Consider the following 81,316-nt stretch of genomic DNA (forward strand, 5'->3'; position numbering starts at 1 on the left):
TCACCGTGACGCGAACGACCGTGGTAGCGGGATCGACTTTACCCCGGCCCACCCTGATCACATCGCAGACGCTGGGACGCAGTTCGGACACGTCGTCGCGCGCGGTCGCCAACTCCGCCTCCGCCTGCTCCCCCTTCATCGCGAGAAGGCTGCCGTCCTTGCGCAGCAGCGGCAGCGCCCACCCGGCCAGACGCGCCAGGGGAGCCACGGCGCGGGCGGTCACGAAATCGGTGTACAGCTCCCCGTGCGCCTCCTCGGCCCGCCCCCGCCGCACCTCGACGTTGGCCAGTCCGAGGATCTCCACGGCCTCGTTCAGGAAGACCGTCCGCCGCAGGAGGGGCTCCAGCAGGGTCACCCTGATGTCGGGGCGGACCAGGGCCAGCACCAGACCGGGCAGTCCCGCGCCCGAGCCGATGTCGACCACCTCCGCCCCCTCGGGGAGCAACTCCTCCACCACGGCGCAGTTGATGAGGTGCCGCTCCCAGAGGCGGGGCACCTCGCGCGGACCGATCAGTCCCCGCCGGACACCGTCGTCGGCGAGGAGTTCGGCATAGCGCCGCGCCTTCGGCAACGCGTCGCCGAAGACCGCCTCCGCCTCGCTCGGCGGGGCGGGCGGCGTAGCGCCGGGCTCCTCAGCGCCCGAGGTCATCGGTCACCACCTGTCGGAACTCGTCCATCATCACTTCCCACGGTCCACGATCCTATGGTCGCGGACCACCATGGTTTCACGTGAAACATCCGGCCGCCCCGAGATGTCCCCCGAACCACACGGCGGTACGTCGACACCTCGGCAGACGGCTTTGTCGACCAGTCGATCCGTCGACCCCGAACACGGCGCCGTCACCCCGGACACGACGAGGGGGCGATGTTTCACGTGAAACATCGCCCCCTCGGGGCCGTCGGCCACGGCGCGCGGACGCCGTCAGTCGGCGGGGTGGACCACCACGTAGCGGTGCGGTTCCTCGCCCTCGGACTCGCTGTTCAGCCCGGCGGCGGCGACCGCGTCGTGCACCACCTTGCGCTCGAACGGGGTCATCGGCTCCAGCGGGTGGGTCTCCCCGGTCTTCCTGACCTTCTCCGCCGCCTCGGCGCCGATGCGGGTGAGCACCTTGCGACGCTCCTCGCGGTACCCGCCGATGTCGAGCATCAGCTTGCTCCGCTCCCCCGTGGCCCGGTGGACCGCGAGGCGGGTCAGCTCCTGGAGCGCCTCCAGGACCTCGCCGTGGTCACCGATCAGCTCGTCGAGCGTCGCACCCACGACCGACACCATCGCGCGGTCGCCCTCGACGTCCATGTCGATGTCACCGTCGAAGTCCGCGATGTCGAGGAGCCCCTCGATGTAGTCCGCGGCGATGTCACCCTCGTTCTCCAGGGCCTCGACGTCGATCTCGGACTCCGGCGCATCGGCCACCGCTACTCCACCGCTCTCTTCCTCGCTACGTCCCACAGCGATCCCGTCTCCTCATCATTCACGCCCTGACCGTCGTACGCCTCAGGGGCTGTGTCGCCTGCGCACTCGTTGAGATCTCCGCGGCCGACGTGACGCCGTCCCCTAGCGGGACCCGCCGCCCCCACGCTTGGAGCGCGGCTGCTTCTTCGGCTGCTTGCGTTCGATCTTAGGCTGTTCCTTCGGCTCCGGCGCGGATTCGGCCGCCTTCTTCCGACCGAGCATGCCCTTGGCGGGACCGGTGGAGGGGGTGCCGCCGCCCTTGGCGTCCTGCTCGCCGGGGGCCGGGTGGTTCCGGTAGAGGAAGTGCTGCTGCACCATCGTCCAGATGTTGGACGTGACCCAGTAGACGAGCACACCGACCGGCATCATGAGGCCGAAGAGCCCGAACAGGGGCGCCATGTACATCATGATCTTCTGCGTCTGCATCATCGGGTTGTCCGGCATCTGCGCGGTGCTCCGCTTGATGCTCTGACGCATGGTGAGGAAGGTCGTCGTGCCCATGATCACGCACGCGATCGCGATGATGACCTTGGCCAGCACCGGGTTCGCGGAGCCCAGGGCGAGCAGCTCCTCGGGGGAGCTGTTGAACTGGGCCGCGATCGGGGCCTCGAAGATCAGCGCCTGACGGGCGCTCTCGGCCAGCTCCTCGGAGAAGCCGTACTGGGCGTTGCCCTCGGCGACGCTCCGCAGGACGCTGAAGAGGGCGAAGAAGACCGGCATCTGCAGGAGGAGCGGAAGGCAACCCATGATCGGGTTGGTCCCGCTCTCCTGGTAGAGCTTCATCGACTCGCGGCTCAGGCGCTCCCGGTCGTGCTTGTAGCGCTCCCGGAGCTTCATGATCTTCGGCTGGATCTCCTGCATCTTCCGCTGCGTGTTCATCTGCTTGACGAACAGCGGAACCATGAGCAGCCGCATGAGCACGGTCAGCAGGATGATGGACAGGCCCCACGCCCACCCGCTGTCAGGATTCAGCCCGATGAAGGCCAGACCCTCGTGGATCCGCGCCAACGTCCAGCCGACGATGTTGTAAAGCCAGTCGAGCACCGGCCAACTCCTATTTGCCTCGGTTCAGCTACTGGTCCCCGGGAGCGGGTCCGGTGGCTCCGGCTCCGCCCTCCGACTCCTCCGCCTCGGTGTGCCGCCGCCCCTTCGGCGGCGGCACGGGGTCGAGTCCCCCCGGGTGGAAGGGGTGGCAGCGGGCGATGCGCCGGGTTCCCAGCCACAACCCCCGCAGGGCCCCGTGCACGCGAAGCGCCTCCACGGCGTACGCGCTGCACGAGGGGTAGAAACGGCAGACCGGGGGGAAGAGCGGGCTGATGAAACGCTGGTAGCCCCGGATGGGCAGGATCAGCAACCGCGCGAAAGCCGTCGGTCTGTGCTCGGTCATCGCCCCGTCCGTTCTCCGCCCCCGTCCGGGACGCGCCCGGGCGCCGTCCCGTTTCCCGTCGGCTCGGCCGCCGACGCGGGCGATCCGCCTCGGCCCCGCCGACGGCGGGACGTCCCACGGGGTCGCATCGCCGCGGCGATCGCACTGTCGAGGTGCGCGTCCAGCTCCGCCTGCCGCGTCGTGGCGGCGGCGGGCTTGGCGCGCACTACCAGCAGGCTACCGTTTGGCAGAACGGCCAACCGGGACCGCATGACGTGACGGAGTCGACGTTGGACGCGCTTGCGGACCACCGCTCCGCCGACCGCCTTGCTCACGACGAAGCCGACGCGCGGCGGATCCGCGGGTTCGGGGGCGTCCACGGGAGGGGGCAGGTAGACGACCGCCACGGCCCCGCGTGAGGAGCGCCGTCCCGCGCGCAGCACGGAGCCGAACTCGGAGCTACGGCGCATCCGGTTCCGCGACGACAGCATCGGCACTCCCTCCGGGACTCGGGCCTCGTCCCACGACAAAGGGACCGGCCGGCGAGAAGGCCGGACCGGTCCCGAGGAACTTGGGGCTGAGCGTGGCCTAGTGGCTCACGGTCAGCGCCGCGCGCCCCTTGCGACGACGCGAGGCGATGATGGCGCGACCGGCGCGCGTACGCATGCGCAGCCGGAAGCCGTGGACCTTCGCGCGACGCCGGTTGTTCGGCTGGTACGTACGCTTGCTCACTGCTGGCTCCAGGGGCGTGTCAGGAAAGAACTACGACAGACCCCCAAGGATACGCGGGGCCTCACGGTGCATGAGCCGAGGCCGCGCCGACGTGTGGACACGGGCGCAGGCAGATCATCGGCATAAGCATAAAGAAGATACGACCAGGTCCGGTCGGGGTCAAATCAGACGGCCGACGCCCGCGGCCCCACCCAGTGTCGGCGCCCACGCCGGGGCCGGCTCCGGCCACCTGTGGACAACGGTTGTCCACAGGGTGTGGCACGTCCCCACCGCACCCGGTCTGTGGATAACCTCAACCTGTGGATAACTCGCCCCTCGCCCCGCGCCGCGCCCCGCCGTCGGCCGCCACATCCGATTTACACACCCTGTGAACTGCGATTTGTGGATAACTCTGCGCTGTGCACAGTGATCTGCCATCCTGTGGATAAACCTGTGCACAACCTGTGGACAACACGGCGGACCTGTGGACACCGCGCGACCGCCGCGCCACCCCGTTCCGGCCGCCGTGACGTTCTCCACAGGCCGGTGGACCGCGGTCACACGGGTTGTCCACAGCTCCTCCCGCCCCGGCACTCCCGCGGGGGGAGGACAATGGACGTTCGGTCCGCGTGCCCGCGAGGGGTCCGCGCGGACACCTGACCGACGACACACCGCGAGGGCCCCCAGGGTCTCCCCGTCCCCTCCTGCTCCCCACCGCATCCGAACAGATCCGCACCGAAGGGACAGCAACCATGGCAGGTCACCGTGGCTGACGCACAGGTCAACCTCGCAGTGGTCTGGTCCAGCGTGCTGGACGGGATCGACAACGACTCCCTGCCCGCGCACCAGCGCGCCTGGCTGCCCCAGACCCGACCGCTGGGTCTGATCGAGGACACCGCGCTCATCGCCGCGCCCAACGAGTTCACCAAGAAGGTGCTGGAGACGCGGCTCTACCCGGCGATCAGCAGGGCGCTCTCCGCCCACCTCGGCCGGGACATCCGGGTCGCGGTGACGGTCGACCCCACGGCCGTGCCGACCCCGCCGCCCACCCCCGCCCCGCCCGCGCCCTCCGCGCCGGTGGCCGCTCCGACTCCGCCGGAGCCGACCGGACGGCACTCGCGCCCCGCGCCGGGCCCCGCACACCCAGGACCTCCCGTCGGCGGCCCGACCGCCCGGCCCGCCGGGAGGGCCCCGTCGACCGCGCCGACCGGCGACGACGGCCGGGGGCGGGGCGACGTGCTCGGACCCCCGAACCCCGCGGCCGGGACGCCCCCCTCCGAGACCCCCGCCCACCCCGCGCCGCCGGCGGACCCCGCTCCGAGCCCCGCGCCCGCCGGCCCCGAGCCGGAGCCCCGGCGCGCGTGGGAGCCGTCGGGGTGGGAGCAGCTCGCCCAGCCCTCATGGCAGCAGCCGACCTGGGACGAGGCCGCGTGGGACCAGCCGAACCGCTGGGAGACCCCGCGTCCGGAGACGACCGAGCGCGCGGCCGCCACGCCCGACCCACCGGCCCCCGCGGCCCCGGCCGGGGCGGACCGCGCCGACGGGGCGCCGGAGCCCGCCGAGGAGGCGGAGGCGGCCGAGGAACCGCGTCCGGACGCCCCGGACGCGCCGCCGGGACGGTCCCAGGAGATCCCGACGGGCGAGCACGCGCGACTGAACCCGAAGTACACCTTCGACACGTTCGTCATCGGCTCCAGCAACCGGTTCGCCCACGCGGCGTCGGTCGCGGCCGCCGAGGCGCCCGCCAAGGCCTACAACCCCCTGTTCATCCACGGCGGGTCGGGCCTGGGCAAGACGCACCTCCTGCACGCCATCGGGCACTACACGCACCGGCTCTACGAGGGCTCGCGCGTGCGCTACGTCAGCTCGGAGGAGTTCACCAACGAGTTCATCAACTCGATCCGGGACGGCAAGGCGGACGGGTTCCGCCGCCGCTACCGGGACATCGACGTCCTGCTGGTGGACGACATCCAGTTCCTGGAGAACAAGGAGCAGACGCAGGAGGAGTTCTTCCACACCTTCAACACGCTGCACAACTCCGACAAGCAGATCGTCATCTCCAGCGACCGGCCGCCCAAGCAGCTGACCACGCTGGAGGACCGGATGCGCAGCCGGTTCGAGTGGGGGCTGCTCACCGACGTCCAGCCGCCCGAGCTGGAGACCCGCATCGCCATCCTGCGGAAGAAGGCCGCCCAGGAGGGGCTGGCCGCGCCGCCGGAGGTGCTGGAGTTCATCGCCAGCAAGATCTCCACGAACATCCGTGAGCTGGAGGGGGCGCTGATCCGCGTCACGGCCTTCGCCAGCCTCAACCGGCAGTCGGTCGACCTCGACCTGACCGGCCAGGTGCTGCGCGACCTCGTGCCCAGCACCGAGGTCCCCGAGATCACGGCGGGGGCGATCATGTCCCAGACGGCCGCCTACTTCGGTCTGAGCGTCGACGACCTGTGCGGGACCTCGCGCTCCCGCGTGCTGGTGACCGCGCGGCAGATCGCGATGTACCTGTGCCGTGAGCTCACCGACCTGTCCCTGCCCAAGATCGGGCAGCAGTTCGGCGGCAGGGACCACACGACGGTCATGCACGCCGACCGCAAGGTCCGGGCGCTGATGGCCGAGCGCCGGTCCATCTACAACCAGGTGCACGAGCTGACGAGCCGGATCAAGGACCAGCCCCCGCTCGCCTGAGCCGGGCACGGGTGTCGTCGGGGGCGGTCCGCGGTGCGGGCCGCCCCCGACGCGTTCCCGGCCGTCCACGGCGGTGTCCACCCGCACCGGGGTTCGCCCGCGCCCACGCCGGGCCCGGCCACACGGGGGTTCGTCCACACCCCCTACCTGCCGCTGTGCGCGCCTGGGCCCGACCTCGCCCACCGGCGGCGCGGGCCGTTCCACCGCGAGGGGTTATCCACAGGCTCTGGGGACGACGGGCGGGACGCGCCGGGTTCGCCGCCCGATCGGCGGGGACGCACCGCCTCGTCCGGTACCACCCCGTTTCCCCGGCCCCGTCGGGCTTGTCGCCGCTGTTGCGCTGCCCACACCGGACTCGGCGGCGGCGCCGCCCCGGCCGTTCGCGCCCCGTCCGCGCACAGCCGCCCACCGGGCTGTGGACAAACCTGTGCACAACCGGTTCGTCCTGGTTCGGGAGGTCTGCTCGGGGCCCCGGAAAAAAAGTTCTCCACTTTCTTGGCCGAGTTATCCACAGGAAGGGGGTTAAATCTGTGGACAACCATGTGGACAACCTGTGGACAAGTGCTCCGGAGTTGTGGGTAACCGGGGGTCCTCCTGTGGACGCGCTGCCCCACCATCGGACCACCAGACCACCAGCTGCTGTGGACAACCAGGGGAAAAACTGTGGACGCAGCTGTGGACGGAGTGTGGACAACCTGTGGGCGACATCGTTCGTCCACAGACCCCCCGAGTTACCCACAGGGATACCCACAGGCCCTGTGGACAAAAATCTCCGTGCTGACCTGCAATAACAAGGGTTATCCACACTATCCACAGGCCCTACTACTACGACGCACCTTCATTAACCCAAACGTGGCTCCACAACCGCTCCGCGGGAAATCTGTGGACAACGCTCCGATCGGCGACCCGTCGCGGTCCATCACCGAGGCGTCAGCGACAGCGGAGGAATCCGGGTAACGTGTGGTCTCGCCCCTGTCCACCGCCGCCCCGTCCGGGTGGCGGTCCCACGGGAACCGAGGCAGACCCGGTGGTGCCGACGCACCCGCCCTCGCCGGCGGCCGCCCATCCGTGCCGGAGCCCTCGGCCGACCCACCAGCTGCAACGTTGAGGCTTCGACCGGCCCACCGGTCGTGCGGAAAGTGAGTCGAAGTGAAGTTCCGGGTCGAACGCGACGTATTGGCCGACGCAGTCGCCTGGACCGCGCGCACCCTCCCCACGCGCCCCTCGGTCCCGGTCCTCGTCGGCGTCCTGCTCGACGCAGGCGAGTTCGACGGCCGCCAGCAGGTGCGGCTGTCCGGCTTCGACTACGAGGTCTCCACCCAGGCCGCGATCGACGTCGAGGTCGAGGAGGCCGGTACGGTCCTCGTCCCCGGCAAGCTCCTGGCCGAGATCACCCGCAACCTTCCTCCACAGCCTGTGGAGATCTCCACCGACGGCGCCAAGGCCGTCGTGAGCTGCGGCAGCGCCAAGTTCACGCTCACGACGATGCCGGTCGAGGACTACCCGACCCTGCCCGAGATGCCCGGTGTGAGCGGCACCGTCGGCAGTGACGCCTTCGCCGCCGCCGTCGGCCAGGTCGCCGTCGCCGCGGGCCGCGACGACACCCTGCCCATGCTCACCGGCGTGCGCGTCGAGATCGAGGGCGAGACCATCACGCTCGCCTCCACCGACCGCTACCGCCTGGCCGTGCGCGAGCTGACCTGGAAGCCGGAGAACCCGGAGCTGTCCGCGGTCGCGCTCGTCCCGGCCAAGACGCTGCACGACACCGCCAAGTCGCTCACCTCGGGCGCCGAGGTCTCCATCGCGCTCTCCAGCGGCGAGACCGGCGACGGCATGATCGGCTTCGAGGGCGGCGGCCGCCGCACCACGACCCGCCTCCTGGACGGCGAGTTCCCCAAGTACCGCGCGCTGCTGCCGGACAGCTTCAACACCGTCGCCGAGGTCAGCCGCTCCGAGTTCGTCGAGGCCGTCAAGCGCGTCTCGCTGGTCGCCGAGCGCAACACCCCGCTCCGGCTGGCGTTCAGCCCCGGCCGCCTGGTCCTGGAGGCCGGGACCGGCGAGGACGCCCAGGCCGTCGAGGTCCTGGAGGCCGACCTGGAGGGCGAAGACATCCAGATCGCGTTCAACTCGGGCTTCCTGCTCGACGGGCTCGGCGCCATCGGCACCGACACCGCGCGCCTGAACTTCACGACCTCGACCAAACCGGCGATCCTCACCGGCAAGCCGGCGGAGGAGGGCGCGGACCCCGAGTACCGCTACCTGATCATGCCGGTGCGCCTGTCCGGCTGACCGGTTCGGGTTCGGTTCGATTGACTCGCGTCTGCCGTCCCGCGTCCGCGGCCACCGCCCGGACCGGACGGCGCCCACCAGTTCACCGGCGGCGAAGGGGAGCACTGCCATGCAGCTCGGAATGATCGGTCTCGGCAAGATGGGCGGCAACATGGCCGCCCGGCTTCGGGAGAAGGGGCACGAGGTCGTCGGCTACGACGTCTCGTCCGACGAACGGGACGTCGCGAGCCTGGCCGAGCTGGTCGACCGCCTGGAGGCCCCCCGCGTCGTGTGGGTGATGGTCCCCTCCGGCGACCCGACCGCCGCGACCATCAACGAACTCGGCGGCCTCCTCCAGGAGGGCGACCTGGTCATCGAGGGCGGCAACTCCCACTACGTCGACGACCGCGCCCGCGCGGAGCAGCTCGGCGCCAAGGGCGTCGGCTACCTCGACGTCGGCGTCAGCGGCGGTGTCTGGGGCCGCCAGAACGGCTACGGCATCATGGTCGGCGGTCCGGCCGCGGACGTCGAGCGGGCCCGCCCGGTCTTCGAGTCCCTCACCCCCGACGAGGGCGGCGGCTTCGTGCACGCCGGGGCCGTCGGCGCCGGGCACTTCGTCAAGATGGTCCACAACGGCATCGAGTACGGCATGATGCAGTCCTTCGCCGAGGGCTACGAGATCATGGCCGCCTCCGGGATCGTCGAGGACGTCCCGGGGACCTTCGAGAGCTGGCGCGAGGGCACGGTCGTCCGTTCCTGGCTGCTCGACCTGCTCAGCCGTGCCCTGGAGGAGGACCCCGACCTCTCCGAGCTGCGCGGCTACGCCCAGGACTCCGGTGAGGGCCGCTGGACGGTGCAGGCCGCCGTCGACCACGCCGTCCCCGCCCCCGCGATCACCGCCGCGCTCTACGCCCGGTTCGCCTCCCGCCAGGACGACAGTCCGGCGATGAAGGTCGTCGCGGCCCTGCGCCAGCAGTTCGGCGGGCACGCCGTGACCAAGTCCGGCCCGGACCCGCGCACCCCCTCCCGGGACTGATCCACACCGCTCCGAGGACGCGCCCGCACGGGATCCCCGCGGGCGCTCCCCGGGCCCCGCGTCCGTCGTCCAGTGCCACCGTCCCAGGAGGAGGGCCGGATGTACGTTTCCGATCTGCGACTGGTCGACTTCCGGTCCTACGGCGACGCCCTGCTGGAACTCGGTCCCGGCGTGAGCGTGTTCGTCGGCGCCAACGGCCAGGGCAAGACCAACCTGGTCGAGGCGGTCGGCTACGTGGCCGCCCTCAGCAGCCACCGGGTCTCCTCGGACACGCCGCTCATCCGCCAGGGCGCGCCCCGGGCCGTCATCCGGGCCAAGATCGTGCGCGACGACCGCCACATGGTGGTGGACCTGGAGCTCAACCCCGGCCGCGCCAACCGCGCCCGGATCAACCAGTCCGCCGCGGGACGTCCGCGCGACGTGCTGGGGATCCTGCGCACCGTGCTGTTCGCCCCCGAGGACCTGGCGCTGGTCAAGGGTGACCCCGGGGAGCGACGGCGCTTCCTCGACGACCTCCTCGTGGCGCGCGCCCCCCGGATGGCGGGGGTGCGCTCCGACTACGACCGGGTGCTCAAGCAGCGCAACGCCCTGCTCAAGTCGGCCTCGGGTCGGGCGTTCCGGCAGCGCTCGGCGCCCGACCTCAGCACTCTGGAGGTCTGGGACGCCCACCTGGCCGAGGTGGGGGCGGAACTGCTGGCCGCGCGGCTGGCGCTCGTGGCGGAGCTGCGGCCGCGCATCGCGCGGGCCTACGCGGGCCTGACCGACTCCGGCGGACCGGCCGTGCCCGCCTACCGGTGTTCGGCCGACCCCGAGGGCGGGGAGCCGCCCGCCGACCGTCCACAGCTCGTGGAAACCCTGCGCGCGGCGATGGCCGAGGCCCGGGACCGCGAACTCCAGCGGGGGGTCGGCCTCGTCGGTCCGCACCGCGACGAACTCCACCTCCAGCTGGGCGACCTTCCCGCCAAGGGGTACGCGAGCCAGGGCGAGTCGTGGTCCTACGCCCTCGCGCTCAAGCTCGCCGCGTTCGACCTGTTGCGGGCGGACGGCGACGATCCCGTCCTCATCCTCGACGACGTGTTCGCCGAGCTCGACACCGAACGCCGCCGCCGCCTGGCCGAGCGCGTGCGCGACTCCGAACAGGTCCTGGTGACCGCCGCGGTGCCCGACGACATCCCCGAGGAGCTGGACGGTGTCCGTTTCACGGTGAGCGCGGGGGTGGTCGAGCGTGCGTGAGGGTCGTCCACAGCCTGTGGACCGCCGCGACGGGACCGCGGGCGCGGGAACGGGGTTCGGCCAGGTCCGTCCACACCCTGTGGACAATGCCCGCGGCGGCGCGGCGGCTCCCGCCGTGGACGCCTCGGACCCGGCGTCCACACCGGCCGCTCCGGCCACCCCGACGGCGCCGGCCGTGTCCGGCGCCGACCTCGCCCGGCAGGCGCTCGCCCGCGCCCGCGCCGAGGCGCGCGAGCGCGGGGCGGTGCCCCGGGGCGCCCCCCGCAGGCGCGCGCGTGGCCGGATCCGGTCACGCAACGAGCCCCAACTGTTCGGCGACGCCGTCCGGGCGTGGCTCGTCGAGCACGGCTGGCAGGAGCAGGTCGCCGTCGGCGGCGTCTTCGGCCGGTGGTCGGACATCGTCGGCGAGTTCAACGCCCAGCATCTCCGTCCGGTGAGGTATTCGGAGGGCGAACTCGTCGTGGCGGCCGATTCGCCGACCAGTGCGGCCCTCGGGCGGTCGATGGTGCGCGACCTGATGCGCCGCCTGAACGAGGAACTCGGTGAGGGAACGGTCGTCTCCATCGACGTCAAGGGCCCGGGCTCCCGCCGTCGCTGACCGCTCCGGCCGTCCACGGGGGTGCGTTCGCGCAGGTCGGGGCGCTGGGCCTCGGCGTTCCGACGACACGGGCGACGTGGAGGGGCGGTTCGGGCACCGCCGGGACGACGGTCGGGGCGGAGCCGCCCAACGGCCACTGAACCGCACCGGAACTTGCGGGAGGACCCACCCGCGTGGAGGGAGTCGTCTCCCTCCCTGAACGTTCGTTGTCGAGCGGCACAGCGCCGCGAATGCTCTTTTGTCGCACCGCGCGGGGTATCATGGAGGCGGTTCTTCAGATGCCTGTAGCCGGTCCCACGCCCCCAGGAGAGGGTGGGCGGACGGCCCGTACGGTGATGTGGTGATCCCCCTGGTGTCGCGGTACGCCGACCCCTTCGGTCACCGCCCCGTGGGCTGACCGCCGTCCGCTCGGCCACGGCCGGCAGGCGTCCCCAGCAGGAGGGTGTTCCCACTTGGCCTACGACGCTCGATCAATCACGGTCCTTGAGGGGCTTGAGGCAGTACGCAAGCGCCCAGGGATGTACATCGGTTCCACCGGGGAGCGGGGCCTGCACCACCTGGTCTACGAGGTGGTCGACAACTCGGTCGACGAGGCGCTGGCGGGGCACGCCAACGCCATCGAGGTGACCCTGCTGGCGGACGGCGGCGTGCGTGTGGCCGACAACGGCCGCGGGATCCCCACCGACCTGCACCCCGTGGAGAAGCGTCCGGCCGTCGAGGTCGTGCTGACCACGCTGCACGCGGGCGGCAAGTTCGACGGCAAGTCCTACGCGGTCTCCGGCGGCCTGCACGGCGTGGGCGTCTCCGTCGTGAACGCGCTGTCCACGGCGCTGGACGTGGAGATCCGCCGCGACGGCCACGTGTGGACCCAGCACTACGAGATGACCGCGCCCACCGGTGAGCTGGTCAAGGGCGAGGAGACCGACGAGACCGGGACGCAGATCACGTTCTGGCCCGACGGCGACATCTTCGAGACGACGGTCTTCTCCATCGAGACCCTCGCCCGCCGGATGCAGGAGATGGCCTTCCTCAACAAGGGGCTGTCCATCACCATCCGCGACGAGCGGCCCGAGCACACCGACGACGGCCCGACGGTCAGCACCTTCCACTACGACGAGGGTCTGTCGGACTTCGTCCGGCACATCAACGCCAAGAAGGAGGCGGCGCACGCGTCGATCATCTCCTTCGAGGAGGACGGCGAGGGCATCTCGGTCGAGATCGCGATGCAGTGGAACCAGTCCTACACCTCGTCCGTGCACACCTTCGCCAACACGATCAACACGGCCGAGGGCGGCACCCACGAGGAGGGCTTCCGGTCCGCGCTGACCACCCTGGTCAACCGGTACGCGCGGGACCAGAGGCTGCTGCGGGACAAGGACGACAACCTCACCGGCGACGACATCCGCGAGGGCCTGACCGCGATCATCTCGGTCAAGCTGGCTGACCCGCAGTTCGAGGGCCAGACCAAGACCAAGCTCGGCAACACCGAGGCGAAGTCCTTCGTCCAGAAGGTCACCAACGAGCACCTGCGCGACTGGTTCGAGCGCAACCCCGGCGAGGCCAAGGACATCGTCTCCAAGGCCAGCCAGGCGGCCCGCGCCCGGATCGCCGCCCGCCAGGCCCGCGACCTCACCCGCCGCAAGACCCTGTTGGAGTCCACCTCCCTCCCCGGCAAGCTGTCCGACTGCCAGTCGACCAACCCGGAGGAGTGCGAGCTCTACATCGTCGAGGGTGACTCCGCGGGAGGCTCGGCCAAGGGCGGCCGCGACCCGCAGCACCAGGCGATCCTGCCGATCCGGGGCAAGATCCTCAACGTGGAGAAGTCGCGGATCGACCGCATCCTCAAGAACAACGAGGTCCAGGCGATCATCACCGCGCTGGGCACCGGCATCCACGAGGACTTCGACGCCGACAAGCTGCGGTACCACAAGATCATCCTCATGGCCGACGCCGACGTCGACGGCCAGCACATCCGCACCCTGCTGCTGACCCTGCTGTTCCGCTTCATGAAGCCGCTGGTCGAGGCCGGTCACGTCTACCTGGCGTCGCCGCCGCTGTACAAGATCAAGTGGGACCAGCGTGGCAGCGACGCGGGCTACGCCTTCTCCGACGCCGAACGCGACCGGATCATCGAGGCCGGGATCGCCGCCGGGAAGAAGGACCCGCGCCCGCGCGACATGGTCCAGCGCTTCAAGGGTCTGGGCGAGATGAACGCCAACGAGCTGTGGGACACCACCATGGACCCCGACCACCGTCTGCTGCTCCAGGTCAGCCTGGACGACGCGGCCCAAGCGGACGAGATGTTCAGCGTGCTCATGGGCGAGGACGTCGAGTCCCGGCGCTCCTTCATCCAGCGCAACGCCAAGGACGTCCGCTTCCTGGACATCTAGTCCGTGCCGGCCCGGGTCGCGCCCCCTCGGGTGGCGGCCGGGCGGGAGAACCACGCTCAACGAAGCTTCGTAGAAGGGATCGACATCCGTGACGGATGCGAACAACCCGGACTCTCCTGAGGGTGCGGACTCCGCTGGCGCAGGCCCGGTCAGGGACCGGATCGAACCGGTCGACATCCAGGTCGAGATGCAGCGCAGCTACCTCGACTACGCCATGTCGGTCATCGTCGGGCGCGCCCTCCCCGACGTGCGCGACGGCCTCAAACCGGTCCACCAGCGCGTGCTGTACGCGATGTACGACGGCGGGTACCGCCCCGACCGCGGGTTCTTCAAGTGCGCCCGCGTCGTCGGCGACGTCATGGGCAACTACCACCCGCACGGCGACAGCGCGATCTACGACACCCTGGTACGCCTGGCCCAGTGGTGGTCGATGCGGATGCCGCTGGTCGACCCGAACGGCAACTTCGGCTCGCCCGGCAACGACCCGGCCGCGGCCATGCGGTACACCGAGTGCAAGCTCGCGCCGCTGGCCATGGAGATGCTCCGGGACATCGACAAGGAGACCGTCGACTTCCGGCCCAACTACGACGGCCGCTCCGCCGAGCCGGTCGTCCTGCCCGCCCGCTTCCCGAACCTGCTGGTCAACGGCTCGTCGGGCATCGCGGTCGGCATGGCGACCAACATCCCGCCGCACAACCTGCGCGAGGTCGCCGACGGCGTCAACTGGTTCCTGGAGAACCCCGAGGTCGGCGACGAGGCGCTGCTGGACGCGCTCATCGAGCGGATCAAGGGCCCGGACTTCCCCACGCGCGGGCTCATCGTCGGCAAGCGCGGGATCGAGGAGGCCTACCGGACCGGTCGCGGCTCCATCACCATGCGCGCGGTCGTGGAGGTCGAGGAGGACAGCCGCGGGCGCCAGACGCTGGTGGTCACGGAGCTGCCGTACCAGGTCAACCCGGACAACCTGGCGCTGAAGATCGCCGACCTGGTCAAGGACGGCAAGGTCACCGGCATCGCCGACGTGCGGGACGAGAGCAGCGGCCGCACCGGTCAGCGCCTGGTCATCGTGCTCAAGCGCGACGCCGTCGCCAAGGTCGTGCTCAACAACCTCTACAAGCACACCCAGCTCCAGGAGACCTTCGGCGCGAACATGCTCGCGCTGGTCGACGGGGTGCCGCGCACCCTGCGCCTGGACCAGATGATCCGGCACTGGGTCAAGCACCAGGTCGAGGTCATCGTCCGCCGGACGCGCTACCTGTTGCGCAAGGCCGAGGAGCGGGCGCACATCCTGCGCGCGCTGCTGCGGGCGATGGACCGCATCGACGAGGTCATCAGCCTCATCCGCGCCAGCGCCTCCGCCGACGAGGCGCGCACCGGCCTGATGGCCCTGCTGGAGATCGACGACATCCAGGCCCGCGCCATCCTCGACATGCAGCTGCGCAAGCTGGCCGCGCTGGAGCGCAACCAGCTCACCGCGGAGTACGACGAGCTGATGGCGCAGATCGCGGACTACAACGACATCCTCGGCTCGGACGCGCGCCAGCGGTCGATCATCCGCGAGGAGCTGGCCGAGATCGTCGACAAGTACGGCGACGAGCGGCGCACGCACATCATCCCGTTCGAGGGTGACATGCGCATGGAGGACTTCATCGCCGAGGAGGACGTGGTCGTCACGATCTCCCGGGGCGGGTACGCCAAGCGCACGCGGATCGACAACTACCGGGCGCAGAAGCGCGGCGGCAAGGGCGTGCGCGGCGCCCAGTTGAAGCAGGACGACATCGTCCAGCACTTCTTCGTCACCACCACCCACCACTGGATCCTGTGCTTCACGAACCAGGGCCGGGTGTACCGGACGAAGGCCTACGAGCTGCCGGAGGCGGCCCGGGACGCGCGCGGACAGCACGTGGCGAACCTGCTGCCGTTCCAGCCGGGCGAGGAGATCGCGCAGATCATGGCGCTGCGCGACTACGAAGCCGCTCCGTACCTGGTGCTCGCCACCCGTGACGGCCTGGTGAAGAAGTCGCGCCTGGAGGACTTCGACTCCGCGCGGTCGGCGGGGATCATCGCGATCAACCTGCGTGAGGGCGACGAACTGATCGCGGCGCGGCTGGTCTTCCCCGACGACGACCTGCTGCTGATCTCCAGCGACGCCCAGGCGATCCGCTTCCCGGCCTCCGACCAGTCGCTGCGCCCGATGGGACGCGCGACCAGCGGCGTGATCGGCATGCGGTTCATGGCGGGCGACTACCTGCTGAGCATGGACGTCATCCGGCCCGAGGACGGGCCCTCCGACGTCCTGGTGGCCACCGAGAACGGCTACGCCAAGCGCACCCCGGCCGACCAGTACCCGTTGCAGAACCGGGGCGGCAAGGGCGTTCTGACGGCCAAGGTCGTCGAGGCGCGCGGCAAGCTGGTCGGGGCGATGATGGTCGACCCGGATGTGGACGAGATCTTCGCGATCACCTCCGCCGGCGGGGTGATCCGCACCGGGGCCGCCGAGATCAAGCAGTCCGGCCGCACCACCATGGGCGTGCGCCTGATGAACCTCGACAAGGGCAACAAGATCGTGGCCGTGGCGCGCAACGCCGAGGCCGCGGAGGACGCCGCCGAGGGTGAGACCGGCGACACGGCCGAGGGCGCGGTGACCGGGGAAGGAAACCCCGAGGCCTAGACTGCGCGTTAGGTCCTATTGGTCCCGTGGGGTTCCGTTCGCGAGCCCCACGGGACAACTCTTCGCGGCATTCACCCGTCTCAACGAAAGTCCAGCGGTAACGTTTCTATGTCTGACAACCAGCGGAACACCCCCACGAACGAATCCGAAGCGGACACGGCGGTGACCGCCGGAGACGAGGCTGCGGAGAAGGACACGGTCGAGACGGAGGCCGTCGAGGAGACCCCTCCCGCCGAGGAGAAGGACTCCGCCGACGAGCCGAAGGAGGCCGAGACGGCCGCTGCCGAGGTCCCCGCGATGGAGTCCGTGGAGGACCACGCAGAGGCGGGAGAGACGGCAGTGACCGATTCCGAGGCCTCGGTCCCCGAGGGGCCGGGCGCCGTGAAGGCGACCATGTCGAGCCGTAAGGCGCACCTGACGGTCTCCCGCGTGGAGCCGTGGTCGGTGATGAAGTTCAGCTTCGTCGTGTCGCTGGTGTGCTTCATCATCCTGTTCGTCGCGGTCGCGGTGATCTACGCGACCCTGTCCATGCTGGGTGTCTTCGATGAGGTGACCAGCATGATGGAGGCGCTCCTGGAGGGCGAGAGCGGCGACGACGAGCTCGGCCTGGACCCGGCCGCGTGGTTCTCCCCGGGTCGCGTGCTCGGATACACGGGTGTGGTGGGCGCGCTGAACATCGTGCTGATCACCGCCCTGTCCACGGTGGGCGCGATGGTGTACAACCTGGTCGCCGACCTGGTGGGCGGCGTGGACGTCACGCTGACCGAGGCCGAGTAGGCGTCGCGTGCGGCTCCGGGCGGGGTGCCCGGGGCCGCTCCGCGCCCGCTCCCGGCGTGGCCCGAGTACTCGGGAAACCCGGTAAAATGGGAGGTGAAGAGGGACGCGGTCGCCCGTGCCCCTCCTGCTTCCGCGTCATCGAACCGGTTCGCCCCGCGCACCGGGATGCGGTAGAGTTCCACGAGGAACGCGGGCGTATAGCTCAGTCGGTTAGAGCGCATCCCTGATAAGGATGAGGCCCCAGGTTCAAGTCCTGGTACGCCCACCAGCGAAAAGACCCGCCGGAAACCCGGCGGGTCTTTCGCGTACTGCTGAAAAGTACTGCATCAAGCTCTCAGCGACCCGACGTCAGGGGCCGTCTCATCCCCCGGTGATGCTCCCTCCGAGCTTCTTCAGCGCGGCCACGGTCGTGTCGTCGTGCACCTGCGTGTACAGGTCCATGGTCAGCTTGATCTGACTGTGCCGGAGAATCCGCATAGCCACCCGAGGGTGGACGTCCAGGGCGGCCAGCAGGGTGCCGCACGTCTTGCGGGTGGTGTGCACCTCGATCCGGCGAACCCCGGCCTTGGCGCACCTCGCGTCGAACTGCTTGGTGAAGCTGCGAGGATCCACCGGCTTGCCCGTGCTGGTGGTGAACACGTACCCCGACTTCTCCCACTCGGTGGCGTCGGCCCGCTGCTTGGCCTGCTGTTCCGCCCGCAACCGGAGCGCGTCCACGCAGATGTCCGGCAGAGGCATGGTGGCCTCGGAGTCCTCGGTCTTCATCTGCCGTCGACGGCGGAGCTTGCCCTTGATCCGCTGGATCTGGTACTCCACGGACACTTCCTGAGCGCCCATGTCGACTTCCGGCCACCACAGACCCAGCAGCTCACCCTTGCGCAGTCCCAGCACCAACAGCAGGACGTAGGCGGCGTACAGCGGATCGTCGTCGGCCCGCGCGGACGCCAGGAACCGGTGGACGTCGTCCAGGGTCCAAGGCTTGTCCTTCTTCGGCTTGGGTTTGGACAGCTTCAACAGGGTGGCGACGTTGCGGGACACGATCTCCTCCCGGACCGCGTTGCTCAGCGCGCTACGCAGCACCTTTCGCGCCTCGTAGATGTTGCTCTCGGTGGTGAAGCTCTCGCAGCAGTTCCCCGCCGCGCAGCATCGACGGCGCTCCGGCCGACGCACGGCGTCTTTGCCCTGCGCGCAGCACTGGCAGGTCTGGCGGAGCTTGTTCACCCACGCGCGGAGATCCTTGCCGGTCAGCTTGTCCAGCTTCTTCTTCCCCAAGTGGGGGACCAGGTAGTAGCGGACGAACTGGCCGTAGGTGCCGACGGTGAGCGGGGAGAAGTCGGGCTCCTTCACCACGTTCTCCATCCAGTACTTCAGGTAGGTCTCCACCGTCGGCACCGACGTGGCCACCGGCCCCTTACGTGCGGCGGTCTGGGTGTCGACCAGCTTCTTGTAGACGGCCTCTCGGGTCTTGCCGTACACGGTCTTCCGCTTGGGCTTGCCCTCGGGTGTGGTCACCCAGGTCTGTGCGGCGTAGCCGTTCCGGTACTTGTAGATCGTGCCTTCGCCCTTGCCACGTCGCGCCATTAGGCGGCCACCTCGGCTTCCTTCTCCAGGAGGGCGACGAACTCCGTGATCGCACCGGCCGGGATCCGGCGGGCGCGGCCGACCTTGACGAAGCGCAGACGTCCGGCGCGCATCTGCTCGTAGAGCTCGGCGCGGCTCAGTCGGAGGACCTGGGTGGCGTCCTCCACGGTGTACAGCACCTGTGGGGGGCGCTGTGCGGGGATGGGGTGTTCGGTCATGATGGTGGTGCTCCTTCCTAGGGGCGCGGTCCCGGCGGCGTTGCTTGGCGGCTATGCGCCGGGACCGCTTCATTTCGGTGGCCGGACACTGGGTGTCCGGATTGTTTTCGCTGGTCAGCGACTCAACCGGACAGTCGGACACTGGGCTTCTGGGGGTGTCCGGGTCGTTTCTGCTGGTCAGAGACCCAACCGGACAGTCGGACACGAGCTAGGCGCTGTCCGGTGGTGAGACGGGGAAGTACCGTCCGCTGGCGTCCTTGGTGAGCTGTCCGGACTCCGCCATGCGCGAGCAGTACCGGCGGACCGTGTCAGCGTCGATCTCGGGCAATGCGGTCGCGATGTCCTTGGGCCGGACCCCGGGGTTGTCGCGCACATACCTCAGGACCGTGGCGCGGGTTTCGCTGACGGTGTGGTCGGCCACGGGGCCGTCAAGCAGCTCCCACGCGCCGCGTTCGGAGTGGAACTTCAGGGCGTGTTCGGACTCGTCGACGTCGCGGCCGGTGACGTGCAAGACCCCGTCGGCCTGCCCGCGTGCCCGTTTGAGAACGAGGGTGGCGTCCGCGGCTCCGGCCAGTCCGTTGGTGCCCGAGACCTCGGTGAGGAAGTCGTCCGATCCGGCCTTGCGGACGTGGTGCACCAGCACCACGGCCACCCCGTAGGAGTCGGCCAGCTTCTTGGCGTGCCCCACGGCGGCGTAGTCGGCGTCGTAGGCGGACGCCCCGGGCGGTGAGGTGCCCCGGACCTTGGCGAACACGTCGATCACGACCATGCGGGCGTCGGGGTTGCGGTCCAACCAGTCCGCGACGGCCTGGGTGCCGCCCTGGGGCAGGGGCGGGCACTGGGTGGCCAACGTCAAAGCGGCGGGGGCGGGGCGCCCGGCGAGGATCTTGCCCATACGGCTCTGCAACCGCCGGGGGGTGTCCTCCAGCGCGAGGTAGAGGACCGGCCCGGCCTGGACGGGGACGGACTCCAGCGCGGTGCCCCCGGCGGCGACCGACAACCCCAGTCCGAGGGAGAGCCAGGACTTACCGACCTTGGGCGGTCCGGCCAGCAGGTTGACCCCCTCGGAGAGGAGGCCGGGCACCGCCCACCGGGGTTCGGGGAACTCTGCCGCCATCAACTCGGCGGCGGTCCACGCGGTGCGCCTACGCACCTGAGCGGCCTCTTCCAACGGACTCGGCGGCGTCTTGGACACCGATTGGAGGTGCTGAGGGCTCAACGGGTTGTTCATGCGGCGACCTTCCGGGGACGCTTGGCCCCGGCTCGCAGACCGGACGCGATCGTCTTCGGGATCTCGCGGGGCTTCTGCCCGACTCGGGCGGCGGCCTCGGAGAGCCAGCCGGTCACCTCGTGTTCGGTGAGCTCTCCCCCGGCCACCAGTTGCCCCAGGGCGACGGAGGCTTGGTAGAGGGCGTTGTTGTGGCCGTGGGGCGGGGACTGGGTGACCCGCCGGATCTCATCTGTGACAGCGGAGCGCAGGTAGGCGGACCGGCGGTCGTGGGCGACCAGCGGCACCGCCACGGGCCTTTGCGGCGGCAGCGGAGCCGGTCGCAACAGGTCGACCAGCCAAGCAGGCAGCGGGGCGGCGAGGGCGCGGTTCAGGGGCGTGTAGGCCCCCGCGCCGTCAGATTCGTCCACGAACGATCCGGGTCCGACGACGTAGCCGCCGTGGGCGCGGGTGTCGATCTTCCAGCCCAGACCGCCACGCTCGCCAGCGGTGTTGGTGAGTCGATCCCCTGTTGGGTGGGTGAAGTACAGGTGGAGTCCGCCCCGGCGGGTGCGGACCGTGAAGGTGTCGTCTGGGCGGTACCGCCAGCGTGCGCGTTCGGCCAGTACGGCGAACACGTCGGCCCCGTCGAGCACCCCGGGAAGGTCCCATTCCGGGGGTGGGAGCTGTCCGGGTTTGGGGACGTCGAGGTCGACCACCACCAGGTGGGCCGGACCGCACGCGATGCCGTAGTTCGCGGCGGGCCACTGCTTCCACCAGGCGTGGATCTGATCGGGGTCGGTTGAGGCGGCCCGTTCCCAGTCCCGCACCCTCGGGGGTCCCTTCCGCCCTGGGGAGATCGGGAAGACGGGCCACCCCCGGCGGGCGGCGGCTTTGACACAAGCCAGGATGTTCGTGGGGGTCATGCCGCTGCCTCCAGCTCCCACGCCTGGGGGGTGCCGCCCTCGTGGCAGGCCGGGCACTGCCCCAGCGAGGTGGGGATCACGTAGACGAACACCAGTCGGCAGGTCGGGCAGGTGCGGCGGGCGCGCATCGCGGCGGCCAGTCCACGGGCGCGAGCCTCGGTGAACTCCTCCTTCGGGAGGGCCTGGTCGATCCGGTACAGGGCGGCGGTGCGAACACCGCCCCGGGCGCGGCGGGAGAACCACATCAGCTGAGCGACGGGCTCAGAGGTGCCGGGGCGCAGGCCCATAGCGGACAGCTGCTTGCGGGTGGCCAGACCGTCATCGGCCACCCACGCCATACCCCATGGGTAGGTGGGCAGGCCGTAGCGGGAGCCATCGGGGTCAAGGAAGCGGGGAGAGGTCATGGGGTGACCTCACAAGGCGTGTGCTGCATCATGAAGAAAGCTCCTTGTTGTGGAGTGGGCGGTCCCGGTGGTTGCTTGGCGGCTATGCACCGGGACCGCGTTCGTGTGTGGTTACTCGTGGCCGTGGGGGTCGAAGTGGTCGGGCTCCGGCCGGATGGTGTCGATACCCTCTTCGCACCAGGCGTCGTAGGCCCGACTGTGGTGGTCGCCGTCGTGGCCGGGAGCGAGGTCGCACGGCCAAGGGTCATCGCCGTCACCGCAGATATCGGGGGTCGGGTCACCGTTGAGGTCGGAGACGCGGAAGACCTGGGTGATCCTCGCGTGATCGCACCGACCCAAGCCGTCGCGCCCGGTCTTCGACAGAGGCAAGAAGCAGTCCGGGCAGATGCGGTCGCTGTTCATCATCAAAGCTCCTTGTGGTTGGTGGGAGGCTGGTCAGGCGGCGTCCCTCAGGCGGGCGATGGTCGCGTCGATGTCGAGGTGGGCGGACTCGGTCCCGGCCCGCACCGCCTCGTAGGTGGCCGACAAGAACTCGCACAGGTCGGTCCGGTTCAGGACCAAACGGCCGAACTCGCCGGGCTTCAGGAAGTCGACCGCGATCCCGCCGGACAGGCCGGGGCGGCGGCAGACATGGGCGTAGGGGGCGACGCGGATCGCGCCGTCACCGGCCGGTCCGGTCAAGCCGCGAGCGACGGTCTCCCGGTCGATGTCCCACACCACACCCTCGATCCGAATACGGACGGTGAACGGATCGGCGGGGTCGTAGGACAAATCCAAGGTGTGCGGGACGTGGCCGGAGGACCCGGCGAACAGAGCGATGACGGTGTGGGTGACGTGCTGACGCATCGGATGCTCCTTGCGGGGGCCGTCCCCTCTCAAGGGGGCTGCGGGCGGGCTTCGTGGGGGTGTCCAATGTCGGGTGCTAGTCGCTAGTTACCTGGTCAAACAGGGCCTGTGGCGCTAGCAGGGGTGCTATGCCTAGCAGGGCGGGGTGCTAGCGGTTGACCGCGTCGGCCACGGCATCGCGGTCGATTCCGCGCTTGTTCGAGCCCTCCCGGTACAGCTGGCGGGTGGCGACCTTGTAGGGCTTGAGGGCGGTGGCGAGTTGGGTTGCTCGGGTCTTCTCGTCCTCGATGTCCAACCACGCTCCGTACAGGTCGGGGCGATATTCGGCCAGCGCGTCGATGAGCCTCACGGACCACACCGCGTCCACGTCGCCGGGCCACACGGCCAGCAGGTGGTCGAGGATCGTGGTGGTGTCCTCGGTGACCGGCGTCTCCCCGGCGGCGTGGCCGGTCAGGGTGCCGGCGGCGATGCGGATGGCGCGGGCGCGCTCGCTGATCTGCTCGGCGGTGGGGCCGTCGATGTAGGCGCCGCGGACGATGACCGGGTCGTCGTGGACGCCGACTAGGTAGCCGATTCCCTTGTCCTTGGCGGTGAACGTGGTCGCGCGCACGCCGTTCTTGTACGAGCTGGTGCCCAGCACCATGTCGTTCTCCAGCTGGCCCATGACTCGCAGGCAGAACCGGATGCCGACGTTCGCGGACACCCCGGTCGGGAGCGACTTGGCGTCAGGGCGCTGGGTGGCCAGCAGCAAGATGATGCCCATGGCGGGGCCGCGCTTGATGATGGCTTCGGCCAGCTTGGCGGCTTCCTTGCCGTACTCGTCGTTGGTGAACAGCTCCTGGCACTCGTCGATGGCGAGCACGAGCGGATGCAACCCGAGCTTGCGGTCGGCGGACAGTTCCGGGGTGACCTTGTTCTCCGGGCAGCGCGCGGGGTCGGCCTTGGCGATGCGGGAGATGGTCTCCGAGCGCTTGACCAGTTCTTGGTTCGCGATCCGCCGGAGGGTGTTCATGCAGGCGGACATGGTGTCCTGGTCGGCCCCGGAGGCGTAGGTGTGGGCGACCTTCTCGGTGGACTGGCAGTCCCCGGTGCCCTTGAGTTCGAAGATGTTCAGTTCGGCGTTGGGGTCCAGGGCGGCTCCCAGCAGCAGGACACGCAGCGCGAAGGTCTTGCCCATGCGGGGCTTGGCACCAATCAGGACGGACTCGAACATCAGCGTCAGGTCGATGGGACGGGCCCGCTGGTCAGCCCCGAAGGGCAGAGGCTTGAACAGGTCCGCGGTGCCCTTGTCGGTCAGGGGCCACGGGGTCGGCTTGGCCTGGTTCATGGCCTGGTCACCGACCCAGAGCACGAGCTTGCCGGGGTGTTCCTCGTTAACAGGCTCGGGCCACACGCACCCGAGGGGTCGGCGCAGGCCAGAGGCAAGCTTGTCCCGCTTGTCCAGCACGTCGGTGACCACGACCCCGCGAGGAAGGTTGACCTCTGCCCGCCAGCCGGGGCCGTCGCGGGTGATGGGGGCGGTGAAGCCGATCTCCTCGCCCCCCTTGGGGGCCAGGGCCTTGGTGATCTCGCTGATGCCCAGCGCCCCCAGGGCCTTGAGGACTGCGTCGCTGGTCAGCTTCTCGACCTGGGACGGCAGGACCGCCCGGTCGATGAGCGGCCGGTCGGGACGCCTGCCCAACAGTCCGAGCACCAGGGACGCGCCGAACAGCGTCCACCACGCTCCGATGGTGGCCACACCCACCGCGCCGACAGTGACCAGCACGGGCAGCACGGCCACGACGGTGAGGATGACGCGGGCCTTGACGCGGTGGTCGTGGCGCATGGTCAGCATCAGGTAGCGCTGGGAGTCGCCGTTGACCTTGCTGACCAGCCCCTCACCGAGGTCCATCCTCAGCTCACGCCCGGCGGCCTCGCGGATCAGCGCCCGGGCCTCGGTGTCGGCGACCCACCGGGTGTAGCCGCCCACGACGCGGGCGAGTCCGCGGGGGGAGCGGCCCATCAACCGCAGGAGGTACAGGGGCGAGCGGGTGGCGTGGTAGGCGCCCACGTGGGCGTAGTAGGCGGCCACCCACCGGGCGACCTGACCGGCCTCGGTGGTCGAGCGCATCCACGGGGGCAGGACGGGGCGGGCGGTGCGGGACCGTTCGGCGAGGTCTGAGAGCCAGTGGGATTCCTGGGCCCACGTCTCGACCTGGGCGTCCACCCTCAGGACCGGGCTGGTGTCGTCGGTGTCGAGGACTTCCACGTCGGCGTCCTCGATCACCTCCACATCGGTGTCGGGGGCGGGGGCCTCACCGTTGGGTTCGGGGGTGGTGGTGCGGTCGGGGAAGGGCAGCACCCGCCCGTCGGTGTCCTGCCCGTGGGGCAGTTCCCAGGGCGCGTGGTGCGGGGTGGGGCGGTTCATGCGGCGTTCTCCTCACGGTCAGCGGGGACGGCGGTCAGGTGGGCGGGGTCGGTGACGGTCTCGGTGCGTTCCTGCTGGAGCGCCAGGACCCTCTTGGCGCGCTCGAAGCCGACGCTGAGCGACTCTTGAACGGCGGCGATGGTCGGGCTCTCGGGCAGCTCGTGGGAGTCGATCCGCTCCTGGAGAGTCACCGCGAGGTCGACGTCCGAGAGTCGGCGCGGCGAGAGGCGCGACTCGGCCTCGGGGGTCTTCTTGGCGGCGTCCGGGACCTTGGTGCCCTTGTCCGCACGGACCTTGCGAGAGCTGGTGGGGGCTGACTTCTGAGCGGGGCGTTCGCCCTGGTCAGCGGTCGAACGTCGCGGCTTCTCAACGGGTGTGCCGACAGCGGGTCGGCAGCACTGCACGACCGACAGGCGGGTCGCTCCGGCCGGGATCTCCAAGGACCTCTCGGGACTGTTGAAGCGGCCCACCGGGACGCTTGCGGACGTTTGCGAAACACCTTTGGTCTGCTCGTGCTCCGGCTCTGGGGAGTCGACCAGGGAAGGGGCTGGGGAGCCGTCGTCGAGAGTCCAGGGGTTGGCCTTGGTGACACCGTCCTGCACGAGACTGATCAGGTAGGCGGTCCCCGCGGCCCCGAGCGGGCCCAGGGCGTGACCGGCCATGGCCGCGAACGCCCCGCCCGTCCACTCCTGGGGCCAGTGCCCGGCCATGTTCAGCACGATCGAGGTCACCAACGCGCCGACCTCGATCCGCACGGCCCGCTCATCCAGGTCGCCCCCAGCGCTTTGCAGCTGAGCGCGGATCAGGATGATCCCGGCCACGATGCCCAACAGGGCGGGCTCGACCAGCCAGGCCGCCGTGGCGGCCGGGCTGTGGGGCTCCAGTGCGAGCATGGCGACCATCCCGGCCTGGACACCGGCCGCGGACCAGGCCCCGAACGCCACCAGGACGGGGACCAGCAGCGCGAGCGCCAGCGTGCGGGTGTTGGCCACGCGCTGAGCGCGGGCCTCTCCGGACTGGTAGACGTCGTAGCGGGTGCGGGCCTGCTGGCCGGTCAGGCGTGCTCGGCGCTGGATCCGGCGGGAGCGGGCGGCGGCGCGGCGTTCGGCTCGCTGGGCGGCGACTTCTTCGCGCACCTGGGCGATGTTCTCTCGGCGGGTGAGGCGTTCCCGTAGTTCCTCAGGGGTCAGGGGCTTGTTCGTCATCGGGTGTTCCCCCGGCCCGTCGTGGTGGGGATGGGCAGGGGGCGGGCGGCCAGGTTCGCGGCGGTGTCCAGGACCAGGACGGCGGCGGCGAACGGCAGGACCGCGAACCGCAGCAGTGCGACCAGGACGTTGAGGGTGAGGATGATCAGGACGGTGCCGAATCCGAGCTGGTGGATGAGCGCCATGGTGGTCACCGGTCGTCCTCCCAACGCTTGGTCTGGTCCCAGGAGCGGGGGGTGGCGTTCAGTTCCGCGAGCAGTGCGGCGACGACCAGGACCGACAGGACGGTGAAGAACAGGACCCAGGCGAGGATGAACAGCAGACTCGGCACGTCTCAGCCCTCCCTCAGCCAGTCGGGGAGCTGGCGGGGGGCGAGGGAGAGGGTGACGCGGTCGGTGTGCTGCGCGGCCGTGATCAGGGCCTGGGCGACAGCGGCGGTGTTGGTGGCGTCCAACCCGGACATGGCCTGTCCGAGGTCGACCAGGTCGCCGATGGTCAACGACAGGGCGATGCGCAGGATTGCCGTCTCCGAGGACGAGCCGGTGAGGCGGCCGCGGTTGAGCGCGTCGCGGACCTCGTCCCAGTAGATGACCGTGATGGGCTCGCCCGAGGTGTCGGTCAAGTCCTGCATGAACGGGCAGAAGTCGAGGCGGGTGAGCCACGCGTGGTGGGTGATGAGCAGCTCGACCGCGGCACGGTCGGCGGCGTACCCGCACGCCCACCTACGCAGGCCCGCGTGCAGGCGGTTGGTCTGGTTCGTCATACTGGTCGTGCCTCTCTTTGGGGTGGCGGGCCCGCGCAGATGTCCAGTCGTGGCGGGCCCGTCTTCGTACTGTTCAGGGGCGGACCGTGGGGTCCCCGCACCACCCAGCCGGGGGCTGGGCGGCACAGGCACCCGCGGTCAGCGGCGCCACCAAGACACGTGCTTCTCGGCCTCAACCACCCGCGCGTTGGCCTTCAGGTAGGCGTCCGTCTCGTAGTGGCGTCCGGCCTTCTTGTCGGCCTCGGCGACCTTGGCCAGCTGTTCCTTGGCGGCCTTCAGGTTCTGGGCTGCGGTGTTCTTGTTCATGGGAGTCCTCCGTCTGGGTGTTGCCGTGGTGGACCGTGGGGTCCCGACACCGCCCCGAGGGGCGGCACCGGCACCACACGGAGGTCAGCGGTTGGCGCGGGAGTAGCTGCGGGTCGGGGTGGCGACGACGGCCTGGGCGTCGACGGTGACGCCCGTGCCCTGCCAGTCCCGGTGGTAGAGGGACGCGATCCCGGATCCGGGTGAAGGGGCGGGGGCGGGCTCGCCCACCACGCGGGCGACGTCTGCCAGCCACGCGGCCCGCTCCACGGGGGTGGTGCCCTCAACGTCGATGTACAGCTTGATCAGCGGCGTGTGCGAGCTCCGGATACGACTGGCGTCGACGCCCACGTGGGGGCACTCGGCCCACTTGTCGTCCATCTGCCCGACGATCACCGACGCGATCACCAGCAGTTCGGGCGTGGACAGCCAACGGACGGCCTGAACGGTCTGGGGTGTTGCGATCATGGGAACTGCTTCCTTCCTTTGGGGGTGGCGGCCCCGGCGGATCTGCTAGGCGGCTCTGCGCCGGGGCCGACCCTGAGGGGTCAGCGCTTGTACTTGCCGGAGCAGGTTGCCCAGTCGAGCTGGTCGGTCAGCTGCGCGCGCTGGCGGTCGTAGGCGGCCTTGTCGCGCGGCCAGATGCCGCCTACGCTCTGCTCGTGCCTGCGCTGGGAGGCGTCGAGCTTGGCCAGCTCCTTGCGGACCCGTGCGGCTTCGGCGGGGTCGGTGTAGTCGGGCTCCTTGCGGCTGAACAGGCCCACGTGGGTCTCCTTCTTGGTGTGCGTGCTGGTGGTTGTCGGGGTGGGGTCAGGCGGCTTCGCGGTCACGGGGCCTCAGCCCCGCCAGTACTCATCCGGCGGGGTGCTGTAGAGGCGTTCCACCGCTGTGAGGGCGGCGGGGGTGGCGGTGATGTCGCCGGTCGCGGCGAAGTGGGCCACCCAGACGGCTTCCAAGGACTGAGCGGGCAGGTCGCGGGCGTGTCCGGCGGCCAGCGCGTGGGAAACGGTGACGTCGGCCAAACCCTGGAGCTCGGTCGCGTCCACCCAGCGCGCGCCGGTGGTCTCCTCGGGGTCCGGGGTCAGCTCGCCGGTGGCTTGCACGTCGTAGAGCCACCAGTGGTGGCCCGGGGTGGGCTCTGCGGGCGGGGACTGGCACAGGTTGGTCAGGTGGGCCTCGTACAAGAGCGTGTGGGAGACGACCTTCAGACCGCTCTCCTCGCGCATCTCGGCGACCAGGGCGTCGATGACGTCGGTGTGCGCGTCGTAGACGTGCCCGGCGACCGGGGCCTGTCCGATGGGCCACCAGGCACGGCCGATCAGCAGGTACTCCCACCCGGTCGTGGTCCGACGACGCACCCGGGCACCCACCGAGGTCCCGCAACACCGCGTGGTCTTCGTCGTGGTGGTCATGTCAGGCCACCTCGCTGACGTCGTCGCGGAGACGGTCGATCTCCCGGGCGGTGTAGCCAGCCCACACACCGGCGGTGGGCTTCACCTGGAATGCCAGTTCCAGGCACAGCGCCCGGGCGGGGCAGTCCTCGCACAGGGCGGCGGCGGAGCGCTCGCGGAGTTTCTTGGCGGCGCGGGTCTCGCTATAGGGGGTGGCGGTGTCGGGCTCGAAGAACAGGTCGGGCTGTGCAGTGCACGGAAGCGTGTGCTCGACCAGTTCGGCGCGGAGACGCTTCGTGGTCTGGGGCTTCGGGTCGGGGCCCATCTGTCCCTCCTTCCTCTGGATGGGTGGGTTTCCGGAGCCTGCTGGCGGCTATGAAGCAGGCTCCGAACGTCTTGCCTAGGCAACATGGTTGTCCAGGTTTCATGGATGAGTCAAGGGGTTGGGAGGATTTTTCTTCTGGGCTACCTAGACAGGCATCCGTAAGCTGGGGTCATGAGCGCTGAACCAGGCAACCTCCGCCCCCTGAATCCGGACGACCCCCGACCCCTGTCCCAGCAGGTCGCGGAGGCCATCCGCACCTCGATCCGATCGGGGGACCTTGAGCCACGTACTCGCTTGCCTTCCGGACCCGAGCTCGCGAAGAGCTACGGAGTAGCTCGCATGACCGTCCAAGAGGCCATCCGCGTGCTGCGAGACGAAGGGTTGGTCATCTCGCAGCAGGGCCGGGGAGTTTTCGTGCGGGACTGGCAGTCGAAACCCGAAGGCGGGACGCCCAGCGATCTTGAAGAGGTATATGAGCAACTCGCGCGAATCCAGGTAGACCTAGACAACGTTCAGGAGAAAGTACGGAGGATCATGGAAGCCTCCTGAACTACAACGCTTCGACGAAAGTCCCCACCGCTTCGGCCCCGGTGAACAGCAATCTGACAGCACCGGAAACGATCGAGGCAGCGACCTCGGGGCTCTGAACGACAAAGATGAGAAACACGATCGTCACGACATAGGGCCAGATCTTCTTTGGCTGCGTGGGGATCATCGAATCTTCCTTCCCGTGGGGGCTTCGGGCTCTTAGAGCCTCCACGAGATAGGAGATCGACGTAAGTGACATCACAGGTGTCATCGGGTGACAAGAGGGGTGACAAGCGCTTGTCACCCTGTCACCACTGGTACTCGACCCCGGAACACGGAAACCTGGGAACACCTATCTAGGAGGTGTGCAGATGGATGACCGTCCTACGTGGGCACGTCGGATCTCGTCTGAAAGGGAAGCGCGAGGCTGGTCGCAGGCCCGAGCGGTCACGGCGATGCGGCTCCACTCAAAGAGTGCGCTCCCCAGTGATGACTCGCTGCTGCGCTCCTGGAAGCGATGGGAGACCGGAGCCGCGAAGCCCTCTGCTCAGTACCAGTCCCTGATCGCAGCTGTCTTCGGGACGGTCACCACGAGCATCTTTCCTGTCGAAGGACGCCGTGATGCGAGCGCGGAGCTCGCTGTCACCGGCATGGAGACCTACGACATCTTGTCGCGGTTGCAGACCTCTGACATCGATTCCTCCATGCTTGAGGCTCTGCACATCACCACGGATCGCTTGGCGTCCGAGTATCCCTACATGCCCAGTGACCAACTCCTGGTGGAGGGGCGTCAGTGGCTGCGACGAGTCGCCGGCCTTCAGTCCCAGCGACTCACGTTGTCCCAGCACCGCGAAGTGCTCGTGACCGCCGGATGGTTGGCGTTGCTCGTCTCGTGCCTGGAGCACGACATGGGCGACATTCGGTCTGCTGAAGCCACCAGGAGGGCTGCGCTGGCGCTCGGACACGAGGCTGGCCACCCGGAAATCAGCGGTTGGGCTCAGGAGATCCGTTCGTGGATGTCGCTCACGCGGGGTGATCTCCGCGGAGTTGTCGCGGCGGCCCAAGAGGGGCGAGAGCTCTCGGCGGGGTACGGGGTCGATGTCCAACTCGCTGGCCAAGCCGCCAAGGCCTGGGCTCGCTTGGGCGACCGACGACAGACTGAGTTGGCGTTGGAAGAGGGGCGCAAGGCCCTCGAACGGCTTCCCCACCCGGAAAACCTTGAGAACCACTTCGTAGTGGATCCCACGAAATTCGATTTCTATGCCATGGACTGTTACCGACGTCTCGGGGAGGACGCCTTGGCGTCGAATCTCGCGCGAGTGGTCATCGAGACAGGTACTGATTTCGACGGTACCGAGAGGATGCCGATGCGAATCGCTGAAGCCCGAATTACGCTCGGTGTTGCGGCTGCGAGGGAGGGAGACCTGGATCAGGCTATTGCCTACGGAGACCAGGCTTTGGAGTCAGGCAGGAAATCGATCCCATCTCTCCTCATGGTGAGTCGGGATCTGACGGAGGTTCTGCGAAATCGGTACGCGTCAGAGAAAGAATCAACGGAGTTTCTGGAACGCCTCTCTGGGCTCCGTCCCTAACATCTGAATGATCCAACCCCCACTCCTTAGCGGAGGGATCCGCATATGTTCAGGCGCGGCGACGGCGTTATCACGACGAAGAACCTTGGAATGCTCGGAGATGTACCACCCGGCTCGTTCGGCGTAGTCCAGGAAGCTGGACTCCTGGGTGACTACACCATTCAGATCATCCCGGGGAACCGCATCCTACGAGGCTTGCGCGACAGCGACCTGAGCCCAGCGTCAGATGCCCCTTGGTGGGCTCAACCAAGCAGTGCTCCCCGCCCCGTGATGGAGCACCACCAGTCCTCCGGTGACGTCGTCCCTCAGCTCCATATGGGGGCGGCCGGAGTGATGTGGCGGATCATCGTCGCGATGGTCTTCGGGGCGCTCTTCCTCTACGGGCTGAGCCTTTGGATGTGATCCGGCGCTTCGAAGGGGCGTCCTAGTGTCCGACTGTCCGGTTGAGCCCTTGACCTGCGGAAACTAACCGGACACCCCAGAATCGGCAGTGTCCGACTGTCCGGTTGAGTCTCTGATCAGCAGAAACAGGCCGGACACCGCAGAACCATGAGTGCCCGGGCGAGGGGCTGAAACACGGTGGGTGTTTCAGCCCCTCGTGGCTTCGACGTCACCCGTCACAGACACTCAAGGCCCCGAAAAATCGACCTCACCAGATGCCCACAGACGCGCGAACACGACTACCCGAGGGTGATCCATCGTGGCCGAAAACGACTGTTCAGAGGCGGTCTGAGCGCTTGCAGTACTGCTTTCGAGTACTGCATCACTGACGGACGACCGTAGACGTCCATGGACGGTTGGTAACGCTCCGATGCAGGTCAAGGGAGACATCCTGTGGTCGGATCATCGCAGCTTATTACTGATAAGGATGAGGCCCCAGGTTCAAGTCCTGGTACGCCCACACTCGTAAGCTGCACGAAGGCCCCCGTCGGGAAACCGACGGGGGCCTTTGACAGCAGTGGTGACAGCAACGGCCTCAGTCGCCGTCCCCAAAGAGGGTTCCGCTTGTCGTACGCCTCCTTGCGCGTCTTGCCGTAGCGCTGGACACGCTTCATGGAGCCGTTCGAGGCGAGCACGTAGGCCGAGGCGACCCAGCGCCCGTCTTTGCGCTGGTAGACACTTCCCTCACCGTTCGCACGGCTGCGCCTGCCCGCCGAGTTCTCCCGCTTCTCAGCCATCACACGGCCTCCTCACGCAGGGCGGAGAGGAACGACTCAACGGCCTCGACGGGGATGCGCCGATCCCGACCGATCTTCACCGACTCCAGGCGGCCGGTCCGGATCAGGTCGTAGACCTTCCCGCGCTTGAGGGCCAGGGCGTCCATGACTTCCGGGACGGTCATCAGGCGACGCTGAAGGGGGATCACGTTCATGATGCTGCTCCAGTTGCCGAAAGGTTGGACTGTCGTGCCGTGTCGAGTTGGGCGCGGCGTTTGAGGGACTCGCCCACCGCCCGGAGTAGCCGCCGTTCCCGAGGAGCCACGTCCGGATCGGTGGGACGGGCCAGTTCCCACGCGAACCGGCCGGAGTCAACCGAGGTCAACGCGGGTGGACGGACATCGTTCTCGTCGCCCTGGTCCTCGTTGGCGGGGTCGATGCCGAGGGCGCCCAGGACCCCGGTGAGCCGGTCCGCCTTGTGATCGGCGAGGGTCTTGCCCGACCACTTGCGCGAGACCAGGACGCGCCGTCCCGCGTAGCCCAGGTGCTCACGGCGGTGCGCCTTGGACCGGCAGAACCCGGGGCGAAGCCCCGCCTTGGCGTCCTTGGGTTGGGTTCCGTAGCGGAGCCAGTTCGCACACCGGGGTGAGCACGGCTCGAACCGCAAAGCGTCCAACAGCCGGTCCACGTGCTGCTCCTGGGAGAGGGTTTCCACCTCGTGGCACTCGGCGATGTCCTTCGTCAGGTACTTCGCGAGGTAGCGGACGCACCGGTCCGCGTCCGCCGAACCGGCCACGACCCCCTTGGCGTCGACCTGTCGGCCGAACCGCACCACGTGATGAGGCTCCGCCTCAGGGTCCTCGTCCAAGGCGTCCAACGCCTCATTCCAGGTAGGCAGGACCTCACCCGTGGTGGGGTCGAGGTAGGTGGCGGCGTCCTCGTCCCACACCGGCAGACGGTCACCCTCGTACACGAACTGGTCGGCGTGGGGCCACCACACCTGATGGTACGTCGCGGCGGCCACCTGCCGCAGTTCGGCCCGGGGGATCGTGCCCCGGGTGGCCATGTGCAGATGCGGAGCCAGGCGGCGTTGGGGTTCCACGGCCGCGAAGTACTGGACATCGAACCCGGCCACACGCCGGAGGTTCTGCACGAACCGATCGGCCAGCTTGGAGAAGTGCAGCGTGTCCCGGGCAGCCCGACGGTAGTCGTAGGTCTCCGGATCGACCGGGGTCCCGTCCGAGCGGACACGCCCGTAGGAGTCCAGGGTCAGGGTGATGAACAGCGAAGGCCGAAACACCTTGCCGGTGTTGGGATCGGTGTAGGCCCGCCCGACCGTCTTCCTGGTCATGGGCCGCTTGGGAAGGTCCGGGACGTCCTGACGACGCTTGGTGGAGCGGACCCGACGCGACCCCGACGACGAGCCAGCCGAGCGGGTGACCGAGCCCCGCAGCCCCGAGGCGGTGATCTCCTCATCCAGGTCCGCAATGGTGGCATCGAGTTCGGCCAGCCCGTCAGCCGACGCGGTCCCCGTGGAGGCGAGTCGTTCCCGTTCGGCGGTGGCCACGGCCCGCTGTTCCACCCAGGCCCGTTGCGTCTGGGAGGGCGGGTCGGGTTCCACCACGGGTTCAGAGGTGAGGTGCCAGCCCTCTTCGCACTGGGCGCGGCGCAGGGACCGCTTCCGCTTGGCGCAGGCGGGGCAGCGGGATTCGAGGGTGGACCCGCACGGGACGTCGACGATCTCGGTGGCACCGGTGGTGATGTCGGTGCGTCGAAGGGACACCGGGCGGATGAACACCCCGTGATCGGCGGCCACTTGTTCGGCGACCTCACGGGCCAGGGGTTGCGCGAGCCGTTCGGCCCGGGTCGACTTACCGGTAGGAGTCGGCATCAACCCACCCCCTGAAAGCCAGAGGTGTCATGGAGGACAGAGTCGGCCTCATCAACCTGGTGAACACGGTCGTCATGTCCGTTCTGACAGCAGCGAACACGATGTCAGGGCACTTCTTCGCGGGTGCCTTCACCGGGGTAGCAGCAGTGGCTTGCGCGGTCGCGAGCGTCAGGGGATACGTCCAGGCGCACCGGAAACAGAGGCGCGGGACCGACGAGCATTCAGCGCACCCTGATGACCCCGGAGCATGAGAGGCCCCCACCGCATGGAACCCAAACCTCCCCGTCCATGGTTCGTGATCCTGAGCGGTGTCCTCGTGGTGGGTGCCGCCACGTGGCTGGTAACGGGACCGGAGATCGACGGTTCCTTCGTCTTCATGCTGTGGGACATACTCATCACCTGGCTGATCTGCCTGGTCGTGGGCATCTACACGTACGTCACCAAGAGACGCGCCTTCCGGGAACGTCAGGCCACCCCGCCCCCAGCAGAAGAATCCGCCCCGTAGTCCCACCCGCAATCGATCTGATGTTTCGTCATGGCCAGACCCGACGTGTTCCGTGTAGTCATCACGGTCCTGCCATTCATGACCTCGATACTGCTGATCATCTACGGTGACGAGACCGCGTTGTTGGTCTGGATCGGCGTTTGCTGTCTGGTCCTGATCATTACGTTCGTGCTCACGCGGCGAGCGCGTAGATTGCACGGTCATGAGGCCCCGCCGTCCGACGAAGCATCTGCACCGTAGGCACTGATCATGGCGGTGATGTCGTCATCGGACACGTACGCGGCCCGGACCCGGACCGGGGCGGGTGATCCCTCCATCCGGATGTAGCCCACCCCGGGAAGGCCGGGGTCGATCAGATGCGCGTTCGCTCCACGGTCGCGGGCGCCCTCCCCGAGGATCATGTCGACCTGGGACGCCTCGTCCAGCCGCAGCGCGATCTTGTCCGGGAACAGGTTGCGCAGGTTCATCACCTCCTTGCGCGGATCCTGGAGAGCGGCCAGGACCGCGAACCCGACCGAACGGCCCTGCGAGGTGAGCGTGGCGATCGCGTTCTCCGCACGTCGGCGGACGTCCCGGTCGGGGTGGTAGGCGGTCAGGAACGCGACCTCGTCCAGCACCACCAACACGAACGGATCCGTTGCCGTGGGGACGTGCGAACGCTGCTTGCCCGCGTAACGTCGGGCACGGTCCTGCATGTCGGCCACCGCCGATTCCAAGACGGCCACCGCGGATTCGCCGTCGTCCGCGTACTGCGCGAACAGGGACCTGCCGTAGGACAGCTCCATCCGTTTGGGGTCGATCGCCCACACCCGTGCCGTCCCGTCCGCGATGGCGGGGAGCATCGCGCGGATGGTCGACCAGATCACCGACCCCTTCCCCGACCCGGTCACCCCCGCCACCAGAACGTGAGTCCCGTGGAGGCGTAGCCGCCACTCGGAGCCGTCTTCGGTGACGCCGACCGGCAGCGCCGACAGGTCCACCCCGTCCGGGACGTCGAAGGCGTCGAGGGGTTCAGCGAGGGTGTCGTGTCGGGGGAACTCCAAGGTGATCCGCCGAGGACCGTCCGTCCACCACCACACGGCAGAAGGGGGCACCGAACCCGTGCGCCAGCTCGGCCACGCGGGTTTCGAAGTCGGCGGGGGAGGTTCCGGCCACGAGGGTGACTCGGACCCGGTCGGCCCAGGAGGTGCACAACACCCGACGGATGCGGGGCGGATAGCGGCGTTCCTGGTAGGACTCCGCGAGTCCGGAGATGACCAGGACGGGTTGCCAGTGCCGGTGGTGGACCACCAGGTGCCGCCACCACGCCAACAGCAGGGCTCTTTCTGTTGTGTGCCTCATCGACCGTCGGGCCCGGCGGTATCCCTGGAAACCCGCACGGGACGGCCTCGGCCGGTCGCCGAGTCGACAACACACCGAATCGCCAAGTCGACTCCTCGACGCGGGGAGGCAACGCGCCGCACATGTGAGCGTCGCTGAAAGTACTGCTGGTATTACAATGAGTGGTATCTCGGTCTGGGTCACCGGTCGGCCACGTCGTAGGTTCCCCGCTCGAAGAACGGCTTCCCATGAGCTCACCGCGCAACCCCGCCCCGACCCGGCGCGGACTGATCGCCTCGACGCTCGGTCTGGCGGCCGTCGCCGTCGGCCCCTCCGCGTCGCACGCCGCGAACGGCTCCTCGGTCTCCGGGACCGGTCCGCCCTTCCGCGGCCCACGCCAGGCGGGTGTGACCACACCGCCCCAGTCCGACCTCCTCCTGGCCGCCTTCGACCTGCCGGACGGGGTGGACGGCGGCGAGGCGCGCCGGGTGCTGCGCGGTGTCCTCGACACGTGGACCCGGGAGCTCACGTCCGTCATCGACGGGGGCGAGGCGCCGGAGGTGCTCGCGCACGCCCGAAGCTCCCGCCTGACCGCGACCGTGGGCTTGGGCGGTACGGCCTTCGACCGGCTGGGGCTGTCCCGCCCCTCGCTCCTGACCGGTTTCCCGTCCTTTCCCGGAGACCGGATCGAGGACGCCCGCAGCGACGGAGACCTGGTCGTGCAGCTGTGCGCCGACGACGCCTGGACGGTCGCCACCGCGGCCGACCTGCTCACCGAGGCGGCGGAGAACACCATGCCGCCGCGCTGGCGGCAGAAGGGGTTCATCGCTCCGGCCCCGGGGGGCGGGGCGTCCCGCAACCTGTTCGGGCACAAGGACGGCGTCTCCAACCCGTCGGCGGAGGAAGCCGACCGGTTCGTGTGGATCGGTCAGGGGGCCGAGAGGGACGGCACCTACATGGTCTTCCGCCGGATCCACATGGACGTGGACGGCTTCGAGGCGCTGCCCGTGGCGGAGCAGGAGCGCGTCATCGGGCGGCACAAGGACACCGGGGCGCCCCTCGGGCAGGACGGGGAGACCGACGAGCCGGACTTCGCGGCGGTGACCGCCGACGGCGACCCGGTCATCCCCGCCGACTCCCACATGGCGCTCTCCCACGCCCAGAGCCACGACGGGGACCGGATGCTGCGGCGCGGCTACTCCTACGCCGACGCCTGGGACGACCGGGGACTGCTCTTCCTCGCCTTCATGGACGATCCCGGCCTGTTCACGCGGATGCAGAACGTGCTGGCCGCGAAGGACCCCCTGCACCCCTTCACCGAGCATCGGGGCACCGGCCTGTACCTGGTGCTCCCCGGGGCGACCGAGGGCCGACCGCTCGGCGCGGGGATCCTGTGACCGCGGAGGCGCTCGGCCCGGCCGCACAGGGCAAGATCGGTCAAGCGTCGACGGCCGCCGGGTGAACATACTGGTCGCATGACCGTTCCCACCGACGAACCGCCCTCGGGGCGCGACCGTCTGCGCGAACTCCTCGACGCGGTCCTGGACGAGGACAACACGTGCCTGTCGGACATGGCGGGAAGCGCCCACTCCTCACCGTTCCACTTCAGTCGACGGTTCTCCCGTGACACCGGGGAGTCGCCCGTGGCGCTGCGCCGCCGGGTCCTGTTGGAACGGGCCGCCTGGCAGATCGGTCAGGGCACCAGCGTCACCGACGCGGCCTTCACCGCCGGATACGCGTCGGTGGAGGGGTTCACGCGCGCGTTCGCCCGGGCCTTCGGCCATCCGCCCAGCGCCACCACCGCGGGGAGCGGACGGTGGCTGCCCTCTCCCAACGGCATCCACTTCCACCCTCCGCTCCACCTGTGGGTGGAGGGGAACCCGAGGAGCCGACCCGCCATGGACCTGACCGCACTGCAGATCCACCACGACGTGGACGACACCGCGTCGCTCATCCGCCTGGCCGCGGACCTGCCCGAGGAGGACTACCGGAAGGTGTGGAACCCCGGGCGCACCGTGCTGTCCTGGGACGGCCCGGAGGGGTCCGTCGCCGCCACCCTGGAGCACCTGGTGTGGACCAAGGAGGTCTGGCTCGCCTCGATCGAGGGCGCGGACTTCCCCGAACGGGGCGCCGACGACCCGGAGTCCCTGCGGTCCCGCCACGAGGACGCGGGCGCGCGATGGATCGCGGCCGTGGACGACATCGGCCGCCGGGACGCCTGGGGCGACCGGCTCGTCGACGCCCTGTGCGACCCGCCGGAGAGCTTCATGCTCGGCGGGGTCGTGGCGCACGTCCTGACGTACTCGGCGCACCGCAGGCAGGCCGTCCGGCACATGCTGCGCTCGGCCGGGGTCGAGGTCGGCCACGGCGACCCACTGGAATGGCTGCACCACCGCAACGCACGACGAGGGGACACACCGTGAGGACCGTCTACAACACCGCCACCAGTCTCGACGGGTTCATCGCCGACCAGGACAACTCCCTGGACTGGTTGTTCGCGGTGGAGGGGGCCGAACCGGACCAGGAGGGCGGCGAGGCCCTCAACGAGACCGAGGACTTCATCGCCAACGCGGGCGCGATCGTGATGGGCGCGACCACCTACGAGTGGATCCTGGAGCACGAGGGCGGCAAGCCCTGGCCCTACCAGGCCCCCACCTGGGTCCTCACCCACCGGAGCCTTCCCCGGATCGAGGGGGACCTCCGCTTCGCCAGCGCCGACACCGACCAGGAGCTGCGGGACCTGCACGCGGACATGGTCAGGGCCGCGAACGGCCGCGACGTGTGGGTGGTCGGCGGAGGTCGCCTGGCCGCGGACCTGGCCCGGCTGGGCCTGCTCGACGAGGTCGTCGTGTCCATCGCCCCGGTCAGTCTGGGCGGTGGGGCTCCCCTGCTGGACGGACGGGTGCGGTTGCGCGCCCTGGAGGCCAAGCTCCTGGGCCCCTTCGCCTGCCTGCGGTACGAGGTCGTCCGCGACTGAGGCCGCGCCGCCGGTCGCCCCGGACGCGGGCGGTGCGACCGGCGGCCGGACCGATCAGGAATCGAGAAGCGTCGGCCGCGGCGCCGGGCCTAGCGTGAGTGCCATGGCATCCATCGCATCCATCACCCTCGACGTGGCCGACACCGAGGCCGCCCACCGCTTCTACACCGCCTTCTGCGGGGACTCGCATGTCCGCCTGCGGGCCTCGCAGGAACCCACGACGGGCTTCCGCGGGTTCACGCTGGCGCTCACCGTGGCGCAGCCGTCCGACGTCGACGGCCTCATCGCCGCCGCCGTCGACGCCGGAGCCACGACGCTGAAGCCCGCCGTGAAGTCGCTCTGGGGCTACGGCGGCGTCGTCCAGGCGCCGGACGGGTCGATCTGGAAGGTCGCGACCTCGGCGAAGAAGGACACCGGGCCCGCGACCCAGCGGATCGACGACTTCGTGCTCCTGCTGGGCGTCGCCGACGTGGCCGCGAGCAAGAGGTTCTACGTCGACCGCGGACTCGCCGTGGCGAGGAGCTTCGGCCGCGCGTACGTCGAGTTCGCCGCCGGGACGGGCGACGTCAAGCTGGCGCTGTACCGGCGCAAGGCCCTGGCCAAGGACCTCGGCGTCTCCCCCGAGGGCACCGGCTCGCACCGGATCGCGATCGGCGGGGACGCCGGGGCGTTCACCGACCCGGACGGGTTCGCGTGGGAGGCCGTGGCCGCGCCTCGTCCGGGCCTGGTCTGAGGCCGACGAGGCGCGGGGCGGGACGTTCAGTCCCGACCGTCCTCGTCGAGGACCGCCAGGTCGAGCCGGTCCAGGCGCACCGGGTCGGCCAGCGCGTCGATACGCGTGATCAGCCCGTCCACCACGGTGAAGCCCATGACGGAGAACGGCCGACCCTCGTCGTCGAGCACGACGACCCCTGGGTCGCCGTTGACCAGGGCGGGCCGGACGAACTCCGCGGGACGCGCGTAGCTGATCGCCGACCTGGCCACGGCCTCGGCGCCGCGCACCACGGCCGCTGCCCCCGGACGCAGCGCGCCCCAGTCGGCGTGGGTCTCCACGCGCGGGTCCAGAACCCGCAGGAGCGCCTCGAAGTCGCCGCCGCGCGCGGCGGAGAGGAAGGCGTCCACCACCCGCCGCCGCAGCGCCGGGTCGGGGTCGGGCCGCGGCGCGGCGCCCTGGACCCTGCGGCGGGCGCGGCTGGCCAGCTGGCGCGCGGTGGCGGGGGTGCGGTCGACGATCGGGGCGATCTGGTCGAACGGCACCGCGAACATGTCGTGCAGGACGAACGCGAGGCGCTCGGCGGGCGGCAGCGCGTCCAGGACGACGAGGAGGGCCAGGCCCACCGAGTCGGCCATGAGGGCTTCGTGCTCGGGGCCCGAGCGCTCGGCGGGGGCGATGATCGGGTCCGGCAGGTGTGCGCCCATCGGGTCCTCCCGGCGTGAGGTGCGCGAGCGCAGCATGTCCAGGCACACCCGGCCCACCACCGTGGTCAGCCACCCGGCCAGGTTCTCGATCTCCTCGGCGTCGGTGCGGCCCAGCCGGATCCACGCCTCCTGGACGGCGTCGTCGGCCTCGGCGAGCGAGCCCAGCATCCGGTAGGCGACCGCGTGCAGGTGCCCCCTCCGCTCCTCGAAGCGCTCGGCCAGGAATTCCTTCGCGTCCACCCGTCACACCTTTCCCTCGTGATCCGTCATGGGGGTGACGAACCCGATCGGGCCGATGTGACAGGCCCCGCGCCCTGAGGCGCACACCGGAGGAGCGATCGCGTGACAACCCTGGACAAGCTTCCCACCGTCGTCGACGGCCGCGTCCTTCTGGACGGCGACGAGGGCTTCGAGGCGGCCCGCACACCGTGGAACCTGGCGGTGCGCCAGCCGGTGGCCGCCGTGGTGGAGGCCGCCGACGCCGATGACGTGGCCGCGGTGGTCCGTTTCGCCCGGTCCGCCGGGTTCACCGTGTCGGCGCAGCCCAGCGGGCACGGTGCCTCGGGCAACACGGCCGGGGTGATCCTTCTGCGCACGGGCGCCCTGGACGAGGTGCGGGTGGATCCGCGCAACCGCACCGCCCGGGTGGGGGCTGGCGCGACCTGGGGTCGGGTGCAGGCCGCCGCCGGGCCGCACGGGCTGACCGGTGTGCCGGGCAGCTCCCCCGGGGTGAGCGTGGTCGGCTACACCCTGGGCGGCGGTGTCAGCTGGTTCGGCCGTAGGTTCGGCTGGGCGTCCGACAGTGTGACCGCGTTCGAGGTGGTGGACGCCGAGGGCGCCCGGAGCCGGGTCACGGCCCAGTCCGACCCCGACCTGTTCTGGGCGCTGCGCGGCGGCGGGGGCGACCACGCGCTGGTGACCGCCATGGAGTTCGACCTGCACCCGGCTCCCGAGCTGTACGGCGGCCGGATGGTGTGGCCGGGGCGCCTGGCCGAGGAGGTCATGGACGCCTACCGGCGGGTCACCGCGACGGCTCCGCGGGAGCTGAGCACGTGGATCACTCGGCTCCAGGTGCCCGGCCAGGACGCGATGATCGTGGTGGACACCGCCCACCTGGGCGGGGAGGCCGAGGCCAAGGAGTCGCTGCGTCCCCTGGAGGGCGTCGGCGTCCCGTTGTCGGACTCGCGCGGCCCGCTCTCCCCGGCCGACCTGGGTTCGATCACCTCCGACCCCGTCGACCCCGCGCCGGGGGTCTCCCGGGCCGAGCTGCTCACCGACCTGGACGACCGGGCCGTCGAGGTCCTGCTCGACACCCCCGTGGCGCCGATGCTGCTCGTGCAGGTCCGCCACCTGGGCGGGGCGCTGGCCGGGCCCTCCGACAGTCCGCAGGGGCCGATGCCCGAGCCGTACGCGCTGTACATGTTCGGCGTGCCCGGCTCCCCCGGAACGGCCGAGGACGTGCGGGCCCGCCAGGGGGAGTTCGCCCGGGTGCTCGCGCCGAGCGTGAGCGGGCGCACGCCCTTCACCCTGCTGTCGCCGGGGAAGACGGCGGCGTCCGCGTTCTCGCCACAGGCCTTGGAACGGCTCCGGGAGGTCAAGCGGGACCGTGACCCGCACGGGGTGATCCGGAGCAACTACCCGGTCCTGGGCTGACCGCGCCGGTCTGACTCAGCGGGACCGCCCCCGGCGTTGGGAGGCGAGCAGCCACACCAGGTAGAGGCCGCCGATCAGCCCGGTCGCCGTGCCCACCGGAAGCATCGAGGTCGGGAACAGCCACCCCACCAGCAGGTCCGCCGTCAGCAGGAGCAGGGCGCCCGTCAGCGCCGACGTCACCAGGCCGGGGGAGGGCGTGCGGGTGAGGCGGCGCGCCAGTTGCGGTGCGGTCAGTGCCACGAACAGGATCGGGCCGGTGGCCGCGGTCGCCACGGCCGCCAGGGCCACGCTCACCACGATCAGCACCAGCTTGCAGCGCTCGACCCGGACGCCCAGGCCCGCGGCGGTGTCGTCGCCCATCTCCAGCAGCGACAGCGCCCGGGACCGGGCCACGGCGATCGGGACGAACACGGCGACCGCCGCACCGACCGCCGTCGCCTGCTCGTAGCCGACGTCGCCCAGGCTCCCGACCAGCCAGGCCTGGGCGGCGAGCGCGTCCTCGAGGCGGGCCCGGGTGATGAGGTAGGAGTTGGCGGCCAGCGCCATGGCGCCGATCCCGATGCCCACGAGCACGAACCGGCCCTGGCGGACCCCGCGCGTGAACGCCAGCAGGTAGATGAGCGCCGCGGTGGTCAGCCCCCCGACGAGCGCGGCGGCCGACGTCAGCAGCATGCTTCCGCCGACCATCACGATGACGACGAGCGCGCCGGTGGCCGACCCCTCGGTCAGACCGATGAAGTCGGGGCTGCCCAGCGGGTTGCGCAGCAGCCGTTGGAGCACGGCGCCGCTGACCGCGAGCGCCGCCCCCACGGCCAGCGCGGTCAGCAGGCGCGGCATGCGCAGCGTGAGGACCACGAACTCGTGACCGGGGGCGCCGCGACCCACCAGGGTCGCGAGGACCTCGCCGGGGGTGAGCGGGAACTCGCCCGTCATGAGCGAGGTGACGGCGGCGCAGGCCAGTGCTGCGAGGAGCACCGCGCCGACCACGGCCGATCGCGCGTGGACGCGGAGCGGCGGCGCTCCGCCCACGCGCGGGCGGGCGTGCTCCGGGCGGGGTCGCGCCCGGTCGTGGACGCTCACGGGTCGACCAGCCTGCGGCGTCGGCACAGGGCGATGAACACGGGTGCTCCCAGGAAGGCGGTGACGATCCCGACCTGGAGCTCCCCGGGCGCGCCGAGCAGTCGCCCGACGATGTCGGAGGCCAGGAGCAGGATCGGGGCGAGGAGGGTGGAGTAGGCGAGGACCCACCGCTGGTCGGGGCCGACCAGGATGCGGGCGGCGTGGGGGACGGCCAGTCCGACGAAGGCGATCGGGCCCGCGGCGGCCGTGGCCGCTCCGCAGAGCAGCATGACCGCGAGCGCGGTCAGCAGCCGGGTCCGGGCCACGCGGGCGCCCAGCGCGATCCCGAGGTCGTCGCCGAGCGCCAGCGTGTTGAGCGGGCGGGCCAGCCCGAGCGCGAGCAGCACTCCGGCGCCGACGAACGGCAGCATGGGCCACAGCACGTCGTGGTAGCGCCCGGCCAGCGAGCCGACGTTCCAGAAGCGGAACTCGTCGAACGCGTTCGGGTCGAGCATCAGGACGCCGGTGTTGAACGCCCCCAACACGGCGGTGAACGCCGCGCCGACCAGGATCAGCCGTTCGGGCGCGGCGCGGCCGTGCCCGGCGGTTCCGATCACGTACACCGCGACCGAGGCGGTGACGGCGCCGAGGAGGGCGAACCACACGTAGCCCGTGTAGCCGGACACGCCGACGAAGGCGATGGCGACCACCACGCCCGTGGAAGCGCCCATGCTGACGCCGAGCAGGGCGGGATCGCCCAGGGGGTTGCGGGTCAGCGCCTGTGTCAGGGCTCCGGACAGGCCGAGTGCCACGCCGACCGCCGTGCCCAGCAGGACCCGGGGGATCCGGTAGCCGTGCACGATGAGGGCCTCGTCGGACGCGTCGGGGTGCCAGAGCAGACGCCAGGTCGTCGCGGCGGGGAGGTCCCGGGCGCCGACCCAGAGGCTGAGCAGGGCGACCAGGGCCAGCACCGCCGCCAGCACGATCAGCCCCGCGGTCAGGGCGGCGGGGCTTCGGAGTGAACGCGCGCGACCGGCCCGCGGCGCCGGGGGCGCGGGCCGGTCGGTCTCGGGGTGTTGTTCCACGGGGGAGCTAGGCGGCGCCGGTCAGCAGCGGCGTCATCTCGTCGATCGCGTAGGAGATGGACAGGACGGTGTTGAAGGAGAAGGCCGCGCCGATCGCCGCGCCGGTCTCGGCGTCCTGGTAGGGGACGAAGACGGTGCCCTCGCTGTCCGCGACGTCCAGCCGCTGGTAGAGCGGCTCGTCCTGGATCCGGGCGTCGGCCTCGTCGCCGCTGGTCACCCAGATCACGCGGTCGGCGCTGTCGAGCACGTCGAGGCGTTCGGAACCGAACTCGGCGCCGTTCATCCCGTCCTCGACGAGCGCGTCCACTTCCTCGGAGAGCTGGAAGCCCATCTCGGCGAAGAAGATCGCCTTGGGGTCCGTGTCGGCGAAGGCGAAGTAGGCGCCCGGCTCGAAGCTGTCGGCCACGATGGCCGTCTCCTCGGCGAACTCCGGGTGGTCCTCGCGGACCTGGGCGAAGGACGCCTCGACGTCGTCGATCCGCGCCCGCATCTCGTCCTCCCGGCCGAGCGCCTGGCCGATGCGCAGGCTCATCTCCTGCCAGGGGGCGGCGTAGTCGGGGTGGTCGGCGGGCTGGGCGACGACCGGGGCGATCTGGGAGAGCGTCTCGTACTGCTCCTCCTGCATGCCCGAGTACTGGGCGATGATCAGGTCCGGCTCCAGGGCGGCGATCCGCTCCATGTTGTACTCGTCGCGCTCGCCGACGACCTCCGGCGGGGTGTCCCCCCACAGTTCCTCGGTCCACGGCCACGAGCCGTAGGGCTCCTCCAGGAACCAGTCGACCGCGCCGACGGGGGTGACGCCCAGGGCGAGCGCGGCGTCCTGGTCCGACAGCCCCAGGGTGACCACCCGCTCCGGCTCTTCGGGGACGGTGGTCTCGCCGTACTTGTGCTCGATGGTGACGGGGAAGGCCCCGTCGGCGGAGGTGCCCGACCCGCTGTCGGTTCCGGTGTTGGTCTCGCCCGCGCCCCCGCAGGCGGTGAGCGCCATGAGGAGCGTGAGCAGGGCGGCGGGGACGACGCGTCTGGGGGACATGGAGTGGTCGGACCTTTCCGGGCGGGCGTGAGGGACGCGCGGCACAGCGATGGGGCGCCCGGGAAAGGCGCCCCTAAGTGAGGTTAGTCTTGCCTAAGCTGTGGCGCGCGTCAATCCCCCGCCAGGTCGGCTCGGGCGGAGGTCCCGTAGCCGTCGTAGTCGTTCCAGGTGGGCTCGGCGGTCATGAGCTCGCGCCAGGTCGGCCACCGTTCCCCCGTCCGCTGGCGGACGAGCTCTCCCGGGAAGCTGAACGGCGGGGCCTTGTGCGGCTTGGCGAGCGCCTGGTCGACGATCGTGTCGAAGAGCACCGCCGCGCCGTGCAGGCGGGGGAACGCGGTGTGCACCCGGGCGACGAACTCCTCCGGGAGCGGGGGGCCGTCCGGTCCCAGAGGGCCCAGATCGATCCCGGCGCCCGCGCTCACCAGTGCGATCTCCGGCCGCTTGCGGCGCGCGACGTGCGAGACCACGTGCAGGGCGATCGCGTCCCACACGACCTCCACCCGGTCGTCCGCGAGCCCCAGGCCGGACAGGAACTCGGCGGCCAGGTCGGCGCCGTCGACGTCGAACGTCTGGTCCCGGTCCCCCTCGTCGGTGAGGCCGATGTCGTGGAGCACGCAGCCCAGGTAGAGCAGTTCGTCGTCGTAGTCGTGGCCGGGGCGCAGGCCCTGGCGCTCGCCGTGGAGGCGCCCGTAGAGGTAGGTGCGCACGCTGTGGTGGAAGACCGCGGGGGACTCGGTGTCCCGGGCGAGGCGCGTCGCGCTCCGCGCCAGGTCGGTGTCGGGAAGGTTCAGGTCGTCGAACGCGGACATGGTCGGCCTCCAGGAGGTTCGTGGTCGGGGCGGCGGTCAGGCGTGGTCGCCGGGGCGGACGATCATGAGCACGACCACGGCCGCCCACAGCAGGTTGAAGAGCCCGGTGACCGTCGAGAGCCCGCTCAGCGCCCTCTGGTCGCCCGGTTCCCGCAGTGCGCGCCGCTGGCGCGGGTAGATCTGCCAGGCCAGTAGGACGCCCGCGGCGGCGGTGAGGGCCATGGAGACGGTGATCCAGATCTCCCCCATCCGCCCCTGCGCGATGGCCAGGGCGATCCCGGCCATGGGCACGATGACGCCGAGGATCGAGTAGACGCGGGTCATGCGGTGCAGTGACAGGGCGACCTTCCGGCTCCGCCCGTCCTCGGGCGCCGCGGCGCCGGGCGGTGCGGCGGGGACCGGTTCGGCCACCGGTGCGTAGCGGGGGAACAGGCTCGTGGCGACGGTCGCTCCGCCGACGAACACGATGCTCGCCAGGACGTGGACCGACAGCAGGACGTGCTCCATCGGTACTCCCTCCAACCTTCAGATTGATTGAAGGTTATCCCATGCTTCAGTCTGGTTGAAGGTGGGGGTGGGAAAGGGCCGGGGAACGCGTCGTGACCGGGGAAGGCGGGGTCAGCCGCCCGGGGCGAACGCCCTGCGGACGGTCTCCGCGATCTCCCGGGAAACCGGCTCCGCCTCCGGGCCGAACATCGTCTCGTCGACCGCGGAGATCACCTCCCGCGCCTTGCCGAGCAGGTTGGTCCCCGCGGGCGTCAGCTCGATCTCCGACGCGGAACCGGCGCGAGCGGTCAGGTCGCGCACCAGCCCGGCGGACTGGAGCGCCCGGATCCCCGTGTGCACGCTCTGCACCGTCACCCCGCCCATCCGCGCCAGTTCGCTGAACGAGGCGCCCGGCAGGCTGGCGACGTGGCCGAGCAGCGCCAGGCGCGCGACGGTCAGGTCCAGCGGCGCGAGCGCGGCGTTCAGTTCGGCCTCGACCCGGCGTGCCAGCGTCAACACGATGATGGAGGGGCTCGTCACCGGCGGTTCGGGGCGGGTGCTTTCGGTGCTCACCGTTCCAGTCTCCCCCACGGCACGCCGCCCGCGCCCCACCGCCGCCCCGTCCCGCCGGGGCCCGGGGCGGCGGCGCCGACGGCGGGCTCAGGCGGCGGGCTCAGGCGGCGGTGCCGGGCGGCGCCGCGACACGGACGCGCCGCACACGTCGGCCGGACTCCTTGGCCGCCGACCGTGCGGACAGGAAGGCGTTCCAGCGCTCGACCACCGGTTCCATGGCGTAGGAGGCGGCGGCCTCGACCGCCGCCGCGCCCATCCGCAGCCGCTCGTCCCGGTCCTCGACCAGCCGCAGCAGCCCCGCGGCGAGCGCGTCCACGTCCTGGTCCGGGACGAGCAGGCCGTTGCGGCCGTGCTCGATGATCTCCCCCGGCCCGTGCGGGCAGTCGAAGCTGACCGCCGGGACGCCCACCGAGAATCCCTCGATGATGGTCATCCCGAACCCCTCCACCCGCGAGCTGACCGCGAGCAGCGACGCCTTGGCCAGTTCGCCGGTGATGTCCTTCGTCCGCCCCATGAGTGTGACCTGGTTGCTCAGCCCCAGTTCGAGGATCTTCTCGCGCAGCCGCTTGTCCAGCTTCCCGCCGCCGTAGATGCGCAGCCGCCACTCGGGGTGCTTGCGCGCCACGACCGCGAACGCCTCCATGAGCTTGGGGTACTGCTTCACGGGGGCCATGCGGCCGGCGCCGACGATGATCGGGTTGTCCTGCGTCGAGCGCGGGTAGTCGCGGGTGGGCAGGGGGTTGGGCATCGCGGACAGCCAGTCCGGATCGGCGCCGAGCAGGCCCCGGTAGGCCGCCCGGTCGGCCCCGGTGAGCACGGTCATCCCGTCGAGCCGGGGGTAGGCGTCCGCGATGGCCGCGCGCAGCCTCTCGTCGTGGTCCTCCAGGTTGACGTGCTCCTGACCGATGGCGAGCACGCGTTCCGGAGCCCACCGGGACAGCAGGAGGTTGAGGCCGGGGCGGGTGCCGACGACGACGTCGGCGTTCGTCCGTCGCAGGTAGCGGCGCAGCGCCGCCACGGACCGCGCGGTGAAGAGGTTCTCCCGCCCGGCCTCGGGCGCGGTGACGAGCCGGGTGATCGCGCGCTGGTTGAGCAGGAGTTCGCCCAGGCCGCGGGACGGACGGGGCTCCTGTTCGGCGGCCTTCCCGACCGTGGACAGGGCGCTCAGTCCGACCCTGTCGGGGACGGAGAAGAACGGGGAGTCCGTGTGCCGCACGAGGCTGACGATCTCCACCTCGTGGTGGGCGGACAGCCCCTCGGCGAGGTTGAAGACCGTGCGGATCGTGCCGCCCATCCCGTAACCGTTGGCGATGAGGAAGGCGATCTTCACGCCGAACCCCCGCTCCGCGCGGTGGCGAGCAGGGAGAACTCGTCCCTGACCGTGTAGTACGGCCGGACGCGGACCGTGGTGTCCGCGTCGCCTCCGGCCAGGTCCACACCGGCGTAGACGACCTTGCCCTTCTTGCCGACGACGTCGTCGGCGTGCGAGGCGAGCCGTAGCTCCGTCCCGGCGTCGGGCAGGCGCAGCCACAGGTCCCACTCGTTGTGCTTGCGTCTGGGCTGGAAGGCCGTGGCGAGGGGCGGCAGCGGGATCGCGCACTCGAAGCGGTCGCCGTCGAGCCGCGCGGGAGCGGTCACCACCCCGTCGAGGCCGCGCTGGCGGGCGACGACCTCGCCGGTCGCGACGCCGTCCCGCTCGGGCGCGTAGGCGAGGAAGCCCGAGACGGTGACCGTCCCGGGGGCGACCTCGACCCACTCGACCTCCGCGTGCGGCGTGACACTGGCCGACACGAGCCGCAACCGCCCCCGCGGGTCACGGATCGCGCGCAGGTCGCGCGTACGCGGTCGTCGGACGTAGTCGACCCGGTGGCTCAGGCTCAGCCCGGAGTCACGGGTCAGGACCGGGTTCGAGGACCCCGACCGTCCGACCGACACGACGTCCCAGGTCCCGTCCTCCAACGCGAGGTCGGCGAGCCGGGCACGGACGAGCCTGCCCTCCCGCTCCACGTCGGTGACCGGTACCGCGTCCCCCTCCGACTCGCTCCGTACCAGGGCCAACCCCGCCCCGGTGTCCTCCTCGTCGGCCGTGAGCCGTAGCTCCAGCACGTCCCTCGCGGTGATCCGACTGATCTCGGCGTGCACTGATCCTCCCCAGGAATCCTGGCGGGCCCCACCTGGGATGACGGCCATCCTCGGGTGCGGCCCGCGACGCTGTGGATCACTCCCGGTGAGCGGGGATGGAGTGATTCGTGGCAATAGTGGCAAATGAGATGTTTTGTTTACCTAAGTGAGCTATTGCAGTTCACCCCCGTGGTGGTTCACCGTGCGGCGGGTTTCTTCGCCGTCCACCCTCCCGGTCCGTCCTGAGCAGGGCGTTCGCCGTACGCGGTCGCTCAGCGGCCTCATGGGCTCACCGACCGTTCGGTCAGTACATGTCTGCCGAGCTGCGAAAAAGCCCACCCCGCGCGAAAAGTGGACTGTGTCACATGGCATGGTGTCCTCGGACTCATCTCCGGTGCGCCCCGGCGTCCCCCTCCGGGCGCCCACCGGTCGAGGGTCCGAGGGTCAGATCCGGCTCCGCGCGGGCCGGTCGAGAGCAAACGGAGTACCCATGGCATCTTCCGACCCCCAGGTCGCACCAGCGGGCACCGCAACCGAACAGCGGGAGAGACGCCGCGTCCTCGCCGGAACCATGGTCGGCACCACCATCGAGTGGTACGACTTCTTCATCTACGCGCAGGCGGCCGGGATCGTCCTGGCCCCGCTCTTCCTGGCGCCGCTGTCCGAGGCCAACCCCGGCGTCGCCCAGGTGCTGTCCTTCGCCACCATCGGCATCTCGTTCCTGTTCCGACCCCTGGGCGCCGTGGTCGCGGGCTTCCTAGGCGACCGGCTCGGCCGGAAGCGGGTCCTCGTCGGCACCCTCGTCCTCATGGGCCTGTCCACGTGCCTGATCGGGGTGCTGCCCACCTACGCCCAGATCGGTGTGGCCGCTCCCGTGCTGCTCATCGTCCTGCGTGTGCTCCAGGGCTTCTCCGCCGGCGGCGAGTGGGGCGGCGCGGCCCTGATGTCCGTCGAGCACGCCCCCGACACCCGGCGCGGTCTGTTCGGCGCCTACCCGCAGATCGGTGTGCCCTGCGGCATGATCCTCGCGACCTTCGTCGTGTGGGTGATCACCACCGCGATCGGCCCCGACGCGTTCGTCGAGTGGGGCTGGCGGATCCCCTTCCTCCTGTCCTTCCTGCTCATCATCGTCGGCCACCTGATCCGCAAGTCCGTCGAGGAGTCCCCGGTCTTCACGTCGATGCGGGAGCTCAGCGCCACCGCCGCGACCCCGCTGCGCCGACTCTTCCGGGGCAACACCCGCGAGGTGGTCCTGTCGGCCCTGATCTTCCTGGCCAACAACGCCGCCGGGTACCTGGTCATCGCCTTCGTCGCCACCTACGCCTCCCGGCCGGAGGCGGAACTGGGCCTGGGCATGGAGCGCGGGCCGGTGCTGCTCGCCACCACCCTCGCCTCGTTCGGCTGGCTCGTGTCCACGCTCTACGGCGGGTGGCTCAGCGACCGGATCGGCCGCGTGCGCACGTTCCAGATCGGCTACGCCATGCTCGCCGTCTGGTCGGTGCCGATGTGGCTGCTCATCGACACGGGGAGCATCGTCGCCTACTTCGCCGGGGTGTTCGTGTTCACGCTCGGCATGGGGCTGAGCTACGGGCCCCAGGCGGCGCTGTACGCGGAGATGTTCCCCGCGGCGATCCGCTACTCGGGCGTCTCGATCGGGTACGCGCTGGGCGCGATCATCGGCGGCGCGTTCGCCCCGATGATCGCGGAACTCCTGCTCACCCGGTTCGGCGCGTCCTGGACCATCGGCGCCTACATCGTGCTGGCCTCGGTGGTCTCGTTCGTGGCGGTCACGCTGGTGAAGGAACCCAGGGGGGTCGACCTGAACGTGGGTGACGACGCCGCGGTGTGAGGCGCTCCGGCGCGGTGACGCGGTGACGCGGTGACGCGGGGCGGGGGCGGCTGTCCCCGCCCCGCCGTCGTGCCGGGGTGTCGCCGTGTCGACTTCTCGCCGTGTCGATCGGTCTGTTTCACGTGAAACGTCGACCGCGCTCCGGACGGACCCGGTCCGCACGGGAGACCGCCTGCGGTGGCGGGACGGGCATGTCGAGGGTCGGCCCGCTCCGCTGCGGGACTCGACGTCGATCGGTATCCCCACAACGTCATGACCTCTCCCCGGTATCCGGTAGCGGGTGCCACCTCGTACCCGCTACCGTCGTGCCCGTACCGGCCGTACCGTCCGCGCCCGGCTCCATGTGGCACCCGCTCCGCCACCCCCCGTACCCCCGATGAGATCCGGAGCAGCACCCATGAGCTACCCACCCACCGGCCCGCAGCAGCCCTACGGCGTCCCCCCGCAGCCGCCGAAGCAGGGCATGTCCACGGGCGCGAAGATCGGCATCTTCGGATGCGGAGGATGCCTCGTCCTGGTCGTCCTCGGTGCCATCTTCCTGGGCGTCCTCGGCGCACTCGTGGGCGGTGACGAGGACACCACGGTGGCCTCCGAGCCGTCCGCGTCCGCCCCGGCCGACGAGGGCCAGGAGCAGGAGACGGCGGCTGAGGAGGAAGCCGCCGAGGAGACGTCCGGCGTCACCATGACCGCCACGGCGGCGGGCACGGTCGGCGACGTCATCGACGACACCGTGTACACCGCGATCGACATCGAGATCGTCAACGACTCGGACGAGTCGATCGAGGTGAACCCGATCTACTTCACGGTCGAACTGGCGGACGGCACGGTCGTCAGCGACTGGGCGGACGCCGCGTTCGCTGACCTGGACAACCCTCTCGACACCGTGACCGTCCAGCCCGGCCAGCGGGCGTCTGGCCAGATCGCGGTCGTCGGTGAGGTCACGCCGGTCGAGGTGACGATGGAGGAGCTGTTCGGCCTCGAGGACCCGGTCACGGCGACGGTCGAGTAGCGGCCGCCCGCCGTCTGGTCGGACCGCCGCAGGGCCGGTAGACCCGGCGCGGAACATGCATGGGGTCATGCATGCGGAAGGCTCCCGGGTGTGACCGGGGGCCTTCTCGCGTCTGGGCTCCCCCCGACGGCGCGCACGGTGTCGAGGAGCGCGGTTCACTCGGATTCCGGGCCCGCACGCGGCGGTCGATCTCATCCTCGTCGGTGCTGCCGCCGGTCCACCCCGCGCCGGGCGTCGCACCTCTTTCCCCAGGCAGTGACCCCGGCCACTCGTCCACCGCGGCCGGTGTTCCAGGTCACATCTCTGGACGAAATGTGCACAAACCAGCACATCTCTACGACATCTTCTTGAGTTCTCCCGGTCACTGGCGAACATATGGCCCAAAACACCACCATGTCTCTGTACACCTCACCCCGAACCAGGAGGTTGGAGCATGGCTGGTGGCCAGGACCTTCTTCCCTCCGAGCAGCCGCTGCGGCTGCTCGACGAGACCGGACGGCGCGTGTCCGGCGCGGAGCTGCCGTTCCCGGACACGGACCGCCTCCTCGCCGCGTACGCCTCCCTGGTGATCGGCCGCCGCGTCAACGACCAGGCCGGTGCGCTCGTCCGCCAGGGACGGCTGGCCGTCTACCCCTCCTCCCACGGACAGGAGGCGTGCCAGACCGGCGCCGCCCTCGCCCTGGCCGACGGCGACTGGCTGTTCCCCACCTACCGCGACACCGCCGCGATCGTCGCGCGCGGCGTCGACCCCGTCGAGGTCCTCACCCTCCTCAAGGGCGACTGGCACGCGGGCTACGACCCCTACGCGTACCGGGTCGCCCCCCAGGCCACCCCGCTGGCCACCCAGCTCCTGCACGCCGTCGGCGTCGCCCACGCGGCCCGCCTGCGCGGCGAGGACACCGTCGTCATGGCCCTGTGCGGCGACGGCGCCACCAGCGAGGGCGACTTCCACGAGGCGCTCAACTTCGCTGCCGTCTTCGCCGCGCCCGTCGTCTTCTTCGTGCAGAACAACGAGTACGCGATCTCCGTCCCCCTGTCCCGGCAGACCGCCGCCCCCTCCCTCGCCCACAAGGGCGTCGGGTACGGCGTGCCCGGTCACCGGGTCGACGGCAACGACACCGCGGCCGTGCTCTCCGTCCTCGACCGCGCGGTCGCCGCCGCCCGCTCCGGCGAGGGGCCCCAGCTGGTGGAGGCGCACACCTACCGCATGCAGGCGCACACCAACGCCGACGACGCCACGCGCTACCGCAGCGACGACGAGGTCGACCCGTGGGTGGCCCGTGACCCGCTCCTGCGCATGGAGGCCTACCTCAGGCGCAGGCGGGTCCTCACCAAGGCCCGCCAGGCCGAGATCACCGAGCGGGCGGAGGCCGTGGCCGCCGCCATGCGCGAGGGACTGGCCCGCGACACCGACCCCGAACCCGCCGACCTGTTCGCGCACGTGTTCTCCGCCCCCACCCCCCAGCTGGCCGAGCAGGCCGCCGTGCTGGCCGACGAACTGAGCAGAGAGGGCCACTGACATGGCGACGGATCCCACCAAGCTCACCATGGCCCAGGCGCTCAACCGGGCCCTGCGCGACGCCATGGCCGAGGACGAGAGCGTGTACGTCTTCGGCGAGGACGTCGGCCCCCTCGGCGGCGTCTTCCGGATCACCGACGGCCTCACCGACGAGTTCGGCGAGCAGCGCTGCTTCGACACCCCGCTCGCCGAGTCCGGGATCGTCGGCATGGCCGTGGGCATGGCGATGAACGGCATGCGGCCGGTGGTCGAGATGCAGTTCGACGCCTTCGCCTACCCGGCCTTCGAACAGATCGTCAGCCACGTCGCCAAGACCCGCAACCGCACCCGGGGCCGGGTGGGGCTGCCGATGGTCATCCGGGTCCCCTACGCGGGCGGGATCGGCGGCGTCGAGCACCACTGCGACTCCTCCGAGGCCTACTACGCGCACACCCCCGGTCTGACCGTGGTCACCCCGTCCACCGTCGCCGACGCCTACTTCCTGCTGCGCGAGGCCATCGCCTCCCCGGACCCCGTCGTCTTCCTCGAACCGAAGAAGCTGTACTGGGGCAAGGAGGAGGTCGACCTCACCGTCCCGGAGCCGGGCATCGGCACCGCCGTCGTCCGCCGCCCCGGCACCGACGCGACCCTCATCGCCTACGGCCCCTCGGTGCCGACCGCGCTGGAGGCCGCGGAGGCCGCCGCCCAGGAGGGCCGCAGTCTCCAGGTGGTCGACGTGCGCTCCCTCGTCCCCTTCGACGACGCCACCGTGTGCGAGGCCGTGCGCTCCACCGGCCGGGCGGTCGTGGTCGCCGAGGCGAGCGGGTACGCCAGCGTCGCCTCGGAGATCGTGGCCCGCGTGACCGAGCGCTGCTTCCACTCCCTGGCCGCGCCGGTGCGCCGCGTCACCGGGTTCGACATCCCCTACCCCCCGCCCAAGCTGGAGCGCTTCCAACTGCCCAGCGTGGACCGCATCCTCGACGCCGTCGACGACCTGCAATGGGAGGACCAGTGAGCATCCGGACCTTCGACCTTCCCGACCTCGGCGAGGGGCTGACCGAGGCCGAGGTGGTCAGGTGGCTGGTCGCGGCCGGCGACACCGTGGAGATCGACCAACCCGTCGTCGAGGTGGAGACCGCGAAGTCGATCGTGGAGGTCCCCTCGCCGTTCGCAGGGACGGTCAGCGAGCTGCACGGCGCGGAGGGCGCGGTCCTCGCGGTGGGAACGCCCCTGATCAGCGTGGCCGACGCCGGGGAGCCGGAGTCCGCCGCGCCGGTCGCGCCGGTGACGGTGCCCGCGACCGCGGCCGAGGTCTCGCCGGAGGGTGAGCGCTACCGGGAGGAGGAACGCGCCGGAACCGGGTCGGGCAACGTGCTCATCGGCTACGGGACCCCCGAGCAGCGGGCCACCGGACGTCGGCGCAGGCCCAGGAACAGGCCGCCCGCACCCGCTCCGGCCACGGCTCCGGCCTCCCCGGCGACCAGCACGCGCCCGCCGCTGGTGACCTCGCCGCTGGTCCGACAGCTGGCGCGCGAGGCGGGACTGGCGATCGCCTCGGTCACCGGCAGCGGCCCCGGCGGGCTGATCACCCGGGCGGACGTGCGCGCCGCGATCGAGGCCGCGAAGGCCCCGACCCCGGCGGCCCCGACCGTGCCCGCGCCGGTCGAGGCGGGCGCCACCGATCCGCGCACCGGCCTGGCCGAGTCCCGGCGCGTCCCGATGAGCGGTTTCCGCAAGGCCGTCGCCGACTCCCTGTCCCGCAGCCGCCGGGAGATCCCCGAGGCCACGGTCTGGGTCGACGTGGACGCCACCGAACTGGTCCGTCTGCGGCGCTCCGACCCCGACGGCCCCGGCCTGCTCTCCTACGTGGCGCGCTTCGTGGTCGCCGGGCTGCGCGCCCACCCGGAGCTCAACGGCCTGGTCGACACCGAACGCGGCGAGCTCGTCCAGTACGACGGCGTGAACCTGGGCCTGGCCGTCCAGACCGACCGCGGCCTGGTCGCGCCCGCCGTCCTGGGCGCCCACCGGATGACCACGGCCGAGCTGGACCGGGAGATCCGGCGGCTCACGGCCGCCGCCCGCGAGGGGAGGGCCACCCCGGCGGAGATGACCGGCGGGACGTTCACCCTGAACAACTACGGTTCACTGCGCGTGGACGGCAGCGCCGCCATCATCAACCACCCGCAGGTCGCCATCCTCGGCCTGGGCCGGATCATGGACCGCCCGTGGGTCGTGGACGGCGAGCTGACCGTCCGCACGATCACGCAGCTCTCCTTCGCCTTCGACCACCGCGTCTGCGACGGCGGCACGGCGGCGGGCTTCATGCGCGTGGTCGCGGACGCCATGGAGAACCCGGCGAAGGCCATCGCCCAGCTGTAGGCGGAATCGGACCGAGCGCCCCGGGGAGTCGGCACCCCGGGGCGCTCACTGCTCTCCGCTCTCCGCTCTCCGGAATCCGGTCGGCCTCGCGCGTCCGCGCCGGGTTCGGGGGCGGGGGTCGGCGGCCACGCGGATCACGGGTGGGCCACCCGCTCAGGCGGTCCCCCCTCACTCCCGTGGCGGGTTCCCGTCGCGTACGGCCTCCAGGTACTCCGAGACGGCGTCCCTGTTCCTGGACAGGCAGGCGATGCGCTGGGTCATCCGGTCGCGCTCGTGCTCCAGCAGTGCGAGCATCTCCGGGGTGGCGTCGGGGAAGTGGATGGACCTGGGCTGGTCCAGGCAGGGGAGGATCTGCCGGATCAGCCGGGTGGGGAGCCCCGCGTCGAGGAGGCCCCGGATCTGGAGGACCCGGTCCACCAGCCGGGGGTCGTAGTCGCGGTAGCCGTTGGGCAGCCGTCGTGGCCGGATCAGGTCCTGTTCCTCGTAGTACCTGAGCAGCCGCCGGGGCGTGTCGGTCCGCTCGGACAGCTCTCCGATGCGCATGTGGTCGACCTCACCCTTCGCCACGTTGACCTTCACATCTATGTGAGGGTTTGAGCATACGCGGTATGCGAAGCACCTCCACCACGGATCCCCGAACCCCGTCGACCGACCGTCTTCCCCTCGCCGCCCTCCTGGCCCTGGCCACCGCCGTCTTCGTCACGGCCCTCACCGAGACCCTGCCCGCCGGGGTGCTGCCCGCGATGAGCGCCGACCTCGCCGTCAGCGAGTCCGCCATGGGGCAGTCGGTGACGATCTACGCGCTCGGCACCGCGCTCACGGCGATCCCCCTGACCGCGGCCACGGCGCGGTGGCGGCGCAAACGGCTGCTGCTGACGACGGTCGTGGCGTTCGCGCTCGCCAACACCGTCACGGCGGCCTCGACCGACTACCTCCTCACCATGGCCGCCCGGTTCGTCGCCGGGGTGGCCGCCGGGCTGGCCTGGGCGATGCTGGCCGGATACGCGCGCCGCATGGTGCCCGACCACCTCCAGGGCAGGGCGATCGCGGTCGTCATGGCGGGCATCCCGGTCGCGCTGTCCCTGGGCGTGCCCGCGGGCACCTTCCTCGGCGCGGCCGCGGGCTGGCGGCTGACCTTCGCCCTGATGACCGCGCTCACCGTCGTCCTCGTCGGGTGGATCCTCGCCCTGGTCCCGGACCAGCCCGGTCAGGAGCCGGGCGCCCAGACCCCCGTGCGGCGGACCCTCGCCGTCCCCGGCGTCGTCCCGGTCCTGTTCGTCACCCTGGTCTTCGTGCTCGCGCACACCATCCTGTACACGTACGTGGCCGCGTTCCTGGGGCAGGTGGGTCTGGGCGACGCGGTCGACCTCGTCCTGCTGCTGTTCGGCGCGGCGTCCCTGGTGAGCATCTGGGTCGTGGGCGCGCACATCGACCGCGGGCCGCGCGCGCTCATCGTGGCCAGCGTCGTCCTGGTCGCCGCCGCGGCCACCGCCCTGGCGCTCCTGTCCGACGGCGCCGCCCTCGTCCACGTCGCGGTGGTGCTGTGGGGGCTCGGCTGGGGCGGTGTCCCCACCCTCCTCCAGACCGCCGTGGCCGACGCGGGCGGCGAGGCCGCCGACACCGCTCAGTCGATGCTGGTCACCCTGTGGAACGTGGCGATGGCGGGCGGCGGGGTCGCGGGCGGGGCCCTGCTCGCCCACCTCGGACCGGCGGCCCTGCCCTGGACCCTGCCCGTCCTGCTGGCCCCCGTGCTGGTCGTGGTGCTGGCCGCCCGCGTCCACGGGTTCCCCGCCCGGCGCCCGGGCGCGAGGGGCTGACCCTCCACGCCCCCCGAACGACGCGGCGCCCCGCCACCGGTGGAGACGGTGGCGGGGCGCCCTGTCGACACGTCGATGCGGCGACGTGTCTACTCGTCGCCCTTCGCGACCAGTGTGAGCACGTCGTAGGTGGCCACGGGCTCGTCGCGCTCGTTGGTGACCAGCGCGTCCCAGCGGACCTCGCCGTAGTCGGCGTTCGTGCGGGGGGTGATCTGCTTGGCGGTCAGTCGCACCCGGATGGTCTCGCCCTCCTTGACCGGGGTGAGGAACCGCAGGTTGTCCACGCCGAAGTTGGCCAGCACGGGGCCCGGGGCCGGGTCGACGAACAGCCCGGCGGCGAGCGAGACCACCAGGTAGCCGTGGGCCACGATCCCGCCGAACAGCGGGTTGGCGGCGGCCGCCTCCTCGTCGGTGTGCGCGTAGAACGTGTCGCCGGTGAACTCGGCGAAGTGGTCGATGTCCTCGCGCGTGACCGTGCGCGCGGCGGAGGCGATGGTGTCGCCGATCCGCAGCTCGGCGAGGTTCTTGCGGAACGGGTGCACCTCGCCGACGTCGCGCCTGGAGCCGGTGGTCCAGTGCCCGGTGATCGCCGTCACCATGTCCGGCGAGGCCTGGATCGCCGTGCGCTGCATGTGGTGCTTGACGCCGCGCACACCGCCCATCTCCTCGCCGCCGCCCGCGCGGCCCGGGCCGCCGTGCACCAGCATCGGCAGCGGTGAGCCGTGCCCGGTGGACTCCTTGGCGTCGTCGCGGTCGAGCACGAGGATCCGCCCGTGCCACGGGGCCAGGCCGAGGACGACCTCGCGCGCCACGTCCGGGTCGTGCGTGACGACCGACCCGACCAGGCTGCCCCTTCCCCGCGCGGCCAGTTCGATCGCCTGGGCCAGGTCCTCGTAGGCGATCACGGTGCTCACCGGGCCGAACGCCTCCACCTCGTGCGGCTCGTCGGCCTCGGGGCGGGCGCGGAGCAGGATCGGCGACATGAACGCGCCCGACTCGGCGTCGGCGCCCACCACCTCGACCTCCTCCGGGTCGCCGTGGACGAGGTCGGCGGAGGCGAGCAGGGCCCTGACCGCCTTGCGGACCTCCGCGCGCTGGTCGAGGGTGGCCAGCGGGCCCATCCGCACGCCGTCGCGGTCGGCGGCGCCCACCACGACGGTGGACAGGCGGTCGGTGACGGCCTCGGTCACGGCGTCGGCCATCGGCTCGGGCACGATCACGCGGCGGATGGCGGTGCACTTCTGCCCGGCCTTGACGGTCATCTCCGTGACCACCTGCTTGACGAACAGGTCGAACTCGGGGTCCTCGACCTTCACGTCCGGGCCGAGGATCGAGCAGTTCAGCGAGTCGGCCTCGACGTTGAGCTGGACCCCGCCGCGCACGACGTTCGGGTGCTCGCGCAGCAGGGCGCCGGTCGCGGCCGAGCCGGTGAAGCCCACGACGTCCTGCGGGCCGAGGTGGTCGAGCAGGCCGCGGTGGGTGCCCACGAGGAGCTGGAGCGAGCCCTCCGGCAGGAGGTCGGACTCGACCATGCGCCGCACGACGGCCTCGGTCAGGTACGCGGTCTGGCTCGCGGGTTTGACGATGCTGGGCATTCCGGCGAGGAACGCGGGCGCGAGCTTCTCCAGCATCCCCCACACGGGGAAGTTGAAGGCGTTGATCTGCACGGCCACCCCCGGACGGGAGGTGTACACGTGCTGACCGACGAACGTGCCCTGGCGGCTGAGCGGCTCCACGGGCCCGTCGAGGATGACCGTGGAGTTGGGCAGCTCGCGCCGCCCCTTGCTGGAGAAGCTGAACAGCGTGCCGAGACCGCCGTCGACGTCGACCATCGTGTCGCGCTTGGTGGCGCCGGTGCGGTGGGACAGCGCGTAGAACTCGTCCTTGTGCTCGGTCAGGTACGCGGCGAGCTGCTTGAGGATGAGCGCACGCTGGTGGAAGGTGAGCGCGCGCAGCGCGGGGCCGCCCACGCTCCGCGCGTGGTCGATCATCGCGGCCACGTCGGGTCCGTTGGCCGAGATCCGGGCGACGGTCTCCCCGGTGTTCGCGTCGGCCAGCGGCGCGCCCTCGTCCTTCGGGGTGAACCACGATCCGCGCGCGTAGCTCTCCAGTGTGTGGGACACCTGACGGTCCTCTCCTCGGGCTGTGGGTCTGCTCGCACAGTATTACAGACCGATCGTTCAGTAAATAGTGCCTGATGAGGTGCCGTGTTCGCCGTTCACCCGCCTCGTCCCCGGGAGGGGGTTCCGGACAGGCCGGCCGCGTCGATAAATCGGGAGGAACGCGCCCAAACGATGTGTCATTTTGTCGACATATCGATTTCCCGCGGTCCGCTCCGGGGCCCCGCGATCCCGCTCAGGCGTGCCGACGGGTGATCGCCAGCGCCAGCTCGGCGAGCCCCTCCGCCCGGTACCCGGGCCACCCGTGCACGGCGGACACGTACTCCCTCGGGACCGCCCCGGCGCCCCACCGGGCCCCGAGCAGCGCACCGGCGATCGCCGCCACGGTGTCCGTGTCGTGTCCGGCCCGGACGGCGGAGGCCAGCGCCGGTGCGAACGCGTCCTCCCGCGTCACCGCCGACCACGCGGCCTGGAGGGCGCGCACGACGAATCCGTTGTCGCCGAACGCGTGCGCGGGACGCGCCTCGGCCTCGTCCAACCACGCCGACCACGCGTCGCGCCGATCCTCCGGCAGCAGGTCCAGGCCCGCGCGCACGCCGTCCAGGTCGGCGTGGACCACCGCGCGTCGCACGCCCTCGCACCACAGGACGCACGCCTCCCCCGCCAGCGGGTCGCCGTGGGTGAGGTCGCTGTACCGGCGCGCCGCCACGGCCAGGCCCCGGGGATCGTCGAGGTAGGCCAGGGCGAGCGGTCCCGTGCGCATCAGGGAGCCGTTCCCGGCGCTCGGGACCCCCGACGCGTGCAGCTCCGTGGCTCCCTCCGCCATCACTCGGGCGACCCGGTCGGTCCTCCCGGCGTGCGCGGCCATGCCCAGGACCCTCGCGGTCTGGTTCCCGATGTCGGTGGCCCCCTCGGCCCGCCACCGCAGGAAGGCCCGCGCCGTCGCGGCCAGCGCCTCGGGGGAGAGCGGGTCGTCGTGGTCGCGGAGGGTCTCGGCGATGCAGACCGCCATCTGGGTGTCGTCGGAGTACTCTCCCGGCGCGTAGGGGCCGAGCCCGCCACCGACCATCTCGGGGACGACGTCGGCGGGCAGCGGCGGCCCGAACTCGTAGGGAACGCCCAGCGCGTCCCCACAGGCGGCGCCCAGCAGGACGCCCACGGCGCGGTCGTCGACGGTGCCGGAAGGCGGGAGGGACACGGGGGCCTCACAGGGGTGACAGGGGGTGCTCAGCCCCGAGCCTAACGTACCGACCATGTCCGCATCCGGCCTGATGGAAGGCGGTCGGCGGGGTTCGTCCGCGTAGAATCCCAGCGTGACCCCTTCCCCGGACTCCCCTGTCGGCACCGTGCTGCGCGAGCGCTTCGCCCTCGGTCCGATCCTGGACGCCGACGCGGCGGGAAGCACGTATCAGGCGCGTGACCTGTCCGAGGACCGGGACGTGGCGGTCACCGTCCTGGGTCCCGCCCTGTCCGCCGATCCGGCCGCCGCGCACGCGTTCCTCGAACGGGCCCGCACGCTCGGTTCGGTCCACCACCCCGGCTTGGCCCGGGTGCTCACCCAGGGCCGCGACGGCGACCGCGTCTACGCGGTCACCGAGCACATCGCGGGGGTGTCCCTCGCTGAGGGCGGCCAGGGGGCCCGCCACGCTCCACGTGCCGCGTTGTCCATCGCCGCCGACGTGCTCTCCGCGCTCCAGGCCCTGCACGCCGCCGGAACGGTCCACGGAGGACTGCGCGCGGACGCCGTGCGGATCGACCGAGACGGCCGTGTGCGCGTCGCCCGCCACCCCATGCTGCCCGGGTGCCCGGGGGCCGCCGTCCCGGACACCCGCGCCGACGTGTACGCCGTCGGCGCGCTGCTGTACGCCCTGTTGGCGGGCGTGTCCGCGACGCGGGACGACCGGCCGCTGAGGCCGTCCTCCGCCGTCCTCGGACTGCCGCCCGACGTGGACATGCTGGTCGCCAACGCCACCGAGCCCAACCCCCGCTACCGGCCCCGTGACGCGGGCCAGTACCTCACCCTGGTCGAGCAGGTCCTGCGGTCCCTCCCTCCGGACGCGCCCGCTCCCGGACGGGAGACCGCGCTCCTCGGGGACACCGCCTCCGCGACCGTCGTCCTGGAGGTCGGGCTTCCCGGACCGGAGACCGCACTCCCCGACGTGCCGGAACCGCGTTCGGCGTTCGCGGAGCCCGACCGCGAGGACGCTCCGGCCTGGCGCCGTCTCCCGGTCCTCATCGGCGCGGGGGCGCTCGCGGTGCTCCTGCTCGCGGTCGTCGTCTGGACCCTCCTCCCGGACGCCGACGACGGGCGGGCGGCGTCCGCGGACCGGACCCCCGGCGCCGCCCAGCCGACCGACCCCGCGTCGGAGGAGGGCGTTCCGGAGCCGTCGGCGTCGGCCGACGCCGACGACGGCGTGGTCGTCCCCCACACCATCGGCATGGACCAGGCGGCGGCCGTCGCGCTCCTGGAGGGACTCGGCCTGGAGGCGCGGATCGTCGAGCGGGCCAGTGCCACCGCGCCCGACGGAACAGTCGTCGACCAGGACGTCCCGTCCGGTGAACCCGCACCCGGGGACGGCGTCGTGACGCTCACCGTCTCCAGCGGCCCCGCCGAACCCGCGCCGCCGGTCACCGACGGTGAGGAACCCGGTTCGGACACCTCCGGATCCGACACCGACTCCGACCCGGGCGGCGGCTCGGACGACGGTCCCGGTCCCGACAGGGAGAACCCCGGGCGAGGCAACGGCAACGGGAACAGCAACGGGAACGGGAACTCCTGACGTTCGACGTCCTCCGGAGTGTGCCCTGGGTCACCAGGACATCGAAGCGGCGCTGAATGTGTACCGCGTCCACATGTGAATCGCGTCACCACGGTCCTACCTTCGGGTTGGCACCCACTCCCCCCGGGTCGGGCGGGTACGTCGGACAGGCGGGTGCCGACTGGAGGAGATCCATGCGCAAGACCCCCGTGACGGTGGCCGCCGTGCTCCTGGCCGCCACCGCGTGCAGCACCCCGGGCGAGTCCGCCGGAGGAGCGGAGGACGGACCCGTCCGGATCGGGATCGTCTACTCGTCCACCGGTCCCCTCGCCAGCTACGGCGAGCAGTACCGCCAGGGCTTCGAGGCCGGGCTCGACCACGCCACCAACGGCACGATGGAGATCGACGGCCGCGCCGTCGAGGTCGAGTTCATGGACGACGCCGGAGACCCCGCCACGGGCGTGTCCGCCGCCCGGGAGCTCATCGGCACCGGACACGACATCATCGCGGGATCCGTCTCCTCCGGCATCGCCGTCCAGGTCGCGCCGCTCGCCGAACAGAACGACGTCCTCTTCGTCTCCGGCCCCGCCGCGACCGACGCGATCACCGGGATCAACGACCACACGTTCCGCTCCGGACGCCAGACCTACCAGGACATCCTCGCCGCGAGCACGTTCATCGACGACCCCGACGGGGCGAGCGTGGTCGTGCTCGCCCAGCAGAACGCGTTCGGCCAGGACAACGTCTCCGCCGTCACGGAGGTCCTGGAGGCCGAGGGCGCCACTGTCGACAGCGTCCTCGCACCGCCGGACACCACCGACCTGACCCCCTTCGCCGAACAGGTCGGGAGGGCCGAACCGGACCTGGTGTTCGTCGCCTGGGCCGGCGAGACCGCCTCCGCCATGTGGCAGGCACTCGACCAGCAGGGCGTCCTCGACGCCACCGAGGTCGTCACCGGCCTCGACATCAGGCCCTCCTACCCGGTCTTCGGCGAGGCGGGCGGACGCATCTCCTTCCTCTCCCACTACTTCGACGGCGCCGCCGAGACCGAGGTCGCCGAGATCATGCGGGGCACCGTCGAGGCGGCGGGCGGTCAGGTCGACCTCTTCACGCCGGACGGGTTCACCGCCGCGCAGATGGTCGCGCACGCCGCGGCCTCCGGCGCCACCACCCAGGAGCGGATCGACGCCCTGGAGGGCTGGACCTTCGACGGCGTCAAGGGCGAACTGCACATCCGGGCCGAGGACCACGCGCTCATCCAGCCCATGTACCAGGTCCGCCTGGTCGGCGAGGGCGAGGACGCCCGGCCGGAGCTCATCGTGGAGATCCCCGCCGCCGACGTCGAACCCGGGCTGGCGGAGTAGGCATGGCCACCGAACCCACCGAGCCGGGGACGGCGCCGGACGCACCCGCCGTCCCCTCCCCCGTCCTCGCGCTGGAGGACGTCAGCTGGTCCGTCGGCGGCGCCGTCATCGTCGACCACGTCACCATGGACGTCCGCGAGGGCGAGTTCGTCGCGCTGATCGGACCCAACGGCGCCGGGAAGACCTCCCTGTTCAACCTGGTCTCCGGACTCACCAGACCCACCGGCGGCACCATCCGCCTCTCCGGCGCCGACATCACCCGCCACGCCCCCCACCGCCGCGCCCGACTCGGCATGGGCCGCACCTTCCAGACCTCCAGCGTCTTCGCCGACCTCACCGTCGGCGCCAACGTCGGTCTCGCCGTCCAGGCCCGCACCGGGGAGTCCCGCCGCTTCTGGCGACGCGCCGCACCCGACGGCGGACCCGAGGTCACCGACGTCCTGGACCTGGTCCGCCTCGCCCACCGCGTGGACGCCCCCGCCGGGGACCTCTCCCACGGCGACAAGCGCAAGCTCGAACTCGCCCTCCTGCTCGCGCGCGGCCCCCGGCTCATCCTCCTCGACGAACCCATGGCCGGGGTCAGCGCCGGGGAGGTCGGCGAACTCACCGCCGTCATCCGGGACGTGCACCGCGAACGCGGCCGCACGGTCCTCATGGTCGAACACCACATGGAGGTCCTCCTCGACATGGCCGACCGACTGGCCGTCCTCCACCACGGCGCGCTGCTCGCCCTCACCGACCCCGACTCGGCCATGGCCGACCCGCGGGTCCAGGCCGCCTACCTCGGAGACGCGGCGTGACCGGCGACGGCCCGCTCCTGGAGGCGGCCGACCTGCACGTGTGGATCGAGGGATCGCACATCCTCCAGGGCGTGTCCTTCACGACCCCGCGCCGGGGCGTCACCGCGCTCCTCGGCCGCAACGGGGTCGGCAAGACCACCACGGTCAGGGCCCTGCTCGGGCTCGTCCCGCGCACCGGCCGGGTGCGGTTCGACGGCGCCGACACCACCGCGCTGCCCACCCACGCCATCGTCGCGCGCGGGATCGGCTACGTCCCCGAGGACCGCGGCGTCTTCTCCGCGCTCACCGTCGCGGAGAACCTGCGCCTGGCCGAACGCCGTCCCGGGCGGCCCCGCTACGACCTCGTCCACGACCTCTTCCCCGAGCTGCGCGAACGCGCCGCCCAACCCGCGGGCACCCTCTCCGGCGGCCAGCAGCAGATGCTCGCCATCGGGCGGGCGCTGCTCAACGACAACGCCCTCCTCGTCGTGGACGAGCCCACCAAGGGCCTCGCCCCCAGGATCGTCGCCGAGGTCGCCGACGCGGTCGCCCGCGCCGCCGAACGCGTCCCCGTCCTGCTCGTCGAACAGAACCTGGCGCTGGTGCGCCGCGTCGCCGACCGGGCGGTCGTCCTGGACGCGGGCCGCGTCATCCACACCGGACCGGCCACCGAGCTCCTCGACGACCCCGACCGCGTCCGCTCGCTGCTCGGGGTCGGCCGCACCGCCCCGGCCGGAGGCCCCACCGGGAGGCACCCGTGAGCACCGTCGTCCTCCTCACCCTCACCGGCCTGGGCCTGGGCGCCCTGTACTTCCTCATCGCCTCGGGACTGTCCCTCATCTTCGGCCTGATGGACGTGCTCAACTTCGCGCACGGCGCGTTCCTCGCCATCGGCGCCTACGGCACCTGGTGGGCCAGCGAGTACCTGCCGGGCGCGGGCCCGGCCGGGTTCGGCTTCCTCGTGGCCGTGGCGTTCGGGGTCGCGGCGGGCACCCTCGCCGCCACCCTCGTCGAGCTGTGCGTCATCCGCCCCCTGTACGGCAGGCACCGCGAGCAGATCCTCGCCACCGTCGGCCTGAGCCTGGCCGTGCCCGCCCTGCTCCAGGCGGTCTGGGGCGCCGACCCGCTGCCCTTCCCGCGCCCCGACCTGGTGTCCGGCACCGTCGGTGTGCTCGGCGTCAACGTCCCCCGGGACCGCTTCCTGCTCATCCTCGCCGCGGCCGCCGTGTTCACCGTGCTCTGGCTGTTCAACGCCCGCACCCGCTACGGGCTGATCGTCCGCGCCGGAGTGCAGGACCGCGCGATGGTCACCGCCCTGGGGATCGACGTCCGCAAGGCTTTCACGCTGGTCTTCGCGATCGGAGGGGCCGCCGCCGCGCTGGCGGGGGCGCTCGGCGGCCTGTACTTCGGCGTGGTCACCCCGACCCAGGGCCTGTCCCTGCTCATCTTCGCGTTCATCGTCGTCGTCATCGGCGGGACCACGTCGCTCACCGGGTGCGCGGTCGCCTCCCTGGCGGTCGGCCTCATCCAGCAGTTCGCCAACTACTACACCGTCGCCGGGCTCGGCGACATCGCCGTGGTCATCGTCCTCGCCCTGGTGCTGCTCACCCGGCAGGGCGGTCTGGCCGCCAGGAAGTCCGCGGAGAGGGTGGCCTGATGACCGAGACCGACGTGACCGCGCGGACGTCCCCTCCGCCGGACACCTCCGACCCGCGACCGGCCGCCCGCGCGCGACGCCGCCCGCCGGGCTGGGCGCCCCCGCTCGCCGTGCTCGTGGTCGCGCTGACCCTGCCGTTCTCCGCCCTGAGCCTGCCCGGGGTCTTCGAGGGGCCCCTCAACGGCCCGCCGACCCTGCACCTGCTCGCCACCTGCCTGGTCCTCGGTGGCCTGGCCACGAGCTACGACCTGCTGTACGGGCGCGTGGGGCTGCTCTCCTTCGGGCACGCGCTCTACTTCGCCTGCGGCGCCTACGCCGCCGCGCTGCTCATGTCCGTGCTGGACCTGCCGCTCGTCTGGGCGGCCGTCGTCTCCGTCCTCGTCGGCACCCTCCTGGCCCTCGTCCTCGGCGCGGTGTCGCTGCGGGTCAACGGGATCGCCCTGGCCATGGTGACGCTCGCCTTCGCCCAGGCCGGATCGATTCTCGTCGCCCGCGATCCGGGCAGGATCACCGGCGGTGAGGAGGGGCTGTCCCTCGACACCTCCCAGGTCCCCGACGCCTTCGTGGGCGTGGTCGACACGGTGAACCTGTACTGGGCCGCCGTCGCCTACGTCGTCCTCACCCTGGCGGTGGTGTGGTGGCTGGACGCCTCGCCGGTCGGCCGTGTCTGGCGGGGGATCCGGGCCAACGAGCAGCGCGTCGCGGTGCTCGGCGTCAACCCCTACCCGTACAAGCTGGCGGCGTTCACCGTCGGCGGCGGGCTGGCCTCCCTGGGCGGTGTCGTCTACCTCCTGGTCGCCGGGGGCGTCACCCCCGTCGTCACCACCGCCGAGTTCACGCTCACCCTGCTGGTGATGGTCGCCCTGGGAGGGGCGGGCACGCGCTGGGGCCCGCTGCTGGGGGCGGTCCTGTACACCTACGCCGACCACCGCCTCCTCCAGCTGGGCGGTTCCGACGCCTTCGCGGCCCTGCCCGGATGGATCGCCGCCCCGCTCTCGCAGCCGCTGTTCGTCCTCGGCGCGCTGTTCGTGGTGATGGTGTTCTTCTTCCCGGGCGGCATCGTCGCCCTCCCCGGGAGGATCCGGTCGGCGCTGCGGGACCGTCGGGGTCCCGCGCACACGAAGGAGGCTCGATGACCGACACCGAACGCGACCGGGCCCCGGTCTCCTGGACCGCCGGGGACGCGTCCACCGTCCCCGTGCCCGGCGGCGACCTGGCCGTCACCCGCTGGGGCACGGGCCCCGGCGCGCCCGTCCTGGGCGTCCACGGCATCACCGCCAACGGGTACGCGCTCGCCCGCGTCGCCGCCGAGCTGGACCGCCTGGGCGGCCCCCCGCTGATCGCCCCCGACCTGCGCGGACGCGGGCGCAGCGGTCACCTGCCCGGCCCGTTCGGGCTGGGCGCCCACGTCGACGACCTCCTCGCGGTCCTGGACGCCCACGACGTGGACCGCACCGTCCTCGTCGGCCACTCCATGGGGGCGTTCGTGGCGTGCCTGGCCGCCGTCCGCCATCCCGACCGCGTCACCGGACTGCTCCTCGTCGACGGCGGGCTCGGTCTGCCGGTCCCGCCCGGCGCCGACATCGAGGACGTGCTCGGCCCGGCCATGGCCCGGCTGCGGACGTCCTTCCCCAGCGCCGACGCCTACCGGGACTTCTGGCGGCGGCACCCCGCCATGGCCGGTCGGTGGAACACCTGGGTGGACCGCTACGTCACGCGGGACCTCACCGGGACACCGCCCCGCCTCCGCTCGGCGTGCTCCGAGGAGGCGGCCCGCGTCGACGGGGCGCAGGTCCTGGGAGACCCCGAGGTCCTGGGCGCGATCCACCGCCTGCCCCGCCCCGCCCGCCTGGCCTGGGCGGCCCGCGGCCTCCTCGACGAGAGCCCCGGCCTGTACACGCCCGGACGGCTCGCCGGGCTGCCCGACGACCTGGTCACCCTGGAGCTGCCCGACGACAACCACTACAGTCCGATGTTCTCCTCAACCGCCGCCCTGCTCGCCGAGCAGGTCCACACCCTCGTCGAGCAGACCGTGCAGGTGCAGGGCGAGCTGTAGCTCCAGGGCGCGGTCGGGGCGCTGCCAGTCCGCCCCGATCAGCTGACCGATCCGCTCCAGGCGCTGCGCCACGGTGTTCACGTGGATGTGCAGGTCGTCCTTGGCGCGGGACAGGTTTCCCCCGGCCGCGAAGTAGGCGCGCAGCGTCCCGACGAGCAGCGTGCCGCGCCGGGCGTCGTACTCCAGCAGCGGGCCCAGGGTCGCCCTCACGAACCCGGGCACGTCCCGGTCCTGGCTGAGCAGCAGACCGGAGAAGCCCAGGTCGTCCGCGGTGGCCACGGCTCCCTCCCGGCCCAGCGCCCGCAGGGTCTGGAGGCAGCGGGTCGCCTCGGTGAACGCGCCCCGGAACGACGCCGGGCCCTCCGTCGGCCCGGCCAGGCCCGCCGTCACCGGCCCGTTGGCCGCCGCCGACAGCTCCGCGACCACCCGGCGGCCCACGTCGGCCGGATCGGTCCCGGGCAGCGCGAGGACGAGCCGCCCGGCCCGCTGGCCGGTCAGGCCGCCGGTGGTCTCCGCGGCGTGGGTCGCCGCCGACCGCAGCCGCCCCGGATCGGCGCCGGGCGCCTCGGCCACCACCAGCACGTGCGGGGCGTCCAGGTCGGCCCGGAGCAGGGCCGCGCGCTGGCGCAGCGATCCCGGTTCGCGCGCGGGCACCTCCAACAGCTCGTTGAGCAGGTCGCCGCGCACCCGGTGCTCGGTCTCGCTCACCGACCTGCGGATGAGCAGGAGCAGCGCGGTCACCATCGCCGCCCGCTCCAGGATCCGCTGGTCGGTGTCGTCCAGTGCCACGCCGCGCAGCACCAGCGTGCCCAGCGGCTCGTTCCCGGCCGCGGCCACGGCGACCCACACACCGTCCGCCTCCCCCGCGCGCACGGCGCGCCCGCTGGCCAGGGACGAGCGCACCGCCTCGGACAGGTCGGCCTCGTCCCGCGGGTCGCCGCCCGGTTCGGCCTCGCCGACCACCCCCTCCGGGGTGGCGGTCACCGACGCGTCCGAGGCCGTGTCGTGGATCAGCACCGAACCGCCCAGCACCTCGGCGATCGCCGCCGCCACCTCGCGCACCCCGCCGCCGCGCAGCACCAGGTCCGTCAGCCGGTCGTGCGCCGCCGCCGACCGCTCCACGGACGCGGTGTGCCGTTGCAGCCGCTCGTTGACGGTGTGCAGCTCGTCGAGCGCGCGTCGCGTGTCGTCGATGAGGTTCGCGCTGTCGATCGCGATCGCCGCGTGCGTGGCCAGCGACGCCAGCAGCGCGACCTCCGAGTGCGCGAACGGCCGCTCGCGGCGGTTGGCCGCGAACAGCACTCCGACGTCGCGTCCGTTCATCTTCAGCGGCACGCCCAGGATGGCCACCAGGCCCTCCTCGCGCACCGCGTGGTCGATGTTCTCCGCGTGGGTGAACCGCGGGTCCGCGAAGTAGTTGGCCGTGACGTAGGGCAGCGCGGTCGAGGCCACCAGCCCGCCCAGTCCCTTGCCGGCGCCGAGCCGCAGCTGCTGGAAGGCCGCCGACACCGACCCCGACGTCACGCGCATGTACGTGCCGCCCACCTCCGGATCGCTCAGCGTCAGGTACGCGACGTCGGTGCCGAGCAGGTGGCGCGCCCGCTCCACGATCGCCTGGAGCACCTGGTCCAGGCTGCGCATCCCGGCCAGGTCGTTGGCCGTCTCGAACAGCGCGCTCAGCTCCGACTCGCGGCGCTGCCGGTCGCGCATGACCGACCGCACCCGCAGCGCCGTCAGCTTCGTGTTCTCCAACGCGGCCACGACCGCCGGGTCGGCGCCCTCCGCGCGGGCGCGCAGCACCGGCCGTTCGTACTCCACGGTCGGCGCGTCCCGCAGCAACAGGTCCAGGAAGAACGCCTGGTCCGCCGCGCCCGCCGGGTCAGGGGCGGGCGCGTGGTCTGGGTGGGGCTCCGGGGCGGACCCGGCGGTGGGGGTGGTGTTCAGCTCGCGCTCCATGCTCCGTCGACCGGCAGCGACGCGCCGTTGACGAACGACGCGTCCGGACCACACAGGTAGGCGACGAGTTCGGCGACCTCGGCCGGTTCGATCAGCCGCTTGACCGGACTCCGTGCCAGCAGGACCTCCGCGGCCACCCGTTCCTCCGGGATCCCGTGCGCCGTCGCCTGCTCGGCGATCTGCCGCTCCACCAGGGGCGTGCGCACGTAGCCGGGGTTCACGCAGTTGGAGGTCACCCCGTGGGCGGCGCCCTCCAGGGCCACCACCTTCGAGAACCCCTCCAGCCCGTGCTTGGCGGTCACGTAGGCCGACTTGTAGGCCGAGGCGCGCAGCCCGTGCACCGAGGAGATGTTCACGACCCGGCCCCACCCCCGCGCGTACATGTGCGGGAGGGCGCCGCGCACGACGCGGAACGGCGACTCGACCATGAGTCGAAGGATGAACGAGAAACGCTCCGGAGGGAAGTCCTGGACGGGGGCGACCGTCTGGACGCCCGCGTTGTTCACGACGATGTCCGCGCCGCGCCCGGCCTCCTCGGCGGCGTCCAGGTCGGTGAGGTCGATCTCGACGGGTTCGCCCACCCCCCGTTCGGCCAGTTCCGCCAGCGCCCGGCCGTCGAGGTCCGCCATGCGCACGTTCGCGCCGGCGGCGGAGAGCCGCAGCGCGCAGGCCCGGCCGATGCCGCTGGCCGCGCCGGTGACCAGCGCGGTCCTGCCGGTCAGGTCGACGCGGACGCTGCGGGCGGCGGTGGTCGCGGCGGTATCGGGGGTGTGCGGGGCCCGCCGTGTCGTGTGCGACGGGTACTCGTGCGTCGTCATGTCAGCAACGTAGGTCGGGCGTGTCGGTCAGGGGATGGGTCGCCCGGACACACCCTCGGGCGAGAGTGTGTGCGGGCCGGATATGTGCGCGGTGGCCGCTGTGGGAACCCCACCGCCCCATGCGAGGTGATCGGGGTCTCACGGACATGTCGCGCACGTCACAGTCGGGGTTAGGCTCCGTGCGAGGTTCGGCCGAACCCTCCCCCCACCGTCGAACCCGGAGGCTCCCATGCACTCCCCCACGGCCGTGCGGACGGCCCCGACCCTCCGACGCCTCGTCGCGGCGCTGGTGACCCTGCTCGTCACCGCCGCGACCGTACTCCTGTCCACGGCGCCGCGCGCCGAGGCCGCCACGCTGACCCCGGTGTTCTTCTTCGGCGCCAACCCCGGCGCCCTCGGCATGTACACGTACGTCCCCGACGGGCTTCCCGCCGACGCGCCCCTGGTCGTCCTCCTGCACGGCTGCGGCCAGAACGCCGCCGCCTACCACGCCCGCTCCGGCTGGGCCGAGCACGCCGACGCCCACGGCTTCGCCCTCGTCTACGCCGAACAGCGCTTCACCAACAACGTCAACCGCTGCTTCAACTGGTTCTCCCCCGGCGACGTGGCCCGGGGCTCCGGCGAGGCCGCCTCCGTGCGCGCCATGGCCGCGTACGCGGTGGCCGCGTACGGGCTCGACGACGGGCGGGTGTACGTCTCCGGCCTCTCCGCGGGCGGCGCGATGACCGGAGAGCTCCTCGCCGCCTACCCCGACGTCTTCGCCGGCGGGTCGATCGTGGCCGGTATCCCCGTGGGCTGCGCCGACAGCGTGCTCGCCGCCTTCACCTGCATGAACCCGGGCCGGACCCTGACCCCCGAGCTGTGGGGCGACGAGGTGCGCGCCAAGAACCCCGACTGGACGGGCCCGTGGCCGCGCGTCGCCGTCTGGCACGGCACCGCCGACCACACGGTGGTCCCCGCCAACGCGGACGCGAGCGTCGCCCAGTGGACCGACGTCGCGGGCGTGCCGGGAGAGCCCGACTCCACCGAGGACCTGGGCGGCTCCACCACGGCCGCCTACCACGGCGGCGGACCGACGACCGCGGCCGTCGCCCGCTACACGGTGACCGGCATGGGGCACGGCACCCCCGTCGACCCCTCGGCCGGGTGCGGGAGCGCGGGCGCCCACTTCCTCGACACCGTCTGCTCGACCGGCCACACCGCCGCCTTCTGGGGCATCGGCGCCCCGGTGGGCTGACGGGGAGGCCTCACAGCGTGCTCTCGCCCCTGGCCAGACGCCCGAAGTGGGCGACCGTGGCGCCCAGCACGAAGTGCGCGGCCTGGTGCTCGGTCATCGGCACCACCCCGGCGGCGATCTGTACCCGGAAGGGGAACTCGTCCTCGGGGCGGATGCGGAAGTCGTCGATCACCCCCTGGGACAGGAGCATGGTCAGGGCCTCGCGCACCTGTCCGCTGCGGTTGTCCGACGCCCAGATCGACATGTCCCCACGGTAACGCAGAGACTCCGTCCCGTACGGGGTTCGGGTCGATCCGGGAGCGCGCGTGGGCGGGCACGAAGGCCCGCCCACACACGTGAGGGACGGGCACGACCCCCGTGGTGCCCGTCTCCGCCGTCACCGCGTCCGCCGCCGTCCCCCGGCGGCGGACGCGGTGACGGACGCGGTGACGGAGACTCAGGTACGCCGCCGTGAGGGGTCCGCCCCGTGCCCGAGCACGTTCGCCCGCAGACGCCCCAGGGACAGGCGCGTGGCCTCGAACTCGTCCCCGGGCAGGTCGATGGCGCGACCGATCGCGTCCGGGATGCCCTCGGCCCGGGCGCGCAGCCGCTTCCCCTCGTCGGTGGCGGTGACACGGACGGTCCGCTCGTCCTCCGGATCACGGCCGCGGTGGAGGAGTCCCCGAGTCTCCAGACGCTTCAGCATCGGGGTGAGGGTGCCGTAGTCGAGTTGCAGGACGGCGCCGATCTCCTTGACCGAGCACTCCTCCCGCTCCCACAACAGCATCATCACCAGGTACTGGGGATAGGTCAGGCCCAACGGGTCGAGGTGGGGCCGGTAGATGTTGGTGACGGCCCGCGCGGCGGTGTACAGCGCGAAGCACATCTGCTCGTCGACGGGTGGGAGGGGGGAACCGCTCTCGGGGTCAGGGGTTCGGTCCGACACCGCACTCATGGTAGTTACCGCGCACGCGATGTCAAAGTTCTCGATGTCCTCGTGCACGAGGTGTCCGATCCCGCCGTCACTGACGGGGAAGGTCCGTCGGCAGGTGCCGCTTCATCACCTTGCCCGCGGGGTTGCGCGGCAACTCGTCCAGGGACACCACCTCACGCGGCACGGCGAACCGGCTGACCCGCGCGCGGACGACCGCGCGGACCTCGTCCGGGTCCACCGCCGCGCCCTCCCGGGGCACGACGAAGGCCGCGAACCGCTGCCCGAACTCCTCGTCCGGCACACCCGTCACCGCGACCTCGCTCACCGAGGGCAGTGTCAGGATCGCCTCCTCCACGGGACGCGGGAACACGTTCTCCCCGCCCGAGACGATCATGTCGTCGTCGCGTCCGGAGACGTGCAGCAGCCCGTCGGCGTCGAGGTACCCGCGGTCCCCCGTCTGCATGAGCCCGTGCGCGCTGTTCCTGTGCGCGCCGTTCGTGTAGCCGTCGAAGAGCATGTCGTTGCCGACGAAGATCGAACCCTCCGTCCCCGGCGGCGCCTCCGCGCCGTCCGCGTCCAGGATCGCCACCCGCGTGCCCAACGGGGGGCGCCCCGCCGTCGTCGGCACGGCCCGCATGTCCTCGGGGGTCGCGATGGTCGCCCACGACACCTCGGTCGACCCGTACAGGTTGTAGAGCACGTCCCCGAACTCGTCCATGAACTCCGTGATCAACCGGGGGCTCATCGCCGAACCGCTGCACGCCACGATCCGCAGCGACGAGGTGTCGTACCCCGCCCGCACCTCCGCGGGCAGGTCCATGATCCGCCGCAGCATCACCGGGGCCGCGAACAGCGCCGTGCACCGCTCCCGCTCCACCGTGCGCAGCACGTCCTCGGGGTCGAAACGACGGCGCAGGACCACCGTCGCCCGCAGGGTCATGCCCAGCTGGACGCCCGCCAGCCCCCACGTGTGGAAGACCGGGGCCGAGACGAGGATCCGGTCGGCGGAGCGGAGCGGGATCCTGGAGAGGACCGCCGCCGCGTCCCGCGGGCCCCTGGGCGTCGGGCGCCGGGCCCCCTTCGGCGTGCCCGTGGTCCCCGAGGTGAGCACGATCAGCCGTCCCGGACGCTCGGGCGGCGCCGGCTCGGCCGCCGCGCTCTCCTCGGCGCGCCACGGCGCCTGGAGGGCCCCGGCCGGGGCGTCCCCCCACGCCCGGACGCGGGCGACGTCGGCCGGGACCCGCACGCACTGCGCGTCGAACTCCTCGTCCAGGACCAGGACCGACACCCGGTTCTCCGCCGCCGCGGCGGCCAGCTGCCCCGGGGCCAGTCCGGTGTTCAGCAGGACGGCGTCGGCGCCCAGCCGGCCGCAGGCGATCATCGTCTGCACGTACGCGCTGTGGTTGCGGCCCAGCACGCCCACGCGCGACCCCGCGCCCACACCCGCGCGGTGCAGCGCCCGGGCCAGGGCGCGCCCGCGCAGGTTCATCGCGCGGAAGGTGAACGACCCCCGCTCGTCGACGATCGCCACGGCGTCGGGAACGCGCTCGTTCGCGGCGGCGTAGGCGCCGGCCACGGTCGCGCCCCAGACGCGCAGCGCGCGGAGTTGGCGGACGATCCGGTCGGGGCGACCGGGGCTGATCACCCCGGACCGGACGAGCACCCGCACCGTGCTCAGGGTCCGGTTCAGGCGGGAGGTGTCGGACGGACTTCCGGCTGCCATGGTGTCTCCGCAGGGGTGGGTGACGGGCGAAGCGGTCCGCGCCGCACCGGGGAGCCTTCGCCACCCCCTCCCCGGAGTACTGCGACCGTAGGCGACACGGTGGCGCGGTTTCTCCGTCCCGAAGTGAGTGTCCGGCCGCGTGCGGATGTCACCTCCCGACAATCCGACGGGGAACGGTCAGAGATCGAACTTCATCGGCTGCTCGCTCGGCTCGGGCATGCCGCCCTCCGGCTCCAGGGAGACGCCCACCTGGACCGGCGTCCCCATGTCGTGGGCCATGCCGGAGTACCGACCGTCGTCCGACAGCGTGAGCATCCCGGCCGACCGCATGCCGTCCTCGTCGACGTACCACATCTGGTACTGCATTCCCGGAGGTGTGTCCGGCAACCCCTCGACGACGAGCATGAGCGCGTCCATCTCGTAGGACGTGAAGGCCGTCGCCCTGGCGTCCTCGCCCAGCGGCCCCTCGTGCATGTGCGTGTCCGGAGCCGCCAGCAGCTCCTCGACCTCGGCGTGGTGCCGCCTCGACTCGTCCATGCCGCGGTCCACCGACAGCAGCGTGGCCCCGAGCACCACCGCGACCAGCGCGCACGCCGCCGCGACGAGCCACGGCAGCTGCCCGCGCCACCAGCGCGCGGGACCGCGCACGACCTCGGCGGCGCTCCCGTCCCCGCCGTGGTCCCCGGTCCCGTGACCGGTCCTGTCCCCGGTCCCGTGACCGGGACGGCCGCCCGCCGCCGTCCCGTCCGTCTCCGGCGGGAGCGGCGCCTGTCTGGTTCGTCGCGCGAGCGCGCTGACCCGCGTCCACAGTTCCTCCGACGGCTGGGCGGCCTCCGCGTACGCCAGCCTGACCAGCGTCTCCCGGAACTCCGCCAGGTCCCGGCGGCAGTCCTCGCACTCCGGCAGGTGGCGCTCCACGGCGGCCCGTTCCTCCGCCTCCAGCGCGTCCACCGCGTATCCGGCGATCAGTCCGTGGACGTCCACGTCGCTCATGCGGTCACCCCCAGGCAGTCACGGAGTCGGATCAGGCCGTCCCGCAGACGACCCTTCAGCGTGGTCAGCGGGACCTCCAGCAGCGCGGCGGCCTCCCGTTGCGTGTACCCCGTGTAGTACGTGAGCCGGACGGCGTCGTGCTGGAGCGCGGTGAGGCGGCGCAGACAGCGCCGCACCTTCTCGCGTTCGAGGCTGGTCTCGACGTGCTGCTCCACACCGTCGGCCGGGGTCGCCCCCGGCTCCAGTCGGCCCGCCGTGGTCGCGCGCTCCGTCGCGGCCTCCTCCGACCGCACCCGGTCGACGGCCCGTCGGTGCGCGATCGTCAACACCCAGGAGCGGGCGCTTCCCCGTGCCGGGTCGAACCGGGCACAGTGCCGCCACACCTCCAGGAACACCTCCTGGGCCACCTCCTCGGACTGGGCCTCGTCCAGGAGGACCCTGCGCACCACCCCGAACACGGGACCGCTCAGCTCCCGGTAGACGCGCTCGAACGCGGCCAGGTCGCCCACCGCCGCCTGGCGGAGCAGCCCGGCCAACGCCTCGTTCGACGGCACGGATCCCCCGCCGGGCCTCCCGGCGCCATCCATCCTGATGCCTCTCACCCGTTCCACGGTCACCCTCTTCCCACCTGCCGTCGTCTCCGTATTCGGCGCGAGGAGTGGTGAGGTGACGTCTCGGCCGGAACATGTTTATCAGTTCGTGACATCGCCCCGCGTCTCCCCGACCGGAGCGGTTCCGAACCCAGGGCATGTTCGACACCACCCGTACCACCGGACGCGGTCCGGGAGCGATCGTCGGCCTCGTCGCGGCCGGTGCCGCGCTCGCCTCGGCCGAGGTCGTCGGCGTCCTGCTGTCCAGGCCCTCGGCGGCCCCGATCCTGGCGGTGGGCGACGCCGTCGTCGACCTCACACCGCCACCGCTGAAGCAGTTCGCGATCGACACGTTCGGGACCGCCGACAAGATCGCCCTCTTCGTCGGCATGGGCGTGATCCTGGCGTGCGCCGCCGCGCTGCTGGGCGCGGGCGCGGCGCGACGGCGGTGGGTCGGCTTCGTCGGGATCGCGGCGTTCGCGGCCGTCGGCCTGGCCGCCGCGCTCACCCGGCCGGGGAGCGGGATCCTCGACACGCTGCCGACGCTCACCGGGGCGGTCGTGTGCGGCGCGGTCCTGCTCTGGTTGCTGGGGGTCGCGTCCCGACCGGCGGCCGCGGCGTCCGGGCGAGACGAGGCCGGGCTGGACGAGCCCGCCGGGAACGAACCCGTCGAGGAGGAGCCCCGAGGGTTCGACCGGCGGAGGTTCACCCTGCTCGCGGGTGCCGCGGCCGCGGCCTCGGCGGGCGCGGGGACGGCCGCCCGGCTGCTGTCCTCGTCGGGGGCGGGCGTCGGACTCGCCAGGGAGGACGTCACCCTGCCCAGGCCCGCGTCACCGGCCGCACCCGTCCCCGACGGCGCGGACCTGGAGATCGACGGCCTGGCCTCCTTCTTCACGCCGAACGAGGACTTCTACCGGATCGACACCGCGCTCTCCATCCCACGGGTGGACGCCTCCACCTGGTCGCTGCGCGTCCACGGCCTGGGGGCGCGCGAGCGGGTGTACACGTACGCCGACCTGCTCGCCCGCGACGACCTCGTCGAACGGGACATCACCCTGGCGTGCGTCTCCAACCCGGTCGGCGGGGAGTACGTGGGCAACGCCCGCTGGATCGGCGTTCCGCTCGCCACCCTGCTGGAGGAGGCGGGGGTGCGCCCGCCCGCGGACGGCGGCCCGGCGGACCAGCTCGTGTCGCGGTCCGACGACGGCATGACCATCGGCACGCCCGTGGCCGACGTGATGGACGGCCGCGACGCCCTGATCGCCATCGGCATGAACGGCCAGCCGCTCCCCCACGACCACGGGTTCCCGGCGCGCATGGTCGTGCCCGGCCTGTACGGATACGTGTCGGCCTGCAAGTGGATCGTCGACATCGAACTGACCACCTTCGACGCCTTCGACGCGTACTGGGTCCCGAGGGGCTGGTCGGCCCTGGGGCCGATCAAGACCCATTCCCGGATCGACACACCGCGCGAACGCTCGACCGTGGCCGCCGGAACGGTCGTGCTCGCGGGTGTGGCCTGGGCGCAGAACACGGGCATCGACCGGGTGGAGGTGCGCGTGGACGACGGCGAGTGGCGGGAGGCGACGCTGGCCGAGGAGGACACGGCCGACACCTGGCGCCAGTGGGTCCACGAGTGGGACGCCGAGCCGGGAGAGCACCGGATCTCCGTACGCGCCACCGACAGGGACGGCGAGACCCAGACCGCGGACCGGGCGGCCGTGGCCCCCGACGGAGCGACCGGCCACCACACGATCGAGGTCGTCGTCGCCTGACCGCACGCCGTCGGCGTGCGCACACGAACCCCCCTGGGCGCGATCGCCGCCCGGGGATGACCGGACAACGGATCAGAACGGAAAAGAGTTCATCATGCCCGCAGCCAGCACCCTCCGCCGCCTCCTCATGGCCGGAGCCATCAGCGCCACGGCCGTCCTCACCATGGCCGCCTGCAACGACTCGGCCTCCGACGGGTCCTCCGTGGAGTCCGAGGAGATGGAGGACGACTCCATGGAGGACGACATGACCGAGGACATGGACGGCGACTCCATGGAGGAGGACATGTCGGATGACATGGAGGACGACTCCATGGACGACGAGATGACCGACGGCATGGAGGACGACATGGACGGGGAGAACTGACCGTCCCTCGGTGAGCGGCGTCCCGGGGGAGCCCGGCCCGAGCGCGGGCCGGGCTCCCTGGCGTGCGGGCGGGCGCGTCACCCGCGGCCGGCCGTCCGGCGCGGGGTCAGCCCGTCACGGTGATCGGTTCCGAGGGGGAGTCCGCGTTGGTCACCTCGTAGGTGGCGGTGAACCCGGACTCGGTCACCCCGGTCGGGCAGCCGAAGCCGCCCTCGACGACGGTCGGCGTCGCCGTGTCGAACTCCAGCGTCGAGACCGGGTCGCCGTTGGTCCACGTGCCCGCGACGGGCGCGTCGGCGTCCGGGCTCACGGTGGCGGTGCACGACGCCAGCCCGCTCGTGGTGACCACGATGCCCCCGGCGGGGACCACCATGGTGCCCACGGACGGAGACCCGTGCTGCATCGTCATCTCCCAGACCGGGTCGACGACGTCCACGGTCGCGTTCACGAAGATGATGTTCGTGGAGCAGTCCGTGAACTCCGGCGCGTTGATCGGACCGGAGACCGGGCCGGCCGGGTTGTGGTTGTCGGGCGCGTCGGGCACCAGGTTGTTGCCGCCTCCGGGGGAGGTCGAGGAGGTGTCGCAGGTGATCACGACGCTTCCGGCGGTGAAGACGGCGCTGCCGGAGAGCGACGCCTCGAAGGCCGCCCCGGCGGGCTCGACGGTGGTCGGGTCGGCCGTCGCGGCCTGGGCGGCACCGGCCCAGGCCAGGCCGAGGACCGCGGCGGAGGCCGCCGCGGCGGCGGTCAGACAGGAGCGGGTGCGGGATCTCGGTCGGGGAACCGACATGAAGGACTCCTTGGGTGGGGCCGGGCGGTACCCGTGGGCGACGCCCAGCGGTAGTGGGGGGATCGCGCCGAGGAGGTGGACGGAACTTGCCGGGCGGGACCGGGAACGCGGCGACCGATCGGCCGTGCGTCCCCGGTGTCCTGGGGGGTGGCCGGTGAACGGGGCCACGGGGTTCGGGGTTCAGGTCCTGCGTGACGGACGGGCGACGGGTCGCCAGGCGAAGGCGAGTCCGCCGCCGACCAGGGCCAGGAGGGTGCCCACCACCAGACCGCCGAGGTTGGACAGGATGAGCGCTCCCAGACCGAGGAAGCCCGCCATCGCGCCGGTGACGACGTGCTGGTCCGGGGTGAACCAGGTGACGAGGCCGAGCACCACGAGCATGCCGCCGAACAACAGGGACGAGACCCCGCCGACGCCGGTCTGGATCATCAGCTCCACCGGCATGACGACGAACGAGGCGAGCACGACGCCGGACGCCATGATCAGGAGTCCGCCCGCGAAGGGGCGCCGCTTGCGCCACCGGCGCCAGGAGTGCGGTCCTCGCCGGTCCCCGTCCGGGTGGCGGCGTCCCCGCCGCGGCCTCCTCAGAAGCACTCGTCGTCCCCGCGGCGCAGGCTGAGGCTCAGACCGGAGAGACGGAAGGTGCCGGCACTGGCCGCGCGGGCGGTCTGCTGGAGGTTCTCGACGTGGATGGTGTCGGACTGCATGCCGAAGGTGTCCTGGAAGCCCCGGGCGCCCTCGGGCCCCCTGTCGAGGGTGGAGGCGTCGCGGCCGATCTCGATGTTCTCGAACCGGGCGTCGCCATCCATCTGGGACATGTCGATCATCAGGTTGCTGGCCTCGACCGGTGTTCCCTGGTCTCCGGCGGTGAGAGTGAGGGAGAGGACGCCGATGACGGGGAAGTCGGTGATCACCGACTGGCAGAGGCCGTGGATCTCCGCCTCGCGGATCCCGGCGACCGCCGCCGGGACGGCCTCGCCGCGGGCGGTCGCGTTCAGCCACCCGTACTGGACGAAGCCCTCGCCGTGCAGCTCGTCCGCGGAGATCTTGAAGTCCTGGCCGGAGACGGTGAACGACGCGGCGAGCACGCCCTCGGCCATGGCGACCAGGACGCCGCCGACCGCGGCGGCCGCGGGAAGGGAGAAGAGCGCGAACCGCTTCCAGCTGGTGTGGCTCTCGGGGGTCGGGTCGGTGGAGTCGGTGGACGCGGAGGGGTCCACGGGCTCGTCGAAGGGGTCGGGGGGTGCGGTGTCCATGCGAGTTCTTCCTCGTGTCGCATGACCGCGCCGCGCCTGCCGTCCCCCCGAACATCCGGCACGCGGTCCCTGTGGGTCCTCCCCGTGGGGTGGGAAGGCACCGGACGAGATGCTGTCCCATCCGGTGGTGCTGCACATGATGGATGCCGGAATCCCTTATGGCAAGGGTGTTCCGTGAACTTTCCGAACCGCGTTCGGCTTCTCTGGAGACATCGCTGGAGCGGGTTCCCGCGTGGCGCGCGGGTGATGGGCGCGCTTCGGGACGGTTGTGTCGACGCGTGGGGTGCGCGGGAATGGCGGGCATCGCGTCGCGAGTGACCACCGACACAGGGATCCCGGTTTGCCTGGGGGCGGGGCTGGGGGTAATGTTCTCCGAGTCGCCGCGGGACGGCGAGCGGCCCTCACGGGCCGACTCGGAACCGGGCCGCGATCTGAACTCCTTCCACCGAACCCACTGGTTCGAGCATGCGCTCGGAGCGGGTAGGCTCGGTGAGCGCTCCAGGGCCGATCAATTGCGATCGAGAATGGCGCGCGACTGAGGATAAAGTCTGACAAACGGGTGCTTTACCCCGTTCGGTTGATCCGGAAGCCGCCGATTTGGCGGGACACGGAACACCTGATAAAGTAAAGACACAACAAAGCGGAAAC

At 71.4% G+C, this 81,316-nt stretch carries 81 protein-coding genes, 1 tRNA gene and 1 pseudogene (1 of these 83 cut by a window edge); 34 read left to right on the forward strand and 49 right to left on the reverse strand.

All coding sequences use genetic code 11. From position 1 onward, the window contains the following. From rsmG to rpmH, 6 genes are all read right to left on the reverse strand, one after another. A protein-coding gene (gene rsmG, locus AB0I72_RS23250) for a 16S rRNA (guanine(527)-N(7))-methyltransferase RsmG (RefSeq protein WP_358572139.1) crosses the window boundary here: on the reverse strand, positions 1 to 649 show its 5' portion. 80 nt of this gene lie to the left of the window's left edge; the window shows 649 of its 729 coding nt (coding positions 1-649); its start codon is at positions 647 to 649; its stop codon lies beyond the left edge, outside the window. A gap of 273 nt (positions 650 to 922) precedes the next feature. After that, on the reverse strand, positions 923 to 1,411 hold the full coding sequence (locus tag AB0I72_RS23255) for a R3H domain-containing nucleic acid-binding protein (protein ID WP_358572141.1): 489 nt from the start codon (positions 1,409 to 1,411) through the stop codon (positions 923 to 925). A 141-nt stretch (positions 1,412 to 1,552) separates the two neighbouring features. After that, positions 1,553 to 2,494 (reverse strand): membrane protein insertase YidC, encoded by a 942-nt coding sequence (gene yidC / locus AB0I72_RS23260; RefSeq protein WP_358572143.1) that lies wholly within the window; start codon positions 2,492 to 2,494, stop codon positions 1,553 to 1,555. A 28-nt stretch (positions 2,495 to 2,522) separates the two neighbouring features. Beyond that, positions 2,523 to 2,837 (reverse strand): membrane protein insertion efficiency factor YidD, encoded by a 315-nt coding sequence (gene yidD / locus AB0I72_RS23265; RefSeq protein WP_358572145.1) that lies wholly within the window; start codon positions 2,835 to 2,837, stop codon positions 2,523 to 2,525. After that, a complete protein-coding gene (gene rnpA, locus AB0I72_RS23270; protein ID WP_358572147.1) occupies positions 2,834 to 3,307 on the reverse strand; it encodes a ribonuclease P protein component in 474 nt (157 codons plus the stop codon). Before rnpA ends, yidD begins: the two co-directional genes overlap by 4 nt. Before the next feature lie 97 nt (positions 3,308 to 3,404). After that, the gene (rpmH, locus tag AB0I72_RS23275; RefSeq protein ID WP_013155858.1) at positions 3,405 to 3,548 is read right to left on the reverse strand and encodes a 50S ribosomal protein L34; all 144 of its coding nucleotides are present in this window, start codon (positions 3,546 to 3,548) and stop codon (positions 3,405 to 3,407) included. 744 nt (positions 3,549 to 4,292) lie between these two features. Between rpmH and dnaA the strand changes: the two genes are divergently transcribed. The 9 genes from dnaA (at position 4,293) to AB0I72_RS23320 (ending at position 17,450) form a co-directional block, all read left to right on the forward strand. Then, positions 4,293 to 6,209 carry a chromosomal replication initiator protein DnaA gene (gene dnaA, locus AB0I72_RS23280; RefSeq protein ID WP_358572149.1) on the forward strand — a complete coding sequence of 639 codons (1,917 nt, stop codon included), beginning with the start codon at positions 4,293 to 4,295 and terminating at the stop codon, positions 6,207 to 6,209. Between the two features lie 1,149 nt (positions 6,210 to 7,358). Next, positions 7,359 to 8,498 carry a DNA polymerase III subunit beta gene (gene dnaN / locus AB0I72_RS23285; RefSeq protein ID WP_358572151.1) on the forward strand — a complete coding sequence of 380 codons (1,140 nt, stop codon included), beginning with the start codon at positions 7,359 to 7,361 and terminating at the stop codon, positions 8,496 to 8,498. A 109-nt stretch (positions 8,499 to 8,607) separates the two neighbouring features. Further along, positions 8,608 to 9,513, forward strand: a complete 906-nt coding sequence (gene gnd / locus AB0I72_RS23290; protein ID WP_358572153.1) for a phosphogluconate dehydrogenase (NAD(+)-dependent, decarboxylating) — start codon at positions 8,608 to 8,610, stop codon at positions 9,511 to 9,513. Between the two features lie 99 nt (positions 9,514 to 9,612). Continuing rightward, complete coding sequence (gene recF / locus AB0I72_RS23295) at positions 9,613 to 10,746, forward strand: DNA replication/repair protein RecF (RefSeq protein ID WP_358572155.1); 1,134 nt, start codon at positions 9,613 to 9,615, stop codon at positions 10,744 to 10,746. Positions 10,747 to 10,921: 175 nt separating this feature from the next. Continuing rightward, positions 10,922 to 11,344, forward strand: a complete 423-nt coding sequence (locus AB0I72_RS23300) for a DUF721 domain-containing protein (protein ID WP_358572292.1) — start codon at positions 10,922 to 10,924, stop codon at positions 11,342 to 11,344. Between the two features lie 452 nt (positions 11,345 to 11,796). After that, the gene (gyrB, locus tag AB0I72_RS23305; protein ID WP_358572157.1) at positions 11,797 to 13,734 is read left to right on the forward strand and encodes a DNA topoisomerase (ATP-hydrolyzing) subunit B; all 1,938 of its coding nucleotides are present in this window, start codon (positions 11,797 to 11,799) and stop codon (positions 13,732 to 13,734) included. 88 nt (positions 13,735 to 13,822) lie between these two features. Continuing rightward, the gene (gene gyrA / locus AB0I72_RS23310) at positions 13,823 to 16,405 is read left to right on the forward strand and encodes a DNA gyrase subunit A (RefSeq protein WP_358572159.1); all 2,583 of its coding nucleotides are present in this window, start codon (positions 13,823 to 13,825) and stop codon (positions 16,403 to 16,405) included. A gap of 108 nt (positions 16,406 to 16,513) precedes the next feature. Beyond that, positions 16,514 to 17,182, forward strand: a complete 669-nt coding sequence (locus AB0I72_RS23315; RefSeq protein ID WP_358572161.1) for a DUF3566 domain-containing protein — start codon at positions 16,514 to 16,516, stop codon at positions 17,180 to 17,182. Positions 17,183 to 17,373: 191 nt separating this feature from the next. Then, positions 17,374 to 17,450, forward strand: a tRNA-Ile gene (locus AB0I72_RS23320). A gap of 92 nt (positions 17,451 to 17,542) precedes the next feature. Here the strand turns inward: AB0I72_RS23320 and AB0I72_RS23325 are convergent. From AB0I72_RS23325 to AB0I72_RS23405, 17 genes are all read right to left on the reverse strand, one after another. Further along, positions 17,543 to 18,763: a site-specific integrase gene (locus AB0I72_RS23325; protein ID WP_358572163.1), complete on the reverse strand. Its 1,221-nt coding sequence runs from the start codon at positions 18,761 to 18,763 to the stop codon at positions 17,543 to 17,545. Continuing rightward, on the reverse strand, positions 18,763 to 18,981 hold the full coding sequence (locus AB0I72_RS23330; protein WP_358572165.1) for a helix-turn-helix domain-containing protein: 219 nt from the start codon (positions 18,979 to 18,981) through the stop codon (positions 18,763 to 18,765). The genes AB0I72_RS23325 and AB0I72_RS23330 overlap by 1 nt, the downstream gene beginning before the upstream one ends. Positions 18,982 to 19,189: 208 nt before the next feature. Continuing rightward, on the reverse strand, positions 19,190 to 20,134 hold the full coding sequence (locus AB0I72_RS23335) for an AAA family ATPase (protein ID WP_358572167.1): 945 nt from the start codon (positions 20,132 to 20,134) through the stop codon (positions 19,190 to 19,192). Between the two features lie 74 nt (positions 20,135 to 20,208). Next, positions 20,209 to 21,114 carry a bifunctional DNA primase/polymerase gene (locus AB0I72_RS23340; protein ID WP_358572169.1) on the reverse strand — a complete coding sequence of 302 codons (906 nt, stop codon included), beginning with the start codon at positions 21,112 to 21,114 and terminating at the stop codon, positions 20,209 to 20,211. Next, positions 21,111 to 21,518 (reverse strand): RRQRL motif-containing zinc-binding protein, encoded by a 408-nt coding sequence (locus AB0I72_RS23345; protein WP_358572171.1) that lies wholly within the window; start codon positions 21,516 to 21,518, stop codon positions 21,111 to 21,113. Before AB0I72_RS23345 ends, AB0I72_RS23340 begins: the two co-directional genes overlap by 4 nt. A gap of 111 nt (positions 21,519 to 21,629) precedes the next feature. Beyond that, on the reverse strand, positions 21,630 to 21,923 hold the full coding sequence (locus AB0I72_RS23350; protein ID WP_358572173.1) for a hypothetical protein: 294 nt from the start codon (positions 21,921 to 21,923) through the stop codon (positions 21,630 to 21,632). Between the two features lie 30 nt (positions 21,924 to 21,953). After that, positions 21,954 to 22,364 (reverse strand): SsgA family sporulation/cell division regulator, encoded by a 411-nt coding sequence (locus AB0I72_RS23355; protein ID WP_358572175.1) that lies wholly within the window; start codon positions 22,362 to 22,364, stop codon positions 21,954 to 21,956. A 148-nt stretch (positions 22,365 to 22,512) separates the two neighbouring features. Beyond that, on the reverse strand, positions 22,513 to 24,771 hold the full coding sequence (locus AB0I72_RS23360) for a cell division protein FtsK (protein ID WP_358572177.1): 2,259 nt from the start codon (positions 24,769 to 24,771) through the stop codon (positions 22,513 to 22,515). Next, on the reverse strand, positions 24,768 to 25,976 hold the full coding sequence (locus AB0I72_RS23365) for a hypothetical protein (RefSeq protein WP_358572179.1): 1,209 nt from the start codon (positions 25,974 to 25,976) through the stop codon (positions 24,768 to 24,770). Before AB0I72_RS23365 ends, AB0I72_RS23360 begins: the two co-directional genes overlap by 4 nt. After that, positions 25,973 to 26,170 carry a hypothetical protein gene (locus AB0I72_RS23370; protein WP_358572180.1) on the reverse strand — a complete coding sequence of 66 codons (198 nt, stop codon included), beginning with the start codon at positions 26,168 to 26,170 and terminating at the stop codon, positions 25,973 to 25,975. Before AB0I72_RS23370 ends, AB0I72_RS23365 begins: the two co-directional genes overlap by 4 nt. Continuing rightward, on the reverse strand, positions 26,167 to 26,307 hold the full coding sequence (locus AB0I72_RS23375; RefSeq protein ID WP_358572182.1) for a hypothetical protein: 141 nt from the start codon (positions 26,305 to 26,307) through the stop codon (positions 26,167 to 26,169). The genes AB0I72_RS23370 and AB0I72_RS23375 overlap by 4 nt, the downstream gene beginning before the upstream one ends. A 3-nt stretch (positions 26,308 to 26,310) precedes the next feature. Beyond that, the gene (locus AB0I72_RS23380; RefSeq protein WP_358572184.1) at positions 26,311 to 26,739 is read right to left on the reverse strand and encodes a hypothetical protein; all 429 of its coding nucleotides are present in this window, start codon (positions 26,737 to 26,739) and stop codon (positions 26,311 to 26,313) included. A 138-nt stretch (positions 26,740 to 26,877) separates the two neighbouring features. Beyond that, positions 26,878 to 27,045 (reverse strand): hypothetical protein, encoded by a 168-nt coding sequence (locus AB0I72_RS23385; protein WP_358572186.1) that lies wholly within the window; start codon positions 27,043 to 27,045, stop codon positions 26,878 to 26,880. 84 nt (positions 27,046 to 27,129) lie between these two features. Next, a complete protein-coding gene (locus AB0I72_RS23390) occupies positions 27,130 to 27,510 on the reverse strand; it encodes a hypothetical protein (protein WP_358572188.1) in 381 nt (126 codons plus the stop codon). An 80-nt stretch (positions 27,511 to 27,590) separates the two neighbouring features. Continuing rightward, positions 27,591 to 27,806 (reverse strand): hypothetical protein, encoded by a 216-nt coding sequence (locus AB0I72_RS23395; RefSeq protein ID WP_358572190.1) that lies wholly within the window; start codon positions 27,804 to 27,806, stop codon positions 27,591 to 27,593. Between the two features lie 72 nt (positions 27,807 to 27,878). Continuing rightward, complete coding sequence (locus AB0I72_RS23400) at positions 27,879 to 28,454, reverse strand: NUDIX domain-containing protein (RefSeq protein ID WP_358572192.1); 576 nt, start codon at positions 28,452 to 28,454, stop codon at positions 27,879 to 27,881. A gap of 1 nt (position 28,455) precedes the next feature. Next, positions 28,456 to 28,758, reverse strand: a complete 303-nt coding sequence (locus tag AB0I72_RS23405; RefSeq protein WP_358572194.1) for a WhiB family transcriptional regulator — start codon at positions 28,756 to 28,758, stop codon at positions 28,456 to 28,458. 171 nt (positions 28,759 to 28,929) lie between these two features. Between AB0I72_RS23405 and AB0I72_RS23410 the strand changes: the two genes are divergently transcribed. Continuing rightward, the gene (locus AB0I72_RS23410) at positions 28,930 to 29,307 is read left to right on the forward strand and encodes a winged helix-turn-helix domain-containing protein (RefSeq protein WP_358572196.1); all 378 of its coding nucleotides are present in this window, start codon (positions 28,930 to 28,932) and stop codon (positions 29,305 to 29,307) included. Position 29,308: 1 nt separating this feature from the next. Here AB0I72_RS23410 and AB0I72_RS23415 read toward each other — a convergent pair whose 3' ends face one another. Then, positions 29,309 to 29,473: a hypothetical protein gene (locus AB0I72_RS23415; RefSeq protein ID WP_358572198.1), complete on the reverse strand. Its 165-nt coding sequence runs from the start codon at positions 29,471 to 29,473 to the stop codon at positions 29,309 to 29,311. A 184-nt stretch (positions 29,474 to 29,657) separates the two neighbouring features. Here AB0I72_RS23415 and AB0I72_RS23420 point away from each other — a divergent pair, with 184 nt between their 5' ends. Both AB0I72_RS23420 and AB0I72_RS23425 read left to right on the forward strand, forming a co-directional pair. Continuing rightward, positions 29,658 to 30,878, forward strand: coding sequence for an XRE family transcriptional regulator (locus AB0I72_RS23420; protein ID WP_358572200.1), 1,221 nt, complete (start codon positions 29,658 to 29,660; stop codon positions 30,876 to 30,878). Positions 30,879 to 31,148: 270 nt separating this feature from the next. Continuing rightward, complete coding sequence (locus AB0I72_RS23425; RefSeq protein ID WP_358572202.1) at positions 31,149 to 31,280, forward strand: hypothetical protein; 132 nt, start codon at positions 31,149 to 31,151, stop codon at positions 31,278 to 31,280. A gap of 775 nt (positions 31,281 to 32,055) precedes the next feature. Here the strand turns inward: AB0I72_RS23425 and AB0I72_RS23430 are convergent. Beyond that, on the reverse strand, positions 32,056 to 32,220 hold the full coding sequence (locus AB0I72_RS23430; protein ID WP_358572204.1) for a helix-turn-helix domain-containing protein: 165 nt from the start codon (positions 32,218 to 32,220) through the stop codon (positions 32,056 to 32,058). 26 nt (positions 32,221 to 32,246) lie between these two features. Further along, positions 32,247 to 33,926, reverse strand: a complete 1,680-nt coding sequence (locus tag AB0I72_RS23435) for a replication initiator (protein WP_358572206.1) — start codon at positions 33,924 to 33,926, stop codon at positions 32,247 to 32,249. A gap of 265 nt (positions 33,927 to 34,191) precedes the next feature. On the opposite strand from AB0I72_RS23435, the gene AB0I72_RS23440 reads away from it, so the two are divergent. After that, positions 34,192 to 34,431, forward strand: coding sequence for a hypothetical protein (locus AB0I72_RS23440; RefSeq protein WP_358572208.1), 240 nt, complete (start codon positions 34,192 to 34,194; stop codon positions 34,429 to 34,431). Positions 34,432 to 34,631: 200 nt separating this feature from the next. On the opposite strand, the pseudogene AB0I72_RS23445 reads toward AB0I72_RS23440, so the two are convergent. Further along, a pseudogene (locus tag AB0I72_RS23445) lies at positions 34,632 to 35,745 on the reverse strand (FtsK/SpoIIIE domain-containing protein); the annotation flags it as partial. A gap of 254 nt (positions 35,746 to 35,999) precedes the next feature. Between AB0I72_RS23445 and AB0I72_RS23450 the strand changes: the two are divergent. From AB0I72_RS23450 to AB0I72_RS23465, 4 genes are all read left to right on the forward strand, one after another. Further along, positions 36,000 to 37,148: a Dyp-type peroxidase gene (locus tag AB0I72_RS23450; RefSeq protein WP_358572210.1), complete on the forward strand. Its 1,149-nt coding sequence runs from the start codon at positions 36,000 to 36,002 to the stop codon at positions 37,146 to 37,148. 78 nt (positions 37,149 to 37,226) lie between these two features. Then, the gene (locus tag AB0I72_RS23455) at positions 37,227 to 38,174 is read left to right on the forward strand and encodes a helix-turn-helix domain-containing protein (protein ID WP_358572212.1); all 948 of its coding nucleotides are present in this window, start codon (positions 37,227 to 37,229) and stop codon (positions 38,172 to 38,174) included. After that, complete coding sequence (locus AB0I72_RS23460; RefSeq protein ID WP_358572214.1) at positions 38,132 to 38,728, forward strand: dihydrofolate reductase family protein; 597 nt, start codon at positions 38,132 to 38,134, stop codon at positions 38,726 to 38,728. The genes AB0I72_RS23455 and AB0I72_RS23460 overlap by 43 nt, the downstream gene beginning before the upstream one ends. Positions 38,729 to 38,831: 103 nt before the next feature. Then, a complete protein-coding gene (locus tag AB0I72_RS23465) occupies positions 38,832 to 39,461 on the forward strand; it encodes a glyoxalase (RefSeq protein ID WP_358572216.1) in 630 nt (209 codons plus the stop codon). 26 nt (positions 39,462 to 39,487) lie between these two features. Here AB0I72_RS23465 and sigJ read toward each other — a convergent pair whose 3' ends face one another. Then, positions 39,488 to 40,387: an RNA polymerase sigma factor SigJ gene (sigJ, locus tag AB0I72_RS23470; RefSeq protein WP_358572218.1), complete on the reverse strand. Its 900-nt coding sequence runs from the start codon at positions 40,385 to 40,387 to the stop codon at positions 39,488 to 39,490. Between the two features lie 102 nt (positions 40,388 to 40,489). On the opposite strand from sigJ, the gene AB0I72_RS23475 reads away from it, so the two are divergent. Then, a complete protein-coding gene (locus tag AB0I72_RS23475) occupies positions 40,490 to 41,800 on the forward strand; it encodes an FAD-binding oxidoreductase (protein ID WP_358572220.1) in 1,311 nt (436 codons plus the stop codon). A gap of 15 nt (positions 41,801 to 41,815) precedes the next feature. Here the strand turns inward: AB0I72_RS23475 and AB0I72_RS23480 are convergent, their stop codons facing one another. From AB0I72_RS23480 to AB0I72_RS23515, 8 genes are all read right to left on the reverse strand, one after another. Beyond that, complete coding sequence (locus AB0I72_RS23480; protein ID WP_358572222.1) at positions 41,816 to 42,880, reverse strand: iron chelate uptake ABC transporter family permease subunit; 1,065 nt, start codon at positions 42,878 to 42,880, stop codon at positions 41,816 to 41,818. Then, positions 42,877 to 43,944: an iron chelate uptake ABC transporter family permease subunit gene (locus AB0I72_RS23485; protein WP_358572224.1), complete on the reverse strand. Its 1,068-nt coding sequence runs from the start codon at positions 43,942 to 43,944 to the stop codon at positions 42,877 to 42,879. Before AB0I72_RS23485 ends, AB0I72_RS23480 begins: the two co-directional genes overlap by 4 nt. A 7-nt stretch (positions 43,945 to 43,951) precedes the next feature. Beyond that, complete coding sequence (locus tag AB0I72_RS23490; RefSeq protein ID WP_358572226.1) at positions 43,952 to 44,977, reverse strand: iron-siderophore ABC transporter substrate-binding protein; 1,026 nt, start codon at positions 44,975 to 44,977, stop codon at positions 43,952 to 43,954. A 110-nt stretch (positions 44,978 to 45,087) separates the two neighbouring features. Further along, positions 45,088 to 45,786: an HD domain-containing protein gene (locus tag AB0I72_RS23495; RefSeq protein WP_358572228.1), complete on the reverse strand. Its 699-nt coding sequence runs from the start codon at positions 45,784 to 45,786 to the stop codon at positions 45,088 to 45,090. A 36-nt stretch (positions 45,787 to 45,822) separates the two neighbouring features. Further along, positions 45,823 to 46,293: a hypothetical protein gene (locus AB0I72_RS23500; protein ID WP_358572230.1), complete on the reverse strand. Its 471-nt coding sequence runs from the start codon at positions 46,291 to 46,293 to the stop codon at positions 45,823 to 45,825. 111 nt (positions 46,294 to 46,404) lie between these two features. Next, entirely contained in the window at positions 46,405 to 46,845 is a 441-nt protein-coding gene (locus AB0I72_RS23505; protein WP_358572232.1) for a MarR family winged helix-turn-helix transcriptional regulator, read from the reverse strand. A 100-nt stretch (positions 46,846 to 46,945) separates the two neighbouring features. Next, positions 46,946 to 48,175, reverse strand: coding sequence for a glycosyltransferase family 4 protein (locus AB0I72_RS23510; protein WP_358572234.1), 1,230 nt, complete (start codon positions 48,173 to 48,175; stop codon positions 46,946 to 46,948). Further along, positions 48,172 to 48,987, reverse strand: coding sequence for a hypothetical protein (locus AB0I72_RS23515; RefSeq protein ID WP_358572236.1), 816 nt, complete (start codon positions 48,985 to 48,987; stop codon positions 48,172 to 48,174). The genes AB0I72_RS23510 and AB0I72_RS23515 overlap by 4 nt, the downstream gene beginning before the upstream one ends. Before the next feature lie 550 nt (positions 48,988 to 49,537). Here AB0I72_RS23515 and AB0I72_RS23520 point away from each other — a divergent pair. From AB0I72_RS23520 to AB0I72_RS23540, 5 genes are all read left to right on the forward strand, one after another. Next, positions 49,538 to 50,815, forward strand: coding sequence for an MFS transporter (locus AB0I72_RS23520; RefSeq protein WP_358572294.1), 1,278 nt, complete (start codon positions 49,538 to 49,540; stop codon positions 50,813 to 50,815). A gap of 397 nt (positions 50,816 to 51,212) precedes the next feature. Continuing rightward, on the forward strand, positions 51,213 to 51,824 hold the full coding sequence (locus AB0I72_RS23525; RefSeq protein ID WP_358572238.1) for a hypothetical protein: 612 nt from the start codon (positions 51,213 to 51,215) through the stop codon (positions 51,822 to 51,824). Positions 51,825 to 52,257: 433 nt separating this feature from the next. Continuing rightward, positions 52,258 to 53,343, forward strand: a complete 1,086-nt coding sequence (gene pdhA, locus AB0I72_RS23530) for a pyruvate dehydrogenase (acetyl-transferring) E1 component subunit alpha (protein WP_358572240.1) — start codon at positions 52,258 to 52,260, stop codon at positions 53,341 to 53,343. 1 nt (position 53,344) lies between these two features. Next, on the forward strand, positions 53,345 to 54,337 hold the full coding sequence (locus AB0I72_RS23535; RefSeq protein ID WP_358572242.1) for an alpha-ketoacid dehydrogenase subunit beta: 993 nt from the start codon (positions 53,345 to 53,347) through the stop codon (positions 54,335 to 54,337). Then, positions 54,334 to 55,701, forward strand: a complete 1,368-nt coding sequence (locus AB0I72_RS23540; RefSeq protein ID WP_358572244.1) for a dihydrolipoamide acetyltransferase family protein — start codon at positions 54,334 to 54,336, stop codon at positions 55,699 to 55,701. Before AB0I72_RS23535 ends, AB0I72_RS23540 begins: the two co-directional genes overlap by 4 nt. A gap of 168 nt (positions 55,702 to 55,869) precedes the next feature. Here the strand turns inward: AB0I72_RS23540 and AB0I72_RS23545 are convergent, their stop codons facing one another. Next, the gene (locus AB0I72_RS23545) at positions 55,870 to 56,244 is read right to left on the reverse strand and encodes a MerR family transcriptional regulator (RefSeq protein WP_358572296.1); all 375 of its coding nucleotides are present in this window, start codon (positions 56,242 to 56,244) and stop codon (positions 55,870 to 55,872) included. Between the two features lie 65 nt (positions 56,245 to 56,309). On the opposite strand from AB0I72_RS23545, the gene AB0I72_RS23550 reads away from it, so the two are divergent. Continuing rightward, entirely contained in the window at positions 56,310 to 57,518 is a 1,209-nt protein-coding gene (locus tag AB0I72_RS23550; RefSeq protein WP_358572246.1) for an MFS transporter, read from the forward strand. An 89-nt stretch (positions 57,519 to 57,607) separates the two neighbouring features. Here AB0I72_RS23550 and paaZ read toward each other — a convergent pair whose 3' ends face one another. Both paaZ and AB0I72_RS23560 read right to left on the reverse strand, forming a co-directional pair. Continuing rightward, entirely contained in the window at positions 57,608 to 59,641 is a 2,034-nt protein-coding gene (gene paaZ / locus AB0I72_RS23555; protein ID WP_358572248.1) for a phenylacetic acid degradation bifunctional protein PaaZ, read from the reverse strand. 232 nt (positions 59,642 to 59,873) lie between these two features. Then, on the reverse strand, positions 59,874 to 60,836 hold the full coding sequence (locus AB0I72_RS23560; protein WP_358572250.1) for an ADP-ribosylglycohydrolase family protein: 963 nt from the start codon (positions 60,834 to 60,836) through the stop codon (positions 59,874 to 59,876). A gap of 115 nt (positions 60,837 to 60,951) precedes the next feature. Here AB0I72_RS23560 and AB0I72_RS23565 point away from each other — a divergent pair, with 115 nt between their 5' ends. The 7 genes from AB0I72_RS23565 to AB0I72_RS23595 all read left to right on the forward strand — a co-directional run bounded on the left by AB0I72_RS23565 (position 60,952) and on the right by AB0I72_RS23595 (position 68,253). Beyond that, positions 60,952 to 62,418, forward strand: coding sequence for a PASTA domain-containing protein (locus AB0I72_RS23565; protein ID WP_358572252.1), 1,467 nt, complete (start codon positions 60,952 to 60,954; stop codon positions 62,416 to 62,418). 173 nt (positions 62,419 to 62,591) lie between these two features. After that, positions 62,592 to 63,761 (forward strand): substrate-binding domain-containing protein, encoded by a 1,170-nt coding sequence (locus AB0I72_RS23570; RefSeq protein WP_358572254.1) that lies wholly within the window; start codon positions 62,592 to 62,594, stop codon positions 63,759 to 63,761. Between the two features lie 2 nt (positions 63,762 to 63,763). Beyond that, entirely contained in the window at positions 63,764 to 64,561 is a 798-nt protein-coding gene (locus AB0I72_RS23575; protein ID WP_358572256.1) for an ABC transporter ATP-binding protein, read from the forward strand. Then, positions 64,558 to 65,301 (forward strand): ABC transporter ATP-binding protein, encoded by a 744-nt coding sequence (locus AB0I72_RS23580; protein ID WP_358572258.1) that lies wholly within the window; start codon positions 64,558 to 64,560, stop codon positions 65,299 to 65,301. Before AB0I72_RS23575 ends, AB0I72_RS23580 begins: the two co-directional genes overlap by 4 nt. Then, positions 65,298 to 66,197, forward strand: coding sequence for a branched-chain amino acid ABC transporter permease (locus tag AB0I72_RS23585; protein ID WP_358572260.1), 900 nt, complete (start codon positions 65,298 to 65,300; stop codon positions 66,195 to 66,197). Before AB0I72_RS23580 ends, AB0I72_RS23585 begins: the two co-directional genes overlap by 4 nt. Beyond that, positions 66,197 to 67,333: a branched-chain amino acid ABC transporter permease gene (locus tag AB0I72_RS23590; protein WP_358572262.1), complete on the forward strand. Its 1,137-nt coding sequence runs from the start codon at positions 66,197 to 66,199 to the stop codon at positions 67,331 to 67,333. Before AB0I72_RS23585 ends, AB0I72_RS23590 begins: the two co-directional genes overlap by 1 nt. Then, the gene (locus tag AB0I72_RS23595) at positions 67,330 to 68,253 is read left to right on the forward strand and encodes an alpha/beta hydrolase (protein ID WP_358572264.1); all 924 of its coding nucleotides are present in this window, start codon (positions 67,330 to 67,332) and stop codon (positions 68,251 to 68,253) included. The genes AB0I72_RS23590 and AB0I72_RS23595 overlap by 4 nt, the downstream gene beginning before the upstream one ends. Here AB0I72_RS23595 and AB0I72_RS23600 read toward each other — a convergent pair. Further along, positions 68,179 to 70,209, reverse strand: coding sequence for a GAF domain-containing protein (locus AB0I72_RS23600; protein ID WP_358572266.1), 2,031 nt, complete (start codon positions 70,207 to 70,209; stop codon positions 68,179 to 68,181). The genes AB0I72_RS23595 and AB0I72_RS23600 overlap by 75 nt on opposite strands. Beyond that, complete coding sequence (locus AB0I72_RS23605) at positions 70,194 to 71,027, reverse strand: 3-hydroxybutyrate dehydrogenase (RefSeq protein ID WP_358572268.1); 834 nt, start codon at positions 71,025 to 71,027, stop codon at positions 70,194 to 70,196. The genes AB0I72_RS23600 and AB0I72_RS23605 overlap by 16 nt, the downstream gene beginning before the upstream one ends. Positions 71,028 to 71,256: 229 nt before the next feature. On the opposite strand from AB0I72_RS23605, the gene AB0I72_RS23610 reads away from it, so the two are divergent. Next, entirely contained in the window at positions 71,257 to 72,264 is a 1,008-nt protein-coding gene (locus AB0I72_RS23610; protein WP_358572270.1) for a PHB depolymerase family esterase, read from the forward strand. 10 nt (positions 72,265 to 72,274) lie between these two features. On the opposite strand, the gene AB0I72_RS23615 is transcribed toward AB0I72_RS23610, so the two are convergent. The 5 genes from AB0I72_RS23615 to sigK all read right to left on the reverse strand — a co-directional run bounded on the left by AB0I72_RS23615 (position 72,275) and on the right by sigK (position 76,480). Beyond that, complete coding sequence (locus tag AB0I72_RS23615; protein WP_075926532.1) at positions 72,275 to 72,508, reverse strand: hypothetical protein; 234 nt, start codon at positions 72,506 to 72,508, stop codon at positions 72,275 to 72,277. 192 nt (positions 72,509 to 72,700) lie between these two features. Then, positions 72,701 to 73,198, reverse strand: coding sequence for a MarR family transcriptional regulator (locus AB0I72_RS23620; RefSeq protein ID WP_358572272.1), 498 nt, complete (start codon positions 73,196 to 73,198; stop codon positions 72,701 to 72,703). Positions 73,199 to 73,265: 67 nt separating this feature from the next. Beyond that, positions 73,266 to 74,900, reverse strand: coding sequence for an AMP-binding protein (locus tag AB0I72_RS23625; RefSeq protein WP_358572274.1), 1,635 nt, complete (start codon positions 74,898 to 74,900; stop codon positions 73,266 to 73,268). 177 nt (positions 74,901 to 75,077) lie between these two features. After that, positions 75,078 to 75,893, reverse strand: a complete 816-nt coding sequence (locus AB0I72_RS23630) for an anti-sigma factor (protein ID WP_358572276.1) — start codon at positions 75,891 to 75,893, stop codon at positions 75,078 to 75,080. Further along, the gene (gene sigK / locus AB0I72_RS23635) at positions 75,890 to 76,480 is read right to left on the reverse strand and encodes an ECF RNA polymerase sigma factor SigK (RefSeq protein WP_358572298.1); all 591 of its coding nucleotides are present in this window, start codon (positions 76,478 to 76,480) and stop codon (positions 75,890 to 75,892) included. The genes AB0I72_RS23630 and sigK overlap by 4 nt, the downstream gene beginning before the upstream one ends. A 161-nt stretch (positions 76,481 to 76,641) precedes the next feature. On the opposite strand from sigK, the gene AB0I72_RS23640 reads away from it, so the two are divergent. Both AB0I72_RS23640 and AB0I72_RS23645 read left to right on the forward strand, forming a co-directional pair. Further along, positions 76,642 to 78,258 carry a molybdopterin-dependent oxidoreductase gene (locus tag AB0I72_RS23640; protein ID WP_358572278.1) on the forward strand — a complete coding sequence of 539 codons (1,617 nt, stop codon included), beginning with the start codon at positions 76,642 to 76,644 and terminating at the stop codon, positions 78,256 to 78,258. A 94-nt stretch (positions 78,259 to 78,352) separates the two neighbouring features. Then, positions 78,353 to 78,622, forward strand: coding sequence for a hypothetical protein (locus tag AB0I72_RS23645; protein ID WP_358572280.1), 270 nt, complete (start codon positions 78,353 to 78,355; stop codon positions 78,620 to 78,622). A gap of 106 nt (positions 78,623 to 78,728) precedes the next feature. Here the strand turns inward: AB0I72_RS23645 and AB0I72_RS23650 are convergent, their stop codons facing one another. From AB0I72_RS23650 to AB0I72_RS23660, 3 genes are all read right to left on the reverse strand, one after another. Then, positions 78,729 to 79,412 carry a hypothetical protein gene (locus tag AB0I72_RS23650; protein WP_358572282.1) on the reverse strand — a complete coding sequence of 228 codons (684 nt, stop codon included), beginning with the start codon at positions 79,410 to 79,412 and terminating at the stop codon, positions 78,729 to 78,731. 180 nt (positions 79,413 to 79,592) lie between these two features. Next, positions 79,593 to 80,006, reverse strand: a complete 414-nt coding sequence (locus AB0I72_RS23655) for a DUF6114 domain-containing protein (RefSeq protein ID WP_358572284.1) — start codon at positions 80,004 to 80,006, stop codon at positions 79,593 to 79,595. Then, positions 79,997 to 80,668: a DUF6230 family protein gene (locus AB0I72_RS23660; RefSeq protein WP_358572286.1), complete on the reverse strand. Its 672-nt coding sequence runs from the start codon at positions 80,666 to 80,668 to the stop codon at positions 79,997 to 79,999. Before AB0I72_RS23660 ends, AB0I72_RS23655 begins: the two co-directional genes overlap by 10 nt. Between the last annotated feature and the right edge of the window lie 648 nt (positions 80,669 to 81,316).

It is taken from the genome of Nocardiopsis sp. NPDC049922 (assembly GCF_040660275.1).
Taxonomy (GTDB): domain Bacteria; phylum Actinomycetota; class Actinomycetes; order Streptosporangiales; family Streptosporangiaceae; genus Nocardiopsis.

Coding starts and splice junctions, on each gene's coding strand:
- yidD (WP_358572145.1), bottom strand. CDS start 2,837: ATGACCGAGCACAGACCGACGGCTTTCGCGCGGTTGCTGATCCTGCCC.
- rnpA (WP_358572147.1), bottom strand. CDS start 3,307: ATGCTGTCGTCGCGGAACCGGATGCGCCGTAGCTCCGAGTTCGGCTCC.
- gnd (WP_358572153.1), top strand. CDS start 8,608: ATGCAGCTCGGAATGATCGGTCTCGGCAAGATGGGCGGCAACATGGCC.
- recF (WP_358572155.1), top strand. CDS start 9,613: ATGTACGTTTCCGATCTGCGACTGGTCGACTTCCGGTCCTACGGCGAC.
- AB0I72_RS23315 (WP_358572161.1), top strand. CDS start 16,514: ATGTCTGACAACCAGCGGAACACCCCCACGAACGAATCCGAAGCGGAC.
- AB0I72_RS23325 (WP_358572163.1), bottom strand. CDS start 18,763: ATGGCGCGACGTGGCAAGGGCGAAGGCACGATCTACAAGTACCGGAAC.
- AB0I72_RS23330 (WP_358572165.1), bottom strand. CDS start 18,981: ATGACCGAACACCCCATCCCCGCACAGCGCCCCCCACAGGTGCTGTAC.
- AB0I72_RS23340 (WP_358572169.1), bottom strand. CDS start 21,114: ATGACCCCCACGAACATCCTGGCTTGTGTCAAAGCCGCCGCCCGCCGG.
- AB0I72_RS23345 (WP_358572171.1), bottom strand. CDS start 21,518: ATGACCTCTCCCCGCTTCCTTGACCCCGATGGCTCCCGCTACGGCCTG.
- AB0I72_RS23350 (WP_358572173.1), bottom strand. CDS start 21,923: ATGATGAACAGCGACCGCATCTGCCCGGACTGCTTCTTGCCTCTGTCG.
- AB0I72_RS23355 (WP_358572175.1), bottom strand. CDS start 22,364: ATGCGTCAGCACGTCACCCACACCGTCATCGCTCTGTTCGCCGGGTCC.
- AB0I72_RS23360 (WP_358572177.1), bottom strand. CDS start 24,771: ATGAACCGCCCCACCCCGCACCACGCGCCCTGGGAACTGCCCCACGGG.
- AB0I72_RS23365 (WP_358572179.1), bottom strand. CDS start 25,976: ATGACGAACAAGCCCCTGACCCCTGAGGAACTACGGGAACGCCTCACC.
- AB0I72_RS23380 (WP_358572184.1), bottom strand. CDS start 26,739: ATGACGAACCAGACCAACCGCCTGCACGCGGGCCTGCGTAGGTGGGCG.
- AB0I72_RS23385 (WP_358572186.1), bottom strand. CDS start 27,045: ATGAACAAGAACACCGCAGCCCAGAACCTGAAGGCCGCCAAGGAACAG.
- AB0I72_RS23390 (WP_358572188.1), bottom strand. CDS start 27,510: ATGATCGCAACACCCCAGACCGTTCAGGCCGTCCGTTGGCTGTCCACG.
- AB0I72_RS23400 (WP_358572192.1), bottom strand. CDS start 28,454: ATGACCACCACGACGAAGACCACGCGGTGTTGCGGGACCTCGGTGGGT.
- AB0I72_RS23405 (WP_358572194.1), bottom strand. CDS start 28,758: ATGGGCCCCGACCCGAAGCCCCAGACCACGAAGCGTCTCCGCGCCGAA.
- AB0I72_RS23410 (WP_358572196.1), top strand. CDS start 28,930: ATGAGCGCTGAACCAGGCAACCTCCGCCCCCTGAATCCGGACGACCCC.
- AB0I72_RS23415 (WP_358572198.1), bottom strand. CDS start 29,473: ATGATCCCCACGCAGCCAAAGAAGATCTGGCCCTATGTCGTGACGATC.
- AB0I72_RS23420 (WP_358572200.1), top strand. CDS start 29,658: ATGGATGACCGTCCTACGTGGGCACGTCGGATCTCGTCTGAAAGGGAA.
- AB0I72_RS23425 (WP_358572202.1), top strand. CDS start 31,149: ATGGAGCACCACCAGTCCTCCGGTGACGTCGTCCCTCAGCTCCATATG.
- AB0I72_RS23430 (WP_358572204.1), bottom strand. CDS start 32,220: ATGACCGTCCCGGAAGTCATGGACGCCCTGGCCCTCAAGCGCGGGAAG.
- AB0I72_RS23435 (WP_358572206.1), bottom strand. CDS start 33,926: ATGCCGACTCCTACCGGTAAGTCGACCCGGGCCGAACGGCTCGCGCAA.
- AB0I72_RS23440 (WP_358572208.1), top strand. CDS start 34,192: ATGGAACCCAAACCTCCCCGTCCATGGTTCGTGATCCTGAGCGGTGTC.
- AB0I72_RS23450 (WP_358572210.1), top strand. CDS start 36,000: ATGAGCTCACCGCGCAACCCCGCCCCGACCCGGCGCGGACTGATCGCC.
- AB0I72_RS23455 (WP_358572212.1), top strand. CDS start 37,227: ATGACCGTTCCCACCGACGAACCGCCCTCGGGGCGCGACCGTCTGCGC.
- AB0I72_RS23460 (WP_358572214.1), top strand. CDS start 38,132: ATGGCTGCACCACCGCAACGCACGACGAGGGGACACACCGTGAGGACC.
- AB0I72_RS23465 (WP_358572216.1), top strand. CDS start 38,832: ATGGCATCCATCGCATCCATCACCCTCGACGTGGCCGACACCGAGGCC.
- AB0I72_RS23490 (WP_358572226.1), bottom strand. CDS start 44,977: ATGTCCCCCAGACGCGTCGTCCCCGCCGCCCTGCTCACGCTCCTCATG.
- AB0I72_RS23495 (WP_358572228.1), bottom strand. CDS start 45,786: ATGTCCGCGTTCGACGACCTGAACCTTCCCGACACCGACCTGGCGCGG.
- AB0I72_RS23500 (WP_358572230.1), bottom strand. CDS start 46,293: ATGGAGCACGTCCTGCTGTCGGTCCACGTCCTGGCGAGCATCGTGTTC.
- AB0I72_RS23520 (WP_358572294.1), top strand. CDS start 49,538: ATGGTCGGCACCACCATCGAGTGGTACGACTTCTTCATCTACGCGCAG.
- AB0I72_RS23525 (WP_358572238.1), top strand. CDS start 51,213: ATGAGCTACCCACCCACCGGCCCGCAGCAGCCCTACGGCGTCCCCCCG.
- pdhA (WP_358572240.1), top strand. CDS start 52,258: ATGGCTGGTGGCCAGGACCTTCTTCCCTCCGAGCAGCCGCTGCGGCTG.
- AB0I72_RS23535 (WP_358572242.1), top strand. CDS start 53,345: ATGGCGACGGATCCCACCAAGCTCACCATGGCCCAGGCGCTCAACCGG.
- AB0I72_RS23545 (WP_358572296.1), bottom strand. CDS start 56,244: ATGCGCATCGGAGAGCTGTCCGAGCGGACCGACACGCCCCGGCGGCTG.
- AB0I72_RS23550 (WP_358572246.1), top strand. CDS start 56,310: ATGCGAAGCACCTCCACCACGGATCCCCGAACCCCGTCGACCGACCGT.
- AB0I72_RS23570 (WP_358572254.1), top strand. CDS start 62,592: ATGCGCAAGACCCCCGTGACGGTGGCCGCCGTGCTCCTGGCCGCCACC.
- AB0I72_RS23575 (WP_358572256.1), top strand. CDS start 63,764: ATGGCCACCGAACCCACCGAGCCGGGGACGGCGCCGGACGCACCCGCC.
- AB0I72_RS23590 (WP_358572262.1), top strand. CDS start 66,197: ATGACCGAGACCGACGTGACCGCGCGGACGTCCCCTCCGCCGGACACC.
- AB0I72_RS23595 (WP_358572264.1), top strand. CDS start 67,330: ATGACCGACACCGAACGCGACCGGGCCCCGGTCTCCTGGACCGCCGGG.
- AB0I72_RS23600 (WP_358572266.1), bottom strand. CDS start 70,209: ATGGAGCGCGAGCTGAACACCACCCCCACCGCCGGGTCCGCCCCGGAG.
- AB0I72_RS23605 (WP_358572268.1), bottom strand. CDS start 71,027: ATGACGACGCACGAGTACCCGTCGCACACGACACGGCGGGCCCCGCAC.
- AB0I72_RS23610 (WP_358572270.1), top strand. CDS start 71,257: ATGCACTCCCCCACGGCCGTGCGGACGGCCCCGACCCTCCGACGCCTC.
- AB0I72_RS23615 (WP_075926532.1), bottom strand. CDS start 72,508: ATGTCGATCTGGGCGTCGGACAACCGCAGCGGACAGGTGCGCGAGGCC.
- AB0I72_RS23620 (WP_358572272.1), bottom strand. CDS start 73,198: ATGAGTGCGGTGTCGGACCGAACCCCTGACCCCGAGAGCGGTTCCCCC.
- AB0I72_RS23625 (WP_358572274.1), bottom strand. CDS start 74,900: ATGGCAGCCGGAAGTCCGTCCGACACCTCCCGCCTGAACCGGACCCTG.
- AB0I72_RS23630 (WP_358572276.1), bottom strand. CDS start 75,893: ATGAGCGACGTGGACGTCCACGGACTGATCGCCGGATACGCGGTGGAC.
- sigK (WP_358572298.1), bottom strand. CDS start 76,480: ATGGATGGCGCCGGGAGGCCCGGCGGGGGATCCGTGCCGTCGAACGAG.
- AB0I72_RS23640 (WP_358572278.1), top strand. CDS start 76,642: ATGTTCGACACCACCCGTACCACCGGACGCGGTCCGGGAGCGATCGTC.
- AB0I72_RS23645 (WP_358572280.1), top strand. CDS start 78,353: ATGCCCGCAGCCAGCACCCTCCGCCGCCTCCTCATGGCCGGAGCCATC.
- AB0I72_RS23650 (WP_358572282.1), bottom strand. CDS start 79,412: ATGTCGGTTCCCCGACCGAGATCCCGCACCCGCTCCTGTCTGACCGCC.
- AB0I72_RS23660 (WP_358572286.1), bottom strand. CDS start 80,668: ATGGACACCGCACCCCCCGACCCCTTCGACGAGCCCGTGGACCCCTCC.